The sequence below is a fragment of the Betaproteobacteria bacterium genome, assembly GCA_016720925.1.
In the GTDB taxonomy this organism is placed as follows: Bacteria; Pseudomonadota; Gammaproteobacteria; order Burkholderiales; family Usitatibacteraceae; genus UKL13-2.
Genome location: JADKJR010000036.1, coordinates 115343 through 230685 on the forward strand (window position 1 = coordinate 115343; position 115343 = coordinate 230685).

General features: G+C 58.6%; 96 protein-coding genes, 5 tRNA genes and 3 pseudogenes (2 of these 104 running past the window's edge). 65 read left to right on the top strand and 39 right to left on the bottom strand.

The annotated features are described in order from the left end of the window. Positions 1-2805 carry the 3' portion of a fibronectin type III domain-containing protein gene (locus tag IPP88_23335; GenBank protein MBL0125467.1) on the top strand. 276 nt of this gene lie to the left of the window's left edge, so the window shows 2805 of its 3081 coding nt (coding positions 277-3081); the start codon falls outside the window, past its left edge; its stop codon occupies positions 2803-2805. Positions 2806-3001: 196 nt separating this feature from the next. Here the strand turns inward: IPP88_23335 and IPP88_23340 are convergent, their stop codons facing one another. From IPP88_23340 to IPP88_23355, 4 genes are all read right to left on the bottom strand, one after another. Then, positions 3002-3274, bottom strand: coding sequence for a hypothetical protein (locus tag IPP88_23340; protein ID MBL0125468.1), 273 nt, complete (start codon positions 3272-3274; stop codon positions 3002-3004). A 354-nt stretch (positions 3275-3628) separates the two neighbouring features. After that, a complete protein-coding gene (locus IPP88_23345) occupies positions 3629-3811 on the bottom strand; it encodes a hypothetical protein (protein MBL0125469.1) in 183 nt (60 codons plus the stop codon). 131 nt (positions 3812-3942) lie between these two features. After that, on the bottom strand, positions 3943-4257 hold the full coding sequence (locus tag IPP88_23350) for a YdhR family protein (GenBank protein MBL0125470.1): 315 nt from the start codon (positions 4255-4257) through the stop codon (positions 3943-3945). A 200-nt stretch (positions 4258-4457) separates the two neighbouring features. Further along, positions 4458-4826, bottom strand: coding sequence for a hypothetical protein (locus IPP88_23355; protein MBL0125471.1), 369 nt, complete (start codon positions 4824-4826; stop codon positions 4458-4460). Positions 4827-5191: 365 nt separating this feature from the next. Here IPP88_23355 and IPP88_23360 point away from each other — a divergent pair, with 365 nt between their 5' ends. The 4 genes from IPP88_23360 (at position 5192) to IPP88_23375 (ending at position 8377) form a co-directional block, all read left to right on the top strand. Beyond that, entirely contained in the window at positions 5192-6121 is a 930-nt protein-coding gene (locus tag IPP88_23360) for an alpha/beta fold hydrolase (protein ID MBL0125472.1), read from the top strand. Between the two features lie 5 nt (positions 6122-6126). Further along, complete coding sequence (locus IPP88_23365; GenBank protein ID MBL0125473.1) at positions 6127-7104, top strand: XdhC family protein; 978 nt, start codon at positions 6127-6129, stop codon at positions 7102-7104. A 15-nt stretch (positions 7105-7119) separates the two neighbouring features. Next, positions 7120-7710 carry a nucleotidyltransferase family protein gene (locus tag IPP88_23370; GenBank protein ID MBL0125474.1) on the top strand — a complete coding sequence of 197 codons (591 nt, stop codon included), beginning with the start codon at positions 7120-7122 and terminating at the stop codon, positions 7708-7710. A gap of 67 nt (positions 7711-7777) precedes the next feature. Continuing rightward, positions 7778-8377 carry a hypothetical protein gene (locus tag IPP88_23375; protein MBL0125475.1) on the top strand — a complete coding sequence of 200 codons (600 nt, stop codon included), beginning with the start codon at positions 7778-7780 and terminating at the stop codon, positions 8375-8377. A gap of 56 nt (positions 8378-8433) precedes the next feature. On the opposite strand, the gene IPP88_23380 is transcribed toward IPP88_23375, so the two are convergent. Genes IPP88_23380 through IPP88_23395 form a run of 4 tightly spaced genes read right to left on the bottom strand, consistent with a single transcriptional unit; the run spans position 8434 to position 11617 of the window. After that, positions 8434-9345 carry a DUF1684 domain-containing protein gene (locus tag IPP88_23380; GenBank protein MBL0125476.1) on the bottom strand — a complete coding sequence of 304 codons (912 nt, stop codon included), beginning with the start codon at positions 9343-9345 and terminating at the stop codon, positions 8434-8436. Between the two features lie 48 nt (positions 9346-9393). Continuing rightward, positions 9394-10428 (bottom strand): lipopolysaccharide heptosyltransferase II, encoded by a 1035-nt coding sequence (gene waaF, locus IPP88_23385; protein ID MBL0125477.1) that lies wholly within the window; start codon positions 10426-10428, stop codon positions 9394-9396. 28 nt (positions 10429-10456) lie between these two features. Beyond that, a complete protein-coding gene (locus IPP88_23390) occupies positions 10457-10669 on the bottom strand; it encodes a zinc-finger domain-containing protein (protein MBL0125478.1) in 213 nt (70 codons plus the stop codon). A 12-nt stretch (positions 10670-10681) separates the two neighbouring features. Beyond that, positions 10682-11617, bottom strand: coding sequence for a branched-chain amino acid transaminase (locus IPP88_23395; protein MBL0125479.1), 936 nt, complete (start codon positions 11615-11617; stop codon positions 10682-10684). A 274-nt stretch (positions 11618-11891) separates the two neighbouring features. Here IPP88_23395 and IPP88_23400 point away from each other — a divergent pair, with 274 nt between their 5' ends. The 4 genes from IPP88_23400 to IPP88_23415 are packed head-to-tail and all read left to right on the top strand — an operon-like array spanning position 11892 to position 15361. Further along, a complete protein-coding gene (locus IPP88_23400) occupies positions 11892-13211 on the top strand; it encodes an adenylate/guanylate cyclase domain-containing protein (GenBank protein MBL0125480.1) in 1320 nt (439 codons plus the stop codon). A gap of 21 nt (positions 13212-13232) precedes the next feature. Next, positions 13233-14495, top strand: coding sequence for a patatin-like phospholipase family protein (locus tag IPP88_23405; GenBank protein ID MBL0125481.1), 1263 nt, complete (start codon positions 13233-13235; stop codon positions 14493-14495). A gap of 4 nt (positions 14496-14499) precedes the next feature. After that, on the top strand, positions 14500-14949 hold the full coding sequence (locus tag IPP88_23410) for an acyl-CoA thioesterase (protein MBL0125482.1): 450 nt from the start codon (positions 14500-14502) through the stop codon (positions 14947-14949). A 22-nt stretch (positions 14950-14971) separates the two neighbouring features. Continuing rightward, positions 14972-15361, top strand: coding sequence for a cupin domain-containing protein (locus IPP88_23415; protein MBL0125483.1), 390 nt, complete (start codon positions 14972-14974; stop codon positions 15359-15361). A 57-nt stretch (positions 15362-15418) separates the two neighbouring features. On the opposite strand, the gene IPP88_23420 is transcribed toward IPP88_23415, so the two are convergent. From IPP88_23420 to IPP88_23430, 3 genes are all read right to left on the bottom strand, one after another. Continuing rightward, complete coding sequence (locus IPP88_23420) at positions 15419-16063, bottom strand: dienelactone hydrolase family protein (protein MBL0125484.1); 645 nt, start codon at positions 16061-16063, stop codon at positions 15419-15421. 121 nt (positions 16064-16184) lie between these two features. Beyond that, the gene (gene mog, locus IPP88_23425; protein ID MBL0125485.1) at positions 16185-16823 is read right to left on the bottom strand and encodes a molybdopterin adenylyltransferase; all 639 of its coding nucleotides are present in this window, start codon (positions 16821-16823) and stop codon (positions 16185-16187) included. Beyond that, positions 16823-17347 carry a DUF615 domain-containing protein gene (locus IPP88_23430; protein ID MBL0125486.1) on the bottom strand — a complete coding sequence of 175 codons (525 nt, stop codon included), beginning with the start codon at positions 17345-17347 and terminating at the stop codon, positions 16823-16825. Before IPP88_23430 ends, mog begins: the two co-directional genes overlap by 1 nt. 160 nt (positions 17348-17507) lie before the next feature. Here IPP88_23430 and pmbA point away from each other — a divergent pair, with 160 nt between their 5' ends. Further along, the gene (gene pmbA / locus IPP88_23435) at positions 17508-18815 is read left to right on the top strand and encodes a metalloprotease PmbA (protein MBL0125487.1); all 1308 of its coding nucleotides are present in this window, start codon (positions 17508-17510) and stop codon (positions 18813-18815) included. A gap of 90 nt (positions 18816-18905) precedes the next feature. Then, entirely contained in the window at positions 18906-20030 is a 1125-nt protein-coding gene (locus IPP88_23440; GenBank protein ID MBL0125488.1) for a TRAP transporter substrate-binding protein, read from the top strand. Between the two features lie 73 nt (positions 20031-20103). Here the strand turns inward: IPP88_23440 and IPP88_23445 are convergent, their stop codons facing one another. The 7 genes from IPP88_23445 to IPP88_23475 form a co-directional block, all read right to left on the bottom strand. Beyond that, positions 20104-21063 carry a diguanylate cyclase gene (locus tag IPP88_23445; GenBank protein ID MBL0125489.1) on the bottom strand — a complete coding sequence of 320 codons (960 nt, stop codon included), beginning with the start codon at positions 21061-21063 and terminating at the stop codon, positions 20104-20106. 980 nt (positions 21064-22043) lie between these two features. Continuing rightward, the gene (locus tag IPP88_23450) at positions 22044-23903 is read right to left on the bottom strand and encodes a TRAP transporter large permease subunit (protein ID MBL0125490.1); all 1860 of its coding nucleotides are present in this window, start codon (positions 23901-23903) and stop codon (positions 22044-22046) included. Between the two features lie 2 nt (positions 23904-23905). Continuing rightward, complete coding sequence (locus IPP88_23455) at positions 23906-24445, bottom strand: TRAP transporter small permease subunit (GenBank protein MBL0125491.1); 540 nt, start codon at positions 24443-24445, stop codon at positions 23906-23908. Positions 24446-24595: 150 nt separating this feature from the next. Next, complete coding sequence (locus tag IPP88_23460) at positions 24596-25786, bottom strand: hypothetical protein (protein MBL0125492.1); 1191 nt, start codon at positions 25784-25786, stop codon at positions 24596-24598. Continuing rightward, positions 25783-26373 carry a sigma-70 family RNA polymerase sigma factor gene (locus IPP88_23465; protein MBL0125493.1) on the bottom strand — a complete coding sequence of 197 codons (591 nt, stop codon included), beginning with the start codon at positions 26371-26373 and terminating at the stop codon, positions 25783-25785. The genes IPP88_23460 and IPP88_23465 overlap by 4 nt, the downstream gene beginning before the upstream one ends. Before the next feature lie 68 nt (positions 26374-26441). After that, the gene (locus IPP88_23470) at positions 26442-27293 is read right to left on the bottom strand and encodes a hypothetical protein (GenBank protein MBL0125494.1); all 852 of its coding nucleotides are present in this window, start codon (positions 27291-27293) and stop codon (positions 26442-26444) included. Positions 27294-27380: 87 nt separating this feature from the next. Then, on the bottom strand, positions 27381-30374 hold the full coding sequence (locus tag IPP88_23475; GenBank protein ID MBL0125495.1) for a DUF2135 domain-containing protein: 2994 nt from the start codon (positions 30372-30374) through the stop codon (positions 27381-27383). Positions 30375-30754: 380 nt separating this feature from the next. Here IPP88_23475 and IPP88_23480 point away from each other — a divergent pair, with 380 nt between their 5' ends. The 13 genes from IPP88_23480 to IPP88_23540 all read left to right on the top strand — a co-directional run bounded on the left by IPP88_23480 (position 30755) and on the right by IPP88_23540 (position 41339). Then, entirely contained in the window at positions 30755-31141 is a 387-nt protein-coding gene (locus tag IPP88_23480; GenBank protein MBL0125496.1) for a hypothetical protein, read from the top strand. 72 nt (positions 31142-31213) lie between these two features. After that, positions 31214-31768: a hypothetical protein gene (locus tag IPP88_23485; GenBank protein MBL0125497.1), complete on the top strand. Its 555-nt coding sequence runs from the start codon at positions 31214-31216 to the stop codon at positions 31766-31768. Between the two features lie 124 nt (positions 31769-31892). Further along, positions 31893-33161, top strand: coding sequence for a serine hydroxymethyltransferase (locus tag IPP88_23490; GenBank protein MBL0125498.1), 1269 nt, complete (start codon positions 31893-31895; stop codon positions 33159-33161). Between the two features lie 33 nt (positions 33162-33194). Further along, positions 33195-33647 (top strand): transcriptional repressor NrdR, encoded by a 453-nt coding sequence (gene nrdR / locus IPP88_23495; protein ID MBL0125499.1) that lies wholly within the window; start codon positions 33195-33197, stop codon positions 33645-33647. Positions 33648-33740: 93 nt separating this feature from the next. After that, positions 33741-34817 (top strand): bifunctional diaminohydroxyphosphoribosylaminopyrimidine deaminase/5-amino-6-(5-phosphoribosylamino)uracil reductase RibD, encoded by a 1077-nt coding sequence (gene ribD, locus IPP88_23500; protein ID MBL0125500.1) that lies wholly within the window; start codon positions 33741-33743, stop codon positions 34815-34817. Positions 34818-34819: 2 nt separating this feature from the next. Beyond that, a complete protein-coding gene (locus tag IPP88_23505; GenBank protein MBL0125501.1) occupies positions 34820-35437 on the top strand; it encodes a riboflavin synthase in 618 nt (205 codons plus the stop codon). Positions 35438-35841: 404 nt separating this feature from the next. Continuing rightward, complete coding sequence (gene ribB / locus IPP88_23510; GenBank protein ID MBL0125502.1) at positions 35842-36960, top strand: 3,4-dihydroxy-2-butanone-4-phosphate synthase; 1119 nt, start codon at positions 35842-35844, stop codon at positions 36958-36960. Continuing rightward, the gene (locus IPP88_23515) at positions 36957-37430 is read left to right on the top strand and encodes a 6,7-dimethyl-8-ribityllumazine synthase (GenBank protein MBL0125503.1); all 474 of its coding nucleotides are present in this window, start codon (positions 36957-36959) and stop codon (positions 37428-37430) included. The genes ribB and IPP88_23515 overlap by 4 nt, the downstream gene beginning before the upstream one ends. After that, positions 37427-37975: a transcription antitermination factor NusB gene (gene nusB / locus IPP88_23520; GenBank protein MBL0125504.1), complete on the top strand. Its 549-nt coding sequence runs from the start codon at positions 37427-37429 to the stop codon at positions 37973-37975. Before IPP88_23515 ends, nusB begins: the two co-directional genes overlap by 4 nt. An 18-nt stretch (positions 37976-37993) precedes the next feature. Beyond that, entirely contained in the window at positions 37994-38962 is a 969-nt protein-coding gene (gene thiL / locus IPP88_23525; GenBank protein ID MBL0125505.1) for a thiamine-phosphate kinase, read from the top strand. Next, on the top strand, positions 38959-39459 hold the full coding sequence (locus IPP88_23530; GenBank protein MBL0125506.1) for a phosphatidylglycerophosphatase A: 501 nt from the start codon (positions 38959-38961) through the stop codon (positions 39457-39459). Before thiL ends, IPP88_23530 begins: the two co-directional genes overlap by 4 nt. Positions 39460-39468: 9 nt before the next feature. After that, positions 39469-40320, top strand: a complete 852-nt coding sequence (ugpQ, locus tag IPP88_23535; GenBank protein ID MBL0125507.1) for a glycerophosphodiester phosphodiesterase — start codon at positions 39469-39471, stop codon at positions 40318-40320. A gap of 242 nt (positions 40321-40562) precedes the next feature. Next, a complete protein-coding gene (locus IPP88_23540; GenBank protein MBL0125508.1) occupies positions 40563-41339 on the top strand; it encodes a ParA family protein in 777 nt (258 codons plus the stop codon). A gap of 45 nt (positions 41340-41384) precedes the next feature. Here the strand turns inward: IPP88_23540 and IPP88_23545 are convergent, their stop codons facing one another. Further along, positions 41385-41627 (bottom strand): hypothetical protein, encoded by a 243-nt coding sequence (locus IPP88_23545; GenBank protein MBL0125509.1) that lies wholly within the window; start codon positions 41625-41627, stop codon positions 41385-41387. A 146-nt stretch (positions 41628-41773) separates the two neighbouring features. Here IPP88_23545 and IPP88_23550 point away from each other — a divergent pair, with 146 nt between their 5' ends. Continuing rightward, positions 41774-42682: a LysR family transcriptional regulator gene (locus tag IPP88_23550; GenBank protein ID MBL0125510.1), complete on the top strand. Its 909-nt coding sequence runs from the start codon at positions 41774-41776 to the stop codon at positions 42680-42682. A gap of 147 nt (positions 42683-42829) precedes the next feature. On the opposite strand, the gene IPP88_23555 is transcribed toward IPP88_23550, so the two are convergent. Both IPP88_23555 and IPP88_23560 read right to left on the bottom strand, forming a co-directional pair. Then, entirely contained in the window at positions 42830-43327 is a 498-nt protein-coding gene (locus IPP88_23555; GenBank protein MBL0125511.1) for a cupin domain-containing protein, read from the bottom strand. A 66-nt stretch (positions 43328-43393) separates the two neighbouring features. Continuing rightward, entirely contained in the window at positions 43394-43708 is a 315-nt protein-coding gene (locus IPP88_23560) for a hypothetical protein (protein MBL0125512.1), read from the bottom strand. Between the two features lie 88 nt (positions 43709-43796). Here IPP88_23560 and IPP88_23565 point away from each other — a divergent pair, with 88 nt between their 5' ends. The 7 genes from IPP88_23565 (at position 43797) to IPP88_23595 (ending at position 49870) form a co-directional block, all read left to right on the top strand. Beyond that, positions 43797-44531, top strand: a complete 735-nt coding sequence (locus IPP88_23565) for an rRNA pseudouridine synthase (protein ID MBL0125513.1) — start codon at positions 43797-43799, stop codon at positions 44529-44531. Between the two features lie 94 nt (positions 44532-44625). Next, positions 44626-46869: an arginine/lysine/ornithine decarboxylase gene (locus tag IPP88_23570; protein MBL0125514.1), complete on the top strand. Its 2244-nt coding sequence runs from the start codon at positions 44626-44628 to the stop codon at positions 46867-46869. 41 nt (positions 46870-46910) lie between these two features. Next, positions 46911-47300 carry a response regulator gene (locus tag IPP88_23575; protein ID MBL0125515.1) on the top strand — a complete coding sequence of 130 codons (390 nt, stop codon included), beginning with the start codon at positions 46911-46913 and terminating at the stop codon, positions 47298-47300. A gap of 91 nt (positions 47301-47391) precedes the next feature. After that, positions 47392-47790 carry a response regulator gene (locus tag IPP88_23580; GenBank protein ID MBL0125516.1) on the top strand — a complete coding sequence of 133 codons (399 nt, stop codon included), beginning with the start codon at positions 47392-47394 and terminating at the stop codon, positions 47788-47790. A gap of 124 nt (positions 47791-47914) precedes the next feature. Then, positions 47915-48928: a hypothetical protein gene (locus IPP88_23585; GenBank protein MBL0125517.1), complete on the top strand. Its 1014-nt coding sequence runs from the start codon at positions 47915-47917 to the stop codon at positions 48926-48928. A gap of 81 nt (positions 48929-49009) precedes the next feature. Next, a complete protein-coding gene (locus IPP88_23590) occupies positions 49010-49246 on the top strand; it encodes a hypothetical protein (GenBank protein ID MBL0125518.1) in 237 nt (78 codons plus the stop codon). Positions 49247-49273: 27 nt separating this feature from the next. Further along, positions 49274-49870, top strand: coding sequence for a lysophospholipid acyltransferase family protein (locus IPP88_23595; protein ID MBL0125519.1), 597 nt, complete (start codon positions 49274-49276; stop codon positions 49868-49870). Positions 49871-50157: 287 nt separating this feature from the next. Here the strand turns inward: IPP88_23595 and IPP88_23600 are convergent, their stop codons facing one another. Next, positions 50158-51306 (bottom strand): iron-containing alcohol dehydrogenase, encoded by a 1149-nt coding sequence (locus tag IPP88_23600; protein MBL0125520.1) that lies wholly within the window; start codon positions 51304-51306, stop codon positions 50158-50160. Between the two features lie 296 nt (positions 51307-51602). On the opposite strand from IPP88_23600, the gene IPP88_23605 reads away from it, so the two are divergent. Beyond that, positions 51603-52844, top strand: coding sequence for a beta/gamma crystallin family protein (locus IPP88_23605; GenBank protein ID MBL0125521.1), 1242 nt, complete (start codon positions 51603-51605; stop codon positions 52842-52844). Positions 52845-52903: 59 nt separating this feature from the next. Here IPP88_23605 and IPP88_23610 read toward each other — a convergent pair whose 3' ends face one another. After that, complete coding sequence (locus IPP88_23610; protein MBL0125522.1) at positions 52904-56854, bottom strand: PAS domain S-box protein; 3951 nt, start codon at positions 56852-56854, stop codon at positions 52904-52906. A gap of 127 nt (positions 56855-56981) precedes the next feature. On the opposite strand from IPP88_23610, the gene IPP88_23615 reads away from it, so the two are divergent. Next, the gene (locus tag IPP88_23615; GenBank protein ID MBL0125523.1) at positions 56982-57659 is read left to right on the top strand and encodes a lytic transglycosylase domain-containing protein; all 678 of its coding nucleotides are present in this window, start codon (positions 56982-56984) and stop codon (positions 57657-57659) included. Positions 57660-57877: 218 nt separating this feature from the next. On the opposite strand, the gene IPP88_23620 is transcribed toward IPP88_23615, so the two are convergent. From IPP88_23620 to IPP88_23630, 3 genes are all read right to left on the bottom strand, one after another. Beyond that, positions 57878-60967: an efflux RND transporter permease subunit gene (locus IPP88_23620; GenBank protein MBL0125524.1), complete on the bottom strand. Its 3090-nt coding sequence runs from the start codon at positions 60965-60967 to the stop codon at positions 57878-57880. Then, the gene (locus tag IPP88_23625) at positions 60964-62184 is read right to left on the bottom strand and encodes an efflux RND transporter periplasmic adaptor subunit (protein ID MBL0125525.1); all 1221 of its coding nucleotides are present in this window, start codon (positions 62182-62184) and stop codon (positions 60964-60966) included. Before IPP88_23625 ends, IPP88_23620 begins: the two co-directional genes overlap by 4 nt. Positions 62185-62345: 161 nt before the next feature. Continuing rightward, entirely contained in the window at positions 62346-62555 is a 210-nt protein-coding gene (locus tag IPP88_23630; GenBank protein ID MBL0125526.1) for a DUF465 domain-containing protein, read from the bottom strand. Between the two features lie 161 nt (positions 62556-62716). On the opposite strand from IPP88_23630, the gene IPP88_23635 reads away from it, so the two are divergent. From IPP88_23635 to IPP88_23655, 5 genes are all read left to right on the top strand, one after another. Continuing rightward, positions 62717-63496 (top strand): HD domain-containing protein, encoded by a 780-nt coding sequence (locus tag IPP88_23635; protein ID MBL0125527.1) that lies wholly within the window; start codon positions 62717-62719, stop codon positions 63494-63496. Further along, positions 63493-63675 (top strand): hypothetical protein, encoded by a 183-nt coding sequence (locus IPP88_23640; protein ID MBL0125528.1) that lies wholly within the window; start codon positions 63493-63495, stop codon positions 63673-63675. Before IPP88_23635 ends, IPP88_23640 begins: the two co-directional genes overlap by 4 nt. Before the next feature lie 345 nt (positions 63676-64020). Then, positions 64021-65859 (top strand): FAD-dependent oxidoreductase, encoded by a 1839-nt coding sequence (locus tag IPP88_23645; GenBank protein ID MBL0125529.1) that lies wholly within the window; start codon positions 64021-64023, stop codon positions 65857-65859. After that, a complete protein-coding gene (locus tag IPP88_23650) occupies positions 65859-67709 on the top strand; it encodes a 2-oxoacid:acceptor oxidoreductase subunit alpha (GenBank protein MBL0125530.1) in 1851 nt (616 codons plus the stop codon). The genes IPP88_23645 and IPP88_23650 overlap by 1 nt, the downstream gene beginning before the upstream one ends. Beyond that, positions 67706-68761 (top strand): 2-oxoacid:ferredoxin oxidoreductase subunit beta, encoded by a 1056-nt coding sequence (locus IPP88_23655; GenBank protein ID MBL0125531.1) that lies wholly within the window; start codon positions 67706-67708, stop codon positions 68759-68761. The genes IPP88_23650 and IPP88_23655 overlap by 4 nt, the downstream gene beginning before the upstream one ends. A 29-nt stretch (positions 68762-68790) precedes the next feature. On the opposite strand, the gene IPP88_23660 is transcribed toward IPP88_23655, so the two are convergent. Both IPP88_23660 and maiA read right to left on the bottom strand, forming a co-directional pair. After that, a complete protein-coding gene (locus tag IPP88_23660; protein ID MBL0125532.1) occupies positions 68791-69294 on the bottom strand; it encodes a pilin in 504 nt (167 codons plus the stop codon). 157 nt (positions 69295-69451) lie between these two features. After that, complete coding sequence (gene maiA, locus IPP88_23665; GenBank protein ID MBL0125533.1) at positions 69452-70099, bottom strand: maleylacetoacetate isomerase; 648 nt, start codon at positions 70097-70099, stop codon at positions 69452-69454. 167 nt (positions 70100-70266) lie between these two features. On the opposite strand from maiA, the gene IPP88_23670 reads away from it, so the two are divergent. Next, complete coding sequence (locus IPP88_23670; protein MBL0125534.1) at positions 70267-70827, top strand: CoA pyrophosphatase; 561 nt, start codon at positions 70267-70269, stop codon at positions 70825-70827. 47 nt (positions 70828-70874) lie between these two features. Further along, positions 70875-71219 (top strand): FKBP-type peptidyl-prolyl cis-trans isomerase, encoded by a 345-nt coding sequence (locus tag IPP88_23675; protein MBL0125535.1) that lies wholly within the window; start codon positions 70875-70877, stop codon positions 71217-71219. 1147 nt (positions 71220-72366) lie between these two features. Here IPP88_23675 and IPP88_23680 read toward each other — a convergent pair. After that, positions 72367-72831, bottom strand: coding sequence for a hypothetical protein (locus IPP88_23680; protein MBL0125536.1), 465 nt, complete (start codon positions 72829-72831; stop codon positions 72367-72369). Position 72832: 1 nt separating this feature from the next. Further along, positions 72833-73807 (bottom strand): prolyl aminopeptidase, encoded by a 975-nt coding sequence (gene pip / locus IPP88_23685; protein ID MBL0125537.1) that lies wholly within the window; start codon positions 73805-73807, stop codon positions 72833-72835. A gap of 218 nt (positions 73808-74025) precedes the next feature. Here pip and IPP88_23690 point away from each other — a divergent pair. From IPP88_23690 to pdeM, 5 genes and pseudogenes are all read left to right on the top strand, one after another. Next, a pseudogene (locus IPP88_23690) lies at positions 74026-75256 on the top strand (polyhydroxyalkanoate depolymerase). 12 nt (positions 75257-75268) lie between these two features. Beyond that, positions 75269-75706 (top strand): hypothetical protein, encoded by a 438-nt coding sequence (locus IPP88_23695; GenBank protein MBL0125538.1) that lies wholly within the window; start codon positions 75269-75271, stop codon positions 75704-75706. Positions 75707-75877: 171 nt separating this feature from the next. Further along, entirely contained in the window at positions 75878-76813 is a 936-nt protein-coding gene (locus IPP88_23700) for a histone deacetylase (GenBank protein MBL0125539.1), read from the top strand. Then, positions 76803-79319, top strand: coding sequence for a ligase-associated DNA damage response DEXH box helicase (locus tag IPP88_23705; GenBank protein ID MBL0125540.1), 2517 nt, complete (start codon positions 76803-76805; stop codon positions 79317-79319). The genes IPP88_23700 and IPP88_23705 overlap by 11 nt, the downstream gene beginning before the upstream one ends. Before the next feature lie 2 nt (positions 79320-79321). Further along, positions 79322-79978 (top strand): ligase-associated DNA damage response endonuclease PdeM, encoded by a 657-nt coding sequence (pdeM, locus tag IPP88_23710; protein MBL0125541.1) that lies wholly within the window; start codon positions 79322-79324, stop codon positions 79976-79978. 76 nt (positions 79979-80054) lie between these two features. Here pdeM and IPP88_23715 read toward each other — a convergent pair whose 3' ends face one another. Next, positions 80055-80615: an NUDIX hydrolase gene (locus IPP88_23715; GenBank protein ID MBL0125542.1), complete on the bottom strand. Its 561-nt coding sequence runs from the start codon at positions 80613-80615 to the stop codon at positions 80055-80057. 169 nt (positions 80616-80784) lie between these two features. Here IPP88_23715 and IPP88_23720 point away from each other — a divergent pair, with 169 nt between their 5' ends. The 5 genes and pseudogenes from IPP88_23720 to rlmD all read left to right on the top strand — a co-directional run bounded on the left by IPP88_23720 (position 80785) and on the right by rlmD (position 87556). Further along, positions 80785-81690 carry a YncE family protein gene (locus IPP88_23720; protein ID MBL0125543.1) on the top strand — a complete coding sequence of 302 codons (906 nt, stop codon included), beginning with the start codon at positions 80785-80787 and terminating at the stop codon, positions 81688-81690. Between the two features lie 31 nt (positions 81691-81721). Next, positions 81722-82459 carry a polysaccharide deacetylase family protein gene (locus IPP88_23725; GenBank protein ID MBL0125544.1) on the top strand — a complete coding sequence of 246 codons (738 nt, stop codon included), beginning with the start codon at positions 81722-81724 and terminating at the stop codon, positions 82457-82459. 25 nt (positions 82460-82484) lie between these two features. After that, complete coding sequence (locus IPP88_23730; GenBank protein ID MBL0125545.1) at positions 82485-83438, top strand: sterol desaturase family protein; 954 nt, start codon at positions 82485-82487, stop codon at positions 83436-83438. Positions 83439-83446: 8 nt separating this feature from the next. Then, positions 83447-86092, top strand: coding sequence for a trypsin-like peptidase domain-containing protein (locus tag IPP88_23735; protein ID MBL0125546.1), 2646 nt, complete (start codon positions 83447-83449; stop codon positions 86090-86092). Between the two features lie 146 nt (positions 86093-86238). Beyond that, positions 86239-87556: pseudogene (rlmD, locus tag IPP88_23740) on the top strand (23S rRNA (uracil(1939)-C(5))-methyltransferase RlmD). A gap of 121 nt (positions 87557-87677) precedes the next feature. On the opposite strand, the gene IPP88_23745 reads toward rlmD, so the two are convergent. Continuing rightward, complete coding sequence (locus IPP88_23745) at positions 87678-88370, bottom strand: Bax inhibitor-1 family protein (GenBank protein ID MBL0125547.1); 693 nt, start codon at positions 88368-88370, stop codon at positions 87678-87680. Between the two features lie 140 nt (positions 88371-88510). On the opposite strand from IPP88_23745, the gene IPP88_23750 reads away from it, so the two are divergent. Further along, positions 88511-88600 (top strand) — tRNA-Ser (locus IPP88_23750). 177 nt (positions 88601-88777) lie between these two features. Here the strand turns inward: IPP88_23750 and IPP88_23755 are convergent. Next, positions 88778-92260: pseudogene (locus IPP88_23755) on the bottom strand (FAD-dependent oxidoreductase). 425 nt (positions 92261-92685) lie between these two features. On the opposite strand from IPP88_23755, the gene IPP88_23760 reads away from it, so the two are divergent. Further along, entirely contained in the window at positions 92686-93228 is a 543-nt protein-coding gene (locus IPP88_23760) for a CBS domain-containing protein (protein MBL0125548.1), read from the top strand. A 226-nt stretch (positions 93229-93454) separates the two neighbouring features. After that, the gene (locus tag IPP88_23765; protein ID MBL0125549.1) at positions 93455-94618 is read left to right on the top strand and encodes a PQQ-dependent sugar dehydrogenase; all 1164 of its coding nucleotides are present in this window, start codon (positions 93455-93457) and stop codon (positions 94616-94618) included. A 115-nt stretch (positions 94619-94733) separates the two neighbouring features. Here IPP88_23765 and queD read toward each other — a convergent pair whose 3' ends face one another. After that, a complete protein-coding gene (gene queD / locus IPP88_23770) occupies positions 94734-95192 on the bottom strand; it encodes a 6-carboxytetrahydropterin synthase QueD (protein MBL0125550.1) in 459 nt (152 codons plus the stop codon). Positions 95193-95410: 218 nt separating this feature from the next. On the opposite strand from queD, the gene IPP88_23775 reads away from it, so the two are divergent. From IPP88_23775 to IPP88_23790, 4 genes are all read left to right on the top strand, one after another. Then, positions 95411-96652, top strand: coding sequence for an aspartate kinase (locus IPP88_23775; protein ID MBL0125551.1), 1242 nt, complete (start codon positions 95411-95413; stop codon positions 96650-96652). Between the two features lie 90 nt (positions 96653-96742). After that, entirely contained in the window at positions 96743-98818 is a 2076-nt protein-coding gene (locus tag IPP88_23780) for a S9 family peptidase (GenBank protein MBL0125552.1), read from the top strand. 59 nt (positions 98819-98877) lie between these two features. Beyond that, positions 98878-98970: transfer RNA gene (locus IPP88_23785), tRNA-Ser, on the top strand. Positions 98971-99058: 88 nt separating this feature from the next. Then, a tRNA-Arg gene (locus IPP88_23790) sits at positions 99059-99135 on the top strand. Positions 99136-99605: 470 nt separating this feature from the next. On the opposite strand, the gene parC is transcribed toward IPP88_23790, so the two are convergent. Both parC and IPP88_23800 read right to left on the bottom strand, forming a co-directional pair. Next, on the bottom strand, positions 99606-101942 hold the full coding sequence (parC, locus tag IPP88_23795; protein ID MBL0125553.1) for a DNA topoisomerase IV subunit A: 2337 nt from the start codon (positions 101940-101942) through the stop codon (positions 99606-99608). 10 nt (positions 101943-101952) lie between these two features. Next, positions 101953-103848: a type IIA DNA topoisomerase subunit B gene (locus tag IPP88_23800; GenBank protein ID MBL0125554.1), complete on the bottom strand. Its 1896-nt coding sequence runs from the start codon at positions 103846-103848 to the stop codon at positions 101953-101955. A 582-nt stretch (positions 103849-104430) separates the two neighbouring features. Here IPP88_23800 and IPP88_23805 point away from each other — a divergent pair. Beyond that, entirely contained in the window at positions 104431-105219 is a 789-nt protein-coding gene (locus tag IPP88_23805) for a tetratricopeptide repeat protein (GenBank protein ID MBL0125555.1), read from the top strand. 153 nt (positions 105220-105372) lie between these two features. Here the strand turns inward: IPP88_23805 and IPP88_23810 are convergent. After that, a tRNA-Arg gene (locus IPP88_23810) sits at positions 105373-105448 on the bottom strand. Between the two features lie 55 nt (positions 105449-105503). Between IPP88_23810 and IPP88_23815 the strand changes: the two genes are divergently transcribed. Together IPP88_23815 and IPP88_23820 are read left to right on the top strand one after the other, a co-directional pair. Further along, the gene (locus IPP88_23815) at positions 105504-106784 is read left to right on the top strand and encodes an MFS transporter (GenBank protein ID MBL0125556.1); all 1281 of its coding nucleotides are present in this window, start codon (positions 105504-105506) and stop codon (positions 106782-106784) included. 71 nt (positions 106785-106855) lie between these two features. Next, positions 106856-108760, top strand: a complete 1905-nt coding sequence (locus tag IPP88_23820) for an ATP-binding cassette domain-containing protein (GenBank protein ID MBL0125557.1) — start codon at positions 106856-106858, stop codon at positions 108758-108760. Positions 108761-108901: 141 nt separating this feature from the next. On the opposite strand, the gene IPP88_23825 is transcribed toward IPP88_23820, so the two are convergent. Continuing rightward, positions 108902-108992, bottom strand: a tRNA-Ser gene (locus tag IPP88_23825). Positions 108993-109581: 589 nt separating this feature from the next. On the opposite strand from IPP88_23825, the gene IPP88_23830 reads away from it, so the two are divergent. From IPP88_23830 to IPP88_23840, 3 genes are all read left to right on the top strand, one after another. Then, positions 109582-110040, top strand: a complete 459-nt coding sequence (locus IPP88_23830) for a hypothetical protein (GenBank protein MBL0125558.1) — start codon at positions 109582-109584, stop codon at positions 110038-110040. A 108-nt stretch (positions 110041-110148) separates the two neighbouring features. Further along, the gene (locus IPP88_23835; GenBank protein ID MBL0125559.1) at positions 110149-112389 is read left to right on the top strand and encodes a hypothetical protein; all 2241 of its coding nucleotides are present in this window, start codon (positions 110149-110151) and stop codon (positions 112387-112389) included. Beyond that, entirely contained in the window at positions 112371-113189 is an 819-nt protein-coding gene (locus tag IPP88_23840; protein ID MBL0125560.1) for a hypothetical protein, read from the top strand. The genes IPP88_23835 and IPP88_23840 overlap by 19 nt, the downstream gene beginning before the upstream one ends. A gap of 491 nt (positions 113190-113680) precedes the next feature. Here IPP88_23840 and IPP88_23845 read toward each other — a convergent pair whose 3' ends face one another. Next, positions 113681-113968 carry a hypothetical protein gene (locus tag IPP88_23845; GenBank protein ID MBL0125561.1) on the bottom strand — a complete coding sequence of 96 codons (288 nt, stop codon included), beginning with the start codon at positions 113966-113968 and terminating at the stop codon, positions 113681-113683. A 65-nt stretch (positions 113969-114033) separates the two neighbouring features. Between IPP88_23845 and IPP88_23850 the strand changes: the two genes are divergently transcribed. After that, on the top strand, positions 114034-115343 hold the start of the coding sequence (locus tag IPP88_23850) for a DUF11 domain-containing protein (protein ID MBL0125562.1). Its footprint extends 5026 nt past the window's final position; 1310 of the gene's 6336 nt are visible here — the first part of the coding sequence; it begins with the start codon at positions 114034-114036; the stop codon falls past the right edge of the window.

A 115343-nucleotide genomic window follows, 5' to 3' on the forward strand; every position in this document is an offset into this window, starting at 1 on the left:
CAGGGCACGTCCACATTCCCGCAGTATTGCGCGCATGCCGTCACGACCACGGAGGCATTTGTCGCGTCGGAAGAGGCGCTCGTCGCCGGTGGCGACCGGCCCGCGGTGGCGGGGGATTCGTATCTGGAAGTGGGCGGCATGGTGGGCAATGTCGCGCTGGTCTATGACTGGTGCTACGCGAATCTTTCGCCCGCGCAGCGCACGCGCTGGATGGACTACGCGAGCCGCGCCATTGCAAACGTGTGGGACCCGGATAATGCGACGTGGGGCGGCCGGCCGTATCCGTGGAGCGGCTGGTCGATCAATAACCCGGTCAACAATTACTATTACTCGTTCCTGCGCGCGACCATGCTTTATGGCCTCGCCACCAAGTATGAGCGCGCGGATGCGGACGGCTGGATCGCCCAGTTCCGCACCAGCAAGATCGGCAATCAACTGGCGCCGCTGTTCAACAGCGATCTGGTCGGCGGCGGCTCGCGCGAGGGCACCGGCTACGGCACGGCGATGAAGGGCCTTTTCAATCTCTATTACCTCTGGGAAAAGACCACCGGTGAACGCATCGCGGATCTCACCACGCACACCCGCGCCAGCATGCCGTACCTGCTGCATTCGATCGTGCCGACGCGCGATCGCATCGCGCCGATCGGCGATCACGCGCGCGATTCCACCGCGACGTTCTACGATTACCAGCGCGAATCGCTGCTGGCGCTGGCCACGCTGTATGCAGGCACGCCGGTGGCGCGGCGCACGCGCGCGGAACTGGCGCTCTCCAGCCTGCCGGAGATGTCGAGCGCGTTCAATATCGTCTATGACTATCTGTACGCCGCGACCGATCCCGGCGCGGCGGCCAATCTCAACACGGTCTATCGCGGCGCGGGCACCGGACACATCTTCGCCCGAACGGCATGGACAACGAACGCAACCTGGCTGGGCTTTCTCGCCGGGCCGTACACCGAATCGCACGCGCATCAGGACGGGCTGTCGATCCTGTTGTTCAAGAACGGCTGGCTGGTGAACGACGCGAACATGCAATCGCACAGCGGCATCCAGCAGGGCCAGGAATCTCACGCGCTGGTCACGCAGCGGGTCGGCGGGCAATTGCTTCCGATGTACGAACACCCGAACTCCAGCGCGCAGCTCACCGCACTTTCGCACCGGCCGCTGTATCTTTACGCGGCGGCGAATCAGGGCACGCTGTTCAATCATCCGAATACCGGCAATCCCGGTGCGCAGTCAAAACGCGAGATCGTTTTCCTGAAACCCGACGTGCTCATCGTCTTCGATCGCGTCCAGTACACGCCGGGCGCGTCGATCAAGACTTTTCAGTTGCCCACACCGTATCTGCCGGCGATCAGCGGGCGGTCCGCCACCGTCAGCAATGGCACCAGTTCGCTCAAATTGCATGCCGTCGCGCCTGCGTCGGCGACCTTGACCAGCATCGCGCTGCCGGCCATCGACGCGGATTTCAACGATGGATACCGCATCGATGTCAGCGTCACCGGCAGCGGTGAGACGAAGTTCATGAATGTGCTTGCCATCGACAATGCCGCGACGCTGGTGACCGGCTCCCCGACCGATAGCGGCGAAGTCACCATCGCGCTCGCCGATGGCCGCAGCGTGCTGCTGCGTTTCAATGCTGGCGCGCCCGGCGGCAGCATTGAGATCCGTAACAGCGGCGGGCAGGTGCTGGTATCGGAACCGTTTGCCAGCACCGTCGAGACGCTCGCGGAAACGATACCCACGCAGGAAACACTGACCGTGACGCGTTCCGGAACCGGCGCGGGTACGGTGACATCGCTGCCGGCCGGTATCAATTGCGGGGTTTCGTGTACAGGCGTTTTCGACAGCGGCACGATCATCACGCTCAGCGCCACCGCCAATGGCGGTTCGACTTTCACCGGATGGACCGGCGCGGGTTGTTCAGGCACCGGCACCTGTCAGGTCACGCTCGGTGCGGCGACCAGCGTTGATGCGTCGTTCGCGCTGATTCCGCTAACCGCGACGGGTGCGCCCATCGGCCTAATTGGTACGCCAGGCAATGGGCAGCTCGCCATTGGCTTTACGCCGCCGGCATCAAATGGCGGCGCGCCGATCACCGGCTACACGCTCAACTGCACGGCAGGTGTGAACAACCACACCGCGACCGGCGCGAACACACCGCTGGCGTTGACCGGTCTTACCAACGGCACCGCCTACGATTGCAGCGTGACGGCGAGCAACAGTGTCGGACCCGGCCCGGCATCGGCCAGCGTGACGGTGACGCCAATCATCGGTGCAACGCTGACACTCGTCGGCGTGCAGTCACGCAAAGTGCATGGGAGCGCGGGCACATTCGATCTGCCCGTCAAGCTCAATGAAGTCATCAACGGCGCTATCACGGTTGAACCGCGCACCATCGGTGCCGGGCATACGCTGCGGTTCCAGTTCAATGACGCGATCACGTCGATTGGCAGCGCAACGGTTACCGATGCGGCGCTAACCTCCGCCGGGACCGCAACGCCGGCGATCTCTGGCAACGCCGTCGTCGTCACGTTAACGGGCGTGTCCGACAACAAGCGCGTAACGGTGTCCGTGCTCGGCGTGAATAGCGTGGGCGGACCGAATTTCAGTGTGTCGCTTGGGTTCCTGGTGGGCGACGTCAACCATTCCCTCGCCGTGAACGCGAGCGATATCAGCGCGGTCAAGGCACACGCGACACAAACGACGGCTGTCACCAATTTCAATGTCGATCTGAACGCCGACGGTGTGATCGGCAATGCGGACATTTCGGCGGTGAAGGCGCGGTCGGGGCTGGCGATGCCGTGAGAAGGTGAGCGAGCGAATAGTAAAGGCAAACTCCAGCACCCGTGCGCCTTCCAGGCCGAAAAAGCCCGGAACGCCTCGCCAGTGCTAGAGTTTATTTGGTGCGTCTGCATCATGCGCGCTGGCAGACGAATCACGCCAATCATCCCGTCCAACCCATTCTGCCAACGTGTGCCCGCGATGACGCGCTTGCCGTTGCCTACTCCGCGTTGATTTTTCGGATCAGATTCCCGCTGGTATCGAAGTACAAGAACAGCTCGCCGCCCGCGTACGGACGTGCGGCATCTCGCGGGGAATGGCGCTTCGTCAACGTCACGCGGACGCGCCATTGCTTCCCTTCGCGCTGCGCTTTGTAGGTGCAAGGCGTGACGGTGTTGCAACTTGCCTTTGTGTAGCGCTTTGCCGCGAGGATGGCGGAGGCTGTATTGGTGATTGCGCTGGATTCGGCGGCGAGGCACAGACTCGCGGTCATTGCGATTGCGGCTGCCAAAATGTGGTACTGGCGATTCATATCATGATCGTATGGAATAGACGGCAGGCAAGAGTAGAGCGAAGCAGCATTTTTCATCCGTCAGAATTGATGCCGGTATTAGGCACTAACTGACCTTGCATATTGCATTTTCCGCTTGCACTCTTAAATTAAATCCAGACATGAATTGAAAAACATAGTGGAGATCCGGATCTGGTGGAGACGCAGTGAAAAAACAATCCTCTGTGGCCTGTTTTGGTTCCACAAATGAAACGCAATGGAGACAATCATCTTCTGAATATGGCAGTTCGGAATCGCGGGGCGCGGCAGAAAGGTACGAGACCCCGCTAGCCACAATCACATTTCGCTTTGGCCGTCATTGGGAACCCATTCACCAATTCCACGCGTCCAACGAAGAGTCAACTGTCGTGTGGCAACATCATAAGAAAAGCCACGAAAGTCGAAATTGTTGTGGAGATCATAAACGTCGTCACCGATCTCAAGATCGATGTTCGCAAGCTGGAAATCATGCAATTGCATTTTTAGTGCCTAAATTACTCAAAGAAATCAAAGGCGCCGTGGTCGATATTTTTCTCAGTGCGCCACAGATATCGACCACGGCCGCGTTGACGGAAGTGTTCGGCATCATTGGGCGGCAGGACGGTTCTTTCCTAGTCGTCGGACAGTATTTGCTGCGCCATGTTGTCAACCGTCACGGGACTTTCGAAGTAGGTGACGGTTGGGTCAGTGCCGTACTTCTCGCGGACGAATGAGCGCCACGCTTCGGTATACATCGCTTCTGCCTCGGGCCTCGAATTCCAAAGATAGACGCCACCCGCCGTTCCGCCGTCTTGGGATAGCACGTAGTGCTTTCGAAGCAATCCTTGCACGCCTTGATATTTCGGCGCCGTGCTAAGGAAGATGCGGCGAGCTTCCTCGCGGGTGATTGGTTTTGGCAGAGTGAAATTGACAATGACGATGATCAATTGGACCTCCTGTTGTGCTGTGCGAATTTAAGCGGCCGTGGTCGATTTTTTGGCGCACTGCGAAAAATATTAACTACAGCCCCTTTGATTACCCGGAACGTATCGAGCATCGTTTCCCTCTGGCGAATTAAATTGTGAGGCGCCGCGCTCTTGCGGCGTCCAGCGACGAAAAGGTACGAGGCTGAGCGCCGGGTTGTGCGTCATTGCCAGCGCCCTATCTTTCCGTGGTCAGAAAACGAACCGCTAAGCGCGGGCAACTCAGGCACTGCCATGATTCTTGCCTTTAATTCGTGGCTAACCACACCACTTGGTGATTCTCGTTTTTCGTAAGGGCCACCTGGAAGCGCCCAGTCGAACACGTACAGGCCATGATCAGCGTAGTCTTTCCAGACTTCTGGTGTTCCAGATCGTGGGGCATTTAGCGAATCCGAGACTGACGAGTGATCCGCATAGTGTTCAGCGACTGATATCGGAATGAATCCCTCTCCGGCGGTAGCGAAAAGAGCCAGATTGCCGTCGCAGTCAGCGGCAAACCAGTCGAACTCAATTCCACTCAGGTCAGGAAGCATGGCTCAGCCTATGACGCACAACTTGAAATGGGCACCTAAAAAGTTGCCCGTAGGAGTGGATAAGTGCTGCGCATGCACGCAGTATTCATGGATCGCCACCTTCGAAATCAATGCATTAACGCAAGTTATCACACCCCGAACGAAATCGACAAACACACCTGTCGGTGAATTGGGCGACCAGTCCCGCACACGAGTCGAAAACTCAAGCATTGGCGCGGTGTTTGGAGCCTTTTCGTGCCACGAAGCTCGCCGATGCGGGAGTTTGTCATCCACCGCACTCATCATGCAGAGATATCAAAACTTCGCGCGTCTCGCAATCCATCACCATTGAGGAACCACTCCGCCGTGAATTACACTAACCCTCCATGAAACTCTCCTTGCTCGCCTCAACACGTTCCCGCTGGATCGCCGCATTGGTGGCGATATTCTTTTTCGGCGGTTGCGCGTACATCGAAACCAAGCAGGGCGAATGGATTTTCAATCCGGTGCAGGGCGAGTGGCGCGGCTATCGCGGGCCGCCGGCGGAATTCAGGGAGCAGTGGATTCCGGTCGGCAAGCGCGATGAAAAACTGCATGCATGGTGGGCGCCGGTGGCTGATCCGAATGCGCCGGTACTGCTGTATCTGCACGGCGCGCGCTGGAATTTGACCGGCAGCGTGTCGCGCATTCCGCGTTGGAACCGCATGGGATTTTCGGTGCTGGCGATCGACTATCGCGGCTTCGGCAAGAGCGTCGCCGCCGATGGCGCCGCGCCCAGCGAGGCGAGCGCCAATGAGGATGCGGAAGCGGCGTGGAAGTACCTGGCGACGCTGGCGCCGCAATCGAAGCGTTTCATTTTCGGGCATTCGCTGGGCGGCGCCATGGCAACACAGGTGGCGCTCAAGTATCCGCAGGCGGATGGGTTGATTCTGGAAGGTACCTTCACATCGATTCCGGACATGCTCAAGGAAACCCGCTGGGGATTTATCCCGGTCGGCTTTCTGGTGACGCAGACCTTCAACAGTCTTGACCGCATCCGCGAAGTGACCATGCCGGTGCTGGTCGCGCACGGCACGGCGGACGAGATCGTGCCGTTCGCAATGGGGGAACGATTGTTCGCCGCCGCGAAAGCGCCGAAACGATTCTTCCGCGCCGAGGGCGGTTCGCATCATAATCTCACCGGCAGTTTTTTCGAAGACTATCAGAAAGCGGTGTTCGAGCTTTTCAAACTGAACGGACAAGGTGGGGCGAGCGCATCGGTCGGCCGAACCCTCTCGCCGCCCTCCGTATCATCCATCGGCGCGGCATCAAGATAAACCGCATGCAATCCCTCGATCTCGAAGTTCTTGAGCATGCGCGCGACTGGCTGAACGCCGGGCGTCGGCTGTGGCTGGTGACGGTCACGCAAACCTTCGGCGCCAGCCCGCGGCCGCCCGGCTCGTTGATGGCGATGCGTGATGACGGCATCGTGGTGGGCTCGGTGTCGGGCGGCTGCATCGAGGATGACCTGGTCGCGCGCCGCGATGAATTCACCGGCGCGAAGCCGATTCTGCAAAGTTACGGCGTCAGCGCCGAGGAAGCACGGCGTTTTGGCTTGCCGTGTGGCGGGCAGCTCGAAGTGGTCATCGAGGCGGGGCTCGACGTGGCGCGCGTGAATGCGTTGTCCGCGAAAATCGCGGCGGGTGAGGTATTCGCGCGCGTGGTCGATTTGCGGAACGGCGGATGGTCGTATCGATCCGCCACGCCCACCGATGACACCTTGCGCAACGACCAGGAATTCAGCTGTATCCACGGCCCGCGCTGGCGCATGCTGATCATCGGCGCCTCCGAGATCGCGCGCTATCTGGCCGAAGTCGCGGCGACACTCGATTTCCAGGTGTTCATCTGCGATCCGCGCGAGGAATATCACACCGCGTGGCGGGTGGCGGGCAGCACGTTTGTCGATGGCATGCCGGATGACGCGGTGATGGCATTCAAGCCGGATGGACACACGGTGATCATCACGGTGTCGCACGATCCGAAGCTCGATGACATGGCGTTGATGGAAGCGTTGAAAACCGACGCGTTTTACATTGGCGCAGTAGGTTCAAAGAAAACCTCCGACGAGCGCCGCAAGCGCCTGAAGGAATTCGATCTCACCGATAGCCAGGTGGCGCGTTTGCATGGGCCGGTCGGGCTCGCCATCGGCAGCCGCACGCCGCCGGAAATCGCCATTGCGATCCTTGCCGAACTGGTGGCCGCGCGTAATGGATTGATGCTCGCACGCGCCAATGTCCCGGGCGATATTTGTGCCGCGTAGATTTGTGCCGCATCGATGCGCGTTCCCATGACGGCCATTCTGCTGGCCGCGGGCGCGGGCAAACGTTTCGGCTCGCAAAAGCTGCTTGCGCGATTGCCTGATGGCCGGTATGTGGTGGAAGCGGCGGCGAAAAACCTGCTTGCGGGCGCGGGGCACGTGGTCGCGGTCACCAGTCGCGATGATCGGTTGATGAAAGCGCTGGATGATTGCGGCTGCCAAGTGGTGGTAAATGCCGACGCGGAGGAGGGCATGGGTACCAGCATCGCCGCCGGTGTGCGCGCGAGTGCGGATGCGGCGGTTTGGCTGATCGCGCTGGGCGACATGCCGTACATTCGGCCGGAAACGATTGCGTCAGTTCTGAAGGCGCTTGATGGCGCGACCGGTATTGTGATCCCGACGTTTGGTGGTCAACGTGGTCATCCGGTGGCGTTTGCGGGCGCTTTTGGTAGCGAGTTGATGGCATTGCAGGGAGACAACGGCGCGCGTAGCGTAGTGGCCGCGCATGCGGATCAGGTCAAGCTGCTGCCGGTGGACGATGCGGGCGTGCTCATGGATATCGATACATCCGACGATTTGCAGGCGGTTTTCCCGCGTCATCAACCGTGACAGTTTGAAACGTGCTGTCGCGTCTGGCACGCTAAGCTGATTGTTTCAAACTTCTAGCGGAACGGCAATGAATCTGACGAAGCATCTGATGGCGCCCCTGATCATGGCCGCGCTGACTTTGTTTTTTTCCGTGAGCGCCAATGCCCAGACGCCAGTAGCTCCAGCCACTACGCCCGCTGCACCCGCCACGCTGCCGCCCGTTCCCTGTACGGCGATCGAGAATCGGCAATTCGATTTCTGGATTGGCGATTGGGATGTCACCACGCCTGACGGCAAGCCGGCGGGCACCAACCTCATCAGGCCGATATTGAATGGTTGTGTGTTGCACGAATCATGGAAGGGCCGCGGCAACTTTGCCGGCGAGAGTTTCAATGTCTACGATGTGCGTCGCAAAACCTGGCACCAGACCTGGGTCGATGGCACGGGTGGTTTGCTGTTGCTGGACGGAATTTTTGAGAATGGCAGCATGACGCTGTCTGACCGTGCAATGAACCAAAATGCGCCGGGCAGGACGGACACCAATGCCATTAACGAGATCACGTGGACGCCGAATGCCGACGGTTCCGTTCGGCAGCACTGGCGTACGTCGGCTGACGGCGGCAAGACGTGGAAGACGGCGTTTGATGGAAAGTACGTGAAGTCCAGTCGTATTCAACCATCACGCTAGCCCGTCATTCCCGCCTACGCGCGAATGACGGGTTTGAAGATAGTCGTGAAGAAATCCTACCCCGGTTTCCGATACTTCTCCCCCGCCTCAATCCGTGCCTTCAAAATATTCTGCTCCGGCGGCAACGGGCAGGTGGTGAACTCCGAAAACGCGCAGGGCGGGTTGTAGGCACGGTTGAAATCGAGCGTGAACGTATCATTCGGCTTGGGTCGCTGCTCGACATACAAAAAGCGTGATGGCCGGTAAGTGGTGTCGCCGGCGGTGCCGTCGCGCATCACGAAGAACATGCCGTCGTCGTCGCCGACCACATCCATCTTCTGTGTGACGCCATTGAGTTTGAATTCGACGTAGCCGGGACACGGCTCGTCCGACACTTCGTCGATGACGTTCACGATCGAGATCTTTTTTCCAGGCGGATAGGCGACGAACTTCGCGGCCACCTTGAATTTTTCATCGACGGCGTACCAGATGCGCCCGGGGAAATTCTTGCGCACCAGTGACTCATTGTCCGCGAGGCGCAGGATGTAACGGCCTTCGCGCTCGATGATATGCATGTTGATGCGGCCGAGCGCCACCCAGTCGCGCTTGGCGGTGCCGGTACCCATCACCCGCTCGCCGGTAAAGGCCTTGCCGTCGCTGGTCATGCTGACGCCATTCGCGAGCTTGAGCGACACTTTTTTGCCTGCTGAATCGACGACCAGCGTACCCAAACGCTCCGGGCCGGTGCCCTTCAATTCCGGCGGAAATACGATGTCATTGTCCTTGCCGGTTCCAAAGGTATTGGCGCCGGGTTTCATCTGGAATCGCCCGGCGAGCGTCAGCCAGCCGTTGTCGCGCCGCAGGCTCTGCTCGACTTTGTCGCGCCACTGCTGCACTGAATCAACGTAGGCGTCCTGTTCGGGCGTGCTGGCGATGGTGGCACTGATGCTCGTCATCGTGAAGAGTAACGCGGTGATGATTTGTTTCATCGTCTTGCTCCGGAAGGTACGATTGGACAGGTGAGGATTATGCACCGGTCAGTGCTGGATTTGTACGGCGACGGATGCCGGCAACAGGTCATTCATGCATTTGAAATGTCCCAGCGGACAGACGCGCTGGAAGCAGGGGCTGCATTCGAGATTGAGCGTGATGACGCGGGCCTGTTCGGATAGTGGCGGCGTAAAACCCGGGGACGATGATCCATACAGCGCGGTCACTGGCACGCCGACGGCGCAGGAGATGTGCATCAGCCCGGAATCATTGGTGACGACGTGCCGCGCCAGGCTCAGCAGGTCAATTGCCTCATCCAGTTGCGTCTCGCCAGCGAGGATGGTGCAGAGCCCGCCGGACAGGCGGTTGATCTCCTTGGCGACGGGCACGTCGCCCTTGCCGCCGAACAGCCAGATTTGATGGCCCGACGCGGCGAGAGTTTTGGCCAACGCCGCAAAATGTTCGGCGGGCCAGCGTTTCGCGGGGCCGTATTCGGCGCCGGGACAAAATGCCACCATCGGCTTGGTGTTGTCCAGTTTCAGGCGTGCGAGCGATCCTTCCAACGCCGCCGGATCGACACGCAATTGCGGATTCGGTACCGGCTGGGTCAGCATTTCCGTCGCGGGCTGTGCCAGTGAGGCGAAGCGCGCCGCCATGGTCGGCAAGGCGTGCTCGTCCAGGTCGCGGCAGTCGGTCAGGATCCAGCCGCGCATTTCGCCGCGAAAACCGATGCGCGCGGGGATATCGGTAAACCATGCGATCAGCGCGGACTTGAAGGTGTTGGGCAGCACGTAGGCGCGATAGTAGCCGCTGTTGTGGTCGCGATTATCGGCGCGATTGTCGCCTTCTTGCTTGAGTGACTTGCCGAGGGCACGGCGGGCGCCGAGCTGCAGTGCGCCATGGCCGAACGGATTTTCCATTACCCGCGCCACTTCGGCCATGCGCCGATAGACCGGCATCACCCATTTGGGCGCGAGGACATCGATCTCGACATCCGGATTCGACGCGTGCAGACGCATAAGCAGCGGCTGCGAAAGGACGGCGTCGCCGATCCACGACGGCGCGATGACGAGGATGCGCATCAGCGGACCGTGCCGCCTTGGCGAGGGGCTAGTGGTGCGATTTAACCGGGCCGGTCAGTTTGTAAACCGTGCCGCAATACGGGCACTTTGCTTCGCCGGTTTCCGCGACATCGATAAAGACGCGTGGATGGGCATCCCACAGCTTCATTGACGGCATCGGACAATGCAGCGGCAAATCTTTTGCCGACACGGTAATTTCCCGGGACTTCAACTCGGAGAGCGGGGCGGTGGATGTGGTCATGGATGCTTTTCCCTATTTGACGGGCGTGAGCCAATGGTGATATTTCGGATTGCGACCGTTGACGATATCGAAAAAAGCCGACTGGATTCTCTCGGTGATCGGGCCGCGTGATCCGGCGCCGATAACGCGCCCGTCAAGCTCACGGATCGGCGTGACTTCCGCGGCGGTTCCGGTGAAAAAGGCTTCATCGGCGATGTACACATCGTCCCGGGTGATCTTGCGCGCCTCGACCGGAATGCCCAGATCCGCACAGAGGATCTGGATCGATCGCCAGGTGATGCCGTCCAGCGCGGAGGTGAGCTCGGGTGTCGAGATCTTGCCGTCGCGGACGAGGAAAATATTCTCGCCCGCGCCTTCCGCGACATAGCCCTCGGTGTCGAGCAGCAGCGCCTCATCGTAGCCGTGGTCGGTGGCTTCGTTGTTGGCAAGAATCGAATTGGCGTAGGTCGAGGATACCTTGGCGCGCGCCATGGTCACGTTGACGTGATGGCGGGCGAATGAGGAAGTCTTGACGCGAATACCTTTCTTCAGGCCATCCTCGCCCAGGTACGCACCCCATGGCCAGGCGGCAATGGTGACGTGCACCTTGGCGCCTTTGGGCGAAACGCCCATTTTTTCCGAGCCGTAAAACGCCAACGGACGCAGGTAGCAGCTTTCCAGGTTGTTCGCGCGCACCACCTCGCGTTGGGCTTCGATGATTTCATCCATGCTGTAGGGCATGTTCATCTGGTAAATTTTGGCAGAATTGAACAGCCGCTGGGTATGTTCTTTCAGGCGGAATATGGCGGTGCCGAGATTGGAAGAGGCGTCCGTCTTGTACGCGCGCACACCCTCGAACACCGCCAGACCGTAGTGCAGGGAATGGGTCAGCACATGGGTGGTGGCGTCGCGCCAGGGAACCATTTTGCCGTCGTACCAGATGACGCCGTCGCGGTCTGCCATTGACATAGGGAAATCTCCAGGAAAATCCAGAATAGTGGGTTATTTTATCGCATCGGCTGGCGAAATCGCCTCCGTCCCGCAGCCAGCATCAGGCGGCGGCGAATCGATTCGCCCTCAAAAACAGTTGTGTCATAATGTTTTGATGTATTGAAACCTGTTAATTTCCATGGCCTTGCGGGCAATATGCGGGGTTGAATCAGGTTTCAGGCAGATAGCAAAGGCGCATTTTTCGGCCTCCATATTTTCTCCTCACGCGTACTTTCAAAGCCACCACAAGAGCATGATCGCGAAGGATGTCTTGACAGATTCACACCAAAACGCCGGATCGAAGGCGGGGACGCTGTCGCCCGAAGAAAAACTCTCCGGCGATATGTTGCTGTTCTCCACCGCGTTGATGGCGCTCGCGTCGATGCTGTGGCTGTCGATCTACTGGAGCCTTGGCTTGCGGTTCTCGACGTCGATTCCGCTGGCGTTCCTGTTCCTTTCCGCGGGCAACATGTTCTTCTTCATGAAGTCCCGCAAGCTGGGATTGTTTTGCGCGACCCAGTTGACGATGTTCCTGTTCACGCCATTCGTCATGCAGTGGTCGATCGGCAATTTCGTCAATGCCAGCGGCGTATCTCTTTGGGCGTTGCTGGCGCCGGTCGGGGCGATCGTCATCCTCGGTACACGCGATTCGATGCCGTGGTTTATCGCCTACATTTTCATGACCGCGATGTCGGGCTTTTTCGACTATTCCTTGCCGATGGACAGCAAGCAACTGGATCAGAAAACGGTCGCTATCTTTTTTGTGCTGAATTTTGTGTCGATTTCGGCAATGGTCTATGTGCTGCTCTGGTATTTTTCGCGGGAGAAATCAAAACTACGCGCGGCGGTGGAAGCGCAGACGTCCGCCGTATCCCTCGAGAAAGAACTTTCGGAGCGCCTACTGCTAAATATCCTGCCGCAGCCGATTGCCGATCGCCTGAAGCGCCAGGAAACCAACATCGCCGACGGCCACGCCGATGTGACCGTGATGTTTGCCGATATCGTCAATTTCACGCACATGTCGGAAGAGATGTCGCCGAACGAGACCGTGCAACTGCTCAACAATGTGTTTTCCGAGTTCGATGTGCTGGCGGAGAAATACGGCATCGAAAAGATCAAGACCATCGGTGACGCCTATATGGCGGCCGGTGGCTTGCATAGCGGCGCCGCGCAGTACGTGGATTCGATGGCCGACATGACCATCGACATGCAGTTATTCGTTTCGCAGTACACGGCAGCGAACGGCCAGAAGTTAAGTCTGCGTATCGGCATGGCCACGGGGCCGGTCGTGGCGGGCGTCATCGGTCGCCGAAAATTCAGCTATGACCTGTGGGGCGATACGGTCAACGTTGCCAGTCGCATGGCGTCGGAGGCACTACCGGGCCAAACGCAGGTTGATCTTGTGACGTTCCGGCGGCTGCACAATCGTTATCGGTTCGATCAAGTTCAACAGATTCATGTAAAGGGCAAAGGCCCAATGCAGGTGTATACCTTGCTTGGCCGTTTGTTGAATCGTCAGGAGGAAGGCAACGTCGTGCGCCTGCCGGACCCTGGACTGCAACAGCAACGCTGATCGCGGCCACGAACCATACGCATGAGTTTGCAAGAGCCGGAAGTCCCATCCAATCGCAATGCCAGGCATCCCGGTGTTGCCTTGGTGCTTCAGGGTGGTGGCGCGCGCGCGGCCTATCAGGTCGGCGTCCTCAAAGCACTTTCCGAGATCCTCGGCCATCCGGTGGAAAATCCGTTTCCGATCATCACCGGCACCTCGGCTGGCGCCATCAACGCGGCTCTACTCGCGGCGCACGCCGACAACTTCGCGCGAGGCGTGGAAACGCTGGTCAATGTCTGGACCAATTTCACGCCGGACCAGGTTTATCGCACCGACTTTCCCGGCGTCGCGCGCAACAGCCTCAAGTGGCTGTCGGCATTCCTGTTTGGCGCCATCACCAAGAATCATCGCGTCTCGCTTTTCGACAACTCGCCGCTGGCCGAACTGATCGCCCGGCATGTCGATCTCCCCAAGATTGCCGGGCATCTGGAAAGCGGCGCGCTGCGCGCAGTCTCGGTGACGGCCGCCGGTTATACGTCGGGCCAGAATTGTGCGTTTTTCCAGGCCTCTTCGGGTATGCAGGGTTGGCGCCGCTCGCAGCGCGTCGGTATACGTGTGAGCCAGTTGCGCAGCGAACATTTGATGGCGTCGGCGGCCATCCCGTTTGCGTTTCCGGCCATCAAGATCAATCGTGAGTTCTTTGGCGACGGCTCGATCAGGCAGATCGCGCCCTGCAGCCCCGCACTGCATCTGGGGGCTGAACGCGTGTTCGTGGTGGGTACCTCCAAGCTCGTGAAAGACATTCCCGATCGGCTTAACGGCGACGAATATCCCTCGCTCGCGCAGATCGCCGGCCATGCCATGGCGTCGATTTTTCTGGATACGCTCGCGGTCGACATCGAGTTGTTGCAGCGCATAAATTCGACACTGACCGTTGTCGATCACAGCAAGCTCAAAACATCCGGCATGAATTTGCAGCATGTGGACGTGTGTGTCGCATGCCCGCAGGAACCACTCGAGACTTTGGCGTATGAACACGTGCGGGATTTGCCGTGGACCATTCGCGCCCTGATGCGTACCATCGGCGCGATGCGCAAGGGTGGCGCCACGCTGGCAAGTTACATGCTGTTTGACAAGTGCTACTGCCAGGCGCTGATCGAAATGGGCTATCAGGATATGCTGAAGCGCCGAGAGGAAATTGCCATATTCTTCGACGCCAGCGCCTGCCCCATGCCGACGGTGATTCCCCACGTCAAGTTCGATCCTGGCCGGACAATGCAAATGGACGTTATCAAGAATGGCTGAGACAATGGAAAAACCAACCACCAAGAACGAACCCCTGCAGCGCGCGAATTTTCCGCATCACCTGCCGATCGATACGCGCTGGAGCGATAACGATGCTTACGGCCACCTCAACAACGTCGTGTTCTACTCGTATTTCGATACGGTGGTGAACCAGTACCTGATTACGCGCGGCGTGCTGGATATCGACACCAGTCCGGTGATTGGCCTGGTGGTCGAGACCGGGTGCAGCTATTTTGCGTCGGCGGCGTTTCCGGAAAAACTGGCGGCAGGATTGCGCGTGGCGCGCCTCGGCAACAGCAGCGTGCGCTATGAGATCGCCCTGTTTCGCGAGGGCAGCGACGCCGCCATCGCACAGGGGCATTTCGTGCACGTCTATGTGGGCCGGGAGACACGGCGACCGGTGCGCATGCCGACCCAGCTGCGCGATGTGCTGTCAAAATTGCAAATGCCTTGAACCATACAATGGAGTCTTCAATATGAAACGCATCGCGTCATTTGCCATTCCGTTGTTGCTCATCGCCGGCATTGCTATTGCACAGGCGCCGGGGATCAAGCGCACACTGCTGCAAAAAGGTGAAGTGCCAGCCGAAGGCGCGCGCGAAGTGGTAATGGGAATCGCCGAAATTGCCGCCGGTGGCGCGGCCGGGCGCCACTCACACAATGGCCCCGAGACCGGCTATGTACTTGAGGGCACGACGTTGCTGGAGATCGATGGCGAATCGCCGAAGACGCTAAAGGCCGGCGACAGCTATTTCATTCCCGCCGGCAAGATTCACGATGCCAAGGCGCACGCGGGTGCTCTGGCAAAAGTGCTGGCGACTTACGTGGTGGAGAAGGGCAAGCCGTTGGCGACGCCCGCGCCGTAGTCCTCAAGCCAGGATGATAAGCGACCGAAATCGCTGCATCAGCCACGAGCCGATTTCCTAGACTTCTTCCATGCACACGCTATGCGGCATCGGATATTCCCGCCATTCCACTTTGTAGCCCAGCGCTTCCAGTTTGGCGCGGGAGCCACGGGCCAATGCCAGCGGCACCAACGGGTCCTGCGTGCCGTGCGCCATCAGGATGGGGATGTTGGCGTTGGCGACCGTACGCTCGGTCGCCAAAGAGTCTTCCAGCGCGAGATATGTTGACAGTGCGAGGATGCCCGCCAGTGGCTGCGGATGGCGCAATGCGGTCTGCAAGGCAATCGCCCCTCCTTGCGAAAATCCGGCGATGACAATTTTGTCCGTGGCGATCCCGCGTGTGACTTCGCGGGCGATGAACGCATTGATTGATCCCTGCGATTCGCGCACGCCGGCTTCATCGGCCTTGCGCACCGGCCCATCCTGGAATTCAGACATTGAGATGTCGTACCAGCCCGGCATGACCTGCCCGTTGTTGATCGAGATCGGCCGCGATGGCGCCTGCGGGAAAATGAAACGCAGCGGCAGGTCTTCCGGCAATCCGAGTTCCTTGACGATGGACACAAAATCCCAGCAGTCCGCGCCGAGGCCATGCATCCAGATGACGGTGCCTTTGGGTTCGGCGCCAGTGACGAGTTCAATGTGTGGGATAAGTTTTGTCATCGGTTGTTTTCAGAGTAGAAATAGTACAAACACTAGCACTGTAGCGGCTTTCAGGCACAAAATGCTTTGCAAGCCTCGCCAGTGCTAGGGGTAAGACGTCGAAGTTTTCCTTTGTGCGTATTCACGAGGCGCGCGCCCGAATTGCCGACTTCGGCCGGAACGCCTTTATCACGTCATCGTTGGTTTCCAGATACGGCCCGCCAATCAGATCCACACAATACGGTACCGCGGCAAAAATGCCGACCTCAATCGGCTTGCCGTCCGCGTCCTTCAATCCTTCCAGCGTTTCCTTGATCGCCTTGGGCTGGCCGGGCAAGTTGATGATGAGGGACTGCTTGCGGATCACCGCCGTTTGCCGCGAAAGAACCGCCGTCGGCACAAAACGTAGCGATATCTGCCGCATGCGCTCGCCGAAACCATCCATGACGCGATCCGCCACCGCGAGTGTTGCATCGGGTGTGACATCGCGCGGCGCGGGGCCGGTGCCGCCTGTGGTCAGTACCAGCGAGCATTTTTCGGTATCGACGAATTCCTTCAGCGTGGCTTCAATCAGCGATTGCTCGTCGGGAATCACACGCGAGACAATCGTCAGCGAATTTTTCAGCGCCGATTTCAGCCAGCCTTCCAGCGCGGGCAGGCCTTCATCCTGATAGACGCCTGACGAAGCACGATCGCTGATTGACAACAAGCCGATTCTTGCCGCGTCGTGTGCCGCGTTTGTCACCCCGGTTGCCACCTCTGTCGCCACTTCGGCCGCCATCAAGGCTCTTCCACGGCCTGGCGCGACTGCTGCACGATGGTGTCGTGCAGCGACTGATACAGCAATCGAAAATGTTTCGGTGGCCTGTTCTTGGCCTTCTCGTCCTTTGCGTCGCGGATGTGTTGCTCCAGCATGGTACGGTCGGCTTCGGGAAACTCGTTCAGGAAGCCGCCTAGAGACGTTGCATCTTCCAGCAATCGCTCGCGCCAGCGCTCCGCCAAGTGATGCAGGGCCGTCTGTTTCTTGTTCGGTGCTGAAATGGCTTCGAGCTTTTCGGCGATCGGCGCGGCATCCACATTGCGCATGACCTTGCCGATGTATTGCATTTGCCGCTTGAAGCCCCCATGTTTGGAGGTGGGAATTCGTTTGGCTTCAAGTACTGCCGAAAGCAATTGCTCGGGCAGGTCCAGCTTCTTGATTGAATCGAGTGAGAGTTTCACCAGCGCTTCGCCCATGTCCTGCAGCGCGAGCATATCCCGCTTCTTCTGGCTTTTACTGATAGAATTTTCGTCTTCTGTGGTCATTCTTTTGCCTTGTGTTGCCTGGATTGCAGCCAAGCGCCCATGATACCTCACGCCGCTCGCGTCGTTCCCCTCCTTCCTTCTTCTGAATTGTGCCCCTGTGACTGAAAAAACCCTTAGAACACTTGCGCGTGCCGTAGCTTCCGACACAACGCCGCCGAACTTGCGTGATCTCGCCGCCTTCACCCTGGAACGCGCCAAGGCGCTGGGCGCCACTGCCGCCGACGTGGAAATATCCACATCGGTCGGCCAAAACGTCACCGTGCGCATGGGTGAAGTGGAAACCATCGAGCACAATCGCGACAAGGGCCTGGGCGTCACGGTGTATCTCGGCCAGCAACGCGGCAATGCCTCGACCACCGATGTTTCGCGCGATGCGATCGAGCGTACGGTAAAGGCCGCGCTGGCGATCGCAAAGTACACCGCGGCCGACGAATTCTCCGGCCTGCCGGATCCCGCCCGTCACGCGCGACCACCATTTGCTGATTGCGACATCCACTATCCCTGGGTGCTGCCGGTCGAAGACGCCATCACGCTTTGTAAACGTATTGAAGCGGCGGCGTTCGCGGTCGACAAGCGCATCAACAATTCCGACGGGGCCTCGGTCTCCACCTCCGATGCGGATTTCATTTACGCGAATTCCAATGCGTTTATCGGCGGCTACCCCACCACCCGGCACAGCACCAGTTGCACCATGATCGCGGCAACCGAACAAGGCATGCAGCGCGATTACTGGTATACGGTCGCGCGTGAGGCCGCCCGACTCGAGGCGCCAGAACACGTCGGCCGCAAGGCGGGCGAGCGCACCGTTGCCAGGCTCGATGCGCGCCGCATTCCGTCCGGCGATTTTCCGGTGTTGTTTGAAGCACCGGTTGCGTCAGGGTTGATCGGCAGTTTCGTTGGCGCCATCAGCGGCTCCGCACTTTATCGCAAATCGAGTTTCCTGCTCGACAGCATTGGACAGACCGTGTTCTCGCCGATGGTCACGATTCACGAAGATCCGTTTTTGAAGCACGGGCTTGCCAGTGGACCGTTCGACGCCGAGGGCGTAGCGACGGCGGTGCGCGATGTTGTCAAGGATGGCGTGGTTCAGGGTTATTTTCTCGGCAGCTATTCGGCGCGAAAACTCGGCATGCAGTCGACCGGCAATGCGGGCGGCAACCACAATCTCATTGTCGCGCCGGGTCCACTGGACCTCGCCGGCCTGCTGAAAAAAATGCATCGCGGACTGCTGGTCACCGAGATGATGGGACAGGGCGTGAACAATGTCACCGGCGATTATTCGCGCGGCGCCGCCGGATTCTGGGTGGAGGACGGCGAGATCGCATTTCCGGTCGAAGAAATCACGATCGCCGGCAACATGAAAGAGATGTTCAAGGGCATCATCGCGATTGGCAATGACGTGCTGGCGCTGGGCTCCAAGCAGGTCGGCAGCATCCTCATTGATCGCATGTCAATCGCCGGCGAATAGCCGCACGCGACGGCATGTTTTATACTTTCCGCTGAAGTTGTGTTGCCACAGTTGCCAAAAAAAATAAACCAACGACCCGAGGAGTAATGCATGCAAAGACGCAAGTTCCTGACATCCGCCGGTGCCAGTCTCGCTGCCGGGGCGACCGCCATTCCAACGCTCACTCAGGCCCAGACTGCCACCTTGCCGTCGATCAAATGGCGGCTGACTTCCAGTTTCCCCAAAAGCCTGGATACGATTTATGGCACCGCGCCCGGAATCGCCAAGCGGGTCTCCGAGTCCACGGGTGGCAAATTCACCATTCAGGTCTTCGCCGCGGGAGAATTGGTTCCGGGCCTGCAGGCGCTGGATGCGGTAAAGGACGGCACGGTGGAATGCTGCCACACGGCGCCTTACTACTACTTTGGCAAAGACCCCACCTTTGCGTTTGGAACCGCCATTCCATTCGGCCTGAACGCACGCCAGCAAAACGCCTGGATGTATTACGGCGGCGGATTGGCGTTGATGCGCGAGTTTCTGAAAGACTATAACGTCATCAATTTCCCCGCAGGCAATACCGGGGCGCAAATGGGTGGCTGGTTCCGCAAGGAAATCAAGACCGTGGCCGACCTGAAGGGCCTGAAATTTCGCATCGCCGGATTGGCGGGGCGCGTGTTGTCGAAGCTTGGTGTGGTTCCACAGCAGATATCCGGTGGCGACATTTATCCCGCGCTGGAGAAAGGCACCATCGACGCGGCCGAATGGGTAGGCCCGTACGACGATGAAAAACTGGGGTTTTACAAAGTTGCCAAATACTATTATTACCCCGGGTGGTGGGAAGGCGGACCCGAACTGGACCTGTACGTCAATCTCAAGCAGTGGGAAGCGTTGCCGGCTGAGTACAAATCGATTCTTGAAGCGGCGTGTGCGGAAGCCAACGGCGACATGCTGGCGAAGTACGATGCCCTCAATCCGGCCGCGCTGAAGCGTCTGGTGGGCAACGGCGTGCAACTGCGTCCGTTCAGCAAGGACATCCTGAATGCCTGCTTCAAGGCGGCCGAAGAGGTTTATGCCGAAGAATCGGCCAAGAATCCGAAGTTCAAGAAAATTTACGAAGCGTGGCGGGTGTTCCGCAATGACCAGGTTCTCTGGTCCCGTGTCGCCGAGCAAAACTTCGACAGCTTCATGGCGACGGCACGGTCATCGAACAAGCCTGCCGCACCCGCGAAGAAGTAGTGGTTCGCGGCATGGAAAAAGCCCCGCGATGCGGGGCTTTTTTTCGGGTGCTGCGATGGTCCGTTGCGAATACTCAGCGCCGCATCTCTTTGGCGATCTCGTTGAAATGGCATACCTGGTTCCTGCCGTTGTTCTTGGCCGCGTAGAGTGCCTGGTCGGCCCGGTTGATCAGCTCGTCGTACAAGGCGCCCGTATCTGCCGGCGGCAAACCAGGATCCGGGACGAACGTGGCGATACCGACACTGGCGGTAACCGGATATCTCGGGTCCTTGATGGCTTCCACGGCGGTGCGAAAATTCTCCGCCACGACAAAACTGCCGGCCTCGTCGGTATCCGGCAACGTGACCGCGAACTCCTCGCCGCCGTAACGTGCCGACACGTCATTCTGGCGACAGGTGTCATTCAATATGTTGGCAATCAGGAACAGCACGCGGTCGCCTTCGGCATGACCAAATTGATCATTTACGCGCTTGAAAAAATCCAGGTCGATCATCAGCAGGGACACGCCTTGCCGCTGTCGAACTGCATTCCTGATGATCCATTCGGTTTGCTCCTGATAGGCGCGCCGGTTCAGCAGGCCGGTGAGGCTGTCGTGGCTGGCGAGTTCTTTCAGTTGCACGTGCAAGCCTTCAAGCTCGGCGGTGCGCCGGCGAAGTTCCTCCATCGTCGCCTTGCGTTCAGTTACATCGCGCACGGCGCACAGGAAAAACACGCCATCCGTGGTGTCGAGCGTGCTGATCATGATGTCAACGGGAATCTCGCTGCCGTCCTTGCGGCGTGCAAAGGCATCCATCAGCGATGCGCCCATGTGACGTAGCTTCGGATCGGCGGCAAATCGGGCACGGTGGCCGACATGGCGCGCCGCAAGTCTCTCCGGGACCAGTATTTCGACTTCGTGACCAATCAGCTCATCGCGTGAATAGCCAAACAGCGCCTCCACCCGCGCGTTGCCCTGGCGGATGCAGCCCTCGGAATCAACCACCAACAAAGCGTCAGGCGTGTGCTCGAAGATACGGTGATAGAAGATGTCCATCGTCCCACCTCGCTTCAATCTTCTGCCAAAAAGGCCACGCGAGGTTGCGTTAGATCAACAATGGCGTCGGAAAATGTGCAGCATCCCGGTATGAATGACATACATAACAGCCTGTCGGACTTAGAGGAAATCGGCTGCAAAATGATCTGATCGGTGTATATTTCCCCGCTTTTCGGCGCCAATGGAACAACCATTGGCTTGAAAACCGTGAAGTGGGGTAAGCAGGGCTTTCGCCGTAAGGCGAAGACTCGCAAAATCTGCCCGCGCCCATATCATTTTTCGCTTCGATTCTCTAAGTCCGACGGGCTGCTAGCAAGTCGATGGAATTGAGAATCATGCCGAGTTTTCAAACCCTAGCACTGGTGCGCCTTTCCGGGCAAAGGGCCACGTCGGTGCGGGGGGGGGGGGGGGGGGTGGGGGGGGGGGGGGGGGGCGGGGGGGGGGGGGGGGCGGGGGGGGGGGGGGCGGGGGGGGTGGGGGGGGGGTGGGGGGTGGGGGGGGGGGGGGGGGTGGCGCCCGTGGGATGCGTGGGGGGGGGGGGGTGGTGGTGTGTGTGTTTGGGTTCGGTGGTGTGGGTTGGGTGGGGCGGGGGGGGGGGGGGGGGGGGGGGGGGGGCGGGGGGGGGGGGGGGGGGGGGCCCCGGCCGGGGGGGGGGGGGGGGGGGGGGGGGGGGGGGGGGGGGGGGGGGGGGGGGGGGGGGGGCGCGGGTGGGGGGGGGGGGGGGGGGGGGGGGGGGGGGGGGGGGGGGGGGGGGGGGGGGGGGGGGGGGGGGGGGGGGGGGGGGGGGGGGGGGGGGGGGGGGGGGGGGGGGGGGGGGGGGGGGGGGGGGGGGGGGGGGGGGGGCACCGCCGGGGGGGGGGGGGGGGGGGGGGGGGGGGGGGGGGGGGGGGGGGGGGGGGGGGGGGGGGGGGGGGGGGGGGGGGGGGGGGGGCCTAAATGCCGCAAAAACCGCGCCAGTGCTAGGGTTTAAATGATTTCCACTACCTTCCGCCTTGCAGCGCCTTTTCGATTTCTTCCGCCGCCAGGTCTTCCTTACTCTTACCTTTGGTCGTTGCTTGTCTTGCAGCCGGTTTGCCGTCAGCCTTTGCCCCGGAACTTGCAGGTGCTTCGGGCTTGCCGCCCAGCGCTTTCATGAGGTCGTCCGCCGCCGCGTCTTCCTTTGAAGGTTCCGCCGAAATGTCGTCGCTCTTGCCGCCAAGCGCTTTCATGATGTCGTTGTTGCCGGCGTCGCTCTTCCGGTCGTCGCTGCCCGGCACCATGACCGTGTTGGGATCCGGATTATCGCCTTCCAGTTCGATCTTGACCTTGTTGAGATCGAGTTTGACCGGGTCATCGAGGAACATGGTGACTTGCCTGGGGAACGCGATGACCAGCACCACGAGAATTAGCTGCAAGGCAACAAAGGGGAGCGCCCCCCAGTAAATATCCGAACTCTTTACTTCCTTCGGTGCAACGCCGCGCAAGTAGAACAGCGCAAAGCCGAAGGGCGGATGCATGAACGACGTCTGCAGATTCACGCACAGCATGACGCCGAACCACACCAGCGCGGCGTCTTCACCGACGATGGGGGCGAGGAGAATTTTCGCGACCGGCGCCACCAACGGGACAATGATGAACACGATCTCGAAGAAATCCAGGAAGAATGCGATGAAGAATATGAACAAGTTGACGAATATCAGGAAGCCCCACACGCCTCCGGGAAGGCCGGTCAGCATGTGTTCGAGCCACGGCCCGCCATTCACGCCCTGGAAAACCACTGAAAAGCAACTGGAGCCGATGAGAATGAATACCACCATGGCGCTGAGGCGCGCGGTGGATTCGTAGGCTTTCCGGATGAGGTCACGAAGGTCGGCGATCGCGGCGGCGCGCACGCACAGCCAGACGATGGCGATATAAAGCACGGTGCAGGCGATCTGGAACGCCAGTGACTTGAACGCGAATATGCCGATGATGACGCCAATGCCCGCGGCCGACATTCCCACCCAGAATACGCGGCGGCTGCCTTGCCCCAGTTGCGGGTGGCGGTGCACGGCGATCACGAGAGCGCCGACCGCGCCCATCGCGCCGCCTTCTGTGGGCGTGGCAAGCCCCATTAGCATAGTGCCAAGCACCAGAAAGATCAGCGCCGCGCTGGGAACGATTCCCAGCAGGCATTTCTTCCATAGCGCCCAGCCTTGCAGTGTGCGGTGCTCTTTCGGAATCGCGGGAAGCCAATCGGGCTTGATGCGAGAAAGGACAAACGTATAGCCGATGAATAACAGCACTTGCAGGATGGACGGACCCCACGCGCCCAGGTACATGTCGCCCACCGATTTGCCGAGCTGATCGGCCAAAACAACCAGCACCAGAGACGGCGGCACCAGTTGCGTGATGGTGCCCGACGCGGCCAATACGCCAGTCGCGTACCGCATGTTGTACTTGTAGCGCATCATGATCGGCAACGAGATGAGTGTCATCACGATGACCTGCGCGGCAACCGTGCCGGTGATGGCGCCGAGAATGAAACCCACGAGGATGACCGAGTAACCCAACCCGCCACGCAAGGGGCCGAACAATTGCCCCATCGAATCGAGCATGTCCTCCGCCAGTCCGCATTTCTCGAGAATGGTTCCCATGAACGTGAAGAACGGGATCGCCAGCAGCAGATCATTCGACAGCACGCCGAGTATGCGTTGCGGAATGGCCTGCAAAAACGTTGGACCAAAGAACCCGTGCTCAATTGAAATCACGCCGAAGAACAGGCCCAATGCGGCCAGCGTAAACGCAACCGGGTAGCCGATGAGCATGAACAGCACCAGCCCGCCAAACATCAGTGGCGGCATCAGTTCGAGAGGAATCAGCGTCACTGAATCGGTCTTTCGTAATGCGTATCGAGTGTGATATCTCCGTGAAGCGCGGCGGCCCGCTTGATGATTTCGGATATTCCCTGAAGCGCTACCAGCGTGAAGCCGATCGGCAGCAGGATCTTGAACGGCCAGCGAACCAGGCCGCCGGCGTTGGAGGACATTTCATTGCCAGCCCAGGCGTCGGTAAAGACCGGCCACGACATATAAGCGATCACCACGCAGACCGGGATGAGAAACACGATCGTGCCGATCAGGTCGAGCCATTTCTTTCCGCGATCGGACAGCAGCGTGTAAAGGATATCCACGCGCACGTGTTCGTTCAATCTGAATGTATAGGCCGCGCCGAACATGACGACGGCGGCAAAGAGATACCACTGGATTTCCAGCCATGCGTTTGAGCTTAAGTCAAACGCGTATCGCATCATGGCGTTACCGGCGCTGATGAAGCATGACAATAGCACTGCCCAATTCGCGAGATAACCAACCCGCTTGTTCAGCGCGTCTATAAGTCTGGTGAGTTTCAATAGTGCTCGCACCGCATTTCCCCTCTCGAAAGTGTCCCTTCGCGGCGATCATTGCCTCTTGTTATGCGGTCGATTATATCGGCTTTGGAATTGCAGACCGATTGGAAGAAACGCAATTCCTTGCTGCGGTTGTGAGGGGGCAGCGAACGCCGTGCAGTGCCTTTACTCCGTTGGCAACTCCGTCAGCGCCTTTGGTAGCACCACATTGGGGTGGGCTTTCCTGAAGCGCACCAGCTCTTCGCGCAATTCCTTGAGCTTGCCTTGTTCGCGCAATTCCAGCAGGCGCTTCAGCCATGGGCCGGGGTTCTCGCTTTCGTCGGATTTGCGGGACTGCTGATATGTCTGGGTGGTGTTGCCGCGGAGTCCTGTGGCGCTCGATGTCTGTGTTTCGCTCCGGGCGCGATCGGGCAATGCGGCACGTGGCGGCGCTGCTCCGGCCGCGGCAAGTGAAGGCGCGAGTTGTTTCATCATCGGTTCCGGCGCGAGAGCCGCCGGAGCCGTCGGCACTGGTGATGTCGCAACACCACCCGCAATGACCGGTCTCGCGGGCACGCTGACGTCCTCGGCGGAACGAATCGCTCCGGCAACGCGAACTTTTTCCGCAAGCACTTTCGATTCCTTCGCGGCTGCCAGATTCGCATCCGCACGCGATTCCTTGCGCCCGGGTGCAATAGCGTCGGTCGCCGGGAACGGGGCCGGCGCCACGCTCGCCACGGCAGGCGAGGGTGGCGAATACACGGGCGCAGCAGGCGCCAACGATGCGGGGGCGGCGATGGCTTGTTGCGGTGGAAGTGGCGTCGCTCCGGGCGTTGTGCTGCGCTCTTCTTTTGCCCGCTCGGAATTCTGCTGACGCGAACCTTGTACGTTCGCGGTGATTGCGCCTGTATCCGTGCCAGCGTCCGCGCCGGCACCTGACGCGACACCGGATTTCTTCTTGACGGCATCGGCTGCCATCACGACCGGCGGCGTTGTTTCAGCCACCCTTGCCTCCTGTGGCGCAATCGTGGCGGCCGGTGCGGCGGCCGGCGCATCGGCGCGGCGCGCCTGGGTCATTTTCTGAATCGGCGCGGGAGCGAGCTCGGGTTTTTCCTCGATTGCAACGAACACCACCGATACCGACAGCACCACGACGGCGGCCACTGCAAGTTGAGGCGTCCACTGGCGAAGCCAGCTTTTCCCGACCGGCTGCGGTCGGGCATGCACGGCGCGGCGGGCAGCGGCGCGAATCGCGTCGTTGAGCGCGGCGGGCGGCGCCATGTGGTCCGCATCGCGATCGCGGGCGTCACGGTAGGCACGGCTGACCGCGTCCATGTCCCGCTTGTCTTCGCTTCCGGGTTGATCGTGATTACTCATGCGTACTCCTGCAAGCCGTCGCGCAATTTTGCGATGGCATAGCGCAACCGGCTTTTCGCGGCTTCAAACGTACACCCGGTTGCCTCCGCAATATCTTCGACACTCAATCCGCCTTCTTCGTGCAATAAAAATGCTTCGCGCTGTGGCGCGGGTAGCCCCTCGATGGCGCGCAGAATGGCGGCGGACTGCTGTTGCGATTCGGCGCGCACCATCGGCTCATCCACACGGCTGGCAACCAGCCGGTCGATGGCGTTTTCTTTGCCGCCTTCAATATCGCTGTCGCGTTCGAACAGCGTCAGTTCCACGCGACCGTGGCGGCGAAAGTAGTCCATCAACTTATTGTGCGCCAGCGTGAAAAGATAGGTTCGAAATTGAGCTTCCACCCGGTAGCGATCGCGCGCCTGGATCAGGTTCATCCACACCTCCTGAAACAGCTCCTCCGCGTGTTCACGCGTGCGGCACTGGCGGCCAATGAATCGAAACAGCCCGCCGCGATGCCGCGCATAGAGATCGTCAAATGCACCGGCGTCGCCAGCCTGATAGCGCAGCATGAGAGCTTCGTCGGATGTTTCATCGCTTGCGGTCATGTTGCCCGGAAGTTTACTTGACCTGTGTGCATGCAGGTCAAGCTTCCAGGCGGCTGACGATGTTCGTGTCAACGCGGGGGATCGGGGACGAAGCGGTCGGGGAATGCCTGCGGCTCACGCCACGTGTGCGAGGGAATTACGCCGCGCGCCACCAGATTGGCGTAGCTGTCGTAATAGATGCTAACGACTTCTTCAGGCTGCGACGTTGCACGTTCGAAACTGGTATAGCGGGCGGGGGAAGTCTCACTTCGGCCGTGGCCGGTACCTAATCGGTCCGCCAGTTTGTCCGTGAATGCACCTGACTGACTTTCTGCGGGGCGGTCTGCGAGTGATTTTTCCATGGCGCGCGGTGACGCCGACTGGGCTGGTGCTTCCGCACGTTCGTCGCCATCCCCGCGCTCACGCCCGGATGAACCGGACGTCCACGGTGCACGCGGCCACGGTGCGTATGAAATCGCATCGGGTTTGCGTCGATACAATGCCGCGCCAATCACGCCGACATGGTTCGGGCGCCCGGTGCGCGCCGCATAGGAATCTCCCAAGGACGTGAAATAGAACGCCGCCGTTCGCGAAAGACTTTTGCGCCAGCCGGCGATATCCATCTGCTGCCAGCGATCGATAACGTAACCACCTTGTTGCGTGGAAGCGGTCTCGCCGCTGACGACATTGACGCCATCCACCGAGACCACCGCCAGCACATCCTGGCCGGCCATGTTGCGCACGGTGATCTGGTATTCGTTACCGGGCGCGCCGACGACGTAGGCCCTTCCCTGGTGCCAGTAAATGGGCAGGTTGCGATTCTCGGTGCGGTCGTAGAGATCGACGCTGGCGAGGCGGCCGATGGCAAAGGCGTTGCTGGAAGCCAGCGCGATTGCAATGGTGAATATGAGTTTGTGTTTCATGATGGTTCCTTTCCACATTTGGTTGTCTGGCTGTCGCACTATTCATTGCTCCCCCTTTTCAAAGGGGGAAGGACTACGTGTAAGTTGTGTGGCATGTGAAACAGCTCACTTCACCTCAAACTCCCCCACAAAGACCACCTCGCGCTTGTCCTTCAATCGCATCGTCACGATCTGATCCTGCTGATTGCTGGCGCCGAAGTGCGTGGAAAGCTTGAGTGACAACGTCGTCGCTCCCGTCACGTTCTGCCGGCGATCGCCGAAGTAATTCGCCTCGACTTTGTACTTGCCGGGCTTGGCCGCCTTCAGCGAAAACTCTTCCGGCCCGTACCCGCCCGTGAAGTCCATCGACATGCGACCCCCCTGATAGGTGAGCCGGTGTCCGTAGTACGCCTTGTCGCCATTCGGGTCGGTGACCCACAGATCAATGTCGGTGTTGTCAGCATCCCAGGTCAGCACGGCGCGCAGATCGAGCGGCAAATTCTTCAGCAGGCGAGCATCGATGCGGCTGGTGTCCACCGGCGTCTGCGCGGTCGCGATGATCGAATTCAGTTCCGCAAGCGTGATCAATTCGATTTCCGGGAAGCGGCCATGCCACGGTCGGATGACGACTTCATGGAGCGAATCGATGGCCTTCTGCGGTTGCTTGTCGGCGGCGTAGGCGAGGCCCAGGTCGCGGTAGGACTGTGGTTCTTCCGGGCTCAGCGCGAGTACTTTCTTGAATACCGGGATCGCCAGTGCGGGCTGCTTCGCCTGCATCAGGCGATAGCCGAGGATTCGCAGGATGTGACGATTCTCCAGGTCCATCTCGGCCAGATTGGTCAGTACACGCGTGCCGAGATCAGGCATACCCTTGTCGAAGAACACGTCGGCGGCGTCGAGGAAGAACGCGGTGCTGTTGGCGTAGCCGGGCTTTTCGTCCAAATAGACACGGTAAAGATCGGAAGCCGTTGCGTTGCGCATGCGCGTCGCGTAGGGTGCATCGGCTTGCCACTTTTGCAGGCGAATGGTCGCAACAGTTGCGTTGACTGCGGCATCGGCGGATGGCGCTGCACCCGATCCATTTTGCAGCCCCATCGCTTTTGCCCTGACAACCGGCGATGCTGGCAGCGGCGACGGCGGTGGCGCCGCGGCCGCCGGTGCCACGTTGCTCGCGGATTCCTGCGCCGTTCTGCGTGGCGCGCCCGCATCGGCGCGATCAGCACTCGACTCCGCACGCCGCTCCATCACCGCGCCAGTTACTGCGGAAACTGCATCGGTAAACGCGATCTTTGCTTCTTTCTTGAGCGATGAATCTTTCGGGAAATCGCGATTCCACCAGCGCACCTTTTCCTCGAAGAGTCGAACGATGTTGTCGAGGTGGGCCTTGCGCTCGCCGCGGCGTTGCTGGGCGATAGCGGTGCTCACGCGTTCATAGTCGGCGCGCAATTCAGGCGGCGGCACGATTTCAAAGCGCGCGTAATCTTCAATGCGGTCGAGGATGATGAGCGAAGTTTCGCGCGTCACCAGTTTGAAGCGCTGGCCCAGCCGGCGAATTTCGGCGCGATTGAATTCATATTCCCCTTCCAGTTCGGTCACACGCAACTGCGCCCACTGCGCGGCGGCCATTGAATTCGCGTGACCTGCTGCATTGTCGTCCGCTTTTACCGGCACAACCAGGACGGACGATTTGCCGCCGGCATTCGCCAGTGTGATTCGCACCTGCGCCTCGTTTTCATTCAGCACACCACCCAGCAACACGCGCCCGGCCTGCGGATAGGGGCCGGACAATACCAGTTGCGACGCACCGTTCGACGTTACATGCGTCACGTATGTGCCGCGGGTCAGCAGTTTGCGTGCCGCGTCGGCGTTGGAATCGAGCGTGAGGTCGATGAACCGTCCGCCATGTCGATGCGCGATGGCGCGAAGAAACGTGGTATCGGATTTCGCTGCCGCTGAAATTGAAAACAGCGGCACCTCGACCTTGGCAAAAGGCGCATCACCGAAATTGTTCAGGCCATCGCTGAACAGCAGGTATTCCTGCACTTTAGCCTCGGGCACGAAAGCGCCGAGGTTGGTGGCGCCGTCATACGCGGTGGCATTGAGCGCATCGCGCAGCGCCTTCCAGTTGCCATCGACGATACGGAACACCTGCACCGGCTCGGCGTCGTGGCGAATGCGCGTCAGGCGGATTTCGCCGTTGCGCATCTTGTTGAAGTACGCGTCGAGCAGCGCAAATTCGCGGCCGTGATCGCGCGTGGCGCCGCTGCCGGAACTATCCCAGACGAGTCCAACGGTTTTGGGAATGTCGCGCGCAGCCTCGGTCGACGGAACCGGCACATCGGCTATGAAATAGGTGCGGCCTTCGAAATTCTGCGAGTACGTGACCGGCCCCGTGGTCGCCAGCATGGTGATGTCCAGCGTCGGTGTGGCCTCGGTGGCAAAGTCGCTTTGATTGAGTCGCAACCGATAGCTGTCGCCTTCCGGTACGAGGACGAGGCTGCCCAGCGCGCGAGTGGTAACCAGCGGCTTGCCACCCGTATCGGCAATCCGCACATCGACCGCCAGATTGCCGATGCGATCGCCGAACCCAAGCGGCAGGCGATAGACGTTGCGATTGCCCTGCCGTACCAGCGTTTCCGCAATGCGCAGCACCACGCGTTTCACGCCCTGCGCGGGAATCGGATACACCCGCAACTTGAAATTATTGCCCTGCGTGACTTCCAGCAAACCGGGGTCGATATTGCCGCGAATCACGTCTTCAAATACCGCCTGGCCCTTGGTTTTCTCGACCGGCACGGCATCGCGCAGCACGCCATTCACGTCCATCGCGAAACCGGCGATGCGCTGGCCATCGAGCAGGGGGAATTGCAACTCGCCTTCCAGCACGCGTCGGTTGGGGTTGTAAAACGTCATGTCGATTTCCGTCCACGCATGGCGGCCACGGACTTCGCCTGTCAGCCTGACGGATTGCACCTGCACGGCGGAATTGACCGGAGAAGAAATGACCAGGCGCGGCGGTTGCCAGATTTGCACCGGAGGCGACTTGGCAAAACTGGCAATGGATGCGATGAGACCGACGGCGGCGATGGTTGCGTTGATGAGTAACTTGGGGCAGTTCACGATGCGCTCCTTGTTGGGGGATATGCAGCGTTGAACGGCGAGCGCGGGGGAAAGGGTTAAACGGGGCTTAAAAAAGGGCGTAAAGTGCTTGCAGGGACATGCCAGATTAACTGAAATGCCAAACACAAGCATGGGTGCGGCTTTCAGGCCGAAAGTGGCTTGAAAGCCGCACCAGTTCTAGAGTTTGATGATTGGAGCGCCTCAAAACCCCGTCATCCCAGCGAATGGCCACAAGGGCCGCGCTGGGCTGGAATCCAGTCCATTCATATCTTTAAGAGCTTGGATGGGACGGGGCCCCGGCCTTCGCTGGGACGACGGCATGTCAGATTTAGAGACTCAGGAAGCCACACCCTTCACCCACTGCGAAACAAGGAGACCACATGAAAACCATCTTTATCATGACTGCACTACTGGCCGCAGCCGGCTGCGACAAAATGGGCAATCAACAGACCATGAACGTCAACGGATCGACCGGCGGCAGCTACTCGCAGAACCAGAGCGGCACCGGGAACAAGCAGGAAATGAACATCGGCGGCAGCGGCGACAAGTCGCAAAATCAGAGCGGCACCGGGAATGAACAAAGAATGAACGCCAGCGGCTCCGGCACGGCCTCACAGAATCAAAGCGGCTCGGACAACACACAGGTCATGAACGCGAAAGGCGCCGGCAAAGTGATTCAGAACCAGAGCGGCGTCAACAAGGAACAGACGCTGAATGTGGATGGCGATAAGAATACTGTTGTTATTCAAAACAAAAACAACAAATAGCCGGCGCGAATTGGGGTTCCAGCATCAAGCGGGCAGGTTGAACCCGGCGACTTGCTCGTGTGGTAACTACACGTGAAAACATTATTCATGCTGGTTTGCGTTTGCGCGTTTGGCCTGCCCGCAGGCCTTTACGCGTTTCGCGACAATTCATGGGAATGCAAGACAAAAGTCACCGTTGGCTTTGTTCAAAGAGATGGCAACAAATTGAGTGTTCGCGATTCGCAGATTGAAGAATCGGGGGCAATAATTTCCGATTCATCCTTGTCCTTGTCGTCTCCTTTGCGATTCGAGTTCAATCTACGCGGCAAAGGCAATTTTCACTTTCGATATTCAGAAAACGTCAGCAAAGTGGGGCTCTGGTCTGGGCGCATAAAGGTCTACGATGGGCCGCCCATCGACTCTTTCATATTCGGCAAAGGCAGACTGGGTGTAGGCTTGAGGCGAAGGGAAGTGCATTTGTTGAAGTGTCAGATAAATGCTCAATTCGAAGTTTTGTCGGTAGCTTTGGCTGAGCACAGAGTCGTGTCGACGAGCACTGGTGCGGTTTCCCGGCCAAAACGCCTGAAACACCGCACCAATACTCGTGTTTTACCGTTCAACGCCACCTCCCACCAAACCAACCCGTAGTGCTCCCCCTTGGCGCCCAGCCCTAGATACAGCGGTGGCATGATAAAATTTGCCCAAATCCTGTCACCTGGCGCGATGTCCTTTCGGCGCGCCGCTCCTCCGCCATTTCACCACTGAGCCCGTCATGCCCGATACCTTCCATTTTTCCCAAACCGTCGCCACCGTCGATCCCGAAGTGTTTGCCGCGATCCAGAAGGAGAATCGCCGCCAGGAAGAGCACATCGAGCTGATTGCCTCGGAAAATTACACCAGCCCGGCGGTGATGCAAGCGCAAGGTTCGCAACTGACCAACAAGTACGCCGAGGGCTATCCGGGCAAGCGCTATTACGGCGGCTGTGAATTTGTCGATATGGTCGAGACGCTGGCGATCGATCGCGTGAGGAAATTGTTCGGCGCCGATGTGCATGGCTACGCGGCCAACGTGCAGGCCAATTCCGGTTCGCAGGCCAATCAGGCGGTGTATTTCGCGTTGCTGAAACCGGGCGATACCATCCTCGGCATGAGCCTCGCCATGGGCGGGCACCTGACCCACGGTTCGCCGGTAAACATGAGCGGCAAGTGGTTCAACATCGTCAGCTACGGGCTCAATGACAAGGAAGAAATCGATTACGACGAAGTCGAGCGCCTCGCGCGGGAATCGAAGCCCAAGCTGATTCTGGCCGGCGCGTCGGCCTACGCGCTACGAATCGATTTTGAGCGCTTCGCGAAAATCGCCAAGGAAGTCGGCGCGTATTTCATGGTCGACATGGCGCATTACGCCGGGCTGATCGCGGCCGGTGTCTATCCGAACCCGATTCCGCACGCGGATGTCGTGACCTCGACCACGCACAAGTCGCTGCGCGGGCCGCGTGGCGGTTTCATCCTCATGAAGGCCGAGCTGGAGAAGGTTATCAACTCGGCGATTTTCCCCGGTATCCAGGGCGGGCCGCTGATGCATGTTATCGCCGGCAAGGCCGTGGCGTTCAAGGAAGCACTCGATCCCAGCTTCAAGATTTACCAGCAGCAAGTGGCGAAGAACGCCGACGTGCTGGCCAAGACGCTGATCAAGCGCGGCCTGCGCATTGTTTCCGGCCGCACCGAATCGCACGTGATGCTGGTGGACCTGCGCGCGAAGCACATCAACGGCAAGGAAGCCGAAGCCGCACTGGGACTGGCGCACATCACGGTCAACAAGAACGCGATTCCGCACGATCCGGAAAAACCTTTCGTCACCAGCGGCATCCGATTGGGCTCGCCCGCGATGACGACGCGCGGTTTCAAGGAGGCCGAAGCCGAACTCACCGGCAACCTGATTGCGGATGTGCTGGATAATCCGCGCGATGAGGCCAATATCGCGGCGGTGCGGGAAAAAGTCTCCGCGCTGACCAAACGCTTCCCGGTTTACGGCGCCTGATTGTTGAGTGCGGCGCGAAACGGAAAATAGAAAATGAAATGTCCGTTCTGTAGCGCACAAGAAACCCAGGTGATCGATTCGCGCGTCTCGGAAGAGGGTGACGTGGTGCGCCGCCGCCGCCGCTGCACGGTGTGTCACAAGCGCTTCACCACCTATGAAAACGCCGAGCTACGCATGCCGACCATCGTCAAATCCAACGGCCAGCGCGAGGATTTTTCGCGGCCAAAGCTTGAGACCAGTTTTCATCGCGCGCTGCACAAGCGCCCGGTGGAAACCGCCAAGGTGGTTGACGCGATCGAGCGTATCGAGCAGGCGGTGCTGAACGAAGCCAAGCGCGAATTACCGTCGCGCAAGATCGGCGAAATGGTGATGGAAGAATTGCGCAAACTCGATCAGGTGGGTTATGTGCGGTTCGCGTCGGTGTATCGCAGCTTTTCGGATGTCGAAGAATTCAAGGACGCGATCCGTGAAGTGACGAAGAAGTGAAGGCAAATTTCAACATGGGAACCACGCGACTTGCCTATGCTGGTTCCAATTTTCCCGCGCAACACGATGTATTCCGCTATTGACCACGCCATGATGTCGCGCGCATTGCGCCTCGCCGAGCGAGGCCGTTGCATCGCGACACCGAATCCTTTTGTCGGCTGCGTTATCGTCAAGCACGGTCGCATCATCGGCGAAGGTTTCACGCAAAAGGGTGGCCGCCCGCATGCGGAGGCGATGGCGCTTGAGGCGTGCAGCGAATCGCCGGAAGGGTCAACGGTGTATTCCACGCTGGAGCCGTGTGTGCGCCATGCGCGCTCGCGCGGTCCGGCGTGTGCGGATTTGCTGATCGCGGCGAAAGTCGCGCGCGTGGTGTCGGCGCTGCACGATCCTTTCGACGGCGTCGATGGCGCCGGCCACGACAGTTTGCGCGCGGCCGGCATTCAGGTCGACATTGGATTGATGGAAGCGGAAGCCGCGCACAGTCTGAAGGCATTTCTGGCCCGAGTGACGCGGAGCCGCCCCTGGCTCACGCTGAAAGTTGCCGCCACGCTCGATGGCAAAACCGCGCTGGCCAACGGCATCTCGAAATGGATCACCAGCGCGGACGCACGGCGCGATGTGCATCGACTGCGCGCGGAAGCGTGTGCCGTGATGACGGGCATCGGTACGCTGCTCGCCGATGATCCTGAATTGACCGTGCGCGATGCACCGTGCGAACGCCAGCCGCTGCGGGTGCTGCTCGATAGCCGGCTTGACGTGGTAAACACCGCGCGCATCTTGCAGGGCGGCAATGTGTTGATCGCAACCGCCGCAAACAAACCCGATCGCGAACGTGAATTGGCGGCAATCGGTGCCGAGGTGATGCGGGTACCAGTCGAGGCAAAGAAGGGCAAAGTTGATCTGGTGAAGATGATGGAACAGCTCGCGCAGCGTGGACTTAACCATGTGATGGTTGAAACCGGCGCGAAACTGAATGCGTCGCTTTTGTCCGCCGGCGTGGTCGATGAAATCATCGCGTATGTGGCGCCGAGTATCTTTGGCGATAGTGCGCGCGGGCTGTTTGCGTTGCAGGAGTTGAAAAATCTGGATGAACGCACCAAATTGAAAATGGTGGATATTCGGCAGATCGGGCCCGATTTGCGAATTACCGCGCAAGTACTGAGAGACTAATCATGTTTACCGGCATCATTGAAACCACCGGCATCATTGAAACTGCGGACGTGAAGCCCGCCAATACGCAACTCACCATCAAGGCGCCACGCCTTGGAATGCACAATGTCGCGATCGGTGACTCGATCGCGGTCGGCGGCTGTTGCCTGACGGTGGTGGCGAAAGGCCCGGAGACGTTTTCCGTGGACGTGTCCAACGAAACGCTCTCGCTGACGACGGGCCTGGTGCAGGGCGGCGAAGTGAACCTGGAAAAGTCGCTGCGCTTCGGCGATCGCCTTGGCGGTCATCTGGTTAGCGGGCATATCGACGGCGTCGGGCTGGTGACGGCGATGGATGATCTGGGCGCATCCTGGCGGCTGGAGATTGAAGCGCCGAAAGACCTGGCGAAATTCGTTGCGCGTAAAGGCTCGATTACGGTCAATGGTGTTTCCCTGACAGTCAACACGGTGAGCGATGCCGCGAACGGCAGCGCGATTTTTGAAATCAACATCATCCCGCACACCCATCAGGTGACGACGATCCGGCTGTTGCGCAAGGGAGCAAAGGTCAATCTGGAAATCGATCAGCTGGCGCGCTATGTGGAGCGGATGCTGCAGACGCAGGCGCCGATGCAGGCTTGATTGGCCATTTAGGTAGGAATATCGCTCCGCTCCAATTGAGCTACGACACTCAAAAGACCGTCATTCCCGCGCAGGCGGGAATCCAAGTTCGGGCAAATTAGATGCCCGCCTGCGCGGGAATGACGGTGGATCAGCCGTGGCGTGCTCCGTAAGCACGGAGTCGGCCGCAAATCCGCAATAGCCCCACGCGCCATCATCCACCGATGAAATATCCTTCCAACGCGCGTGGCTGCTGTCGCCGTGAGAAAATCTCACTTGGCCAACATTTGTGCCAGTTGTGAAAGTGGTTTGCCAAACCATAGCGCTGGCGCGCTTCTCCAAGGCATTCAGGCCGGAAAGCCGCGCCAGTGCTTGATATACATCGTTTTGTACCAAGAGATAATGACATCATGAACGCTCAATCCATGAACATCGCCACCACCCACGAAATCATCGAAGACCTGCGCCTCGGAAAAATGGTGGTGCTAGTCGATGCCGAAGACCGCGAGAACGAGGGCGATCTCGTCATGGCGGCCGATTTTGTGACGCCTGAAGCCATTAATTTCATGGCACGACATGCGCGCGGATTGGTGTGCCTGACGCTGGAAGAAGACCGATGCCGCCAACTCAATCTGCCGCTGATGGTGTTGGACAATCGCACGCCGCACGGTACGGCATTTACGATGTCGATCGAAGCCGCCAGCGGTGTCACGACCGGCATATCGGCCGCAGACCGCGCGCGCACCGTGCAACTGGCGGTGGCGGCAAATGCCAAGCCGGATGACCTCGTGCAGCCGGGCCACATCTTTCCGGTAATGGCCAAGCCGGGCGGCGTGCTGGTCCGTGCGGGGCACACCGAAGCGGGCTGCGATCTTGCGAAGCTTGCCGGCCGCACGCCGGCGGCGGTGATTTGTGAAGTCATCAAAGACGATGGCGAAATGGCGCGCCTGCCGGATCTGCTGGTGTTTGCCGCGCAGCACGGCCTGAAATTGGGCACCATCGCCGATCTGATCCGCTATCGCTCGATCAATGAAACGCTGGTCGAGCGCGTGTCGGAGAAAACCATCGCAACGCCGTATGGCCCGTTCCAGTTGCATGCCTTCCACGATAAAACCGTCAACGAAGTTCACCTGGCGCTGACGCGCGGCGAGATTCTGCCGGATGTGCCGGTGCTGACGCGGGTGCATGAGCCGTTTACCTCGCTTGACCTGTTTGATTTCGACAACGGCCAGCACGCCTATTCCGTCGCGGAAGCCATGCGCATCATTGCCACCGAGGGCACCGGCGTGATCGTGCTGTTGCGCCGGCACGAAACCGCGGAAGCCATCATCGAGCGCTTGTCCGTGGATCCGGCCAAGCCGCCGCGCGTGGCAAAGTGGGATCCGCGCATGTACGGCATCGGCGCGCAGATCTTGCGGCAACTGAATGTGCACAAGATGCGGGTGCTGGCGTGGCCAAAGAAAATTCCTTCGATGGCCGGTTTTGAACTGGAAGTGGTGGACTACGTGCCGCCGAGCAACGAACGCAAACTGAAAGCGGTATGAACTCGATCAAGAAAAATCCCGACGGCCGCGGACTGCGCATCGGCATTGTGCAAAGCCGTTTCAATGAGCCGGTGGTCGTGAAAATGCTCGATGCTTGTGTCAAGGCATTGCGGGAAGGCGGCGTTGCTGACACAAACATCGGCCATGTTTCCGTTCCTGGCGCGCTGGAAATTCCGGTTGCGTTGCAGGCCATGGCGCTGACCCGGCGATATGATGCGCTGATTGCCATCGGCGCCGTTATCCGCGGCGAGACTTATCATTTCGAAGTCGTCTCGAACGAAAGTTGCCGGGGCGTGATGGATGTGATGTTGCAAACGGGCGTGCCCATTGCCAACGGAATTCTGACGGTTGAGAGCGATGCGCAGGCGGAGGCCCGCGTGAGCGAAAAAGGCGCCGATTGCGCGCATGCCGCCATCGAAATGGCCAATGCGCTTGTGGCCATCGCGTCATCGAATCCGGAGGCGCGATGAAAAGTGCTCGCAGACGTTCGCGCGAACTTGCGCTGCAGGCGCTCTACCAATGGCAACTTGCCGGGCAGAGTCTGGCGGATATTGAAAAGCAGTATGCCGTCGCGGAAGGATTTGAAAAAGCCGACGAGAAGCTTTTTTCGCTGCTGGTCAGCGGCGTGATCAAACATCACGATTCGCTCCAGGAACAGCTGGCGCCGAGCCTTGATCGCGTGTGGAATGAAGTCAGTCCGATCGAGCGGGCCGTGTTACTGATCGCCGCGCACGAATTGAGTGCGATGGCCGATACGCCGTATCGCGTGATTATTAATGAGGCCATTGAGCTCGCCAAATCATTCGGCGGTACCGATGGTCATAAATATGTGAACGGCGTGCTGGACAAGCTGGCCGCGCAGGTGCGCGCGGGCGAGATTGCCTATGGCGCGGAGAATCCTGAGACGGCGGTGAAACCACGCGTCGCGCGGAAAACGCCGACGGTGATGACGAAAGTGCGTCGCGTGGCAAAGGTGCCCGCGAAGGTGACCACCAAGTCCACGACAAAGGTTTGAATCCACCGGGCAACGCTCATGACGCCCGAATTTGACCTGATCGCAAAATATTTTACTCGTCCCGTCCGGCGCGCGGTGCTCGGCGTGGGTGATGATTGTGCGGTGATTCGCGTCGCCGACGGTTGCGAACTCGCCATCTCCACCGACACGCTGGTTTCCGGCACGCATTTTTTAGCCGATGCCGATCCTTTCAAACTGGGGTACAAAGCGCTGGCGGTCAACCTGTCGGATCTGGCGGCGATGGGTGCGGCGCCGCGCTATGTGACGCTGGCGCTGACCCTGCCCGCGATTAATGGCGCGTGGCTGGAGGCATTTTCGCGCGGCTTCTTCAAATTAGCTGACGAGAGTGGCGTTGAACTGATCGGTGGTGATACCACGCGCGGGCCCCTCGCGATGACCTTGACCGTATTTGGCGAAGTCCTGGCGGGCAAAGCGCTCCGGCGCGACGGTGCGCAAGCGGGCGACGATATCTGGGTCTCCGGGTCGCTTGGTGGCGCGTCGCTCGCGCTCAGGCATTTGCAGAACGCGACCGTGTTGAAGCCCGTCGTGCTGGAGCGCGCGCTTGAGCGGCTACACACCCCCATCCCGCGCAATGCGCTCGGTTGCGCATTGGTGGAAGTGGCACATTCCGCCATTGACATTTCGGACGGGCTCATTGCGGATCTCACGCATATTTGCGAGCGGTCCGGGTTATCGGCGGTGGTGGACTGGCCGTCGGTTCCACTCTCGCCCACATTGCTGTCGGTGGGTCCGGAACTGCGAATACCTTGCGCGCTCGCGGGCGGCGACGATTACGAACTTTGTTTTACCGCGAGTGAAAACAATCGAACCGCTGTTGAAGCCATCGCCGCGACAACTGGCATCGCACTGACGCGAATCGGGAAAATGCTCGCCGGTATACCAAGTGTTGCCGTGCGCGATGAGCGTGGGGCACTCATGAGTATTCCCGTGTCCGGCTTTGATCATTTCGCGGCAGGACGCGCATGAAGCAGTTGCGGCCCGACAACAAATTTTTGTTGAGTCATCTGGCGCACCTGCTGGCATTCGGCTTCGGCACGGGATTGATGCCCAAAGCGCCAGGGACGTGGGGAACGCTGGCGGCGTTTCCGATTTTCGCGCTGGTACGGCTCGCGGGTGGGGGGATGGCCGCCGGGTTGATGGCGGCGGTGCTGGTCTTCGTGGTGGGGGTCTGGTCATCTGGCGTGGCGGGACGCGCGCTCGGTGTTGCCGATCACGGCGGCATTGTCATCGACGAGATCGCCGCGTTCCTATTGGTGCTCGCGTTCACGCCCGCCACAATGGGCTGGTGGCTGATTGCGTTTTTGCTGTTTCGGGTGTTTGATATCTTTAAACCGTGGCCAATCAATTGGGCCGATCGCACCATCAAAGGCGGGTTCGGCGTGATGTTCGATGACGTGCTGGCGGCGGGTTACGCAATCGGCGCGATATTGCTGTTGCGACCCTTGGCAATTTCGATTTTTTGAGGTGAGGAAATGAAGACTTTTTCTGGTGACGAACACAAAGAAGTGTGGCCGTACCCGACACTGTTCGCGCATCGCGGTGGCGGTATTCACGCGCCGGAGAATACGCTTGCCGCGATCAAGACCGGCCATGCACACTCCTACGCGGCGGTTGAGTTCGACGTCAAGTTGAGTGGCGATTCGGTGGCGATCCTGATGCACGATTCCACGCTCGAGCGCACCACCAATGGCCGGGGACGGGTGGCCGATATGGTGGCCTCCGAACTGGAATCGCTCGATGCGGGTGCGTGGCACAGCGAGGCATTTCGCGGCGAGCGGGTTCCGCGGTTTTCGGCCGTGGCCAAATACCTTCACGGACTCGGGCTGATGGCCAATGTCGAGATCAAGCCCTGCGAAGGACGAGAAGCGGAAACCGGAAAAATGGTCGCGGAATTGTGCGTTGAGTTTTGGCAAGATCGTTTTGTGAAGCCACTGGTTTCATCCTTCAGTGTGGATGCATTGAAAGCCGCACGCGCGGTTGCGCCGCAACTGCCAATGGGTTTGCTGGTGAAAATTCCCTGCGCGGAACATTTGCCCTTGCTTGAGAGCCTGGGTTGCGTGTCGCTGCACTGTCATCATGAGCACATCACAGCTGATCTGGTCCGGCTGTTTCATGGCCACGGTTATCGCGTCATGACTTATACGGTCAATGAGCCCGGTCGTGTTATCGAGTTACTGGCGCTGGGTGTCGACGGGATATTCACCGATCAACTCGAATTGATGGCGAAGAAATTTGCCCATCAACTGAATGACGCAGGCAAGCCGGTGAGTGACCCGGTCGAACTCGATATCGACTGGCAGTCGGTGGTGCCGCCGATGCCGTAGGGGATCGCCGCGCACGCGCCGCGAATAAGGCACACAAGGAACGATCAGGCGCCTTGCTTGGGCGCCCATTTTTTGGCGCATGGCATAGTGTATTTCTGGAAGTTACGGGATATTTTTGCGCTCGCACATGAGAAAGCATTGCTAAATCCATGATTTAGTGATAATTTTGTCACCAATAATAGTTGGTATCTCGTGTTGGCACACTCGGCGGTGGGTTCTCCACCATTTGGTCAGCGATAATCATGCCTCGTATCACGGTCTTCAATCAAAAGGGCGGTGTGGGCAAAACCACCACCGCGCTCAATCTGGCTGCTGCCGCGCTTGCGCGGGCCGGCGAAGCGCCGTTGGTGATCGATCTTGATCCACAGGCGCATCTTTCCAGTCTCAGCGGACTCAATGTCGCGACGAGCGATGCCAGCATCTACGCGTTCTATCGCGACAACAAACCACTGACCGATCTGGTGCGTCAGACCGAACGCAACTGGAGCCTGATTTCGGCGCACCTGGAGTTGGCGAAGGTCGATACGCAATTCGGCAAGGGCCCGAACGTCCTGAATCGCCTGAAGCTCGCGTTGATACGCGAGAAACTGAACGGCGTTCGTCCCGTCATCATCGATTGTTGCCCACTGTTGGGAGTGCTGTCGCTATCGGCGATATTTGCGGCGGACAAAGTCCTGGTGCCGGTGTCGGCCGACTACCTCGCCGCGAAGGGCGCGCTACAGGTTGAGAAAACCTTGAATGCACTCGGGCCGGTGCTGAAGAAGCGTATCGAGCGGCGCTACGTGATTACACGCTTCGATTCGCGTCGCAAGATGTCTTGGGATATCGATAAGACATTCCGCGAACGTTTCGGTGCGGATGTGTGTGAGACGCGCGTCGGGGAGAGTGTGTCGATCGCGGAAAGTCCCTATGCCGAGACCGACGTCTTCGAGCACGCACCGGACAGCCGGGGCGCCCAGGATTATCAGGCGCTCTATGAAGAGCTAAAGGCCAACGATTTTCTGGCGTTGGCGGCCTGACTGCCTGCTTGCCCGGTTTTCCTGTTGCGGCAGGAATAACAACAATCAGGGCTTGTCCCGACCCACAATCAGCGAGATTGCTCCCTCCAGATCGGTTCCATCGCCGCGAGGCAGGTCATCCATCACCCGGCATTCAAGAATCGTGCAGCGGTGATACATCTGTTTGAGCTTGCCCTCGGCCTGTGATTGGTCGATGCCTTGAATGACCAGGTTTTCCACGGTCATTCCCGAACTCGTCTGGATGCGAAAGCCGAATTTTTGCATGCGCGAAGTGTAGCCTGAATTCATTTTTCGCGTACCTGGCAACCCAACAACGCCGGCGCGGGCGATGGGCCCGATGACAAGAATCCGCGCCGGCGTCCCCATATAGCCAACGAATTGCTATCATCAGTTCCATAACGGTTTTCAATTGCCTGTTTTCTCCTGGGGTCCTCATGAACTTACGCGATCTACGCTACCTGGTGGCGCTGGCGGATCACAAACACTTTGGACGTGCAGCGGAGGCGAGCTTCGTGTCCCAGCCGACGTTGTCGACACAGCTCAAGAAGTTTGAAGACGAAATCGGCATGGCGCTGGTAGAGCGCAATCCGCGCAACGTGATGCTGACGGAAGTCGGCGAGGCCGTCGTGGCGAGGGCGCGCGTGATCCTGCGTGAAACCGACGAGATCAAGGCGATTGCGCGACGCGCCAAGGATCCCGAATCCGGCGCAGTGCGCCTCGGCATCTTTCCAACGCTCGGACCCTACCTGTTGCCACATATCGTGCCGAATATCGTCAAGCGTTTCCCGAAACTGGAACTGATTCTTGTCGAAGAAAAAACAGAAGTGCTTCTGAGAAAATTGCACGACGGTGAACTCGATGCCGCCGTGCTGGCGTTGCCGATTCACGATGATTCGCTGCATGCGGAATTCCTGTTCGAGGAAACCTTCGTGCTGGCACTGAATAAACAGCACCGCCTGGCCAAAGCGAAGCGCGTCAAGCTGGCCGATCTGGCGAATGAAAGTCTGCTGCTACTCGATGATGGTCACTGTCTGCGCGATCAGGCGCTGGAAGTATGCCAAATGGCTGGCGCCGGCGAGCGCGCGGGATTTCGCGCCACCAGCCTCGAAACCTTGCGGCACATGGTTAGCGCCAACGTGGGATTGACCTTGATGCCGGCGCTATCAGTGCACGCACCGTCGCCACCGTCGCCCAATGTCTCGCTGATTCCCTTCGCCGAACCGGCGCCGCATCGCCGTATCGCCATGGTCTGGCGGCGTACCTCGGCGTTGACGGCGTTTCTGCACTTGCTGGTGCCGATGGTCAAACAGATTCCCGCCGGATTGTTGAAGGCGCCGAAGTAACAGTGGCGCGCGGTATTGGTAGAGATGCGGAAGGGGCGAGGCAGCGCGTTCGAAATCAACGACGTGCTCTTTGGCTCATTCGATGTTGACTCCACTGCTCGATTCCCAGTAGCGCAAGACAGATGCCGACGGGTAGGTTCGCAAGGATCAAGCCGTACCCGCCCGCGCCTTGCCGTCATGCCCACCCAGCACCCGTGACGGCACATCGGTCCATGCGTCCTTGCGTTTCTTTTCAAGTTCAGGATTCATGGGATAGTGAATCCGGTTCTCCGGCTTGGGTTTCTCGCCAACAACAAGGAGCATTACCTCCGATTCCGTATTGTTCAGGAACGTGTGGCATATCCCGGTGCCGGCGGGAAACGCAACGGAGACGCCAGGGTCCAAATGATGGAGGGTGCCGTCGATCCACACATCTGGATGGCCCTCCAGGACATAGACAAATTCTTCCTCCGCACTTTCGGCATGCGGGTACGACGTTCGACGTCCGGGAAGCAAGCGCTCATGATGAATGCCGATCCGCGTCATTCCGAGCAACTGGCCGATTGGCGCGCCGATCGAAAGAAGCTCCTCACTGTCGGGGTAGTGGCTATCGTCGGCTCTCTCCAAATCACGCCAATGGCGTATGAAATTCGGTCGCTCGTCCATTTTGGCTCCTGGTAAATTTGGCCCATACAAATTCGAATCTTTCAATATCATCTTCCAACATTCAACCTAACTTGGATTTCCAACTATGCGGAAGTGACGAAGGCGCGAATTCTCCTCGCTAGACATGAAATTATCCGCGATTCTCCGCACAACAAGTTGTACATCGCCATTTGACGGGCATTCCAGGCGATAAATGCCTGAAACACCGCGCCAGTGCTGAAGTTTGTGCAAAAAAATGATGTCACGCGCCTTCATATGTTTGACCGGTACGGGATAACTTCTCTCGCCCGGCAACGGTCTTGCCCCTACCGAGGCGCATGTCACCATCTTCACCGCACAAATAAAAAACGGCGCCATGAGCGCCGTCAATTGCTGATTCATTTGGTGGGCGGTACTGGGATCGAACCAGTGACCCCTGCCGTGTGAAGGCAGTGCTCTACCGCTGAGCTAAGGCGAGAACGACGATTACATGGAAACACTGGAACCCCTGCGCTTATCCAAATTGATGTCCGAACGCGGACTTTGTTCGCGGCGCGAGGCCGACGAATACATTCAGCGCGGCTGGGTATTTGTCGATGGCAAGCGCGTCAGTGAACTCGGTACCAAAGTGCTGCCGAACGTGGTCGTCAAGCTCGATCTTCCCGCGCAGGCCGCGCAGGGTGAGCGCATGACGGTGTTGCTGAATAAGCCCATCGGTTATGTGTCGAGTCAGCCGGAGCCGGGTTATCAGCCGGCAATCGTGTTAATCCGGCCGGAGACGCAAGTGCCGGGTGAAACTATCGCTTTCAAACGCGAGCACTTGAAGGAATTGGCGCCGGCCGGGCGGCTGGATATCGATTCGACGGGGCTGCTGGTGCTTACGCAAGATGGACGAATCGCGAAGCAACTGATCGGCGAAGACTCTGATGTCGAAAAGGAATATCTGGTACGTGTCGTCGGAAAATTATCCGATGACGATTTGAAACGCCTCAATCATGGGCTGTCGCTCGATGGCAAGCCGCTGAAGCCCGCCAAGGTTCGCTGGCAAAACGAAGATCAGCTGGATTTCATTTTGCGCGAAGGCAAGAAGCGGCAAATCCGCCGTATGTGCGAGATGGTGGGTTTGCGCGTGGTGGGCCTGAAACGCATTCGAATCGGCAAGGTGATGCTGGGCGATTTGCCGATCGGGCAGTGGCGGTTTCTGCGCGCGGATGAGACTTTCTGAACATGAAATCGCGTCCGCAAAAGTTGTCTGCCGTATAATCCCGCGCTCGCAGCCATCACAACACCAGTCCCGTATTCCAATTGAAGGACACTTCATGAAATTCCGCTTCCCCATCGTCATCATCGACGAAGACTTCCGTTCCGAGAATACTTCCGGCCTGGGAATCCGCGCGCTGGCCGATGCCATCGAGAAGGAAGGCATGGAGGTACTGGGGGCGACCAGTTACGGCGATCTATCGCAGTTCGCGCAGCAGCAGAGTCGGGCGTCTGCTTTCATTCTCTCGATCGACGACGAGGAATTTACGCCCGGGCCGGAACTCGATCCGGCGGTGCTCAACCTCCGCAAGTTCATCGAGGAAATACGCTTCAAGAATGCCGAGATCCCGATTTATATCTACGGCGAAACCAAGACCTCGCAACATATTCCGAACGATATCCTGCGCGAGCTGCATGGCTTCATCCACATGTTTGAGGACACGCCGGATTTTGTCGCGCGCCATATCATCCGCGAGGCCAAGTCATATCTCGATTCGCTGGCGCCGCCGTTTTTCCGTGCGCTGGTGCATTACGCGCAGGACGGTTCCTACTCATGGCATTGCCCGGGCCATTCCGGCGGCGTCGCGTTCCTCAAGTCGCCCATCGGACAAATGTTTCACCAGTTCTTCGGCGAAAACATGCTGCGCGCGGACGTGTGTAACGCGGTGGAAGAGCTCGGGCAGTTGCTCGATCACACAGGGCCGGTGGCGGCCTCCGAGCGCAATGCGGCGCGCATATTCAATGCCGATCATTGTTACTTCGTCACCAACGGTACATCGACCTCCAACAAGATGGTGTGGCACGCCAATGTGGCGCCGGGCGACGTGGTGGTGGTGGACCGCAACTGTCACGTCTCGATCCTGCACGCGATCATCATGACGGGCGCAAATCCCGTGTTCCTGATGCCGACGCGCAATCACCTGGGCATCATCGGCCCGATTCCGCTCGACGAATTCAAGCCTGAAAATATCCGCAAGAAGATAGAAGCCAACCCGTTCATCAAGGACAAGAAAGCCAAGCCGCGCATTCTGACGCTCACCCAGTCGACTTACGATGGCGTGCTCTACAACGTGGAAGCGCTGAAGCTTTTGCTCGATGGCAATATTGACAATCTCCACTTCGATGAGGCGTGGCTGCCGCACGCGACTTTTCATGATTTTTACCGGGACATGCACGCCATCGGCAAGGATCGTCCGCGGCCAAAAGAGGCGATGATTTACGCCACGCATTCGACGCACAAGCTGCTGGCCGGCATTTCGCAGGCCTCGCAAATCGTCGTCCGCGAGTCAGAAACACGCAAGCTCGACCGTCACATTTTCAACGAAGCCTATCTGATGCATACCTCGACTTCGCCGCAATACGCGATCATTGCGAGTTGCGACGTGGCGGCGGCGATGATGGAGCCGCCCGGCGGCACCGCGTTGGTGGAAGAATCCATTGCGGAAGCGATGGATTTCCGCCGTGCCATGCGCAAAATCGATGACGAGTGGGGCAAGGATTGGTGGTTCAAGGTGTGGGGGCCGGAGAAGTTGGCGCGCGAAGGCATTGGCTCGCGCGAAGACTGGGTGCTCAAGGCCAACGAAAAGTGGCACGGCTTCGGCAACCTGGCGCCCGGCTTCAATATGCTGGACCCGATCAAGTCCACCATCATCACGCCGGGGCTGGATGTTTCGGGCAAGTTTGCCAAGACCGGCATTCCCGCTTCCATCGTCACCAAGTTTTTGGCCGAGCATGGCGTTATCGTCGAGAAGACCGGCCTGTATTCTTTCTTCATCATGTTTACCATCGGCATCACCAAGGGTCGCTGGAATACGCTGCTGACGGCGTTGCAGCAATTCAAGGACGACTACGACAAGAATCAACCGATGTGGAAAATCCTTCCGGAATTCGTCGCGGCGCAGCCGAAATACGAATCCCTCGGCCTGAAGGATCTGTGCCACCAGATTCACGATATGTATCGCGCCAACGATGTCGCCAAGGTGACGACGGAAATGTATCTCTCGGATATGCAGCCGGCGATGACGCCTGCCGATGCATTCGCGAAATTGGCGCACCGCGAAATTGACCGTGTGCCGATCGATGACCTCGAGGGCCGCATCACCAGCGTGCTGCTGACGCCTTATCCGCCCGGCATTCCGCTGCTGATTCCCGGTGAGCGCTTCAATCGTACGATCGTCGAATATCTGAAATTTGCCCGCGAGTTCAACGCAAAATTTCCCGGCTTCGAAACCGATATCCACGGGCTCGTCGAGCAGGTTAAGGACGGCAAGGCCTTGTATTTCGTGGATTGCGTTAAACAATAAGCGGGAAATACGGCAAGCGCAAAATAGAAACAGTTGAAACAATGAATGATGTGAATGGCAGCAAAGCGCGGCGCGCGCTCGTTGTCGATGATGACGCGACCACGGTGGAATTCGTTTCCGGGATTCTGCGAAAGTTGGGATATCACGTGGACACCTGCTGCGATGGCATGTCGGCGCTAAATCGATTTCGCGCTGCGCCCTATGATGTGGTGACCATTGATATGCGCATGCCGCGTCTTTCCGGCATCAGTTTCCTGAAGAACCTGCGTTTGCCGCCCGGAACGCCGCATCGTATCGTGGTGTTGTCGGCCATGGAAGACCAGAAACTCCAACGTGAAGCCATTGACGCGGGTGCCGCAGCTTATTTGCTGAAGCCGGCAACGGCGAGCGCCATCATTGACGCCGTAACGAGCGCCGCGGCAAGCGTATAGCGGGCAGTGCGTTGGCAGGACAGGGCTCGCAGGTGACCGCCTTTGCAATGGGATACACTTCGGCGGGTACTTTCCTCCATTTTCAAGACCAATGGGAACCAGTAAAAAAACAAAATTCCGTGCATTGGTGGTCGATGACGATGAAACCGTCACCGATCACGTCACTCAGATGCTGCATCGGTTGAACTTCGACGTCGAGCAATCCTTTGACGGGTTGGATGCGTTGCGGCGCTGTCAGTCTGCGCGATACGACATCGTGCTGTGCGACGTGCGCATGCCGCGATTGTCGGGCCTGAGCCTGCTGACCAATCTTGGGCAAACCCCCAATGCCGATACCCGCATCGTCATGATTTCTGCCCTCGATGATGACGCTCTGCGTAAACAGGCGCTTGCGTCGGGCGCGGTGGCGTACCTGGTCAAGCCATTGACGGAAGACATGTTGCGTGACGCGCTGGGGGATGATTTCGCAACTCAAGCAGATCCGACATGAAGAGCGGGCGGCGGGCAACGACCGTCAATAAATGCAAAACACTGGAATTGGCGCGGTTTTTTGGCGAAAAATTCCCTGAAAGCCCCGCCAGCGCTAGGGTTTCACTTTTCGCTAGCCCGGCCTGATGCAGGACTTCTGGCAATCCAGCGGTTATCAGACATTGCAGCGCAATGATCACGGCTGGCTGCGCGTCACACCGGAATATTTGCAGTTGATCCTGGCGCGCCCGGAGCTAGCGCCGATTGCTGAATCCGGCCCGCACGAGCTCGCGTTGCACGCGCAATTGCTGGAAAATCCGCAGCAGGCCGTGACTGCCGCGGAACTGGCGCGAGTTGAAGACGCGGATACCCGCGAGAACTACGCGTACTTCCTGAAATTCCGCAAAGGCCTCGTCGACGCGGTCACGCTGGAACGCTATTACCTGCAATTGTTTCGCCAAGGCACGGTCGATATTCCGCCGCTGTTTGTCGATTTGCTTGCGCACGCCATTGTTCGCGGGCTGCTGGAAGGCTGTGAGGATACGTACGAGCTGCGGGCGGGTGAAATGTTCTTTCGCCGGCAGCGGGTGTCCACCGAGGGTGGGCAGGTGCTGGTGGCCGATGCCGAGACGATTCAGATGTTTGCCGAAACGGGCGGTTTCGGCAGCGTCGGGCGCATGCTTGCGCAGCAGGGCACGCCGCTTCGCGAAATGAATATGGATGTGATGTCGCATGAAAACGCGCAACTCTACTGGCTGCGAGAAAGCCGCTACGCCTATTTATTGGATTTGACGCACGGTCGTAACGGGCTGCCTGCACTGTCGCGATTGCTTGCGAAATGGATTGCGCATTTCAACGGCGCCACCGTGGATATCGTGCCGCTGCAGAACGTTGAAGACCCCAACTGGCGTTGGCATCTCGGACTGGATATCGAGTCCACGGCAATTCTGAATGACCTTTATGAAAATCGCGAAGTCGACGCGACGCGGCACGCACGGCTGATTTCGCTTTTCCGCCTGGAATTTGCCGATTCGACAGACATGCGTGCAGATGTGGCCGGCAAGCCTGTTTATCTCGGCCTCGCGATGATCGAGGACAACCAGCTCAAGTTGAAGCCGCAGAATCTGCTGCTCAACTTGCCGTTTGCAGGGACGACTTGAGGCAATGCATGCCAATGTATGGCATTGAGGGAAAGCACTGCGTATCCACGATAAAATCGTGGTTGAAAGGAACTTGACCAAATGAAGAAAACCAACGATATGCCCGAAGTGGAAATGCTTCGCAGCGAAATTGAAATGCTGATGGCGGACCGTGAAAAGCTCCTGCTTGTTGCCGGGGCCGCTGCCAAATTTGTCGAGAAAGTGAATATCGCGAGACTCCCGGTCTCGGCAATCCCGCTCGCCGAAGCAATGGCGAGCAGCGTGAACGCGCTATCGGAAGATTCGTTGCGCGAGGCATTGCTGGCACTGAAGAAATAGCGAGCCGGTCTCGCCGCTGGTTTCCTGATGATCGATATCGTTCCGGCCAGCTACGCACGGCGGGGTGGAACCATCACTATGGCGCTCGGGCGCACGCTGCTGCGGTGGTCCGGCTGGCGCTTCGAAGGGTCGTTGCCGGACGTGCCCAAACTGGTCATCGCGGTCGCGCCGCATACGACCAACTGGGATTTCGTTATTGGCGTGCTGGCGCTGTGGGCGATGGATGTGAAGATTTCCTTCCTCGGCAAACACACTCTGTTTCGTGGCTGGTTTGGCCGCTGGATGCGTTCCATCGGCGGCATTCCGGTTGACCGCACCCAATCGCATGGTGTCGTCGGCGAAACGGTCGCCGCGTTCAATCGTGTCGATCGCATGGTGCTCGCGATTGCGCCGGAAGGGACGCGTCAACTCGACAAGGGTTTCAAGAAGGGATTTTTGTATATCGCGCATGCCGCCAAGGCACCGGTACTGCTTGCGTACTTTGATTTCTCGCGCAAAGTCGTGGGCTTTGGGCCGTTGCTTGTACCCAGCAACGATGTTGAGAGCGATATGAAACAGGTTCTTGATTTCTATCGGCCGATCCGAGGCAAATACCGAAAAGTCTGGCAGGAAGCCCCGCAATAAATCCGGTCTATGCGCCAACTCGGCGCGCACGCACCACGGAATTGTTCAGCTTTGGTGCAACGCAACAAATGAGGACGAAGTGCTTAGTCATTGAACGACAAAGACAAATCGGCATTTCACGAGTTGGCATGGCAAATGCTTATAGACAAGTGCGGTGGTTAACTCCATCGTCAATTTCTCCTCCGAGAGCGGTTTGCCCGATCCCCCCAAGGGATCGGGCATTTTTTGGCGCGGACTCTCTTGCACGAAAAGCGCTTTCGCGCTGACAGCACCTGCCGGTGAAAACTTCAGAAAGATTCAGTCAAGAGTTGCCGGTACTCCGCCGCGCTCGCCTCGCGGGGATTGGTTTTGTGACAATGGTCCACCAGCGCACCGTTGATGACGGCATCGAACATATCTTTTTGCACGCCCATCTGGCCGAGGCCCAGCGGCAGTCCGAGGCGTGTACACATCTGCACAACGGCGTCGGCGAGGTCGTCGGCGTCATTGAGCCGCATTGCGTGTTTCAGCCTGGACATCTTGTTTTCCTTGATCACTGATGGTGCCGAGGCATTGAAACGCAACACCGCCGGCATCACTACCGCGTTCAGGGTGCCGTGATGCAATCCGGTCCTGCCATCGACCTTCAGTCCACCCAAGGGATGCGAAAGAGAATGCACCGCACCCAAACCCTTCTGAAACGCCATCGCGCCCTGCATCGACGCGCTCATCATGTTGAGGCGCGCATCGACGTCATTGCCGTCCCGCGTCGCCTTCTCGATGCTCGACCATGCGCGCTCGAGTCCATCCAGAGCAATGCCGTCGGCGGGAGGATTGAATGCCGCCGACAGGAATGTCTCGACGCAATGGGCAATGGCGTCCATGCCTGTTGCTGCCGTCAGATACGGTGGCAAACCGAGCGTCAGCATGGGATCGCAAATGGCCGAACGCGGCAGCAAATTCCATGAATGAAAGCCGAGTTTTCGACCGTCGTTGAGGATGACAATTGCGCCGCGCGCGACTTCGCTGCCGGTGCCCGCGGTCGTTGGCACGGCAATCAACGGCAGGGCCGCTTCCGTGATCCGTGGACCACCGCCCTCAATGGTCGCGTAGGTTTTTAGTTCGCCTGGATGCGTGGCGAGAATGGCGGCCGCTTTGGCCAGGTCTATGGACGAGCCGCCACCGACGGCGATCAATCCGTCACAACCTGCGTCGCGATACAAATCGGCGGCGCGACGGGCCATGGCTTCGGTGGGGTTGCTCGGCGTGTCATCGAATAATGTGCAAGACATGCCGGGAAGCGTTGCCGTCACGCGCTCGACGATTCCGGTCGCGACCACGCCTTTGTCGGACACAATCAGCGGACGCAGGATGCCGATGCGTTCACATTCGCTCTTGAGCTGCAGTAACGAATCGGCGCCGATATGGATATGGGTCAGGTAGAAGATGAAAGCCATGTTATTTATCTCGTCCAGGCAGTAGTTGAGATTCTAGTCTTTCGCGGGATTGGACAGTTCGTCAATCCTGGCGCGGGACAACGCGCGAAGTGACGGGCGCAATCGCCACCCTCATCGCGTATCACCAGCATTGACGCGCTTTCGCAGGCCGTTTTGCCCCAAACGCCGCGCCGAATGGCGACTTTCGATTTGTATTGCACAGTGAAGCGTCATCCGCACCAGCACGTCCGACGTTGTTATGATGTGGAAAAATTTCTTAAAACGATTCGATCGTCTTTCACACAAGAGGAGTGCGTATGTTCAGAACCAGACAATTTCTCGCCAGGCTGGCAATCGGGATCGCGACAACAATCGCATTGACGGTTGCGGCCGCCGAGATTACTTTCTACGAATACCCCGGCTTCGCCGGGCAGTCGATCACGCTTCGCGGTTACACGGCCAATTTTGCACAGGCGGGATTCAATGACCGCGCTTCGAGCATTGTCGTGCGTTCGGGCACGTGGCAGGTTTGTACCGATGCCGAATTCCAGGGCGAGTGCGCGACATTATCGCGGGGTGAATATCGCACGCTCGACAGCCGTTTCGATGGCCGTCTTTCTTCCGCGCGTGATGTCGCGAGCTACGCGGGCGAAACCGGCAATTACACCTCGTACGGTCGTGGCCGAATCGAATTGTTTGAAGGTAGCGCATTTCGCGGGCGGTCGGTATTGCTCGATCGGGATACCGCGAATTTCGCGTCGGTCGGTTTCAATGATCGCGCCGGGTCAATGATCGTCCACGAGGGCACGTGGGAGCTTTGCATTAACGCCGACTATCGCGGGTCCTGCCGCACCTATGGCGGTGGGCGCTATGCGGACCTGGGACCCGGCATGACCAACCAGGCTTCATCGGCGCGAATGGCGAGCAGCTATAACGATGCCCCGGTGGTGATTGGCGGTGGCAGGTATCCTCCGCAAATTGGTGATCGTCCCAGCGGCGATCGTCACGCCAGCCGTCCACCCGACCAGGGCCGCCTGATCCTCTACGATCAGGATCGCTTCGGTGGTCGCAGTATGGCGTTGACCGAGAACATGGTCGATCTGGGTGCGGCGGGCTTTAACGATGCGGCCGCGTCGGCGATCGTTGAAAGCGGCTATTGGGAAGTGTGCAGCGACCACTATTTTCGCGGCGACTGCCGCGTGATCGGTCCGGGACGCCATGTCCGGCTCGAAGGTGCGGTCTACCGGTCCATCTCTTCGGCAAGGGTTGCGGGTAATCGTCCCGGTCCATCACGACCTGACCGCAATCGGGCGGATGTGGTTCTGTTCGAGCATGATGATTTTGCGGGCCGCCGGTTTGAAGCACGCGGCGATGTGCCGGACCTTGCGCCGCACAACTTCAACGACACGGTTTCGTCGCTCATCGTTCATAGCGGTCAATGGCAGGTTTGCGTGGATGCGCTCTACAGCGGGCGTTGCGTCGTTTATGGGCCTGGTGAGTATCGAAGCGTATATGGATTGAACGATCAGATTTCATCAGCGCGCCGCATCAGTCGATAGTCTTGCCTGCATCGGGTGACGCGCCTTGCGCGCGTCACCTTCTTGCAACGAGAGGCGAATTACAAACGATTCGCGGATTCGACCGGTGCATGGGGAGTGGCTGCCAGCCATTCTGTCAGCGCCTGTTCGGCTTCCGCATAGTGTCGATTGATTTGTTCCAGCAGTCCGGCCAGATCCGCGCCGTTTTCCGGATGGGACGATTTATCTGTGCTGTCAGCCAGCGATCGCGCGGCAAGTTCCAGATCCTTGCACAACAATGCGACGCGCGGAAAGCCCATGCTGGCCGAGGCGCCACGCAGGCTATGAGACGTTTCCGACAAGCTGTGCCAATTGCTCGCGGCAAGCAGGCCTTCCATTAATTTCATGCGTTCGATCGCCTTCGTCTGAAACAGGCGAATCAACCCGCCAACCGGATCATTTTCGACGATCGTCTCGCCGGGCACGGCGGGAAGATAACGCAAGTCCTGCAATTGCTCGATGTCCAGAATCGCGATGTTGTCGATACGTGGATTCGCCGGCGATGGGTTGGCAGTGGCCCGGATCACAACCGCCCCATCGCGTTTGGCTGGCGGCGCCACCTTTGTCCGGCTGGTGACCCGGTCAAGAAGTTTGACAAGATCAGCAGTGCGGATTGGTTTGGAAAGGTAATCGTCCATGCCGGCATCCAGATATTGCTCGCGGTCACCGGCAAGGGCGTGCGCGGTCATGGCAACAATGGGTGGACATTTTTTGCCTTTCAGATTTTTGCGAATTTCCTGCATCGCTTCAACGCCGTCCAGTTCCGGCATGTGAATATCCATTAGAACCAGGTCGAAATCCTCCTTGCTGGCGCGTTCCACCGCGCTGCGTCCGTCGCCGACCACCGTGCTGCGATGCCCGAGATTGGTCAGCATGCCCTGGATCACACGCTGGTTGACTTCATTGTCTTCGGCGATCAATGTATTCAGCATGGGTGCGCTGCTTGGCCCAACGCCTAGGGCAGCTCCAAATGTCTGGCGCGATTTCTGAGGATTTGCCTGCGCCGCGGCTTGAAAGTCGCGGTCATATACCGGCTCGGGTGTATACGGCCGCGTGGCAATATCGACATGCGGTTCACGAAGCACCGCGCGCCTCAATACATCGAACAGGCGCGCACGTCCCGCCGGCCGCACCAGGAAGATTTCGTGCCGCAGTAGCGGCCTGATACCGCGTGCGGACAATTCCGCGCGCGATAGCGTCGACTGCATTACCGAGGCCACCAACCGCTCGCCGCGCTGCGTGCGCGCCGCGTCGTCCTCGGCGAGCACCGCCTGAAGGGTGATGGATTCCGGTGTCGGCAATACCATATCGGTCAGGAGTACATCGAACCGCGGACCGCGCTGAAAAACGTCGGCAGCATGCTCCGGCGCGACGGTGACGGTCTCAAATCCCCAGCGGCTATAGCGGCTCATCTGAATTGACCGGCGGCTCGCATTGCGATCGACGACCAGCAAGCGCTTGCCGACGAAATCAACCACGTCACGCTGCATGTATGGCTTCAGCGGCCCGCGCACAGGCTCGGTCAGAATCGTGAAAATGAATACAGAGCCTTCGCCCTCGATACTCTCCACGCGGATCTCGCCGCCCATCAGTTGCGTCAACCGTTTGCAGATTGCCAAACCCAGCCCGGTGCCACCGTATTTGCGGGTTGTGGAAGTATCGACCTGCGTAAATGGCTGGAAAAGCTTGCACGCCCGATCGGCGGGAATGCCGATGCCGGTATCGCGTACCTGGCCTTCGAGCTCCATTTTTCCATCAGATGTTTGCCGGGTGGAAAGTGTCAGCTTGATTTCGCCTTTTGCCGTGAACTTGATTGCGTTGGACAACAGGTTCAGCAGGATCTGCCGCAGCCGCGTGGCATCGCCCAGAATGTAAAAGGGCACGTCGTCGTTCATCTCAAACAACAGGGCCAGATTTTTTTCACGCGCCTTCTCGGCCACCAGCTCAAAGGCCTCTTCGGCTACGAGCACGACTTCGACTGGCACGGACTCCAGCGCCATGTGACCAGATTCAATCTTGGAAAAATCCAGCACGTCGTCAATCAAACGAAGCAGGGTATCGCCAGATGCGCGGATCAGGCGTATGTAATCGTGCTGTTCGTCATTCAGTGGCGTTTCGGTCAGCAGGCTGGTCATACCCAGTACGCCGTTCAGCGGCGTGCGAATTTCGTGGCTCATGGTTGCGAGGAACGCCTCCTTGGCACGAGATGCCTGCATCACGCGCACGTTGGCTTCCACGAGATTCATCTCCGCGATTTTGCGATCCGTTACATCCGAAATCGAGCCGACAAATCGCACCGCCCAGCCGGTCGAATCGCGTTGCGCAATGCCTCGGCAACGCACCCATCGGTAGTTTCCGTCTCGGGACCGCGCGCGGGACTCGATGTCGAACAGCGGTGTCTCGCCTTTGTAATGGCTGATCATGCGTTGTTGAAACGCGATGCGGTCATCCGGATGAATGGTCGCTCGCCAATCGAAAGTGACCGGATACTCGTCCTCGGCATAACCGAGAATTTCGCGAAATCTTGGCGAGAAATAAGTCGCGCCATCCGGTTTCAGCTCGACATCCCAGATGCCTTGTTGCGAAGAGCGGATGACGAGACTCAATTGCTCACGTTGCTGGGCGAGTTCTCGTTCCAGACGTTTGATCGGCGTTACATCGGTGATGGTGCCAATGAGGCCTTCGGCGCGACCGTCGGAGCTGCGCAACACCTGCTTGGCAATGATGGTCTCGAATTGTTTGTTGTCGGCGTTGGTGATGAAGGCCTCGGCCATTTCATAACCGGATTCGGACTCGAGCAGTTTCCGGTCGAGTTGCTCATTTTGCCGCGCGGCGTCTTCCGCCTGAAAATCGTGATACATCTTGCCCAGAACGTCTTCTCGCTTGCGGCCGGCGAGTTGCTCCCAGGCGCGGTTGACCGACAAGAAGCGCCCTTCATTGTCCTTGCGAAAAATGGGACTGGGATTGAATTCAATCAGATCCTCGGTGAACTTGGTTTGCTCCTGAAGTTTTCGCGTCATGCTCGCGGCGAGCGCCTCCGCCTGCTCGCGCAAACTGGTCAGCAGCCAGATAAGGCCGCCCAGCAGGATCGCGCCAAGGACGCCGATCAACAAAATCGTGCGCGGCGTGTTGTTTTGCAGTTTGCTCTCAAGCCTGGGTGTGGAACTGGTGCGCAGGCGAAATGTGCGCTGGCCAAATTCGACTGGCGCATCGACCGACATTTCCGGCTGGATTGATGCGGTCAGGATTTCCGTCGGCGCGTAGACACGTCGGTCACCGTCATAAAGCTCAAGCGTGACGGGAAGGGATCGGGTCTGTGCCAGATGCGACATCAACAGGTTAAGATCGATGATGGCGATCAGATAGCCACGAGGAATTGTCGATCGTCCGGCGAGACTTCGTGCCGAGCCGTCGTTGCCGGCGATCATCACCAGGGCGACCGGTGATTGCATCGTGGGCAAGCCGGGTGTATCTGCCAACGGCCGCGACATCACGGTGCGGCGGCCGCTGTCAGCAAGCGCGATCGCGTCAGCGATTTCAGGCAGTTTATTCAGCGGAGCGACTTGCTGCCCGGGTCGTGTGGGAGAAAACACGCGAGTCAGGCTGGCCGTGCTGGCCGCCGAAGGCGTCAGCGCGGCTAAAGTGGGTACATATTGCAAAGCGACCAACCCCGCGTAATTTTCCGGTACCGGCATCCACGTGTCGAAAAAAGCGTCCCATGCCGATTGCCCCAAATTGGGCAGGGCAACCATGAGTGCCGAGGTGCCGTGCATCAGGTCTTCAAAATCGCGCAAGTGCCTGACGATGGCCGCTTGTTCGCCTTGTGCAATCTCCTGAAAGCGCGTTTGGGCATCAGCGTGGACCTGCCGGGCGTTCTGGTATGCCGTAAACAGGGTGGAGATGAGCAGTGCGGCGAGGACAAACCACGGCAACTCAATTTTGCGCAGGGTCGCTTTCAGTGACGATGCCGCTTTCGGGCTTGAACGATTCATTTGGCTAGGTTACATGAACGGTGCGGGGTTAAAAAGGTCGAACAGGCAGGAAAAGTCGACATTGAATCGAAAATAGTTATAAAATTCAATGAGTTTGTAAATATTCTTAATGTGAGCATCACAACGCATGCCAATTCAAGACCTGTCACGACGCATTTATCCTCAGCCTAGAAGTATTTTTCTTCGGGCGGTGAGCGTCTGCCTGGCGCTTGCCTGCGTACTGGCGAGTGCGATTTACGCGTCGGATTCAAGCGCAAATATCTATTCGTTCAAGGACGAGAACGGCATCACCCATTTTTCGAACATGCCGCATCTCGACCGCCGTTACAAACTTGTGTACCGCATTCCCACCAATGGCCAATTCCGGCCGAATGCATGGTCCGCCAGCGCGCCATCGGCCGTCGATATTTCCCGCCTGGTGCCCATCATCGACAACGCCGCCCGCGCGCATGGACTTGATCCGAAGCTGGTTCACGCCGTCATTCGCGCGGAATCCGGCTACAACGCGAATGCGGTGTCGTCCAAAGGTGCGGTCGGCCTGATGCAGCTGATTCCCGCGACTGCCCAGCGGTATGGGGTGCAGGACAGCTACGATCCTGGCCAGAACATTCAGGGCGGCACGCGCTATTTGCGCGATCTGCTGAAGATGTTCAACGGCAATATGGAACTGGCCATTGCCGGTTATAACGCCGGTGAAAATGCGGTGATTCGTGCCGGCAATCGTATCCCGCCATATCCGGAAACGATGGCGTATGTGCCGAAAGTGCTCAGCTTCTATCGCAGCCCGGATCTCAGCCGGTTTTGATTTCCCGTAAGTGAAACACTAGCACTGTAGCGGCGTTCAGGCCGAAAATGGCTGTAACGCCGCGCCAGTGCTTGTGTTTGCTTTCATACTTCAGGGCTCCAGGTTCGCGACGATATCACCACAGTTTGCAAAGCTGGATTCCCGCCTGACGCGGGCGTCACGGGCGCCTGGAGCGCCCATTGTGAGCCGAGCGAGAGTATCGGCTACGTTCGCAAGAACTAATCGCCCGCAGCGGGCAGCGCGGTGCCGATATCACTACGTGCCTGCGCGGCGGCGTCGCGGAGATGCTGGTGATTGCGGGCAAAGATCGTGTAAAAAGTCGGCACCACGAACAGCGTCAGCACCGTGCCCAGTGACATGCCGCCAACAATTACCCAGCCAATTACTTGACGTGATTCTGCACCCGCGCCGCGCGCCAGCGCCAGTGGGATGGCGCCGAGCACCATCGCGCCGGTCGTCATCAGGATCGGCCGCAATCGCAACGTCGCCGATTCAATGACGGCTTCACGCAGCGCCATGCCGCGTTCCTGCAACTGATTGGCAAATTCCACGATCAGGATGCCGTGCTTGGTGATCAGGCCAACCAGCGTGATCAGCCCGATCTGGCTATAAACGTTGAGCGACCCGCCGGTCAGCCACAGCGCGAGCAAGGCGCCGGTCATGGACAGGGGCACGGTCAGCATGATCACGAACGGGTCGACAAAGCTCTCGAACTGGGCGGACAAGACCAGGTAGATGAACGCCAGCGCGAGCACGAAGGTCAAGTAGATGCTGCCGGACGAATCGCGAAACTCACGCGACTGGCCGGACAGATCGTTCTGCACGGTGGGGGGAAGGGCGCGCTTCGAGGCTTCCTTCATGAAGTCGATGGCGTCCTTGATGGCATAACCGGGGGCCAGGTTGGCATCGATTCGAGCGGCGCGCAATTTATTGAAGTGATTGAGGCTGCGTGGCGCCACCGACTCGCGCACAGTGAGCAGATTGGAGAGTTGCACCATCTCATTGTTGCGACCACGTACGTAAATGTTGGTGATGTCGTCGGGATTGGATCGATCGACATCGGCCACCTGCACGATGACATCGTATTGCTCGCCATCTTGCTTGAATCGCGTGACCTGGCGTCCGCCGAGCATGGTTTCCAGGGTTCGGCCCACCGACTCGACGTTGGCGCCCACGTCGGCAATCTTGTCGCGATTGACGGCGATTTTCAGCTCGGGTTTGTTCAATCGAAGATCCGAATCCACATCGATGAGACCGGGATTTTTCGCCGTCTCGGCAATCAGGCGATCGACAAATTGTTGCAGTTGCTCATAGGGCGCCGACGTCATGATGATGAATTGCAATGGCTTGTCGCGTCCCTGGCCCAACGATGCAGGGCTGACGGCAAACGCGTTCACGCCCGCCAAGGCCCGAAACCTGGGTGCCAGATCGCGCGCGATTTCCTGCTGGCTGCGAGTCCGTTGCGTCCAGTCCTTGAGGCGCAGGATGGCGCGACCGTCGGATACCGTCGGAAAGCCAACGATTGAGTTATAGCGCGCCATTTCGGGAATTTCCTTGTAGATATCCTCGATTTTCTGGACGTAGCCGGACGTGTAGGTGACGGTTGATCCTTCCGGAGCCGAAACGACGCCAAAGATGATTCCCCGATCCTCGATGGGCGCAAGTTCCTGCTTCAGGCTGAAGAACAGTGGAATTGCCAACAGGACAAACAAGGCCCACAGACTGACGCCGACAGCACGCTTGTGCAGGAGGGCCGTCAGCGTGCGCTTGTATGCCGCCGTCAACCTCAACAATGCCGATTCGATCGCGTTGTAAACCTTGCCATGCTTGACTTCATGCTTGAGGATGAGCGAGCACAGCATTGGGGAGAGCGTCAAGGCAACGAATCCGGAAACGACGACCGCACCCGCCAGCGCCAGCGCGAATTCGATGAACAGCCGTCCGGTTCGACCGGTCGCAAAGGCCAGTGGCGCGTATACGGCCGCGAGCGTGAGAGTCATCGCGACCACGGCAAAGGCGATCTCGCGCGCCCCCTTGATGGCAGCTTCCGTGCGCTCCATGCCCGATTCCAGGTTGCGGTATATGTTCTCGAGCACCACAATGGCGTCATCCACCACCAGGCCGATGGCCAGTACCATTGCCAGCAGCGTCAGCGTGTTGATGCTGAAATTGAACAAGTACATCAACGCGAAAGCGCCAACCAGCGATACCGGGATGGTGATCAGCGGAATGATGGTCGCGCGCAGGTTGCGCAGGAACAGAAAAATGACGAGGGCGACCAGCAATATTGCTTCCCAGATAGTGCCGAAAACCGCGTCAATGGCTTGTTCGATAAACAGCGAAGTATCGTAGACGACTTCCAGTTTCATCCCCGGCGGCAACGTTTTCTGGATCTCGGCCGCCTCCACGCGCACCGCGACCGATAGTTCCAGCGGGTTCGCTGTTGACTGCTTGACGATCGCCAACGTGGCGGCATTGCGGCCCAGATAGCGGGCGATGACGCGCTCGTCGATCGGCGCGATTTCCGCGCGCGCGACATCCCGAAGCCTGACCGGATAGCCTCCCGCATCCTTGATGACGATATTGTTGAATTGCTCGGGCGTTTGCAGGTCCGTCTGTGCGAGCACCGAGAACTCGCGCGAGCGACTTTCGATGCGGCCGGCCGGCACTTCCACGTTTTGGCGGCGCAAGGCATCTTCCACGTCCGCCGGCCCCAATTTGTACGCCGCCAATTTTCCGCGATCCAGCCAGATTCGCATCGATATCTTGCGTTCGCCGAAGATACGCACATCCGACGCACCGGGCAACGTTGAAAAGCGCGGTTTGACATAGCGATTGGCGTAGTCGGAAACTTCGATCGCCGTGTGCTTGTCGCTATTGAAACTGATGTACATGATGGGATCTGCATCGGCCTCGACTTTGGCGATGATGGAGTCGTCTGCCGCTTCGGGCAGCCGGCCGCGCACGCGGGCCACTTTATCGCGTACGTCCGCCGCGGCGGAATCCGGATCGCGTGTCAGCTTGAACTTGACGTTTATCTGGCTTCGTTCAGCGCGGGATTGCGACGTCATCACATCGACACCCTCGATGCCGGACAAGGAGTCTTCCAGTGGCTTGGTGATCGTCGATTCGACGACTTCTGCCGATGCCCCCTTGTACACGGTCTCGATACTGACCACCGGCTCATCAATTTTCGGGTACTCGCGCACCGATAACCGGCTATAGGAAATCAATCCGATCAGCAGCACCGCCAGGCTGAGGACGGTCGCCAAAACGGGGCGCTTGATGCATAACTCCGGCAGCGTCATGATTTCGCTCCCTCCTTCGCGCCGGCGTTTGAATTTCCCACAACCCCGCCCGGCAATGCAGTCTTGGCATCGTCGGCGGCGGATTTCGGCTCAATCTTGCCAAGACGCGACTCGTCGGTGATCTTTACTGCTGATCCATCGCGCAGCTTGAGCTGGCCCGCTGTCACCACCATGTCACCGGCCGCCAAACCCTGCAGTATTTCCACCTGCCCCTGCCGCCTCTGGCCAATTTCCACCTTGAAGCGCTGCGCGCGCCCATCCACGACTTTGAACAAGAATTGCTCTTCACCGACCGGAATCAGCGATTGTTCGGGAACCGCCACCGAATCGCGTTCGTCACTGAACAGCAGCCTCACCCGTGCGAACATGCCAGGCCGCAGGCGTGCGTCGCTATTCTTGACCAGGGCGCGGATGACGATGGAACGGCCATTGGTATCAACCAGCGGATTGATTGCGAAGACCTTGCCCTGGAATGTCTGGTTGGAGAACGCATCGAGCGTAATCTGCAACGACTGGCCGACCGCGACTTGCTTGAGATAGATCTCCGGAATCCTGAAATCGACTTTCAGCGGATCGATTCCTTCGAGATTGACGATATCCTGACCGTCCTTGACGTAATCGCCGATGCTGACCATGCGCAGGCCGACAATGCCGGAAAAGGGCGCCTTGATTTCGAGTTTGGTCAGTCGAGCCTGCGACAGATCGTAGGTTGCCTGTGCAACCTTGAAATTGCTTTCGGCTTCGTCGCGAGCCTGTGCGGATATGAAGCCTTTGGTGAACAGGTCGCGTGATCGTTCGAGACGGCTTTTGCTGAGACCCAGATTCGCTTCGGCCTGCTCGAGTTCGGCGCGTTGTACAGAAGTATCAAAGCGAATCAGCGTTGCGCCTTTATCGACGCGCTGACCTTCGCGAAAACCGAATTCGCTGATGCGCCCCGAGACTTCGGGCCGAACGGTGACCGACTCGTCCGAGCGCAATGAGCCGACCGCCGTGAGCCCCTGTGCCATGCGGACAGATTTAACGGTGATCGCCTCGACCGCGATTCCTCCCGGGGCACTGGGGCCGCCCGAATTTGTCTTGGCCGCCGCCTGAGATCCGCCAGGCGCGGAGGTATTTGATGCGACGGAACTGGACTGGTTCTTGCCGATCCAGTACCCGCCTCCGCCAATAAGCAGTAACGCCGCAAATACGCCGGCAAGAGCGAGAGTTTTATTCATTTTTTTGCAAGGCTGTGAGAGTGGGCGCGCGAAATGACGTAATCCCCGAAGGGCCGATTATCCTCCGAATCGGGATTGACCCTGCACGATGGCGATCTACGGAACACATGAACCGGTGCCTGTCGAATAACCGGCAGGCGTGAGGCAAAAAAGTTCCCACTTTATGCGGGAATGTCCGGCGTCAACTGCCCATCAAGAAAGGAGATCTGGTCCTTCAACAGCAATTTGCGTTTCTTCAGCCGTTTCAGCTGAAGCTCGTCATGGATCGGTGTGGCAACCAGTACGCCGATTGCCAGGTCCAGATCCCGGTGTTCCTGCTTCAACTCGATGATTCGGCGTTCGATCGCTTCGATTGTTTCGACAGTATTCATGATCATGCCATCACGTGAGTCATCTACTATACCGCCGGGCGCCATGTTTGCATACGTGGATGACGATTTTGGCGGGCGGTTGATTTTTTTCCTCGCAGGTAGTCAAATGTCCCATTGCGTAGTGCTGGCGCGGCGGGATGATGTCGCGGCGGAAAAAAACAATGCAACCAATGGACGGGCTCACGACCATGCAGGTGCGTCGGAACGATTTTGATGTAACCAACCGGATTCAGACGACCGATCCGGCAGCGGTTCAGCGGGAAATCGCCCGATTGTTTCGCCTGCTTTATCCGGGCGCCGCGCATGCGGGGATGGATACGGCCTTTGCCGACATGTCGCGCCTTTATCGCGGCGATTACCCGGGTTATGTCGCCTGCGATACGCTCTATCACGACGTTCAGCATGTCATGGACGTCACTCTTGCCATGGCGCGGTTGATGGATGGCTACGAACGTTCGCGCCGTAACACGCCCGCACTCGGCGTGCGACTTTATCAACTGGGTATTGTCGTTGCGCTGTTTCACGACATCGGATACTTGCGTACAACGCAGGATACCGTGGCCAAGAATGGTGCCGAATACACGCTCAACCACGTATCGCGCGGCGCAGCGTTTCTGCGCGGCTACCTGCCGCAGATCGGCATGGGCGAAATGGTGGTGGCTGGCGCGGAATTGGTCCATTTCACTGGGTTTGAAAAACGCGTTGGTGATATTCTCATCGAGGATCCGCTGTTGCGAATGCTGGGGAGTTTGCTCGGTTCCGCGGACATCATTGCGCAGATGTCAGATCGCTGCTATCTGGAAAAATGCCGCGACCGCCTTTACACCGAGTTTGTGGCAGGCGGCATTGCGGTCAAGAGTACCGAGAATGGCAAGGAAGTCGTGTTTCATTCCGGTGACGATCTGGTACGGAAGACCCCGGCATTTTCGACACGGCCGTGAATCGCCTTGAGTACGACTTGTGTGGTGCGTATAACTTCGCCGCGACGCATTTCGGGGGATTCAATCTCTATATGCATGCCGCCACCAAGAACGTGCATTTTGCCAAACAGATCAGCACGAGCAATACCTACGAATTGCGCCGTACGCCTCCTGAAGCGCTGACCGCATATGGCGCATAGCCTAGTGTCGCGCCTTACGAATTTTCGATACCTGAAACCGCGTCTTTTTCCGCATGGCGGCGTTGCTCGTCGTTGCCGTGGTCCCCGCCACGTCGCCTCCTCGCGCTTTGCTATGCGAGAAAATCCATCGGTTTCATCTTGTATCGAAATTCTTAAGTCGCGACACTAGCCATCACAATTCGGACATTCATCTGCTGCACCGCAGCACACATGGCGCTTTCCAAGTAAAATCGCTGCCTGTACCATGCGTCCCATCTAGCGTGTTCTCCGGCTACCAGAAGCCAGCAAAGGCAATCGGACGGATGAAGGGAACCGCTGCTGTCCACCGTGAATTGGAGAAGTCTGTTGAAGCCGACCGATATAGGCCGCCCCGACTATTTTCATAAAGTCGTCGATTGTCAGTGGGCATGCCCCGCCCACACCCCCGTCCCCGAATATATACGCTTGATCGCTGCCGGCCGCTACAGTGATGCGTATATGGTCAACTGGAATTCCAATGTTTTCCCCGGGGTCCTTGGGCGCACCTGTGACCGTCCCTGCGAGCCGGCGTGCCGCCGTGGCCGCGTCGAGGAAAAGAACGCCGAGAAACCGGAGCCGGTGGCGATTTGCCGCCTGAAGCGTGTCGCCGCGGATAACAAGGACGATATTCGTCCGCGTTTGCCGAAACCCGCGGCCAAGAAAAACGGTAAGCGTATCGCCTGCGTTGGTGCCGGACCGGCATCACTCACGGTCGCGCGTGACTTGACGCCGCATGGCTATCACGTCACGGTGTTCGATGGCGATGCCCGCGCTGGCGGCATGATACGCAGCCAGATTCCCAAATTCCGTTTGCCCGAATCGGTGATCGACGAGGAAGTCGGTTATATCCTCGACCTTGGTGTGGAATTCAAGAGCGGTCACCGCATCGAAAGTCTCAAACAATTGCTGACGCAGGGCTTCGATGCCGTGTTCGTCGGCTCGGGTGCACCACGCGGGCGCGATCTCGATGTTCCGGGGCGCAAGGAAGCCGCCGCCAACATTCACATCGGCATCGACTGGCTGGCCAGTGTGTCATTCGGACATATTTCCAAAATAGGCAAGCGTGTAGTCGTTCTAGGTGGTGGCAACACTGCGATGGATTGCTGCCGTTCCTCGCGCCGTCTGGGTGGCGATGACGTCAAGGTGATCGTGCGTTCCGGCTTCGACGAAATGAAGGCATCGCCCTGGGAAAAGGAAGACGCCCAGCACGAAGGCATCCCGATTCACAACTTTCTGGTGCCCAAGGCATTCACGCACGACAACGGCAAGCTTACCGGAGTGACCTTCGAAAAAGTCGCGCCGAAAAAAGACGACAAGGGCCGTCGCAAACTGGTTCCGACGGGCGAACCAGATGTGCATTTTGCGTGCGACGACGTGCTGGTCGCGGTGGGACAGGAGAATTCGTTTCCGTGGATCGAGCGCGACCTGGGTCTTGAATTTGACGAGTGGAATATGCCAGTCGTGGACAAGATTACCCACCAGTCGTCGCTGCCCAAGGTGTTTTTCGGCGGCGATGCCGCATTTGGCCCGAAGAACATCATATGGGCCGTTGCGCATGGCCACGAAGCGGCCATCTCCATCGATAAATTCTGCCAGGGCGAAGATGTTGCCGTTCGTCCGCCGCCGATGGTGCATCTGCTGAGCCAGAAGATGGGTATCCACGAGTGGAGTTACGATAACGACATCACCAATGACCTGCGATACAAGGTTCCCCTCAAGGAAACCTCGATTGCATTGAAAAGCATCAAGGTCGAAGTTGAACTCGGATTTGATCGCAAACTCGCCTTCGCGGAAGCGCAGCGCTGTCTGAATTGCGATGTGCAGACCGTTTTCACGCCACGCCTTTGCATCGAATGCGATGCCTGTGTGGACATTTGCCCGATGGACTGCATTACGTTTACCGTGAATGCCGAGGAGGGTGATCTTCGTGCCCACCTCAGTGCGCCGGCACTCAATCTCACGCAGGATATATACGTCTCGGACGTCGTTAAAACCGGACGAATCATGGCCAAGGACGAAGACGTTTGCCTGCACTGCGGCCTTTGCGCGGAACGTTGTCCAACCGGTGCGTGGGACATGCAAAAATTTCTGTTGAATACCACTCAGGCGGGGCCGGGCTGTCGAAAGAAGCCCGCACCTGAGCCGATTCGCGAGGCAGCCGAATAATGAAACCACTATCCGCTGTCAACGATTTCGTCGTCAAGTTCGCCAACGTCAACGGTTCAGGTTCCGCGTCGGCCAATGAGCTATTTGCAAAGGCCATTATTCGCATGGGCGTGCCGGTCAGCCCGCGCAATATCTTCCCGTCGAACATCCAGGGATTGCCGACCTGGTACGAAGTACGAGTCACCGAGAAAGGCCATCTGGGCCGCCGCGGCGGCGTGGACTTCATGGTGGCGATGAACCCGCAGACCTGGGACGGCGACGTCAAGGAACTTGAGCCAGGCGGTTACCTTTTCTTCGACAATGCGAAGTCTTTGCCGGCATCACGGTTTCGTGAGGACGTCAATGTCATCGGCATGCCGTTGACGGAAATCAGCAATTCGACTTACGTCGACGCGCGCGAGCGGCAGTTAATGAAGAACATCGTTTATCTTGGTGCGCTCGCGTTCCTTCTGGGTATTGAGCACACGGAAATCGAAAAGCTGTTCAGCGAGCAATACAAAGGCAAGGAACGCCTGCTGGATTCCAACAAAAAAGCGCTGCGCCTCGGCCGCGATTATGCAACGGCGCATTTCAAACCCGTTGGCCTCAAGGTGGAGCGGCGCGATTTTGTAGGCGACCGGATTTTTATCGAGGGCAACAGCGCCGCGGCGCTCGGCTGTGTGTATGGCGGGGCCTCAGTCTGCGCCTGGTACCCGATCACCCCGTCATCCTCCATTGCCGAAGCGTTTGCCAAGTGGTGCCAGAAATATCGTGTCGACGCCGAAACCGGCAAGAACAAGTTTGCCATCGTGCAGGCCGAAGATGAGCTGGCATCGATCGGCATGGTGGTTGGAGCGGGGTGGAACGGCGCACGATCGTTCACGGCAACATCCGGCCCGGGCGTATCACTCATGCAGGAATTCATCGGGCTCGCCTATTTCGCCGAGATTCCGGTGACGATCATCAATGTGCAGCGGGGTGGCCCGTCCACCGGCATGCCGACGCGCACGCAGCAGTCCGACGTGCTGTCCTGTGCGTATGCTTCGCATGGCGACACCAAACATGTGCTGCTGTTTCCTGAAGATCCTTACGAGTGTTTTGAAATGTCGGCTACGGCACTGGATCTCGCCGACCGTTTGCAAACGCCGATTTTCGTCATGACCGATCTGGATATCGGCATGAACCAGCGGCTGTGCAAACCCTTCGCCTGGGATGACAAGCGCGCGTATGACCGGGGCAAGGTCATGACGCACGATGATCTGGAAAACGGTAAGGTGTTCGGCCGATATCTCGATGTAGACGGTGACGGAATTCCCTTCCGTACGTATCCTGGCACGCACCCCACCAAGGGCGCCTACTTCACCCGTGGTACCAGCCGTGATCGTTACGCCAAATACAGCGAATCCGGAATCGACTATGTCGACAACATGTCGCGATTGCTGCGAAAGTTTGAAACCGCAAAAGAACTTGTCCCGCAACCGGTCGTTCAGCAAGGGTCGCACAAGTCAAAGCTGGGGGTGATCTTTTACGGATCCACCAGTCCGGCCATGTCCGAGGCCATGGAAATGCTTGAGTCCAGCCGTGTATATGTCGACACGCTGCGTATTCTTGCGTTTCCGTTCAGTCACGCCGTGACAGACTTCATTGCGTCGCACGATCAGGTATTTGTCGTCGAGCAGAATCGCGATGGGCAATTGCGGACGCTGCTGGTGGCGGAACTCAATATTGACCCGGCCAAGTTAATCCCGGTGCTGCACTACGATGGCACCCCGATCACGGCACGCTTTATTGTCAAGGAAGTTTCCCAGATGGCGACGGCACTCAAGGTCACGCCAATGAGAAAGACCGTGCATGGAGGTTCCGCAGAATGACTTTTATCGCCAAACCCAAGCTGCATCATCCAACACTCGCCCTCAACAATGTCGGCTACACGCGTCGCGATTATGAGGGCACTGTTTCCACACTTTGCGCCGGTTGCGGCCATGATTCGATTTCGGCAGCCATCATCCAGGCTTGCTGGGAACTGGACATCGAGCCGCATCGCGTCGCGAAGCTGTCCGGCATCGGCTGCTCGTCGAAAACGCCCACCTATTTTCTTGGCAATTCCCACGGCTTCAATACGGTTCATGGCCGCATGCCATCGGTGCTTACGGGCGCCAATCTGGCCAATAGCGAACTGCTTTACCTGGGCGTTTCCGGTGACGGCGATTCCGCCTCGATCGGCCTGGGACAGTTCGCTCACGTAATGCGCCGCGGCGTGAACATGACGTACATCGTTGAAAATAACGGCGTCTACGGTTTGACCAAGGGACAGTTTTCGGCCACGGCCGATCAGGGATCCAAGTCCAAGCGCGGGGTGGTCAATCGCGATTCGCCGATCGATCTCGCGTCGCTCGCGTTGCAATTGGGCGCTACGTTTGTCGGGCGCAGTTTCAGCGGCGACAAGCAGCAGCTGGTGCCGCTGATCAAGGCAGCCATCGAGCATCAGGGCGCGGCGTTTATCGACGTCGTCAGCCCCTGTGTGGCGTTTAACAATCACGCCGGCAGCACCAAGAGCTATGACTACATTCGCGAGCACAACGAAGCCGTGAATCGCCTGGACTTCATTCCGCTGCGCAGCGAAATTACCGTCGACTATGGCAAAGGTGAAGTCACCGCGGTTCGTCAGCACGATGGCAGTACGTTGCTGTTGCGCAAGTTGCACGAAAGTTACGATCCGACCAATCGTGTCGCGGCGATGAATTACATCCAGGAGCGCCAAGCGCAAGGTGAAATCGTCACGGGCCTGTTGTATGTGGATGCGGAACCGCAGGATTTGCATGTGCATCTGAACACCCGGCCGGGCGCGTTCAATCGCATGAATGAAGCGGAGTTGTGTCCGGGAAGCGCGGCGCTGGATAAATTGAACGCGGGTTTGCGTTAGAACCTTCGACGGCCGGGAAGACTGACTGCCTATCTGCACTCGACCGGCAGTACGTCCTTCGGGGCGTCGGTCACGTTTGTTCCGCCAACATCCATGCCATCTGGAACTTTCTTGCCCGCGCAAACCCATGCGACGGGCACCAGTTGGCCGCCCTTGATACTCACGGCGGGGCGCCAGGTCAGGCGCTTGCCGGCAATCTTGCCGTTGGCGTCCGCGCGGAAAGTCATCGTGACAGCGCCATCGGTTACGGTAACAGCCGAAACGTAGTTGCCGATGATTGCTTTGCCGTCCGGCAATTCAGCCGCTTCGTTGTTGGCCGGAAGCGCACCTCTTTCCTTGTAATAGTTGGCTACTTTGTCTTTGGCGATCCTGGCCAAGGGAAGACTTTCTTCGACTTGCTCGCGCGGGATCTTGGCAAAGAACATCGGTATCGTCATCAGCGCGAGGATCGCGATGATCGCCATAACGATCACCACTTCGATGAGAGTGAATCCTCGCGCGGTTAGCGTGGGCTGAAAGGCGGATTTTTGCATTCGGCAATGATACCGGCAGCGACATTCGGATGGCATTGCGCGGTCGAAAAACTTTGCCAGACCGCCCGCCATGGCCGGAGCATCAAACTCAAGAACTGGCGCGGCGTTCCGGACAAAAACGGCCGAAAAGCCGCGCCAGTGCTTGAGTTTACTGCCGCTAAACTGTTTTCGGAAAATCCGGCTGCTTCGATGGCTGCGCATCATTGAACGCCGACAGCTTCATCGCGTGCTGATAGATGCCGACGATTTTCGGAAAACCTTCCAGCGCACACTTGAATCGATTGGCGTTGGCCACTTGCGGGATCAGGCAGATGTCGGCGAGCGTCGGTGTTTCACCGAGGCAGAAAGTGCTTTGGATTTTGCGGTCCGCGAGTATTTTTTCGAGCGCCGTGAACCCCTCGGCAATCCAGTGGCAATACCAGCGATTCTTCTGTTCATCGCTTATCTTCAATTCGTCCGAAAGGTAGCTGAGGACTCGCGTGTTGTTCAGCGGATGAATGTCGCACGCGATCATTTGTGCAACGGATCGAACCCACGCGCGCGGCATGACATCCGTGGGCAGCAAAGGCGGCTCGGGATGGGTCTCATCCAGATACTCGATGATCGCCAGCGATTGACCGAGCGTGAATTCACCGTCGACCAGATACGGCACCAGCGCCTGCGGATTGATGGCTTTGTAGGCGTCTTTCCGCTGTTCGCCATTGGCAAGGTGAATGTAACGCCGCTCGGGATCCAGGCCCTTGAGATTGAGCGCGATTCGCAGGCGATATGCGGCGGAAGAGCGGAAGTATTCGTAGACGATCATGGGTGCGCGATTATAATTCCGGGATGCACGATTATAGTCTGCCAAACCAATCCGCAAGTGCGACCAGGATTTCCCGCGACGCGCTGGCATCGTGGCTTGCGCATAGCCACACGTTGGCGGCGAGCGGGGACGGCGCATTCAGCGATGATGGCGAATCCGCCGTGCAAATGCACGCGGGGAAATCACTCAAGCCTGCCGCCGTGCTCATCCTTGTCATCAATCAGGTTGATGCGCCAACCGTGCTCTTTACCCAACGCACCGCCCACCTTACCGATCACGCCGGGCAAATCTGTTTTCCCGGTGGACGCGTGGAAGCGGATGATCGCGATCCCCTGCACACGGCGTTGCGGGAAGCCGAAGAAGAAACCGGTGTTGACGCAAACCGCATCGAGATCATCGGCACCATTCCGCAGTACACCACAGGCACGGGATATCTCATCACGCCTGTCGTGGGCTGGCTCGAGCCACCGGTCGCATATCGGCCGGATCCCACCGAGGTGGAAGAGTGCTTTGAAGTGCCATTCGAATTTCTGACCGACCTCAATAACCATCACCTCGAAACCGCCATGTACAAGGGCCGCATGCGCAGTTACTACGCGCTTCCCTACGGTCACCGATACATCTGGGGCGCTACCGCCGGAATGCTGGTCACCCTGACGCGTGTGCTCGGTGCGGCGCAAGGCCGAATGGTTGGTGAGCCTATACGTCATTCGCTGGATTCCGGCTGATAATTACGCATCATTTTTGTCTATAAACCCACCACAAAGGAAGCAACATGAACACCACTCCCAGCGGACTGCAATACGAAGATACGGTTCCCGGCGAAGGGGCCGAGGCAATCAAGGGCAACCACGTATCGGTCCACTACACCGGCTGGCTTTACACCAATGGTGAAGCCGGCGCCAAGTTCGACTCCAGCAAGGATCGCGGTCAGCCATTCCAGTTTCCGCTTGGCGGCGGACAAGTCATCCGCGGCTGGGATGAAGGCGTGGCCGGCATGAAAATTGGCGGCACGCGGCGGCTTGTGATCCCGCCGGAACTTGGCTATGGTGCACGCGGTGCGGGCGGCGTGATTCCGCCAAATGCGACGCTATTGTTTGAAGTTGATTGCTGGGGCTGATTTTGGGGGGGGGGGGGGGGGGGGGGGGGCGGGGGGGGGGGGGGGGGGGGGGGGGGGGGCGGGCGGGGGGGGGGGGGGGGGGGGGGGGGGGGGGGGGGGGGGGGGGGGGGGGGGGGGGGGGGGGGCGGGGCGGGGGGGGGGCGGGGCGGGGGGGGGGGGGGGAGGGGCGGGGCCCCCCGGAGGAGAAGGAAGGGGGGGGGGGGCGAGCGAAGGAGGCGGCGGCGGGGAGGGGGGGAGGGAGAGGGGAGGGGGGGAGGGGAAAGAAGAGGGGGGGGGAGGGGGGGGGGAGGAGGGGGGGGGGGCGGGGGGGGACGAAGCGGAAAGAACGGCCCCCCCCCGAAAGGGATGGAGGAGTTCCCCCGCCCCCCCCGAAGACGGACCCCCACGCCGGGCCCCCGGCCCGCGGCCCCCCCCCCCAACCGGGAGGGCCTCACGAAGACCACCCGGCGCGAAGGCCCGCCAGGGGGGGCCCCCCGCGGCGGGGGACGGCCCCCCCCCCGCCGCGGCCCGCGGGGGGGGGGGGGGGGGGGGGGAGGGGGGGGAGGGGGCGGGGGGGGGGGGGGGGGGGGGGGGGGGGGGGGGGGGGGGGGGGGCGGGAGGGGGGGGAGGGGGCGTCCCAAGGGGCGTGGCGCGCCGGCCACGCCGCACAAGCCGCGGGAGGGTGCGGGACCCCGAGGCGGCGCCCACCGCCCCGGCAGGCGCGCGAGGCCGGAGGCACCGCCGCGCACGCCGCGCGCCGCGCACACGAGCGGTTCGAGTTGGGCTCGAGGCGTGACGATCCACGTCGGGGCGCGCCACCAAGGCGAGCACACCAAAACAAGGAGCCGGCGCGCGAGTGCAGACAGCCGCCGCGCCCGGGCCGGGTGACGGCAGAAACGGGATCGGGGGCGGGCGCAGTCGGCCGAGGTGCGGTCGCGCGCTCCGCCGTGGGTGCCACACGCCACAAGGAAAATAGGCGGCTTACGGGGGTTTTCATCGCAGACCCGGGCGGCACAGCGGCGGGGCTCTTGAAATGGGGTTGCAACCGTCCTCGCACAGACGATTATCTGTCGCCGGGAAAGTTTCCGCTACAAGGCAATTCGCCGAAGTATTACTTTCTGCGCCGAGTCGTATAGCGTCGCGCACTTTGCGCATGTGTTCGCCGAGTTCACACCTTGTGCGACCCCACCTGCAAACGCTGATACAGATCATATTTTTCTTCAATTGCTCCATCCGACCCCGGCGATCGCTTCACCGTGATCCACACTCTCGCCGGAAAACCGCCGGCGAGATCCACGGTGTAGTTGATTTCTTCCTCCGCCAGCTCGCGCGCCGTCTCATAGTCCGGTGCTTTCCAGTCGAACAGCAGGTGCTGCGTCATCTGGTCCCTGAAAATCTCGATGTCGGCTGCATCAACTTCGACGACCTCGGCAAGCGTGCAGCGCGCGTGCCGGGTGAGTGAAAGAAACGAGGCATCGCAATGGCAGGGCGGATCGCAGCGGTAGCCTTGCGCCAAATTGCAAACCGCGAAACCACCCGATGTCACCCATTCGTCTTCGTCGCAGGCACCACCTTGCCGGTAGAGTTCTGCGTCGGAATTGTCGAGGCGCACCGCCTTCAGGAACTTGGGCATGCTACGAAAACCTGACCTTCAGTCTTTCCATCGTCTCGATCAGTTTCGCCCGGGTTCCCGATTCGAAAGCCGAGTGACCGGCGTCGTTGATGATGTGATAGGCCGCTTCCGGGAAGGCCTGCACCAGATCATCGGCTGACACGATGGGACACACCACGTCGTAGCGCCCCTGAACGATGGTGGTCGGAATATGGCGTATGCGGCCGACATGGTCCATCAAGAAGTTTTCCGGGAGGAAAATGTTATTCATGAAATAGTGCGCCTCGATGCGTGCCAGTCCCAGGGCCACGCGATCCGAGCCGAAATTGGCAACCACCACTTCGTTTGGCAGCAAGGTGGAACACGAGCCTTCATAGACGCTCCACACCCGTGCGGCCGGGAGATGAATCGCCGGATCAGGGTTTGACAGCAGCCTGTAATAACATTTCAGGATATCGCCGTGTTGATGTTCCGGGAGGTGGCCGGAAAATTTCCGCCATGCTTCGGGAAAAACATGTTTCAGGCCATACAGGAACCAGTCTATTTCCGACTGGCGGCAGAGAAAAATGCCGCGCAGGATCAAAGCCATGCTGCGTTCGGGATGATGCTCCGCATAGGCAATTGCCAGTGTGGAACCCCACGAGCCGCCGAATACCATCCAGCGTTCTATGCCCAAGTGCTTCCGGAGGGTTTCCATGTCCGCAATCAGGTGCGGCGTCGTGTTATCGCGCAACTCCCCAAGCGGGAGCGAGCGGCCGGCGCCGCGCTGGTCAAATATCACGATGCGGTAGAACGCCGGATCGAAAAACTGCCGGTGCGATGCCGATGCGCCCGCGCCGGGGCCGCCATGCAAAAACAGTACCGGCACGCCATTGGGATTGCCTGACTGCTCGAAATACATGGTGTGAATGGCGTCAAGCGGCAACAAGGCCGAGTGGTAAGGTTCGACGGGCGGGTAAAAGTCTGTCTTGATCGCGGCTGGGGAATCAGCGTACATGAAGGATTTCGTTGGAAAGTAAGTCGCAAGCGTAGCAGAAACTGTGTTTGCAGGTACCGGCACGCCGACAACAGCACCTCACAATAATTGACCGGCGTCAATGAAAGCGGTTTGTTGCAGTGCACTAAAATAGTGTATTGTCATCGTCATATTCAAAAGAAAAATGTCCGAATTCAGGGCATTGAGCGCATTGCAGGGGGCACTTCGGGAGAATCAGAATGCTGTATCAAGTTCATGAATTGCAGCGCGCCGTCATGGAACCCTGGCGCTGGTGGGCGCAAGCGAGTTCGGATAGTCTGAAGAGCCCGTACTCACTGCTATCTTTCGCGCCAAATGCAAACAAACTTGGTGCCGGCTTTGACCTGATGCTTCGGTTGACCAAACGCTACGGGCGTCCGGAATTTGGTATCACGCATGTTGACGTCGGCGGTCACCAGGCCGAGATTCATGAAGAAGTCCTGCTCGACAAACCGTTTTGCCAGCTGCTGCATTTCAGGAAAAGTCGCGCGATCAAGAACGAGCCAAAGGTGCTGATCTTCGCGCCCCTTTCCGGCCACTATGCCACTCTGCTGCGCGATACCGTGCGCACCATGCTTTCACATCACGATGTCACCATCACAGACTGGAAGGATGCGCGCGGCGTGCCTTTTAGCGAAGGCGCGTTTCACTTCGACGATTACGTCGCCTACGTGCAGGAGTTTGTCCGTTTCATGCAGCAACAGGATGGTGGCAACATACACGTGATTTCGGTATGCCAACCGACCGTGCCGGTGCTGGCGGCGATCTCCCTGATGGCTGCGCACGGCGAGACATTGCCGAAGAGCATGACCATGATGGGCGGGCCGATCGATACCCAAAGTAATCCGACGTCGGTCAACGATTTTGCCACGCGCCGTCCGCTGTCCTGGTTTGAGCAGCATGTGATCCAGCGGGTGCCTGTCAAATATCCCGGCGCGATGCGGCGCGTGTATCCCGGTTTCCTGCAACTGACCGGCTTCATCGCCATGAATCCGGAACGCCACCTTGAATCGCATCACGATTATTACAACCATCTGGTGGAAGGCGACGGCGAGAGCGCGGAAGCGCACCGGCGTTTTTACGATGAATACAATGCCGTGATGGATCTTCCGGCCGAATATTATCTGGATACGATTGTCCGGGTATTCCAGAAGCAAAGCCTTGCGCGCGGAATTCTGGATGTGGCCGGCGAGCGCGTTACTCCGGCGGCCATCAAGAAGACGGCCCTTTTTCACCATCGAGGGCGAACTGGACGACATATCCGGCAGCGGCCAGACCCAGGCCGCGCATACGTTATGCACCGGTCTTCCGGCCGCGCGGCGTCAACATTTCACCGCGCCGGCCGTGGGTCACTATGGCATTTTCAGCGGCCGCAAATATCGCGAAATTATCTATCCCAGGGTTCGCGAGTTCATCCGCAAGTACAACTAACGGGGGCCTCCCATGTCGAATCCACCTCCAGGCGCGCCGGACTATTTCGCGCTATTCCAGTCGATGTTTACGCCGCCCGGCACAACACCTGCGGTGCCGACGTCACCCGCGTCGCCGATGTTCGCCATGCTTGACCCCAAAGAGCTGGAGCGCAAGATCAGCGAACTTGAGACCGTGCATTCATGGCTGAAGGCCACGACCGGCATGATTGAGTTGTCGCTGCAGACCATGAGGTATCAGCAATCGTTGTTGAACACCTTTGCCGATAAAAAGGCCGCGCAGCCTGCGCAGGCGCAGGCGCCGAACATGGAAGAACTCACCAAGATGGCGGGGGCCATGAATCCGGCGTTGTGGGCGTTCAACATGATGCAGCAGCCCGACGCGCCGAAAGCGGCAAAAAAAGATCCGGCCCCTGCGCCGCGCGAGACGCCGAAAAAAACGCGGCGGTAAGGACGTCCGGTTCCCCCTGTTTTCGTGTGGACGGAATCCCGGCCCATTGATTTGGCGGCAGTTTCCGCGCCCGCGAATCGACATCGCCTCGCGGCAACTTGGCCGCAGCCGTGAAAAACGGCAATACGCATTCACACCGGGCCGTTTGCATGGCAACAGTAGAATGCAAGCATGAAGCTGTTCTATTGCGATGAGTTTGTGTTACCTCTGCCGCCTGGCCATCGGTTCCCGATGGAAAAATACAAGATGCTTCGAGAGGCGCTGGTGAAGAGCGGTGACTTTCCGGCCACGGATTTCGAAGTCCCTGAAGCCGCCACTTTCACTGAACTTACGCGTGCACATGGCGCCGACTATGTGCAGCGCATGGAAGGCGGGGCGCTTACGCCGGCCGAGATTCGCGCCATCGGCTTTCCGTGGTCTCGCGAGATGGTGGAGCGATCGAAACGTTCGTCTGGCGCCACCATTGCCGCCTGCCGTGCGGCAATGCGGGACGGTGTGGCCGCGAATTTGGCCGGTGGTACCCATCATGCCTTCCATGACCGCGGCGAGGGCTTCTGCGTGTTCAACGATGCCGTCATCGCCGCGCGCGCGATGCAGGCTGAAGAAGCCGTAGAGCGCGTGCTGATTGTCGATTGCGATGTCCATCAGGGCAATGGCTCGGCGTCGATTGTTGCCAGCGACAATTCCATCTTCACGTTCTCCATTCACGGCGCGAAAAACTATCCGTTCCGGCGGAAAATTCCCAGCGACCTCGATATCGATCTTGCGGATGACACCGCCGACGCCGAATATCTGACAGCATTGTCGGCGGGCCTGACGGAATCGTTTGCGCGTTCCCGGCCGCAGCTGGTGATCTATCTGGCCGGGGCCGATCCATATGAGGATGATCGTCTTGGCCGCTTGAAACTGACCAAACGCGGATTGCTGCGGCGCGATGAAATGGTGTTTGCGGCATGCCTTCACCACGCGACACCGGCGGCGATTGTGATGGCTGGTGGCTATGCACGAAACATCGTGGATACGGTCGAAATTCATGCGAACACCATTCGCCGCGCGCATTCTTTTTTCGCAAACGCTCAGTCCAAAGCCATTGCGCATGCTGGATGAAACGCCAGTACTGGCGAGCCCTGCAGGCCGAAATGCCTTGGAGAGCCGCGTGGATGCTTGGTTTACATCAAATGGCTGGGCGCCATTCGACTTTCAACACGAAGTCTGGAACGCGTATCAGCGCGGCGAAAGCGGCCTGATTCATTCCGCAACCGGCACCGGAAAAACGCTCGCCGCGTGGCTGGGTCCGGTGATGGAATGGATGCGCGATCAGGCGATTGATGCGAAGCCGCCGGCCTTGACCGTGTTGTGGATCACGCCGATGCGCGCGTTGTCTGCAGACACCCGTGAGTCGCTGCTGAAGCCACTGGAATGCATGGGTGTGGCGTGGACCGTCGGCATCCGTACAGGGGACACATCGAGCAGCGAGCGCGCCAAACAGAATCGCAAAATGCCCAGTGCGCTGATTACCACGCCGGAGAGTCTGTCGCTGATGCTGTCACAGGCGGGCGGGCGCGAGTCGCTCTCGTCACTGAAAGCGGTGATCGTCGATGAGTGGCATGAACTGCTGGGCACCAAGCGAGGCGTGCAGACCGAACTGGCGCTGGCGAGACTGCGGCGCTGGAATCCACGATTGCGCGTGTGGGGATTGTCGGCGACGCTGGGTAACCTTGACGAAGCGCGGGCGGTGTTGCTGGCCGGGGTTGGTGGCGGTGTTGGTGAAAATGGGAGATTGGTCGAGGGCATTCGTGACAAGCAAATCATCATCGACACCCTGATTCCCGATGACGTACAAAAATTTCCGTGGGCGGGACATCTCGGCTTTGCCATGGTCAACGAGGTGGCGCGTGAAATCGAATCCGTCACCGCGACAGGCGGAACCACGTTGGTGTTTACCAACACGCGATCGCAGGCCGAGTTGTGGTATCAAGCCTTGCTGGAAGCGAAACCCGAATGGGCAGGCGACATCGCGCTGCATCACGGTTCGCTCGACAAGGACGTGCGTGACTACGTGGAAGCCGGATTGAAGCGGGGCACGCTGAAGTGCGTGGTCGCGACGTCAAGCCTTGATCTGGGCGTGGATTTCTCGCCGGTGGAACGGGTGCTGCAAATCGGCAGCGCGAAAGGCGTGGCGCGATTGCTGCAGCGGGCAGGGCGTTCGGGCCATTCCCCGGGACGGGTTTCGCGGGTGACCTGTGTGCCCAGTCATGCATTCGAATTCATTGAAGCGGCCGCGGCGCGGCGCGCGGCGCACGCACGGCGGATTGAATCGCGGCGCGCAATCGAGAAGCCGCTGGATGTACTGGTCCAGCATCTGGTCACTATCGCCGCGGGTGAAGGATTCGTTGAAGATGAATTGTTCGATGAAGTATGCACCAGCCACGCATACCGCGATCTCACGCGCGAAGAATGGAACTGGGCGCTCGATTTCGTCGTCAAGGGTGGCGAGGCGCTGAAGGCTTACCCGGAATATCGCAAAGTGGAATGGGTCGCAGGACTGGAGGATCGCTTCCGCGTACCCAATCCCGCCATTGCGCGCCGGCACCGCATGTCGATCGGCACTATCGTCTCGGACGCCAGCATGGACGTGCGTTTCATGAATGGCGCAAGACTGGGACATGTGGAAGAGAGTTTCATCGCGCGCCTGTCGTCGGGAGATGCGTTCACGTTTGCCGGGCGCACGCTGGAACTGATCCGCGTGCGCGACATGACCGCCTACGTGAAACCCGCGTCGCAGAACCGGAAACTGGTGCCGCGCTGGTCGGGCGGCAAGATGACGCTGTCGAGCCAGCTCGCCGCCGGCGTGCGCGAGATGCTCAAGGATTTTCGCGAAGGTCGCGCGCACGAGCCGGAGATGCAGGTCGTTGCGCGCATGCTGAAAGTGCAGCATGGTGTTTCGCGTGTGCCGGATATGAATGAGTTGCTTTTTGAGCAGATCGAGAGCAATGAGGGCTATCACATCTTCGTGTATCCGTTTGCGGGACGCCACGTTCACACTGGGCTGGGTGCGTTGTTTTCATACCGGCTGGGAACAATCAAGCCGGCAACGTTTTCGTTTTCGGTGAACGACTATGGATTCGAGTTGCTGTCGGCTACGCCCTTTGCGGTCAATCGCGAAATCATCACTGCGCTGCTCTCGACGGATCGTCTGCTGGAAACGGTCCTGCAAAGTCTCAATGCAGCCGAGTTATCCAAGCGCCACTTCCGCGAAATTGCCCGCGTGGCCGGACTGGTGTTCCAGGGCTTTCCGGGCGCGAACAAGACGCATAAACAGGTGCAGGCCACCAGTGGCCTGATCTTCGACGTGTTCGCGCAATGGGACCCACACAATCCGCTGCTTTCACAATCGCAGCGTGAAGTACTGGAGCGCGAACTGGAATTCGCGCGCTTGCAGGAAGCGCTGGCGGCGATGCAAAAGCAGCGCATCACCATCATCCGAGCGAGCCGGCCAACGCCGTTCAGTTTCCCGCTGATGGTGGAACGGTTTCGCGAAAGGCTGACGTCCGAAAAACTGGCCGATCGGATTCAACGCATGCAACTCGCATTTGACGGGGTGCGCGTGTGACTATTGCAGTGATCGAACTGGCTGGCGAAAAACTTCACTTGCTGCCCGAGAAAGCAATGTACTGGCCGCGTGAAAACACACTCTTCGTCGCCGACGCGCATTTTGGCAAGGCTGCCGCATTTCGGGCTGCCGGAATCCCCTTGCCACCTGGGAGCACGACAGCGGCTTTGGCGCGGCTAAACGAGTGCATGGAGAAGACCAACGCGGATCGTCTTGTATTTCTTGGCGACTTCCTGCACAGCAAAGACGCCCGCGCAAAGGAGACGTTCGAACGATTTGCCGCGTGGCGCGCGCTTCATTCAGGGCGTGACATGTGGCTCGTGCGCGGAAACCACGATGCGCACGCGGGCGATCCGCCGGCTGAATGGAATATCCACTGCGTGGACGAGGGCGAAACGCTCGGGCCGTTCTGTCTTTCGCATCATCCGGCGCCAGACCTGCGCGGATACGTGCTGGCGGGACACATTCACCCGTCGGTATCACTGCATGGTCCCGCCAGTGATTCGCTGCGATTGCCGTGCTTCTGGTTTGGCGCTTACGTCTGCGTTCTGCCGGCGTTTGGCGAATTCACCGGGACTTTTTCCGTGAAGCCAGCGGCGGGGGACCGGGTATTTGTTATGGTGGATGGGGCCGTGGTGGAAATAGCTTGCGGAACTTGAAACTCAAGCACTGGCGAGGTGTTTAAGCCGAAAAGTGGCCAGAAGGCGCGCCAGTGCTTGAGTTTGATGCAGGCGTCTATTTTGTCGGCCTGCGCAATGCCCCCAGATGCGCCGGAAAATCTCCCGTCTTGCGATCCGCAAAAAAGTGCTTCAGTGTCGTATCAATGGTGCGAAAAGCGAGTTGGTCCCAGGGAATGTCCGCTTCATCGAATAATTTCACTTCCAGGCTTTCCACGCCCGGGCCGAAATCGAGATCATCGAGCTTCGCACGGAACAGCACGTACACCTGGCTGATTTCCGGCAGCGATAACGTGACATACATTTGCTCGATGGTGACGCGTGCATTGGCTTCCTCCAGCGTTTCACGCGCCGCCCCTTCTTCGAGTGTCTCGCCTTCCTCCATGAAACCTGCGGGCAACGTCCACAAGCCGTAACGCGGTTCGATGGCGCGTTTGCACAATAGAACCTGATCACCCCACACCGGAATGGTACCGACGACCACCTTCGGATTCAGATAGTGGATATGGCCACAATCGGGACACACATGGCGCTCGCGATCATCGCTGTGGGGGATGCGCAATTCCACCTTCGCGGAACCGCATTGCTGGCAAAAACGGGGAGCGGGATTGGTGAACATGGTGTCAGTTTACGCGTGGTAGTTGACCGTGTCCGAAGGAGAGTTTTTGATCACTGCATGTTACTATGGGAAGGTTTTGTAACCATGTGATTTCAAGGGATAATTTGTGAATTTTTATCGGGAGTTGGCAACGGCTGGTTTGGTAGCCGCCAGCAGTTTTTTCGTCACGATGGCGCAAGCTGAATTGGCCGTGGTACTGAATTCCGGCGAAGGCACCATCAGCGTCATCGATAAAAACTTGATGACGGAAATCAAGCGCTTTCCGATCGGCAAGGAACCGCATCATCTGATGGCAACACCGGACGACAAGTTACTGATTGTCGCCAACGCCGCCTCCAACGAACTGGTTTTCCTCGATCCATTTTCGGGCGAAATCAAGCGACGCGTCGAAAAAATTTCCGACCCTTACCAGATCGGCTTCAGCCCCGACAAGAAATGGTTTGTGTCGGTGAGCAATCGGCTTGATCGTGTCGACATTTACAACGGCGCGGATTTTTCGCTGGTGAAACGCATCGCCACCGCCAAGACGCCGAGTCATGTGGCATTCGACGCCAACAGCACCACCGCACTGGTGACGATGCAGGACTCCGACGAACTGGTGGGAATCGATCTCGCCACACAATCAATAAAGTGGCGCATGAAAACCGGCAAGACGCCTGCTGGCGTCTGGGTCACGCCGGACGACAAGTACGCGCTGGTCGGCATGACCGGTGAGGACTACGTCGAAGTGATCGACTGGCGCACGCAAAAATCGGTGAAGAAAATCACCACCGGCAAGGGCGCGCATAATTTTCTGCCGCTCGGCGACGGCAGGCGGATTTTTGCCAGCAATCGCGTGTCGAATACATTGGCCGTGATCGATCAGGCCACTCTGTCTGTCGTCGATACCATCCCGGTACCTGGCGGACCGGACTGCATGGAACTCACGCGAGATGGCAAGCAGCTCTGGGTGACATCGCGCTGGATCCAGAAAGTAACGGTAGTCGATATGGAAACCAAGAAGATCATCAAACAGATTCCGGTGGGCAAAAGCCCGCACGGCATTTATTTTATTTCACATGCGGCGCGGAAGTAAATCATCCTGGACTATTGGCGCGGCATGGCGCATGAGGTCGTGCATCGGTGCCGCGATGTTCTTTTTTGCGGCAGCCACATCCGCGGCTGAATGCAAGGGCACGGTCTACCTCACTATTGATACCGGCCACATGGCGCCCGCCGATGAAATGGCGGCGATTCTCAGGAAGCACGACGTCAAGGCCACCTTCTTTCTCGCCAATGAAAAGACGCAGCGCGGCGATACTTCGCTTGACCCGTCGTGGGCGAATTTTTGGAAAGCGCGTGTTGCCGAAGGCCACGCATTTGGATCGCATACCTGGCGGCACTGGTATTTCCGGCGTGACGTTGGCGACAAAGTTACCTATGTTCCATGGAGCGCCAAGTCGGGCGACACGCTGGACGAGGCGGGCGTATGCGAGGAGATCAGGAAAAGCGAGGACGCTTTCAAAACCATGACCGGTCGTGGCTTCGATGGCATCTGGCGCGCACCAGGGGGCAAACTCACACCTAACGCGAGACGCTTCGCCGAGGCGTGCGGGTTCAGGCATGTAGCGTGGAGCCCGGCAGGATTGTCCGGCGACGAGTTGCCAAGTGAAAAATATCCGTCGGATCAACTGATCAAGACGCAATTGAAAAACGTCAAGGATGGCGACATCCTGCTCTGGCATCTGGGGATATGGTCGCGAAAGGATCCACTTTACCCGCGTCTGGATGAACTCATTGCCGGATTGAAGGCCAAAGGGCTGTGCTTTGCGCGCATCACCGAACATCTGCTCGGGAAAAAGTAGCCGATTCACGGAAGACAAATGATCGATGCTAGACGAAATTGATAGTCTGTTTGCCGCACTCCACGGGCGGGTGTTCGAAACCGGTGTGCTGCCGCTATTGCATTCGCTGGGGTTCGGCGGCTATGCGGAATGGGCTTTTGACGCCACCGAATTTTTTCTCATCGGCGCCATCGAAATTACCGCGCTGGCAATCGTGCTGGGCTCGATGGAAAGATGGTGGCCGCTGGAAACCCAGGAGGGCGATGAAAAGCGCGTGGATGTGATCTACACGTTGCTGCAGCGGCTTGGTTTTGTGCCGCTGATGTTGTTTGCGCTGCTGACGCCAGTGATCGGCGGCATCGATGGCTGGCTACGGATGCAGGACGTCATCCCTTGGAAGCTGGAAGATGCGTTGCCAATGCTGAACGACTCGCATTTGCTGTCATTTCTGGTTTATCTGGTGATTCTCGATTTTGTCGCTTATTGGCTACACCGATGGCAGCATCGCGTCACTTTTTGGTGGGCATTGCACAGCCTGCATCATTCCCAGCGCAGCATGACCTTCTGGACCGACAACCGCAATCACCTGCTGGATGACGTGTTGATCAACGGAATATTTGCGCTGGTGGCGTTACTGATCGGCGTGCCACCGGCTGCGTTTGTCACCATCGTTGTCGCTACCCGTGTCGTCGAGAGTCTGGCGCACGCGAACCTCAAACTGGGCTTCGGTCGAATCGGAAATTATTTGCTGGTAAGCCCGCAATTTCATCGTGTGCACCATGCCATTGGCGCCGGTCATGAAGGTCCCGTGCGCGGTTGTAATTTTGCCGTGCTGTTTCCGGCATGGGATGTGCTTTTCGGTACGGCTAACTTTGAAAAGACCTATCCACCGACGGGCATTCGGGATCAACTTGATGGCATTGAATATGGGCGCGGATTCTGGGCGCAGCAATGGTTGGGGATCAAGAGACTGGGTAGCACTTTGGGCAATAACCAATGAGGAATTTCATGTGTAGAAATAGTCGATTTGCGAAATGGGTTGGCGCGTTCCTGTTTGCGGCCGGGATGTTGCCGCCGCCGCTGATGGCGCAGGAAATGCACAGCCGCGTCCAGCAGGGCCCTGCCTCGGCGAACGTAACGTTACGATCCTTTACCGCGCCAATCATGGATGTAAGGATTGCCCCCAGCAGCAAGCAGCTCGTTGAAGCCGCACAGAGTGCCTCGTATCGCGAAGGCGCGGTGCCCCCGCTGGCAAAGGCGCTGGGCATCAAGCCGCCTCCAGACCCATCCGCACCACGCCGTGTCGGCTCGGTATTCCCGTCCAATATGGAAAGCCGGCCGGTGCAATGGGAAAGGTTGGCTGACGGTACCAGCGTAACGCACATTCGTATCACCTCGGCCGGCGCATTTGGCATACGCGCCAAATTGAACCTGCCACCCGGTATGACGATGGGCGAAATGCGGGTCGTGGCCAATGCGGGCAATGCGGGCAATGCGGCCGAGTCGTTGCCGCTCCGCGTCGCGCAAGGCGGCGAAATTTGGACTCCGTATACCGATGGCGAAACCCAGCTTGTTGAAATTCACACGCCGCAGCGCGTTGATGGCGCGGGTGGTAGCCAGATTCGCGTGGCGGACATTGTCCATTTTGAAGAGTCGCTCAACATGGCGAACGGGCCGAGTCAGGCTTCGATCAACGCGGCGGCGGGAACCTGTAGCCCGGACGTGGTGTGCACGTCCAATAATTCAGTCATTGATTCCGCCATTGCGGAACGCATCAAGTCCGTTGCCCGCCTCAGTTTCCAAAGTGGTGGCGGTTCCTACGTGTGCACGGCAACGCTGATCAATTCCAACGCGCTGCAAAACTTCCTGCTGACGGCCAATCATTGCATTTCCACGCAAGCTGAAGCCACCAGCATTTCCACGCGCTGGTTCTATGAAAGCACGACATGCGGCGGAGGTACTGCCGCGGCAAGCCCCAACAGGGTGGATGTCAGTGGCGGCGCGCAATTGGTTTTCACCAATCAATTTGTTGACCAAACGTTGCTGAAGATGAATCTGTCGCCGCCATCCGGCGCCATTTTTTCCGGCTGGAATGCCGCCGCGTTGGCGCCCGATTCGTCGATCGTGTCGATCAGTCACCCGACAGGTGATGTGAAGAAATTTGCCCTCGGCACCGTCTCGTCGACCATACAGGGTCGAACGGACGGCTTGATCCGGGTGGCAGGCTATGAACAGGAGTTGTACGCGATCCTTTTCAGCCGGGGTGTGATTGAGCAGGGATCATCGGGCTCGGGCCTTTTTGTTGTTGCCAATGGCAGCCTGCAATTGCGCGGCGTGCTGTCGAATTCCACGACCCGCACTGATCCCAACGGAATGTCGTGCAGCAACGCGACCGAGAACGCCAATTACGGGCGATTCGACTATTTTTACCCGCAGATTGCCCCACTGCTGAACGGGCAAAGCTATCCCGCCGACGATCATCCGAATCAGCCTTCCTTGTCGTCGACCGCAATCGCGCCTGGCGCGACGGCAAGCGGTTCACTCAGTTACGTGGGAGACATAGACGTGTTCCGCGTCGCGGTCACACAGACCGGGACCCTGTTCGTGAAATCCGCCGGCGGCTACGACCTGATCGGCAATCTTATGGACGCGAACGGCAGTACCCTGCAGACGAACGACGACAATTTTGACGAAAACAATGAATTCGGCGTCGCCTGGCAAGTGAGCCCCGGTAATTATTACCTGGCAGTTGCCGCCTATGATCCCGCCGTGGTGACCACCAGCGGTTACAGCATTTCCACCAGCTTTACCACCGCCACCACCAATCACACCGCGATGTGGTGGGGCGGTGACGCGCAAAGTGGTTGGGGCGTGAACGTCAACCATCAGAGCAATCAGATCTTTGCCACCATGTTCAATTACGAGGCGGCGGGACTTGGTACGCAAAATCCCGGGATGTGGCTGGTTTCCAGTGGGAACCGGATAGGCGGCAGCGATTCATTTTCAGGTGACTTGTTGCGCGTGGGCGGCCCGGCGTTCAATGCCGTGCCGTTTACGCCGATCACGGGCGCCAACAGCACCAACGTCGGCAATATGCGTTTCGACTTCACGAGCGCCAACACCGGCACGCTGACTTACACAATTACCGGGCCCGGCACCGGCGCGCCAGCCGGAACGGTTGTTACCAAATCTATTTCCCGCCAGGCATTCGCGACGTTGCCGGTGTGTGAATTCACCGGAAGCGACCGCAGTTTTTCATTCAACTATCAGGACCTGTGGTGGAATCCCGGTGAATCCGGATGGGGTATCAATTTCACGCATCAGAGCGATACGATTTTCGCGACGCTGTTTACCTACGAACCGGGCGTGGGCATTTTCAACAAGGGAATGTGGTTGACGGCAACCATGTCAAAGCTCACCGACGTGCAAACCTTTCAGGGGGACTTGTTGCGCGTGACCGGATCCGCCTTCAACGCGAACCCATTCATCCCGCTCAACCCGGCCACGAACGTCACACGTGTCGGCAACATGCGTGTCGAGTTCACCACCGGCAATTCGGCGCAGTTGACGTACGAGGTCAATGGCCAGCCGGTGACCAAACCGATCGAACGTCAGGTGTTCGATGCCTTCCGTCCGGAGTGCACGAAGCCCTGACACAGGGCGGCTGGATATTCACAAGGGCGCAGCAATGCGCCCTTGTCGTTTCTGACGTGCCGAAACCCGGGGAATCGTGCCGCGTATAATGCGCGCTTCCGCAATCGTCCACATCTCGCATGACCGCCAACCTCGTCCCACTGGTAATTCATTCCGCATTAATCGAATCTCTCGATCACGAAGGCCGCGGCGTCGCGCACGTTGACGGCAAGGCGATATTTGTTGAGGGGGCGTTGCCACGCGAGTTTGTCGAATACGAGCCGTCGCGCAAGAAGAAGAATTTTGAGACTGCGAAACTGACTCGCATCGTTCGCGAATCGTCGGATCGGGTATCGGCAAAATGTCGTTTTTACGAAATCTGCGGTGGCTGCGGCCAGCAGCATGCGGATTTGCAGCTGCAGGTTGCCGCCAAGCAGCGCGTGCTGGAAGACAACCTCGCGCGTATCGGCAAGGTCGAGCCCGAACGCGTGCTGCCACCCATTTATGGCGCGCCGTGGGAATACCGTCACCGCGCCCGCATGTCGGTGCATTACGTCGCCAAGAAAGGCGGCGTGCTGGTGGGCTTTCGCGAAAAGAAATCCAGTTACGTTGCCGACATGCATTCCTGTGAAGTGCTGGCCGGCGGCCTCGGCCGATTGATCGATCCGTTGCGCGAGTTGATGAGTTCGCTGGATATGCGCGAGCGTATCCCGCAAATTGAAGTGGCCGTGGGGGAGAGGGTAACCGCGCTGGTGTTGCGGCTGCTGGAGCCGCTTACGCCGTCTGACGAGGCAAAACTGCGTGCCTTTGCCGACGCCCCCGCTGTCGCATCGAATCCAGTGGTGGGTACAGGTCAAGGGGCCGGATACGGCCGTGCCTTGGTACCCACTCGATGCGCCGGAGCTGACTTATACGTTGCCGGAGTTCGGCCTGGAGATTAATTTCAGGCCGACCGAATTCACCCAGGTCAATCATCGCGTCAACCGGCTGATGGTGCAGCGGGCTATCGATCTGCTCGACCCGCAGCCAGGCGAATGCATCGCGGACTTGTTTTGTGGCCTCGGGAATTTCAGTTTGCCAATCGCTCAACGCGGCGCGAATGTCATCGGTGTTGAAGGTAGCGAGGCGCTGACTACGCGCGCCATGGAAAATGCCGCGCGCAACCAGCTTGCGCCGCGCGCGCGTTTCTTCGCGGCCGACTTGTACACCGATCAGGAAACGGCGATGAAGAAAATTCCCGCCGTGTCCAAGATGCTGATCGACCCGCCACGCGACGGCGCAATGGAAGTCTGCAAACTACTCGGGCCAACCTTGCGGCCGGAACTGACGCGCATTGTGTATGTTTCATGCAGTCCCGGCACGCTGGCACGCGACGCGGAGGTGCTGGTGCATACGCAGGGATTCAGGCTCAAAGTGGCGGGTATAGTGAATATGTTTCCGCACACGGCGCACGTGGAATCGATTGCGCTGTTTGAGAGGGAGTGAAGGCAAAAAGCGAGCGCTGTCGGGCCTCGCAGGGCAAAAATGGCTGTAAAGCCGCGCCAATGCTATAGTTTGGCAATAAAAAAGCGGCCAACCGGCCGCTTTTTTTCGACGTGAGGAAGGATCAGTCGTTACCGCCGCCAATCCCCAGCAAGGCCAGCAGATTGGTGAAGATATTGTAGATGTCGAGATAGATCGCCAGCGTCGCGCTGATGTAGTTGGTTTCGCCGCCGGTGATGATGCGGTTCACGTCATACAACAAAAGCGCGGAGAAAATGCCGACCGCCAGCACCATGATCGTCAGCATCAGCGCCGGAATCTGCAGGAAGATGTTCGCGACCGCCGCGACGATCAGCAGCAGTACACCCATCATGAGGAATTTGCCCATGTTCGACAGGTCGCGCTTGATGGTGCCGGCGAGTGTGGCCATGCCAAAGAAAATAGCCGAGGTGCCGCCGAATGCCGTCGCAATCAATGCGCCGCCGTTGCTGAAGCCGAGCGTGCGTTCAATCAGGCGCGAGAGCATCAGCCCCATGAAAAACGTGAAGCCCAGCAGAATCGCAACGCCCCATGCGCTGTTCTTGGTTTTTTCGATGGCGTAAAAGAAACCGAACGCGATCGCCATGAACAGCATGAATCCCAGGAACGGGCTGCCGGCGAAAAGCGAGAACTTCATCTGCACGCCGAGCCATGCACCGGCTACGGTCGGCACCAGCGACAGCGCCAGCAACATGTAGGTATTGCGCAACACCCGGTTTTGCGATGCGGCAAGTGTGCCGGATGCGCCGGAAGGATTGAGGATTTGAATGTCAGACATGGTGTTATCTCCTGAAACCAGTAAATACGTGGATAGGACTATAACCTAACCTTGAAAGTTCCGGCAGCCATTCGTCGCTTGCCGGGGCGGTTTCGTCCCAAGAGGAAATGCGCACCGGAGTGGTAAAATGCGCCGTTCGTGGAAGCGTGGCCGAGCGGTTTAAGGCACTGGTCTTGAAAACCAGCGATGGCGTGAGTCATCCGTGAGTTCGAATCTCACCGCTTCCGCCACCCTCCCCCCACCCTTGCGGGTCCAGCGCCGGGGGTGGGGGGGGGGGGGGGGGGGGGGGGGGGCCGTGCTGGCGTGACCATCCACCAAAGCCGGGTCGGTGCGCACCCAGCCTGCGCCTGCCCGGGGGCCCCCCCCCTTGGGGGGGCGGGGGGGGGGGGGTGTTTTTCGAAGTCGCCCAGACAAACCTCGATCCACTGCTTGGTGAGCTTTTCCTGCAGGGAATTCTGCTTGAGACGCTCGGACAGCGCCTGAAAATCGACGCAGTCAAATTCCTGATCCTGGTTGAAGCAAGAGAAGACGTACGTCACCTTGCCGGTGTGCGGATCGCGCTGCGGTTGCAGGCACTGGGCGCAGATCTCTTTCATCATGCACTGCATGGGCGAATTGATGGAGCCGATGGCGAAGTGATGCGGCTTCATGTGCGCCTTGAGTACGTCGTGGCGCGCGCGGCCCACCGCCGACATCATGCGGTCCGAACCGATGGCGATGAGGCGGTCGGCGTCTTCCATGCGAATCTCCGGCGCACCAAGCCGGCCCGACGCGTAGGCCTCCATGGCCTGCACGATATTGCCGACGAAGCTGCGGTCCTGTGGACGGCCTGGTGTGAAGCCGGGCAGTTCGTCGCAACACCAGATAATGACGTCGGCCGCGGCTTCGATGTCCGCGACCTTGTAGCGATCGATGACTTTTTTGTAGCCGGCGAAGTAGAGCACTTTCGAGCCCGCGGCGCGGAACGCCTGGCCGATGGAAAACAACACGGCGTTTCCGAGGCCACCGCCAACCAGCGCCACGGTCTCGTTGGGCGCAATGTGCGTTGGTGTGCCGGTTGGGCCCATCAGTACCACACGTTCGCCGGGTTTCAACATCGCGCACAGATCGGACGAACCGCCCATTTCCAGCACGATGGTGGAGACAAGGCCTTTCTCCGGGTCAGTCCATGCGCCGGTAAGGGCGAGACCTTCCGTCTGCAGGCGCGTGCCGCGTGTCACCGGCGAGAGCGTCTCGTAATTTTGCAGCCGGTAGAACTGCCCGGGCCGGAATTTGCGGGCCGCGAGCGGCGCCCGCACCACGACTTCGACGATGTTGGGGGTGAGGCGTTCGACGCGTTCCACGGTGGCGAGGAGATCGTCAGCAAGCCCGGCGGCGAATTCGGCGTTTGTACCTTTCCCGCTCGGAGGCCGTTTGGCCAGCACGCGCGACACCACGGGGGAACCCTGATTGGCGCTACCGAGGGCTTTCACGACGTTGCCGAAATACGAGGGATGCAGATCACCGAAGAACGACACGAAGCGACCGTCGTCGAGGCGCGAGAGCAGCACTTCGGCGTGTTCGGGTTTGCAAAGTGAGAATTCGGGCTTGACCGGCTGGCCGTTCTCATCGCAGGCCTTGAAATACTTGCCGTCCAGGCTGAAATGCTGCGGGTGTTCGCGCGCGAGTACGGTATTGGGCGATGTGCCCGCTGCGACAAATACCGTGTGAGCGGGAAGGTGATAATCGCCTGCCGGCAACCGCTCACCGCTCTCGCTCACGCGTTGCGAATTGAAATTGATGCCGCGCACCGCGCCATAGTCATCCACGTCCACCGATAGCGGCGTGAGACCTTCGGAGAAGCGGATACCTTCCTCCAACGCTTTCTCCACTTCCTCATGGTTCAGCGTGTAAGAGGGGCTGTCGACAAGGTGGCGGCGATAGGCAATGGTGGCGCCGCCCCAGCTTTGCAGCAATTCAATGATGCGCGGTTCGCGTTTCTCTTGATTGGCAAGTTCGCGTTCGGTGCGGATTGCGCGGGCATGTGCCAGGAATTCTTCGGCGATTTCTCTTTCTTCATGGCTCCACGCCTCGCGCACGGCATCCTCGCCTTTTTCCGCGGAAAGCGCTTCATAGCGTTGCAGGAATTTTTCCGCTTGAATGGGGTAATAAGCGAGCGACTCGGTCGCGGTATCGATGGCGGTGAGGCCGCCACCGATGACCACCACCGGCAGTCGCACCTGCATGTTGGCGATGGAATCGGACTTCGCGGCACCCGTGAGTTGTAACGCCATCAGGAAGTCGGAAGCGGTGCGCACGCCGCGTGCCAGGCCGTTTGGAATATCCAGCACGGTTGGCTTGCCCGCACCCATTGCTAGTGCAATGTGGTCGAAGCCCATGGCAAAGGCGTCGTCGGAGGTCAGTGTGCCGCCAAAGCGCACACCACCAAACAGCGCAAACTCTTCGCGTCGTTCAAGAAGCAAGCGAATCACCTTGAGGAAGTTCTTGTTCCAGCGGACGGTAATGCCGTACTCGGCGACACCGCCAAAACCCGCCATGACGCGATCGTCGAGGGATTCGTAGAGCGTTGTCACGTCACGCACCGGATCAAATGCGACGCGTGACCCGTCGGCGCGCACGCCGGACAGGTTTTCCGGCAGGGCCTCGATCTTGAGGCCATCGATGCCGACTACGCTGTGGCCGTCGTTCATGAGATTGTGGGAAAGCCCGAAACCCGCCGGGCCCATGCCCACGACCAGCACGCGGTAGCCGCTCGCGGCACGTGGCAGTGGCTGGCGCAGGTTGAGCGGGTTCCAGCGCGTCAGCAGGGAGTAGATTTCGAAGCCCCATGGGAGTTCGAGTACGTCCTTGAGCGTGCGTGTTTCGGCCTCGGGAATGTTGACCGGTTCCTGCTTCTGATAGATGCAGGATTTCATGCAGTCATTGCAAATACGATGTCCGGTGGCGGCGGCCATCGGGTTATCGATGGTGATGACGGCGAGCGCCGAAATCGCGTGGCCAGTTGCCTTGAGGGTATGGAATTCGGATATCTTTTCTTCCAGCGGGCATCCGGCGAGGGTTACGCCGAACGGACTTTTCTTGAACGCAGCCGTTCCATCCGTACCAGGTTTTTCTTTCAATCCCGTCGAGCAGGAGTCCTTGCCTTGTGTGTGGCACCAGATACAGTAATTGGCCTCGGCGAGCGCACCCTTGAGATCGGTGCCCTGGTCGGTCAGGGCAAAACCGTTGCGGCGGCGAATGTGCTCGGGCTTGATGGTAAATGTGGTGACACCCTCCACCTCGTGTTTCTGCGCGTGCAAAACCAGATTCTGATAATCGAGTTTGGACGGCGCTTTGAACAGCACACCCGCGTGGTTGCGTGCCCGCCCGGCCTCGGTATGCAGCGCCCAAGCGGCATAGCGCATGGCGAGGTCGATTGCGCGTTCGTTTGCTGCCTCGTCCTTGAGCCAACTTTCAACCTGCACGGCGTAGGCGAGTTCGCTGAAAGTGCATGCCAGAGCTTTCGTCAGTTCCACTTCAAGCGCGGCACCGTCGAATGCAGCAGCTACATCGGCTTTGTATTTGGCCGTTGCCTTGCGCTGCACGAATTGGCGCTTGACACGGTAAAGCGGCCCCAGTTCGTCATGTTTTCCGGTGAGTGCAAGCACTTCGTCGGCAATCCCGAAGAACTGCGAAATAAAGCGGTCCAAGTGGGGCCCTACTTCAATGATCAGGGCGGACTCGTCTTTTTTTGTGAGTGCTGCCGGGTCGCTGCGTCCGGAAGTCAAACGGTCGGCAAGTGACGCATCGGTTTCGACAAGATGGGAAAGAAAGGCGTGATCGAGCCTGGCAAGACCTTCGCGTCGGTAAAGGTCGGAAAACGTGAGACCGTAGGCAAGTGTCAGGGGCATTGGATAAGACCATCACTCGCGCGAAAGCGGGAGTCTAGGGTGGTTGCGCCGTTTGGAAAGCTTCCCGAATTCAAAAGGGGAAATTCGCTGGAATGACGGCGGTTACATTTCCAGGTTGCAGCATGCTTTCAGTTCTGTTCAAATTTTCTCGCCTGCTGAAGGAGCAACTTGGTTTCGGCAATGTTGTCATACGCCTTGGGACTTGGCGTTGCGCGAAGTACCCTGTGCATGATTTCCGTGGTATTGGAAGTCATCAGGAACCGCCCTACAGCACCTTGGACAAATACATGCCATGGGCGCATCCGTTCAGTGGCGGCCAACCGATACATGAAGTGAAATTATAAAGCATGGCAACGACGCGGTAGAATTTGCGGTGTCGTTTCGAATTGCAAACACAAGTTGTTTTCTCCTCTGAGGAGCTCCAAATGAGTACCACGCGATCACTTAGTCTCAAACCCGTCCCTGGCCTCAAACTTGGTGCGCCAGGTGGCAACCCGTGGCTGGTCAGTCGCGCCGACCCGGCTCACTCGGTGATGTCAGATTTCCATGAGCGCTCGGCCGTGGTTGTGCCTGCGGAGTCGCCGATCGATTCCGCACTGGAGCATTTGAAACACACCGGGGTGAGATCGGCATTCGTCATCAGCAACGACAAGCGGCATGTCCTCGGCATGATCACGGCCTATGATATCCAGGGGGACAAGCCGATCCGCCATTTGCAATCGGTCGACGGTAACCATCGAAGCTACTCGCGCGATGACGTCCTCGTGCAGGACATCATGGAAAAGGTCGATGAATGGCAGGTCGCGGACATGAAAGATATCGAGCGCAGCAGCATTGAAATGGTACTGAAGTTGTTCAAGGAAACAGGACGTACGCATATTGCCGTGATCGAGAATTCGGACGAACACGGCGCGCGCCTGCGGGGAATGTTTTCTGCCGCGAAGATCATGCGCCTCCTCAAGGATTGAGCAGGCAACACAATGCCATGTAATCCCGACAAGCGTGGCAACACGACCGGTTTTCTCGGGATGAGTGAGCGTTTCGTTGGACGTTTGTGTCGCGGTCGATGCGGCTTGCGCATTACCCAAGCCGCGATCGCGGTAATCTGCAAAATGGCGATCTCGTAGATCAAGCACTGGCGCGGGTCTCCGGCCATATTGGCAATGACGCCGTCGCCCCTTTCAAGGAGTATGCATGCGCCTGGTTCCCGTCATTTTGTGCGTATCAAGCGCGATTTTTTCCTGCTGTTGCCAGCTTGCGTTGGCGCAGACCATTGTTGACACGCAGGACTACAAGGTCCGTGTAACGAAAATCATTGAAGGCCTCTATCATCCGTGGGGCATCGCGTTTCTGCCTGATGGCCGGATGCTGGTAACCGAGAGGCTCGGTCAGCTGCGAATTGTTGAAAGCGGCAAACTGCTTGTCGCCCCAGTCGCGGGAATTCCAAAGGTTACGGAGCACGGACAAGGCGGACTGCTCGATATCGCGCTGCATCCAAAGTACGCCGAAAATGGCTGGATTTACTGGTCATACAATGCCACGGATGCGGCACGTATGCATGGCACCGAACTCGCGCGCGGAAAATTGGGCGGCACCAGGGAAATGCCGCGCATGATCGATGTGCAGGTGCTTTTCAGGATGCAGCCCAAATCTAGCGCCGGGCAACATTTCGGGTCGCGGATCGTATTCGATCGGCAAGGCTATCTGTATTTGACGCTCGGGGATCGCGGTGACAGCACGTCAAGGGGTGCCGCACAGCGCGCACAGCAGTTGAATGACCACGCGGGGAAAAGCATTCGCCTGCACGACGATGGCCGCGTTCCAGCCGACAATCCATTTGTGAAAACGCCGACGGCGCTTCCGGAGATTTTTTCCTGGGGCCATCGCAATATGCAAGGCGCCGCGCTGCATCCCGATACCGGCCGCGTGTGGACGCATGAGCATGGCCCGCAAGGTGGCGATGAGATCAACATTCTTTCCGCCAGCGCCAATTACGGCTGGCCGGTTATTTCCTACGGGGTCAACTATGGCATCGGCTCCAAAATAGGCGAGGGCACAGCGGGACCCGGCATGATGCAGCCGCTTTTATACTGGGTGCCGTCGATTGCGCCATCCGGCATGGCTTTCTATTCAGGCAAGAATTTCCCGAAGTGGAAAGGTAACTTGTTTGTTGGTGCGCTGGCGAAACAACTGCTGATGCGCGTGACGCTCGATGGCGAAAAGGTCGTTGCGCAGGAACGAATACTGGAAGGCAAGCTGGGGCGCATCCGTGATGTTCGCGAAGGGCCGGATGGCAATCTCTACCTGCTCACCGATTCCGCCAATGGTGAACTGATCCGCTTGGAACCCGTGAAATAGGCAGTTCCCAATTTACTCCCGCGTGTCTTCCCTGGTAACACACCACATTTAACAGTCCACTGACGCTGACCACGCCAGTCGTGATCATGGTCAGTCGAAAAAGCTTGCAGACCTGTCAGTCGCTTGCGCCTGCGTCCGCCCAGCAATTAGGCGTTTCATAAAGGCGAACACGCGTCAGAGTCAGTACATGTCCAAAGCGATCGCGGTAGGCGTCCTTCAATATACGGAACGCGACCTCCACCAGATTCTCCGCGGTAGGCACAACATCCAGCACCACCGTTTTGTGGCCGGGAATCGCCGCCAGAAAATTCACCATTACCTTATCGCCGCGATAGACGAGAAAGGCATGGTCCCAGAGATCAACCAGTTTTTCCTTCGCGATGCGCTTGATGTCGCCGAAATCCATCACCATGCCGTCATCAGCCGCCCCTTCCTCGTGAATGACGTCTGAACTCAACGTGATTTCAAGGGCATAGCGGTGGCCATGGATATTTCGGCACTGGCTTTCGTGGTTCGGCAGGCGATGACCTGCGTCAAATTCGAGTCGACGGGTGATGGCGATGGTGGCGGGCATGCGGCATTTTACTGCCTGATGTGTTTCAGGGCGCCATGCCGATGGTGTCTTGCGAGCAAATCAGGAGAGGCAGGTCATTCGCTCAGGCAGCGAATCGATGGATCCACTTTCAATACCATTGTTTGCACTCGTTTTTTCTCCAACAAGGCGCTAGAATAACAATTATTGCACCGCACAAATCCCTTGTTTCATCATCGTTGTTTTCAGAAACATAAGTCATGGCGCTAATTGTCCAGAAATACGGCGGCACCTCGATGGGGTCGCCCGAGCGTATCCGCGAGGTGGCGAAACGCATTGCTTATTATCATCAGCAAGGCCATCAGTTGATCATTGTGCCGTCGGCCATGGCCGGCGAGACCAACCGGCTGATCGCGTTGGCCAAGGAATTGCATCCCGACCCCGACGGTCGTGAGCTCGATGTCATTGCCTCCACGGGCGAGCAGGTGTCGGTTGGCCTGCTGTCGCTGGCGTTGCAGAATCTCGGCATTAAGGCGCGCAGCTATACCGGCTGGCAGGTGAAGATCCTGACCGACAGCGCCCATACCAAGGCACGCATCCTGTCGATTGAAGACAATAACGTGCGCCGCGATCTCGATGCCGGTTATGTCGCGGTGGTCGCTGGTTTTCAGGGAATCGATGAGAACGGCAACATTACCACGCTGGGTCGCGGTGGCTCGGATACGACAGGCGTGGCACTCGCTGCGGCGCTGAAGGCCGATGAATGTCAGATATTTACCGACGTCGACGGCGTTTATACGACCGATCCACGCGTGGTGCCCGAAGCGCGCAAGCTCGAAAAAATCACCTTTGAAGAAATGTTCGAGCTCGCAAGTCTTGGTTCGAAGGTACTGCAAATCCGCTCGGTGGAATTTGCCGGCAAATACAAGGTCAAGCTGCGTGTCCTGTCGTCATTCACCGCGCATGATTCGACCGACACCGGCACGCTGATTACGTACGAGGAAGACAACACCATGGAACAAGCCATCATCTCCGGTATCGCGTTTACGCGCGACGAGGCCAAACTCACTGTCACCGGCGTACCCGATCGCCCAGGTATCGCCTATTCCATTCTCGGCCCGATCGCGGATGCGAACATCGATGTCGATATGATCATCCAGAACACCTCCACCGAAGGCCTGACGGATTTTTCGTTCACCGTGCATCGCAACGATTATGTCAAGGCGATGGCGATTCTGAACGACAAAGTGAAACCCGTTATCAACGCCAAGGGCGTGACGGGCGATAACAAGAGCGCGAAGGTATCGATCGTCGGCATCGGCATGCGTTCTCACGCCGGCGTCGCGGCGAAAATGTTTGAGTGCCTGGCCAAGGAAAACATCAACATCCAGATGATCTCCACGTCCGAAATCAAGACCTCGGTCGTCGTCGATGAAAAATACATGGAACTCGCCGTGCGCGCATTGCATCAGGTGTTTGAACTCGATAAACTGCCTGCCTGATCAGGTCAGTTCAACCCTCAACAAGGCCGCGCCCAACCAGCGCGGCCTTGTCATTTTCTGGAGTCAGCCATGTTTGGTTACAGAGCGGCAATGATCGCCGCATTCGCCTTTGGAGCAATGATGAGCAACAACGTTTTTGCCGAGGAAGATCCCTATCTCTGGCTCGAAGAAGTGATGGGCGAAAAGGCCATCTCCTGGGTCAGGGACCAAAATGCCAAGTCGCAAAAGACGCTCGAAGCCTCGCCGCAATTTGCGGCAATACGCGACAAGGCGCTTGAAGTACTGAATTCGCGCGCGCGCATTCCGGCCATTGTCAAACGCGGCAATTGGTACTACAACTTCTGGCAGGATGAAAAAAATGTTCGCGGCGTCTGGCGTCGTACCACCATGGAGGAGTACCGCAAGGCCGACCCGAAGTGGGAAACCGTGCTCGATGTCGACCAACTGGCGCGCGATGAAAAAGAAAACTGGATCTGGAAGGGATCAAGCTGCCTATACCCGAAGTATGACAGCTGCCTGCTGAGTCTCTCGCGTGGCGGTGCGGATGCAGGTGTGATTCGTGAATTCGACGTGGTTGCGAAATCATTCGTCGCCGGCGGCTTTGAATTGAAAGAGGCCAAAGGAGAGGCGTCGTGGATTGATCGCAATACCTTGTTTGTCCAGACCGATTTTGGACCCGGTTCACTGACGAAGTCAGGGTATCCGCGCATCGTCAAGGAATGGAAGCGTGGCACTCCGCTGGAAATCGCCAAAACAGTGTTCGAGGGAAACGAAGCCGACATCAGTGTGAGCGGCTACCAGAGTGAACAAAAGGGCTATGTGACACGCCAGTTTGTGCGTCGCGCCGTGACATTTTTTACCGCCGAATTGTTTTTGCGCGAAGGCGCAAAGCTGACCAAGCTGGACATCCCGGTTGATGCACAGGCCAGCTATGCGCAGGACACGCTGTGGGTGCGCCTTAAGTCCGCCTGGCCAATTGGCGGCAAGACTTATTCACAGGGCTCGCTGATCGCGATGAATTTCGAGCGCTTCATGAAGGGTGAGCGTAACTTCGAGGTGCTGTTCGAGCCGACCAATCGCAAATCATTGGCCGGGTGGGCGCTGACAAAGAGCCAGCTCATCCTCAATGAACTGGACAATGTCCAAAATAGCGTGTGGGAACACAGTCGCGTCAACGGAAAATGGGTGCGGCAATCCAATGTCAAGCTGAGCGGCACGATGAGCATATCGGCGATCGACGCCGATGAATCGGATGATTATTTTGTCACCGGTACCGGGTATCTGACGCCATCCGCCCTCTGGCTGCGCACCGCCGGAACATCCGGCAACGCAAATGGCGCGCAAAAACTGAAGTCGCTACCGGCATTTTTTGATGCGGCACCGTACAAGGTTGAGCAATTTGAAGTCTCGTCGAAAGATGGCGAGCGTATTCCCTACTTTATGGTGATGAACAATAACACCCAGTTCAATGGCCGCAATCCCACGCTGCTCTACGGCTACGGCGGTTTTGAAGTCTCGCAAGTCCCCGCGTATTCCGCCACCGTCGGCAATGCCTGGCTGAACAACGGCGGCGTTTACGTGGTGGCCAATATCCGCGGCGGCGGCGAATTCGGTCCGCGTTGGCATCAGGCCGGCCTCAAGGCCAATCGGCAAAAAGTGTTCGACGATTTCATTGCCGTCGCGGAAGACCTGATTGCGAAAAAAGTCACCGCGCCGCGGCATTTGGCGATCTACGGCGGCAGCAACGGCGGCCTGCTGGTGGGCGCGGTGGCGACCCAACGTCCCGAACTGTTCCGCGCGGTCATTTGCACGGTGCCGCTACTCGATATGAAGCGCTATCACAAACTGCTGGCCGGCGCATCCTGGGTGGCCGAGTATGGCAATCCGGATGATCCAAAGGAATGGGAGTTCATCTCCAAGTACTCGCCCTACCAGAACGTGAAGGCCGGCGTGAAGTATCCGAAGTTCCTGTTTGTGACTTCCACCCGCGATGACCGCGTGCACCCGGGCCATGCGCGCAAGATGGTGGCGCGCATGATGGAGCAGGGCCACGACGTGATGTACTACGAGAACATCGAAGGTGGTCATGCGGTGTCGGCGAACAATCAGCAGCTCGCCTATCGCACCGCCTTGCAGTATTCATTCCTGTTGAATGAATTGAAGTAACTGATTTGTTTTTGACGGCTGACGGGCGGAAACGGTACAATCCGCCTTCGTTGAATACCGGAGACCTGGCCGAGTGGTCGAAGGCACTCCCCTGCTAAGGGAGCATGCGGTCAAAAACTGCATCGAGGGTTCGAATCCCTCGGTCTCCGCCAAAATGAACGTCCCATTTTCCTGGGATTTGTTCATGAAATCAGCGTGATAGTGGTATGTAATTCGCTGATGCGTTATAATTATTTTGTTGCGCCCGTAGCTCAGTTGGATAGAGTACTTGGCTACGAACCAAGGGGTCGTGGGTTCGAATCCTGCCGGGCGCGCCAGTTTCAAGAAATGCCACCTTTGGGTGGCATTTCCATTTCATGCGCCCGGGGCGAGCCAACAATTTGGCTCGCGTCAGGATTCGAAAGGCGTCGGCGATGCTCGGAGCGAAGCGACGAGCCGCCGCGCCGTGGGGTGAGAACGGGAATTCGGCGAATAAAAAGTTTCATTCGCCGCCGTTCGAACCGGATCGGCTATGCACGATCCGCGTCAGGGACGTGATCGAATCCTGCCGGGCGCGCCAGTTTTATCAAGGGCTTACAGAAATGTAGGCCCTTTTCAATTGGTGCAACTGTAGCTGAATCGTCGCCGCTTCCTTTCTTTCAGCCAACTTGATATAGGACAGGCGGTCCACGTAGCCGACCCGGTACTCAGTGGACAGGTGAGCATACTTGCGCACCATCTCCTCCGACTCCCAAGCCTGCTGCCACGTATGTCTAACTATTTTCAGCGCGGGGTGTCTATGTGCCGCCTAATCGCGAAAAGCATGCAGTGTTTCAAACTTGCCGGTGATGAGTCTGCCGGCATTGGCCCGTTTTCCACGAAAACGTTCCATCTCATCACCCTTGATTTCAACTGATGCAGGTTTCCCCGTCCTGGTCTTGCCCACAAGCGCCAACTTGTCCCGGGCAGGCGTAATGTCGAGTATGGTGTCGCCTTCGTGCAGGCCCACAATCACAACTCCCTTCCCGCCGCCCAGTTCCTTGATCTCCGCCGTTGGCACGATCAGCATGCGATTCCGGGACGCCAGTACGGCGATGGCGGTGGTTGACTCGTCCAGGACGAGCAGTGCCAGCATCGATGCGCCGTCCCCGACCGTTGCGAATGCCTTGCCGGCTTTCTGCCGCGTGAGCATTTCCTCGACCGGCGCGATGAAGCCGTAGCCGTCGCTCTTGCAGACGAATGCCTTGGTACCGGGCTTCACGCAAATCATCGACACAATCTTCCCGCCGGCCAGATCGAGCAGTGAGGCCACCGGTGTGCCATCGCCCTTGCCGCTCGGCAGGTCCGACGTGCGCAGGTTGTAGGCGCGGCCGTTGGCGTCCACCACGATGACCGGCCAGACGGTGCGGGTCCGCGCGATCGCCAGTGGCCCGTCGCCATCCTTCCAGGTCAGCGCGGACTCTTCGGCGTCGTGCCCGGTTCGCAGGCGGATGAACCCATTGCGGGACAGGATCACGGTAACCGGTTCATCGGCGACGGTCTCAATCTTCGATGCGGTGATTTTCTCGGCCGCTTCCAGGAGCGTGCGGCGATCGTCGCCGAATTGCTTTGCATCCTTGTCAATTTCGTCCGCGACAAACTTCCGAAAATCCGGCTCGTTTGACAGCAGGTGATTAATCTCGGCGCCTTCTTCGCGCAGCTTGGCAATTTCCTGTTCAATCTTGATGCCTTCAAGCCGGGCAAGCTGGCGCAGGCGAATTTCCAGAATATCCTCGGCCTGAATTTCGGACAATTTGAACTTGGCCATCAACGCCGCCTTCGGGTCGTCGGCCTCGCGAATGACCTTGATGATCTTCTCAATGGAAAGAAAAGCGATCATGCGGCCGTCGAGGATGTGCAGGCGGCGCGTGACGTCGTCCAGGCGGTATTCCAACCGGCGGGTGACCGTATCGAGCCGGAATCGCGTCCATTCGCGCAGCAGGGTGCCAAAGGAGGCTTGCTTGGGTTTGCCGTCGAGGCCAATCGACACCAGGTTGATCGACGAATTTTCCTCGAGGCTGGTGTTGGCGAACAGCAGTGCCGTCAGTTCCTCGGGCGTCACGTTGCGGGTCGTCGGCTCGATGATGATGCGAACCGGGTGGTCCTGGTCGGAATCGTCCCGCATGGTATCCAGCAGGGCGGCAAACGCGTTCTTGACGCGGCTCTGATCGGGCGAGAGGGCTTTCTTGCCGGCCTTGATCTTCGGGTTGAGGCATTCCTCGATTTCCGTGAGCACCTGTGCCGTGCTGGTATTGGGCGGCAGTTCCGTGACGATGATGCGCCACTGTCCCCGGGCCAGCGGCTCGACCGACCAGCGCGCCCGCACGCGGATCGTTCCGCGACCCGTGAAGTACGCATTCTGGATCTCGGCGGCGGTGGAAATAATCTGGCCGCCGCCGGGGAAGTCGGGGCCTGGCACGAATTTCGCAATCTCTTCGTCCGTCACCGCGGTCGCGCCAGCCTTGATAATCTTGCGGCAGGCCGCCGCGACTTCACGCAAATTGTGCGGTGGGATATTCGTGGCCATGCCTACGGCAATGCCCATGGCGCCGTTTAGCAGCAGCACAGGAAGGCGCGCCGGCAGCGTGCCGGGTTCCTTCATCGTGTTGTCGTAGTTCGGAACGAAATCGATCGTCCCCTTGTCCAGCTCCGCCAGCAAGATCTGCTCGGCGAACTTGGTGAGACGAACTTCTGTGTAGCGCTGCGCGGCGGGCGAATCGCCATCGCGTGAGCCGAAATTGCCTTGCCCATCGATCAGCGGGTAGCGGAGCGAGAAGTTCTGCGCCATGCGGACTGCGGCGTCATACACCGAGGCATCACCGTGCGGGTGGTACTTGCCAATGACATCGCCGACGATGCGGGCCGACTTCTTGTGGGGGTTGTCATGACGGTTGTTGAGTTCGTGCATGGCGAACATGATGCGGCGCTGCACCGGCTTCAATCCATCATCGACTTGCGGTAGCGCGCGGCCGCGAACGACCGACATTGCATAATCGAGATACGCGCGTTCGCAGTGGATGTGAGCGTATTCCGTCAGCCCGTCGCCGCCAGGCGGGGGCAGGCTGAAGGACAGTTGTCCGGCGGGGGTTTGGTGGGTGCTTGTCATCAATCAGTCCTCAAATATCCAGATCGGCTTTATCGCCTTCGCGTTCCAGCCAGGCGCGGCGGGCTGCGGCCTCGCCCTTTGCCATCAGCAGGGTCAGCATCTTGTTGGTTTCGCCGATGCTGTCATCGGTCACTATGATCTGCAGCAGGCGGCGGGTTTCGACCATCATCGTGGTCTCTTTCAATTGATCGGGATTCATCTCGCCAAGCCCCTTGAAACGACTGGTCGCGATCGACTCTTTCCTCACGCCCTCCTTGTCCAATTGGGCGAGCATGGCATCACGTTCTTCGGCATCGAGCGCAAACAGGCGGCGCTCAGGGCGGCCTTTGCCTTGCGAGGCAACCTTGATCGCAAACAGGGGCGGGCGCGCGATGTAGAGCCGGCCGGCTTCGACAATCTTTGGGAAGTGGGTGAAGAACAGCGTGACGAAGAGCGTTTGTATGTGGGCGCCATCCACGTCCGCGTCGCTCATGATGATGATCTTGCCGTATCGCAATCCATCAAGAACCGAATCGCGCGCATCGCGACCATGCGGGTCAACACCGATGGCGACGGCGACGTCGTGGACTTCGACATTGCTAAACAGCTCGCCGCGGGCGACTTCCCAGGTGTTGAGGATTTTTCCCTTCGCCGGAAGCACCGCCTGGAACTCGCGATCGCGCGCCTGCTTTGCCGAGCCACCGGCCGAATCGCCTTCGACGATGAAGAGTTCATTGCGGCCGATATCGCGTTCGTTGCAATCGGTCAGCTTGCCGGGAAGCGTTGCCGCGCCGGAACCTTTGCGCTTCTCGACCGACTTCGACGACTTGCTGCGGGCCAGCGCGGTCTTGACCACCAGTTCGGCGATCTTCTTGCCGTCTTCGACATTGGTGTTCAGCCAGACGTCCAGTGGGTCCTTCACGCGCGAGCTGATGAGCCGCATCGTGTCGCGGCTGGTCAGCGTGTCCTTGGTCTGGCCCTGGAACTGGGTCGCCAGCACTTTGGCCGACAGCACATAGCGGCAATTGCGCCAGACGTCGTCGGCCTGCAAGGTAATGTTTCGCGGCAGCAGTCCGTGGTGCACACAGAAATCCTTGATCGCCTCATAGAGCGCCGCGCGCAGGCCCGCCACATGGGTGCCGCCGTTCGCGGTGGGGATGAGGTTCACGAACGAGAGGCCGCCGTTAATTGAATCCGCCCACGCCACCGCCCACGAGGCGCCTTCTCCCTCGGCAAAACCGTTGTCCTCGCCCGTCACGTAGCGCTCGCCGGAGAAGATCGGGCTCACATAACCTTCAGCGGGCAATTCCTCGGCAAGGAAAGATTTGAGTCCGTCCGCATAGCACCACTCCTGCGTGGTCCCGGAAGCTTCATCCGTAAAGCTCACCTTCACGTTGGGCAGGAGTACCGCCTTCGCCTTCAGGATCTGTGTGAATTCGGCGTGCTTGATCTTGGGTGAATCGAAGAACTGGGGATCGGGCCAGGCACGCACCGCGGTCCCGGTCTCGTTCGCCGGAATGCTGCCGAGTTTTTGCAGCTTGTCCTTCACATGTCCGGCTTCAAACGCAATCTTGTACCTTGCGCGCTCACGCCTGACTTCAACTTCGAGGCGGGTCGACAGCGCGTTGGTCACGCTCACCCCGACCCCGTGCAAGCCGCCGGAAAAACCGTAGGCGCTGCCGCCGCCCAACGTCTTCGCGAATTTTCCGCCCGCATGCAATTTGCAAAATACCAGCTCCACGGTGGGGACTTTTTTCTCCGGATGCAGGCCCACCGGGATGCCGCGGCCGTTGTCAACGACGGAGAATGAGCCATCGGTGTGCGCGATCACGCTGATCCGCGTCGCAAAGCCGCCAAGCGCTTCGTCGCACGCATTGTCGACCACCTCCACGATGATGTGCGCGGGATCGATGGTGCGCGTGTACATGCCGGGGAGCTTTCGCACCGGCTCCAATCCTTCCAAAACCTGGATGGATGATTCGTTGTAAATGGACGGCTTGGATGACACGTGCTTCCTTTCTGATGGGCGCGCCGGCGACCCAATCCTCGTGAAGCAAGGTTTGGTGGTTCCGCTGGCAGGGAGTGGGGGAGCCGCAGGCAAGGGCGCTAGTTTAAGCGCCTTTGAGGGGAAGTTATTGGGGCAACATTTGGGACGATGGGCGGGTTGAAAGCACTGTGAATTATTCGGTGCACTAAGCTCGAATTTGCGGATGGATGTCTAAGAAAGTTTTTGGTTTAACTTATCTGGATGAGTTGCTAATTCTGGATGACTTTTTGGCCGTTGGTGGCAAAGGGACACGGCGCAGCACAGTTGGTATTGGGTAAATGAATGGCGTTGCGTAGATCAAGAGAATTAGCAAGTCACGCGTGGTTGGAAACCTAAGAACCACCTCACACTGCTTATTCAAGTGAGGGCTGTTCATCTATATAATGAGCGGGTTATCGGAAGAAAGTCTCTGTACGATTGTACCGATATTGCCAATTCGTAATTCGTGTCTGATAGGCAAAAATGAAGCTCGCTTATGTTCTAGCTCTAATTCTGGCCTTTGTGCCACCACTCGCCGTGGCTCGCTCCAGCCGTTGCGAGGAGGGAGTCAATGCCGCCGTCTCGGAAAAACACGCCGAAGCGATATCCATCCTTTCCGAGTGCTTGGAAAAGCGACCATCCGAGTCAGCGCGTGCGAGGTTACTTGAATTTCGTGCTCAGGCTTATATGAAACTCAATATGGCTGCGCAGGCACTTGATGATCAGAAGTTGTCCGTTTCAATTGAGAGATCGAGGAATAGTTGGTGGGTTGATACGAAACCCGACGAGGTGCCACAGGCACCTGATGATCAGAAGTTGACCATAATTAAGATACCTAAAAGAGATGTTTGGTCGCTTATCAGACTCGCGTCCTATCATAGAGAGCTAAAGCAATACGACGAAGCGCTTGCAGTTCTAAAAGAGGCCGAGAAGTACGTCGGAGATGGCCCCCATTCTGGCCTGCATGTCGCATTTTACGTGGGGCGCACTTTGTACGAAATGGGCAGATACGCGGAAGCCGTGGATGCGTTCACCCTAGGATTGGCGAAGCAACCAACATATACCTATGCTATCTATAATCGAGGGATTTCTTTTCAGGCCCTTGGTAACGCGGAGCAAGCTAAACGCGACTTTCTCAGGCTCGCAGAATTGGCTCCAGCCGAGGATTACATATCGGAGATTGTTGAGAAACTTAAAGAATTCAAAATCGACCTCAAATTGATGAAAAAAAGTGACGACACCAGCGCCGGAACGCGGGGCCTAGCAAAGTAACTTCACACCTTTTCAACAAAACCCACCGCCGCTGATCCCCGCAGTTTTCCTCCACCAAATCCCGCAGAACGCCATTCCGCGCGCCTTCCCAGCCTAAAACCTGCCAGAATCCGCGCCAGCGCTTGAGTTTCACAATTGAAATCGCGGCTCGGATGGCGCCCTCGACACGAATCGAACGTGTGACCCTCCCCTTAGGAGGGGGATGCTCTATCCACTGAGCTACGAGGGCGTGGGCGGTTTCGCCAGAGCAAGGAACGCGTGGATTTTACGCGTAAAATTCGCCCATGCCTAACTCCTCCCGGAGCGATGACGCGGGCAAGTCCGCCGCGTCGGATTCGCCGTCACCAAAGTCCGCTCATCGGGCATCCCACGCCGACCGGCTTCCGCTCAGTATCTACGTCATCGGCATGGTCAGCATGTTGAACGACATGGCCACGGAAATGGTGACGCCGTTGATTCCCATCCTGCTCGCGACCGTGTTGTCGAGCGGCGCGGTGGTATTGGGCCTGGTGGAGGGCCTGGCGAACGCCGTCGCGTGCCTGATCCAGATATGGGCGGGCCGATTTTCCGATGCCAGCGGCGGGCGGCGCAAGCCGCTGGCTGTGTCGGGGTATCTCATTTCAAACGTCATGCGGCCGTTGCTGGGGTTCGCGACGGTGTGGTGGCACGTCGTTATCATTCGCGCGCTCGATCGTGTCGGCAAGGGCGTGCGCAACGCGCCGCGCGACGCATTGATCGTCGACCTGTCACCGCCGAAGCAACGCGCCAAGGCCTTCGGCATTCACCGCGCGTTCGACAATCTGGGGGCGGTCGGCGGTGCGCTGCTCGGCGCGCTGATCATTGTTTTCTATTCCTCCAATCTCAAGGACGTGTTGCTGATTTCGGCGGTGCCGGGATTGTTGTGCGTGGCCTTGCTCGCGTTCGGTGTGCGCGAGCCGCTGAAAAAAATGGCGAGCGTTCCCATGCAATTCACGCTGCGATGGCACGATGTGCCGCAACACGCACGCGGCTATTTGCTGACCGTCATGCTGTTCACGTTTGCGCGCACGGCGGAGCTGTTCATCATCCTGCGCGCGCACGAACTGGGCGCATCCACGGTCCACGCGTTGCTGTTGTGGGCGGCGCTCAATTTCGTGAAAATTTTCGCCAACTACGCGGCGGGCGTGTGGGCGGATCGCCACGGGCGATTCTCGTTGCTGGTGCCCGGCTGGTTGCTGCACAGCGTCGCGATGCTCGCGTTCTGTTTTGTGTCGAGCATTCCCACGCTTTGGATGGCCGCGCTGTTTTTCGGCGTGGCGATGTCGGTGAGCGAAGGTGTCGAGCGCGCGGTCATCGGCGATTTCGCCGATCCGAAAGCGCGCGGAACGTTGTTCGGTTGGTACTATGCGCTGGTGGGCATTGCGTCGATCCCGGCCGGCCTGCTGCTCGGCGGGTTGTGGCAATCGTTCGGCGCGTCGGTCGCGTATGCGTTTGCCGCGGTCGCGGGATTTGTGGCCGCCGGCCTGTTGCATTTCAAGGTGGCGCCGGCGCTGGCCAAATCATCGTTCGCCGTTAAGCACAAGTAACCAACGCGCGAATTTTCGACCTATCGCCGAAATGGTGATCCAACTTTTACTGAATTCGTCATAAGTCTTCCATGCCCATCCTGCAACTGAAAAATATTTCCCTCGCCTTTGGCGATGTCGCGCTACTCGATCACGTCGAATTCACCATTGAACCCGGTGAACGCATCGCACTCATCGGACGTAACGGCGCGGGCAAATCCAGCCTTCTGAAAATCCTCGCCGGTGAAGCGGTGGCGGACGACGGCATCATTTCCAAGTCGCCCGGCCTCAACGTGGCGATGGTGTTGCAGGAGCCGGATTTCGATGTTTCGCTGACAGTATTCGACGCGGTGGCCAGCGGCCTCGGCGAAGTGGCGAGCGACCTGATCGCCTATCACGAGGCGACTCATCGCGCTACCGAAGGCGACGAGGAGGCGCTGCATCAGATGTCCGATTTGCAATCGCGCCTGGAAGCGAACAACGGCTGGCAATTGAACAATCGCGTCTCGCAGGCGTTGTCGCGCCTCAGCATGGATGAAGACACGCTCATCGGCGCGCTGTCGGGCGGGATGAAAAAGCGCGTGGCGCTGGCGCGCGCGCTGGTCGCGAACGCCGATCTGCTGTTGCTCGATGAGCCGACAAATCACCTGGACATTGAAGGCATCGCGTGGCTGGAAGAAGCCGTGAAATCGTTCGCCGGGGCAGTGCTGGTCGTCAGCCATGACCGGCGCTTTCTGGACAACATCGCGACGCGGATCGTCGAGCTGGATCGCGGGCAGATCGTCAGCTATCCGGGTTCATTCGCGGAGTATCAACGCCGCAAGGCGGAAGCGTTGAACGCGGAATCGCTGGAGACCGCGCGTTTCGACAAACTGCTGAAGGAAGAGGAAATCTGGATTCGCAAGGGCGTCGAGGCGCGTCGCACGCGCAACGAAGGGCGGGTACGGCGCCTGGAGCAGCTTCGTCGCGAACGCGCCGCGCGGCGCGAACGTGTCGGCAAGGTAAATTTCTCGCTCGATTCGGGCGAGCGCTCCGGCAAGCGTGTGGCGGATCTTGAAGACGTTAGCAAGTCGTTCGGCGACAAGGTGGTGATTCGCAATTTCACCGGCGTGGTGCAACGCGGTGATCGCATCGGTTTCATCGGCCCGAATGGCGCCGGCAAATCGACACTGCTGAAAATCATTCTTGGCGATCTGCAACCCGACAGCGGCACCGTCAAACGCGGCACGCAACTCGAGATTGCCTACTTCGACCAGTTTCGCGAAGCGCTCGACGATGAATCGATGCTCTCGGATGTCATCAGCCCCGGTTCCGAGTTTGTGGAAGTGGGCGGGACGCGCAAGCACATCATCAGTTACCTCGGCGATTTCCTTTTTCCGCCGCAGCGCGCGCGTGCCAAGGTGAAATCGCTATCGGGCGGCGAACGCAACCGGCTGCTGCTGGCGCGCCTGTTCGCCAAGCCCGCCAACCTGCTGGTGCTCGATGAGCCGACCAACGATCTCGATATTGAAACGCTGGAATTGCTGGAAAACCTGCTGCAGGATTTTCCGGGCACCATTTTGCTCGTGAGTCATGACCGGACTTTTTTGAACAACGTCGCCACGCAGGTATTTGCCTTCGAAGGCAATGGCCAGGTGCGTGAATATGCGGGCGGCTATGACGATTGGTTGATGCAGCGCGGTTCGGCTGAAGGTCGGTCCGACGAAGCGCCCAAGGCGGAAGCCGCCAGCGCGCGCGGCAACCCCCGCAAGGCAAAACTCAGCTTCAATGAAGTTCGCGAATTGGAATCGCTCCCCGCAAAAATAGAAGCGCTGGAAACGGAGCAGGGCGATATTCAACGGCGGCTCGCCGATCCATCGCTGTATGCGACGGCGCCGAAAGAGGTGAAGGCGCTGACGACGCGGCAGGAGGCTATTGGCGTCGAACTGGGAGCCGCGATGGCCCGATGGGAAGCGCTGGAATTGAAAAAGGCCGGCAGGGAAAATTCGGGGCGCTGATGGACAAAGTCTAGTACTGGCGCGGCGCATCAGGCAATTGTGGCTGGGAATGCTCGCCAATGCTAGGGTTTTAAGAATTGGCTGGTGATTCGCGAAAAGAAAAGAGCCCCGCCGAGCGGGGCTCTTTTCTGACTTCTGAACTGGCGGAGAGGGAGGGATTCGAACCCTCGATACGGCATAACCGTATGCCGGATTTCGAGTCCGGTGCAATCGACCACTCTACCACCTCTCCGATTTCGGTCGAAACGAAGGCGCGATTATAGCGGTTCGGGGAGCAATTTGGGATGGAGCGTGCAAAACCCGCGGGATTTGCCTGGTATGTGACATTGCAGTGGCAGATATTGCGATTGCGAGCGTATCAAATATTCACAATGGCTATGGCGTTCAGGAAGTAGTATTCGGGCGAGGAGCATCGATATGCTCGTTTTTTGTCGCCACTGTGGGTTGAATCGTTGTATGGCGTGGACAAATCTCCTGTTTGTTGAGAAAAATGTAGAATATCGGGGAACTTCTCAGAATTGTTACATAAGGTTATGATTTTATTAGTAGTTAAAGTGGCAAAAGGTTAAGTTTTAGTTTGGTTTCAAAGGCGGTCGATGCGCAGCGAATGGAGGGCTGAAATTCGCGCGAGTATTTGTTTGTCCGGATGTTTGTCCGGACAATTCACAGGTGAATTGAGCAGAGATTGAATAATTTCAGAACTTGGTCATCGGTGCTGTCGATTGCGTGCGTGCTTACGTGCATGACGATGTGCGACTACGTGTGCGCTGGCACACGCCCAGCGACCGTTCGCGCCCGGGAAGACGGCGGATTCGCGCGAATTGCCGCAGAGTGCCGATCCGCTTGAGGTCAAGCTGGTGCGTAACAAAATTGTTCTGGTGGATGGCAAGGAAGCAGCGCAGAGCGCAACCATCGCGCGCCCAGGCGAAATCCTTGAGGAAATCGCGACCTACACCAACAAATCGAAGTCGCCGATCAGGAAGCTGGAAGCAACATTGCCTATACCCCCAAACACGGAATTGCTGGTTGCATCAATCAAGCCCGGCAATGCCAAGGCCAGCGTTGATGGCCGGCAGTTTTTCGCATTGCCATTGAAACGCAAAATGAAGCAGGAAAATGGGGAAAAGGGCGTCGAGATCGAACAGCTGATACCGCTGGGAGAATACAAGTACTTGCGCTGGTATCCGGGTGAGCTTGGCGGAGAAAAGTCGGTGGTGTTTTCGGCCAGGTTCAAGGTTTCGAATGGCGGCACGCCGGCGGTAACGCCGGACAGGAAATAGCAAGCGACAGATTCGGTAGTTGGCAACTTGCCTGATCGGAATGGCGGCATTGGATTGATCCATTTGAGCAGCATCAAGCGGCAATAAATTGACTTTCGGAGAGTTGTGATGAGATACGCAAATTCCCTCAATTCGGCTACCGCCGCGGCGCGAGCGGCCTCGCGTGTGACATTTGTCGCACTGATGCTGGCAACCGTGTGGATAATCTCGGCAATGCAAACGGGTACGGCATTTGCGGCGATGGCGCCAGCGAATTCCGTCATCGGCAATCAGGCCTCGGCCACGTACGTAGACAATACGGCGACCACACGCACATCCACATCTAACACGGTGCAAACAACGGTTGCGGCGGTCAAGAGTTTCACGTTGACCACGAGCGGTGCGCGCAATGCGCCGCCCAATGCGCAAGTCTGCTATCCGCATACGATTTCCAATACCGGTAACGGGCCGGACACATATGCACTAAATCCGGCAACAACCGGCGGCATGTTCGCGCATACCGGACTGGTTTACTACCTCGATGCCGACCAGAATGGTCAGCCGGATTCGGGTACGCCGATCACTAGCTCAGGGCCGGTCAATGCCAATACGACCTTCAGTTTTGTCGTATGCGGTACCACGCCGCCTTCGGCCGCGCTCGGTCAACAGGGGACGATCATCGTTTCGGTGACAGATACCAATTCACCCGTGCCGACGACATCAACCAACACTGATACGACGACCATTCAGCCGGCCTCAATCACCGTCAACAAAAAGCTGTCCAGCGTGCCGCCCCCTGGATACACGCCGGTGGCAACCGGCACGAGTCCAAACGCCGGTCCACTTTATGTCATTCTCGATTACACAAACAATGGCACGATTCAGGCGGATGGACTTGTACTGCGCGATGTGCTCCCGGCGGGCATGCTCTACGTCCCGGGATCAGGAAGGTGGAGCGGCAGTGGCGTAGCGCCGATGACGGATGTCGCGGGTGGCGATCCGGCGGGCGTCATTTACCAGGCGCCGACCACGGCGGTAAGCGGAACGGTTGACGCTACCGTTACCAGCGTCGCGGGGTCGACTTCCGGCAACATGTATTTCCAGGTAACGATTGCGAGCGGCCTAGCTCCGACGCCGGCCAGTCAGGCGCCAACCACCAACACGGCTGACTATCGCTACAGTTATCAATTCGGTGGAAACACCTACTGCGTGAACGGTTTGACGACCACCGTAATTGCATTGCCCAATGCCGGCGCCAGTTGCCCGACAACGACGGGCACGACGAACACCGTCGTTTACACTGTACTGCAAACGGCGGGTGTCTCGGCAAACGGGTCGACGACCAATACCGGTGCCGCGGTGGGCGAACCGGTGACGGTTGCCTCCGCAGCGCCCGGCCAAACGATCAGCTGGACCGACGTGATTTGGAATACGGGCAGCGGTGGCGATAGCTTTGACGTTTCGATCCTGAATACGCCTTTGAACGGTACGGGCTGCGCACCGGCAAATGTGGGCGCGAACGCCTGCACCTTTCCCACCAACACAACTTTCAGCATTTTGTCTGCCAACGGCATGACGTCACTTCTGGATAGCAACGGCAACGGCACACCGGATACCGGCACCATTCCGCAGCCGTCTGGAGGCGTATGTCCGGCGCCATATATCGTCAGTACGACGCTGCCACTGCGCTGCGGTTATCAGGTTGTCATTACCGCTAGTATTCCGGCGGGCGCGACGCCGGGCAACAACGGCGGCAGCGGCTATCGTGTGGCTGTACAGGGCACCTCATTCTTCAACAACGCCGTTGTGGATACCGTGCCAAACGTATTGACGACGATAGCCTCCAATACAGTTGATCTGACCAACAACGTGTCCGTTGTTGGTGGGGCAACGGTTGCGAATGGCCTGGGGCCGGATGACCTTGCGGTGAAGACGACCAACAGCGTCACACCCGCGACGGCCGCGACCAGTACCACAACGTTCAGGCTGTTCGTGAATAATACGGGAGCAACCGCGGCAGTATTTAACCTGGGTTCCGCCTGGATCTCGGTGCCCGCCGGCATCAATCCCACGCCAACGGGCTGGTCGGTCACATTCCGTGATGACGGCGGTGGCGGCGCTGTGCGACAACGACAGGTGGCGCCGTTACGTCCACCGGTGCGGTTCCGATCCCGTCATTGGGCAGCAAGCTCATTTGTGCCGAAGTTGTCGTGCCTGCGACGTCAACCCCCAGTGTTGCTCCCAACGCTGGCCCAACAGCTGCCATACCCGGCAACTACGTCATTTCGTTCAACGTCGTTCAGCAGGGCGCGCCGGCGGTTACGGATAGCAAGCGCGACCAGATCACTATTTTGCCGCTTCACAGCGTAACGCTGACTCCCAATGGCGCGCAGAGTACGGTACCCGGTGGGTCGGTCACCTATAGCCACACCCTGACGAATAATGGCAACTCGACAGAAGCCATTACATTCCCCGGCGCGTCCTTTCTGACGAATAGTCAGGTGCCCGCGAATGCCTGGACGTCGACTGCCTACATTGATTCAAACATGAATGGAACGCTGGAGATCGGCATAGATACGCCGATCACGGCAGGCGTTACCACATTCAATTTGGCGCCGAACGCAAATCAGGTGATATTTGTCCGGGTAAATGCGCCGGCAATGGCAGGCAGTCCACCCAACGTGACCACGCTTACCTCCACCTACAACGCCGGCGGCAGCACAGCATCCGCAACCGACACGACTACGTTGACTGACGGCCTCAAGCTGGACAAATATCAGCAACTTCCCGGCGGTACCGGCTCATGCGTGGTAACGCCCACCGTGACGTTGACGGCAGGTGTGCCGAATGCACCATGGACAAATATGGCGATCGCTGCCAGCGTCAACACGATTCCAGGCAAGTGTATTGCCTACCTGGTTATTGGTACCAATACGGCGGCAGCGAACATCACCACCATCAATGTATCGGATGTCGTGCCGCCGAACACCAAACTGGAAACAGGCTGTGGTGCACCAGCGGTGACTGGCCCCATCGCGATGACGGGCGGGCCGTATGCGAGTGGATTCACGGGAGCCGTTTCGGCACAGTCTTCACCGTTAGCGAGCACACCGCTTCCCCCGACGGGCAACTTCACGCTCCAGTTCTGCGTGAAGATAAATGACATTTAGGCGTCGATGAACCTCATGAACCTCGGAAGTCGGGAGGACAGGCAATCCCTCCCTATTTTCTGGTGCGCCAGAGTTTGTGAACGTTTGTGAAGCAGTTGGAAAAACGTGACCTGGTCGGCAGTACGCAATCGGCAAATTAACTACATTCGTCAGATGACAAACAGAAGGAGTGATGCAAGGACTTCAAATCTACATTCCTCCCAACGGGGGCGGATGGGTGAACTTGTCCTGTTGATGGCGGGCCTTTGCGTTTCTGCGGCATCCTGGGGGCAGATTCCAGCGCCCGGAACAGTGATTGCCAATACGGCAACCAGTACCCAGCAGGTGGGGTTGGTGCCGCAGACTTCGACGACAAACTCCGTGTCGGTGGTCGTCGGCGCCGCCGTACCGACACTGCCGGTAGTCACCAAGAGCTATTCGGCGCCATCGATCGTATCAGGCGCCAGCGTCAGCCTTGTCTTCCAACTGAATAACGCCGCCGGTAATCCATCTCAATCGGGTATTGCGTTCATCGATACGCTGCCGGCCGGTTTGCGATTAACGACAGGGGCGACGTCATCTGTCACCGGTGCAGGTTGCGCTGCGTCGGTCGTGCTGACCGCGCCGTCAACGATTGGCGTATCCGGTGGCGCGATGAGCGTTGGAACGGCCAGCTGCCTGATCGCCATCAATGGCGTAACCAATAGCAGCCCGGCACTTTTAAATAGTGACTGTTCGAGCAATCCGGCTGCCTTTACCAATGGGGCGGCGTCAATTAGCGGTATCGCGAATATCGTCAATGGCGTGACCAACCGTTGTTTGGTTGTAGTCGACGCCAACCGTACCAGGCAAACCAAATCTGAATATGGCGCTGATCAAGTCGTTCAGCACGGATATGGGTGCATCACCAAGCGGCGCTTATACCGTCCGGCTCCGATACCTGAACGTGAGTCATGTAGACGGTCGCAAAACCGATGTCTCCGTGACCGACACGTTGCCGGCTGGGATGCTGCTGGTTCCTGGGTCCTTGCGGGTGCTGCCATCCGGCAATCCGCCCCCGATAGTCTTGTCCGGCACTTCAGGAGCCTTTACCGCCCATGGCGCGAGTGCGACGTACATCGCAACCGGCAATGCAGTCAGCGTCGGATTCTCGCGGTTGGAGCAGGGCGAGTGGGGCCTGGTTGAGTTCGATATCACGATTGCGCCTGGCGTTCCCGTTGATACGGTACTGAAGAATATCGCCCAGGTCTCTTTCGTTGACTTCGAGGGCAAAACGGGACCACCAACGATTTCGAATATCAGCGAGTTCCGCGTGATCGGGACCGAGGCTGTTACCTTGCGCGGAATGACACTGGCAAGTGTTGAGCCCGGCAGCACGGTCACGTTTGACAACTTGTTGACCAACAATGGTTTGCGTGCCGATGCCTTTGACATTTCCCTGGCGGGTTCAAACTTTCCGAGCGGGACGGTATTTAAGCTGTTCAAGTCTGACGGGGTTACGCCACTGGCCGATACCAACGGAAACGGAACTCCCGATACCGGCATTGTTCCCGCGGGCGGGACGTACAAAATTGTCCTGAAAGCACAACTGCCGAATGGCTCTTCAGGGGGGCCGTACTCGGTTACCAAGAATGCGCAATCCGTGACGAATCCGTTGGTGAAGGCATCGGATGTCGATGGCGTGACTACCATCGGCGCGCTTTGCCGCATGGTGCTTGAACCCAACAATTCGGGCCGAGTCGCTCCCGGTAGCTCGATCGTGTACACCCACGTCTTGACAAATGTCGGCAATTGCACTGAGACCGTGACTATTCCAGCCGATTTCCTGAGCAACCTCTCCGCCGGCTGGATTGCCCAGGTATATGTGGACAACGCCCTTGCGGGCGGCCAATCTATTGTCGGGGTGCTTGATGCGACCGATACGGCGGTCACACCCGCGACGACCCTGACTGTGCCGCCCGGTGGACGCGTGGTGTTCCTGACGCGCGTCAGTGCTCCCTTGGGCGCGCCGAATGGTTCGGGAAATACGACCAATTTCCGCGTTGTCGGTGGAAACAGCGGCGTTTTGACGGTTACTGACGTAACCACGGTCGCAAATGGCTCCACGGGCGACATATCCGATGAAATTACCGGGTATATAGATCCCGGATTTCTCCGGCCCACCGTGTGGGGTTT

Bases quoted from the DNA above. Each gene is read 5' to 3' on its own strand.
- IPP88_23515 (MBL0125503.1), top strand. From the start codon at position 36,957: ATGAACTCGATCAAGAAAAATCCCGACGGCCGCGGACTGCGCATCGGC.
- ugpQ (MBL0125507.1), top strand. From the start codon at position 39,469: ATGAAGACTTTTTCTGGTGACGAACACAAAGAAGTGTGGCCGTACCCG.
- IPP88_23700 (MBL0125539.1), top strand. From the start codon at position 75,878: ATGAAGCTGTTCTATTGCGATGAGTTTGTGTTACCTCTGCCGCCTGGC.
- IPP88_23490 (MBL0125498.1), top strand. From the start codon at position 31,893: ATGCCCGATACCTTCCATTTTTCCCAAACCGTCGCCACCGTCGATCCC.
- IPP88_23430 (MBL0125486.1), bottom strand. From the start codon at position 17,347: ATGACCACAGAAGACGAAAATTCTATCAGTAAAAGCCAGAAGAAGCGG.
- IPP88_23555 (MBL0125511.1), bottom strand. From the start codon at position 43,327: ATGGACGAGCGACCGAATTTCATACGCCATTGGCGTGATTTGGAGAGA.
- IPP88_23720 (MBL0125543.1), top strand. From the start codon at position 80,785: ATGGCGCAAGCTGAATTGGCCGTGGTACTGAATTCCGGCGAAGGCACC.
- IPP88_23410 (MBL0125482.1), top strand. From the start codon at position 14,500: ATGGAAAAACCAACCACCAAGAACGAACCCCTGCAGCGCGCGAATTTT.
- IPP88_23745 (MBL0125547.1), bottom strand. From the start codon at position 88,370: ATGTCTGACATTCAAATCCTCAATCCTTCCGGCGCATCCGGCACACTT.
- IPP88_23615 (MBL0125523.1), top strand. From the start codon at position 56,982: ATGCCAATTCAAGACCTGTCACGACGCATTTATCCTCAGCCTAGAAGT.
- IPP88_23505 (MBL0125501.1), top strand. From the start codon at position 34,820: ATGTTTACCGGCATCATTGAAACCACCGGCATCATTGAAACTGCGGAC.
- IPP88_23575 (MBL0125515.1), top strand. From the start codon at position 46,911: ATGAATGATGTGAATGGCAGCAAAGCGCGGCGCGCGCTCGTTGTCGAT.
- IPP88_23600 (MBL0125520.1), bottom strand. From the start codon at position 51,306: ATGGCTTTCATCTTCTACCTGACCCATATCCATATCGGCGCCGATTCG.
- IPP88_23620 (MBL0125524.1), bottom strand. From the start codon at position 60,967: ATGACGCTGCCGGAGTTATGCATCAAGCGCCCCGTTTTGGCGACCGTC.
- IPP88_23595 (MBL0125519.1), top strand. From the start codon at position 49,274: ATGATCGATATCGTTCCGGCCAGCTACGCACGGCGGGGTGGAACCATC.
- IPP88_23675 (MBL0125535.1), top strand. From the start codon at position 70,875: ATGAACACCACTCCCAGCGGACTGCAATACGAAGATACGGTTCCCGGC.
- IPP88_23725 (MBL0125544.1), top strand. From the start codon at position 81,722: ATGAGGTCGTGCATCGGTGCCGCGATGTTCTTTTTTGCGGCAGCCACA.
- IPP88_23340 (MBL0125468.1), bottom strand. From the start codon at position 3,274: ATGACCGCGAGTCTGTGCCTCGCCGCCGAATCCAGCGCAATCACCAAT.
- IPP88_23360 (MBL0125472.1), top strand. From the start codon at position 5,192: ATGAAACTCTCCTTGCTCGCCTCAACACGTTCCCGCTGGATCGCCGCA.
- waaF (MBL0125477.1), bottom strand. From the start codon at position 10,428: ATGCGCATCCTCGTCATCGCGCCGTCGTGGATCGGCGACGCCGTCCTT.
- IPP88_23775 (MBL0125551.1), top strand. From the start codon at position 95,411: ATGGCGCTAATTGTCCAGAAATACGGCGGCACCTCGATGGGGTCGCCC.
- IPP88_23420 (MBL0125484.1), bottom strand. From the start codon at position 16,063: ATGACAAAACTTATCCCACACATTGAACTCGTCACTGGCGCCGAACCC.
- IPP88_23365 (MBL0125473.1), top strand. From the start codon at position 6,127: ATGCAATCCCTCGATCTCGAAGTTCTTGAGCATGCGCGCGACTGGCTG.
- IPP88_23465 (MBL0125493.1), bottom strand. From the start codon at position 26,373: ATGACCGCAAGCGATGAAACATCCGACGAAGCTCTCATGCTGCGCTAT.
- IPP88_23820 (MBL0125557.1), top strand. From the start codon at position 106,856: ATGCCCATCCTGCAACTGAAAAATATTTCCCTCGCCTTTGGCGATGTC.
- IPP88_23480 (MBL0125496.1), top strand. From the start codon at position 30,755: ATGAAAACCATCTTTATCATGACTGCACTACTGGCCGCAGCCGGCTGC.
- IPP88_23405 (MBL0125481.1), top strand. From the start codon at position 13,233: ATGAGTTTGCAAGAGCCGGAAGTCCCATCCAATCGCAATGCCAGGCAT.
- queD (MBL0125550.1), bottom strand. From the start codon at position 95,192: ATGCCCGCCACCATCGCCATCACCCGTCGACTCGAATTTGACGCAGGT.
- IPP88_23780 (MBL0125552.1), top strand. From the start codon at position 96,743: ATGATCGCCGCATTCGCCTTTGGAGCAATGATGAGCAACAACGTTTTT.
- IPP88_23580 (MBL0125516.1), top strand. From the start codon at position 47,392: ATGGGAACCAGTAAAAAAACAAAATTCCGTGCATTGGTGGTCGATGAC.
- IPP88_23655 (MBL0125531.1), top strand. From the start codon at position 67,706: ATGACTTTTATCGCCAAACCCAAGCTGCATCATCCAACACTCGCCCTC.
- IPP88_23635 (MBL0125527.1), top strand. From the start codon at position 62,717: ATGCAACCAATGGACGGGCTCACGACCATGCAGGTGCGTCGGAACGAT.
- ribB (MBL0125502.1), top strand. From the start codon at position 35,842: ATGAACATCGCCACCACCCACGAAATCATCGAAGACCTGCGCCTCGGA.
- IPP88_23345 (MBL0125469.1), bottom strand. From the start codon at position 3,811: ATGCAATTGCATGATTTCCAGCTTGCGAACATCGATCTTGAGATCGGT.
- thiL (MBL0125505.1), top strand. From the start codon at position 37,994: ATGACGCCCGAATTTGACCTGATCGCAAAATATTTTACTCGTCCCGTC.
- IPP88_23415 (MBL0125483.1), top strand. From the start codon at position 14,972: ATGAAACGCATCGCGTCATTTGCCATTCCGTTGTTGCTCATCGCCGGC.
- IPP88_23670 (MBL0125534.1), top strand. From the start codon at position 70,267: ATGCACGCGGGGAAATCACTCAAGCCTGCCGCCGTGCTCATCCTTGTC.
- IPP88_23590 (MBL0125518.1), top strand. From the start codon at position 49,010: ATGAAGAAAACCAACGATATGCCCGAAGTGGAAATGCTTCGCAGCGAA.
- IPP88_23680 (MBL0125536.1), bottom strand. From the start codon at position 72,831: ATGCCCAAGTTCCTGAAGGCGGTGCGCCTCGACAATTCCGACGCAGAA.
- IPP88_23530 (MBL0125506.1), top strand. From the start codon at position 38,959: ATGAAGCAGTTGCGGCCCGACAACAAATTTTTGTTGAGTCATCTGGCG.
- IPP88_23835 (MBL0125559.1), top strand. From the start codon at position 110,149: ATGAGATACGCAAATTCCCTCAATTCGGCTACCGCCGCGGCGCGAGCG.
- IPP88_23400 (MBL0125480.1), top strand. From the start codon at position 11,892: ATGATCGCGAAGGATGTCTTGACAGATTCACACCAAAACGCCGGATCG.
- IPP88_23445 (MBL0125489.1), bottom strand. From the start codon at position 21,063: ATGGACATCTTCTATCACCGTATCTTCGAGCACACGCCTGACGCTTTG.
- IPP88_23630 (MBL0125526.1), bottom strand. From the start codon at position 62,555: ATGAATACTGTCGAAACAATCGAAGCGATCGAACGCCGAATCATCGAG.
- IPP88_23605 (MBL0125521.1), top strand. From the start codon at position 51,603: ATGTTCAGAACCAGACAATTTCTCGCCAGGCTGGCAATCGGGATCGCG.
- IPP88_23735 (MBL0125546.1), top strand. From the start codon at position 83,447: ATGTGTAGAAATAGTCGATTTGCGAAATGGGTTGGCGCGTTCCTGTTT.
- IPP88_23380 (MBL0125476.1), bottom strand. From the start codon at position 9,345: ATGAAACAAATCATCACCGCGTTACTCTTCACGATGACGAGCATCAGT.
- IPP88_23715 (MBL0125542.1), bottom strand. From the start codon at position 80,615: ATGTTCACCAATCCCGCTCCCCGTTTTTGCCAGCAATGCGGTTCCGCG.
- IPP88_23470 (MBL0125494.1), bottom strand. From the start codon at position 27,293: ATGTGGAAAGGAACCATCATGAAACACAAACTCATATTCACCATTGCA.
- IPP88_23355 (MBL0125471.1), bottom strand. From the start codon at position 4,826: ATGCTTCCTGACCTGAGTGGAATTGAGTTCGACTGGTTTGCCGCTGAC.
- IPP88_23760 (MBL0125548.1), top strand. From the start codon at position 92,686: ATGAGTACCACGCGATCACTTAGTCTCAAACCCGTCCCTGGCCTCAAA.
- IPP88_23440 (MBL0125488.1), top strand. From the start codon at position 18,906: ATGCAAAGACGCAAGTTCCTGACATCCGCCGGTGCCAGTCTCGCTGCC.
- nusB (MBL0125504.1), top strand. From the start codon at position 37,427: ATGAAAAGTGCTCGCAGACGTTCGCGCGAACTTGCGCTGCAGGCGCTC.
- nrdR (MBL0125499.1), top strand. From the start codon at position 33,195: ATGAAATGTCCGTTCTGTAGCGCACAAGAAACCCAGGTGATCGATTCG.
- IPP88_23705 (MBL0125540.1), top strand. From the start codon at position 76,803: ATGCTGGATGAAACGCCAGTACTGGCGAGCCCTGCAGGCCGAAATGCC.
- maiA (MBL0125533.1), bottom strand. From the start codon at position 70,099: ATGATCGTCTACGAATACTTCCGCTCTTCCGCCGCATATCGCCTGCGA.
- IPP88_23460 (MBL0125492.1), bottom strand. From the start codon at position 25,786: ATGAGTAATCACGATCAACCCGGAAGCGAAGACAAGCGGGACATGGAC.
- IPP88_23585 (MBL0125517.1), top strand. From the start codon at position 47,915: ATGCAGGACTTCTGGCAATCCAGCGGTTATCAGACATTGCAGCGCAAT.
- IPP88_23730 (MBL0125545.1), top strand. From the start codon at position 82,485: ATGCTAGACGAAATTGATAGTCTGTTTGCCGCACTCCACGGGCGGGTG.
- IPP88_23660 (MBL0125532.1), bottom strand. From the start codon at position 69,294: ATGCAAAAATCCGCCTTTCAGCCCACGCTAACCGCGCGAGGATTCACT.
- mog (MBL0125485.1), bottom strand. From the start codon at position 16,823: ATGGCGGCCGAAGTGGCGACAGAGGTGGCAACCGGGGTGACAAACGCG.
- IPP88_23570 (MBL0125514.1), top strand. From the start codon at position 44,626: ATGAAATTCCGCTTCCCCATCGTCATCATCGACGAAGACTTCCGTTCC.
- IPP88_23560 (MBL0125512.1), bottom strand. From the start codon at position 43,708: ATGAATCAGCAATTGACGGCGCTCATGGCGCCGTTTTTTATTTGTGCG.
- IPP88_23765 (MBL0125549.1), top strand. From the start codon at position 93,455: ATGCGCCTGGTTCCCGTCATTTTGTGCGTATCAAGCGCGATTTTTTCC.
- IPP88_23375 (MBL0125475.1), top strand. From the start codon at position 7,778: ATGAATCTGACGAAGCATCTGATGGCGCCCCTGATCATGGCCGCGCTG.
- parC (MBL0125553.1), bottom strand. From the start codon at position 101,942: ATGACAAGCACCCACCAAACCCCCGCCGGACAACTGTCCTTCAGCCTG.
- IPP88_23650 (MBL0125530.1), top strand. From the start codon at position 65,859: ATGAAACCACTATCCGCTGTCAACGATTTCGTCGTCAAGTTCGCCAAC.
- IPP88_23565 (MBL0125513.1), top strand. From the start codon at position 43,797: ATGGAAACACTGGAACCCCTGCGCTTATCCAAATTGATGTCCGAACGC.
- ribD (MBL0125500.1), top strand. From the start codon at position 33,741: ATGTCGCGCGCATTGCGCCTCGCCGAGCGAGGCCGTTGCATCGCGACA.
- IPP88_23800 (MBL0125554.1), bottom strand. From the start codon at position 103,848: ATGTACACGCGCACCATCGATCCCGCGCACATCATCGTGGAGGTGGTC.
- IPP88_23370 (MBL0125474.1), top strand. From the start codon at position 7,120: ATGCGCGTTCCCATGACGGCCATTCTGCTGGCCGCGGGCGCGGGCAAA.
- IPP88_23815 (MBL0125556.1), top strand. From the start codon at position 105,504: ATGCCTAACTCCTCCCGGAGCGATGACGCGGGCAAGTCCGCCGCGTCG.
- IPP88_23695 (MBL0125538.1), top strand. From the start codon at position 75,269: ATGTCGAATCCACCTCCAGGCGCGCCGGACTATTTCGCGCTATTCCAG.
- IPP88_23395 (MBL0125479.1), bottom strand. From the start codon at position 11,617: ATGTCAATGGCAGACCGCGACGGCGTCATCTGGTACGACGGCAAAATG.
- pip (MBL0125537.1), bottom strand. From the start codon at position 73,807: ATGTACGCTGATTCCCCAGCCGCGATCAAGACAGACTTTTACCCGCCC.
- IPP88_23625 (MBL0125525.1), bottom strand. From the start codon at position 62,184: ATGAATAAAACTCTCGCTCTTGCCGGCGTATTTGCGGCGTTACTGCTT.
- IPP88_23550 (MBL0125510.1), top strand. From the start codon at position 41,774: ATGAACTTACGCGATCTACGCTACCTGGTGGCGCTGGCGGATCACAAA.
- IPP88_23610 (MBL0125522.1), bottom strand. From the start codon at position 56,854: ATGAATCGTTCAAGCCCGAAAGCGGCATCGTCACTGAAAGCGACCCTG.
- IPP88_23545 (MBL0125509.1), bottom strand. From the start codon at position 41,627: ATGAATTCAGGCTACACTTCGCGCATGCAAAAATTCGGCTTTCGCATC.
- IPP88_23540 (MBL0125508.1), top strand. From the start codon at position 40,563: ATGCCTCGTATCACGGTCTTCAATCAAAAGGGCGGTGTGGGCAAAACC.
- IPP88_23805 (MBL0125555.1), top strand. From the start codon at position 104,431: ATGAAGCTCGCTTATGTTCTAGCTCTAATTCTGGCCTTTGTGCCACCA.
- IPP88_23390 (MBL0125478.1), bottom strand. From the start codon at position 10,669: ATGACCACATCCACCGCCCCGCTCTCCGAGTTGAAGTCCCGGGAAATT.